Raw genomic sequence first — 115343 nt, 5'->3', positions numbered from 1 at the left:
TATATGACGGCTCCTGCTTTAATCCCGTTCAGGCAGTCGTCAATAATTCTCTGAATAATTATCAGGATGAAGTATTGCGTCTGACCACCGGCTGTTCCGTGATTGTCACCGGCACCGTGGTGGCCTCGCCCGGTCAGGGCCAGGCTTTTGAGATTCAGGCAACCCGTCTTGAGGTTGTTGGCTGGGTGGAAGATCCTGACAGCTACCCGATGGCGGCGAAACGTCACAGCATTGAGTATCTGCGTGAAGTGGCTCACCTGCGTCCACGCACCAACCTGATCGGTGCCGTCGCCCGCGTTCGTCATACTCTGGCGCAGGCGCTGCATCGCTTTTTCCATGAAAATGGTTATTTCTGGGTCTCCACTCCGCTGATTACCGCCTCGGATACTGAAGGCGCCGGTGAGATGTTCCGCGTCTCAACGCTGGACCTTGAGAACCTGCCGCGCAACGATCAGGGCAAAGTCGATTTCAGCGAAGATTTCTTTGGCAAGGAAGCGTTCCTGACCGTTTCTGGTCAGCTGAACGGCGAAACCTATGCCAGCGCCCTGTCAAAGATTTATACCTTTGGCCCGACCTTCCGCGCAGAAAACTCTAACACCAGCCGCCATCTGGCGGAGTTCTGGATGCTGGAGCCGGAAATTGCCTTTGCGTCGCTGGATGATGCAGCTGCGCTGGCGGAAGCGATGCTGAAGTATGTGTTCAATGCGGTGCTGGAAGAGCGTGCTGATGACATGGCGTTCTTTGCTGAGCGCGTTGACAAAGAAGCGGTTGAGCGCCTGCAGCGTTTCATCACTACCGACTTCGCCCAGGTCGACTACACCGACGCGGTTGAGATTCTGATCAACTGCGGTCAGAGCTTTGAGAATCCGGTGTCGTGGGGTATCGATCTCTCCTCTGAGCATGAACGTTACCTGGCCGAGAAGCATTTTAAAGCGCCTGTGGTGGTGAAAAACTACCCGAAAGACATTAAAGCGTTTTATATGCGTCTGAACGACGACGGTAAAACCGTAGCGGCGATGGACGTACTGGCACCGGGCATCGGTGAAATTATCGGTGGTTCGCAGCGTGAAGAGCGTCTGGATGTTCTCGACGCACGTCTCGAAGAAATGGGTCTGAATAAAGAAGATTACTGGTGGTATCGTGACCTGCGTCGCTACGGTACCGTGCCACATTCTGGCTTTGGATTAGGTTTCGAACGTTTGATCGCTTATGTCACCGGTGTACAAAATGTAAGGGACGTTATCCCCTTCCCACGTACTCCACGTAATGCGAGCTTCTAACTTTCTGCATTAATTATAAGAAATTCATATATATAAAGAGGTCGGCACTGCCGGCCTTTTTTTATTTTTGTAAATTTTGAGTTCTCTCACAAAGTTCCGTGTTTTTTACATTTTGTAATACATATTTTCCTTTTGAAACCAGATTACGAGTTTCGTAGCATTTTCGAGGTAGAATTAAGGCTGGGGGGATGGAAAGATGCGTGCAGACACAGGAAGACACCAAACTTCTTTCAAGGTTCCCGTAAAGGTTTCTTGACGGCAGTGGCAGGTGTACAAATAACTCCAACGAGGGTAATGAATAATGATGAAGCGCAATATTCTTGCAGTGGTTATCCCTGCTCTGTTAGCCGCAGGCGCAGCAAACGCAGCCGAAATTTATAATAAAGACGGCAACAAACTGGACCTGTACGGTAAAGCCGTTGGCCTGCACTACTTCTCTGATAACGACGGCAACGATGGCGACAATACTTACGTTCGCTTCGGCTTCAAGGGTGAAACTCAGATTAACGACCAGCTGACCGGTTACGGCCAGTGGGAATACAACGTTCAGGCTAACAACTCTGAAGGCGATGATGCGCAAGACGGTAACAGAACCCGTCTGGGCTTTGCCGGTCTGAAATTCGGTGATGCTGGCTCAATCGACTACGGCCGTAACTACGGTGTGGTTTACGATGCAATCGGCTGGACCGATATGCTGCCAGAGTTCGGTGGCGACTCAGGATACTCAGATAACTTCATGAACGGTCGTAGCACCGGCCTGCTGACTTACCGCAACACTAACTTCTTTGGCCTGGTAGATGGCTGGGATTTCGCCGTTCAGTATCAGGGCAAAAACGAGCGTGATGAAATTCGTCGTTCGAACGGCGACGGCTGGGGTCTGTCAACTTCTTACGTCTCACCAATCGGTGTAGGTGTTGTGGGTGCCTATAGCAGCAGCGACCGTACCGATGCACAGGCCGCTGGCGTTGCAGCTAACGGTACTGTTGTAGGTCAGGGTAAACGCGCTGAAAACTGGGCAACCGGTCTGAAGTATGATGCAAACAATGTCTACCTGGCGGCTTACTACGGTGAAACCCGTAACTCAACGCCGTTCACGCTGACAACTGGTCCGGGCACCGATACCACCGCTTTCGCCAACAAAGCACAGAACATTGAACTGGTTGCACAGTATCAGTTCGACTTCGGTCTGCGTCCATCTATCGCCTACGTTCAGTCTAAAGGCAAAGATATCGAAGGCGTGGGCGATGCTGACCTGATCAAATACATTGATATCGGCGCAACCTACTACTTCAACAAAAACATGTCTACCTATGTGGATTATCAGATCAACCAGCTGGATGACAACAACCGTCTGGGTCTGAACACTGATGATACTGTAGCGGTTGGCCTGGTTTACCAGTTCTAATCTCGCTGTCAGAAGATGTTTAAAGACGGGGCCATCGGCCCCGTTTTTTTATGTCTGTTAGCCGGCAATAGCGCATTTCTCCTGCTCCTTTCCTCATTCATGCTCCACTGACGGCGGGCAGAGCGGAAGCAGGCGCGCAAAATGTATCAATAAGTCTCGCAAACGGTTGGCTTTTGCCTGGCCTGACGCTAACCTGAGAGCTCATTTTGCTAACGTTCCCGCTACTGGACCTGACTCATGTTTGAATCGATCTCTGCTGCACCCGCCGATCCCATTCTTGGGCTGGCCGATCTGTTTCGCGCTGATGACCGCCCTAACAAAATTAACCTCGGTATCGGCGTCTATAAAGACGAAACCGGCAAGACCCCGGTGCTGACCAGCGTTAAGAAAGCCGAACAGTACCTGCTGGAAAACGAAACCACTAAAAACTATCTCAGCATTGATGGTCTGGCTGATTTCGCCCGCTGTACCCAGGCGCTGCTGTTTGGTAGCCAGAGCGCGCTGATTACCGCCGGTCGTGCGCGTACAGCACAAACCCCAGGCGGAACCGGTGCGCTGCGCGTGGCGGCGGATTTCCTTGCCACCCAGACCAGCGTGAAACGGGTTTGGGTCAGCAATCCCAGCTGGCCGAACCATAAAAATGTGTTCAATGCTGCCGGTCTTGAGGTATGTGAATACCAGTATTACGATGCGGAAAATCACTCGCTGGATTTTGATGGCCTGCTGGCGTCGCTGAAACAGGTGCAGGCGGGCGACGTGGTGCTATTCCACGGCTGCTGCCATAACCCAACCGGCATCGATCCCACGGCTGAACAGTGGCAGCAACTGGCACAGCTGTCGCAGGCTGGCGGCTGGTTACCGTTATTCGACTTTGCCTATCAGGGCTTCGCCCGTGGCCTGGAAGAAGATGCGGAAGGACTGCGTATTTTTGCCGCGTCGCATCAGGAACTGATTGTCGCCAGCTCCTATTCAAAGAACTTTGGTTTGTATAACGAGCGCGTCGGGGCCATTACGCTGGTGGCCGCTGATGCCAACGTGGCCGATACCGCCTTCAGCCAGGTGAAATACACTATCCGCGCCAACTATTCCAATCCGCCGGCTCACGGTGCGGCCGTGGTTGCCACCATCCTCGGCAACGATGCCCTGCGTACCATCTGGGAGCAGGAGCTGTCAGACATGCGCCAGCGTATCCAGCGTATGCGTCAGTTGTTCGTGAATACCCTGGCAGAGAAAGGTGCGCAGCGTGACTTCAGCTTCATCATCCGGCAGAACGGGATGTTCTCGTTTAGCGGCCTGACCAAAGATCAGGTGATTCGCCTGCGTGAAGAGTTTGCGGTCTATGCGGTTAACTCAGGACGGGTAAACGTGGCGGGCATGACGCCAGACAATATGTCGGCGCTGTGTGAGGCGATTGTCGCGGTGCTGTAATCGTGATGAAAAAATGGGCCAGCCGGCCCATTTTTTATTGCAGAAAAGGATTACTGATCCGTTCACGGCCCAGTGTTGAAATCGGCCCGTGCCCCGGCAGGAAAGTCACATCATCGCCCAGCGGCAGTAATTTTGTCCGGATGGCGTCGATCAGCTGCTGATGATCGCCCTGCGGGAAATCAGTGCGGCCGACACCGCCGTTGAAAATCACATCGCCTGAAATCAGTAGGCGTCCCTGACGATCAAAGAACACCACGTGACCTGGCGAATGGCCCGGACAGTGTAATACCTCAAGCGTCACCAATCCGACCTGCACGCTGTCACCCTCTTCCAGCCAGCGATCCGGCGTGAAAGGCGCACACTCGTCCAGCCCGAACATGCGGCTCTGCGTCGGTAACGCTTCCAGCCAGAACGCATCGCGTTTCTGCGGTCCAACGACGGGCACCTGATAAAATGCCGCGAGTTCGACCGCCGCCCCGACATGATCGAGATGACCATGGGTGAGCAGAATCTGCGCGGGTTTCAGTTTGTGTTGTTCCAGCGTTTGTTTGATACGTTCGGCATCACCGCCCGGATCGACCAGCGCCGACTCCCCGGTGGTATCGCACCAGATAACCGAGCAGTTCTGAGCAAAGGCTGTAACAGGAATAATATGGTAATTCATAACGCTCCATGACCGGCTCACGCAGCGTTGCCGGCGTCGTTACCAGTGCCTGATCGGCCCGGTATCAATGTGCACAAAGTTGCTGCGAGGATAATATCCTACACCACCCGCGCGCAGAGATAACGCCGCTTTGCGTACATTGGCTAAGCTAACGCCTTCAATGTGGAAATCCATCGCCTGTCCTTTGGTGTGGTAGCTGTGTTTCGCCACGCCTGGGCCGCTCTCACGCAACATATTATTGGTGGCCAGGGAGCGATAACCGGAAACCAGCTGTACCGGCTTACGGGTTTCCAGCAGCGCCTGCAGACGGAAAATCTGGTCGAACAGATGGGGGTCGATGCTTTTCACTTTATTGGCGCGATAGTCACGGAAAAAGTGATTTAATCGTGACAACTCATCCCTGTCGTAACTCTTACCATTAAAAAATTCAGTTTTAAGGGTTTCACCCGTATGAAGATTATTAAGCGTTAATACCCGCGGGCGAGAAGTTGAAAGTGAAGCCCTTGCAGAAGCCGGCAATAATGCCAGTCCGGCGGCAGCACTTCCGCAAAGCAGTAGCTTGCGACGAAAAGAATCAATAGTAGACATTAACCGTATTACCTGAGAGTGAAGCCATAGAAATGTGCAAAAAGCGCACAGGCCGAACCATAACTTTCTCTCACAGAGGCGTCAACCCATCGTGGGCAGCTTTGTGCGGCGATCCCGGATGGGATCGCCTTTTAATGAAGAAGTACATTCGCGGAGGAAGAGGCCTAACGATTGAAAATCAATCACTAGAGCAGCAATTGTTCAGCCCGTAATAGCGCCTGGCTGCCTGAACGTGCCGTGTCATCATAATTGTAAATATCTGTTCGGAACTGCGGTTTGCCGTCATCAGCGACCCAGGCGGTCAGATAATAGAGGTTGACCGGAATACGATGGCGAATCGGCACGTAGCGGGTATCGCCCTGCTTCAACGTGCTGGAGATGCGGGAATCATTCCATCCCGCGTCCTGCAGCAACAGTCCGGCCAGTTCAGAAGCCTTGTTTACCCTCACGCAGCCTGAGCTCAGCGCACGGATGTCGCGCTGGAACAGATTATGATTCGGCGTGTCATGCAGATAGATAGCATCCGAACTCGGCATGTTGAATTTGTAACGTCCCAGCGCGTTCATCTGACCTGGAGCCTGCCGCAGACGATACGGGAACGAGGAGGCTGATACCATGCTCCAGTCGATCATGCTGGGGTCAATCACCTCGGCATCTTCACTCCAGCCTGACAGCAGCGTATAGCCATGTTTATACAGGTAGCCAGGGTCCTGCTTCACCTTCGGAATGATATCTTTGCGCACCAGCGTGGTCGGCACGTTCCACGGTGGATTCAGTACCACGTTGTTCAGCGCACTGCGCATCAGCGGCGTTTTACGATCGGGACGACCGACGATCACCCGTGATGACAAAATCTTGTTGCCGTTGTTGTAGTAAATCAGTGAGTAGTTGGCGATGTTCACCATAATGCCGTTGTGCATATCATCCGGCAGCAAACGCAGTCGCTGGATATTCAGCGCCAGCAGGGAGGCGCGCATCTGCGGTGACACGTTAAGCCACTGACGCGTTCTGGCACCGATTGCTCCATCGCTATCCAGTCCCTGCCACTGTTGAAAACGTTTCACCGCCGCCACCAGCGTCGTGTCGTAGACATTCGCGCTGTTATTCGTATCCGGCGTCAGGCTTTGCACGTTGCCCGGTGACTGTGGCGATGAGACCGGCAGATCGGTGACCGGCGTAGCCGACGGACTGACCACTACCGGCTGGTCGCTGTGGCTGACCGGCACGGTTGAAACCGGAACTGCGTCCTCATCCGGTGCAGGTGCGGTGGTCTGGGCGGTCAGCATCCCGCTGCGCTGCAGAATTTCACGTAACGCCGGCACATCATCACTCACCTGTCCCGGACGCAGGGTTTCGCTATTTTTCAGCTGTGGCCACGGCCGTTTGTCGCTGAGCAATGTTTTAAGCGCAGCATGCATCGGGCGATATTGCGGGTGCTGCGGTTCCAGTGAGGTGATAAACACGCTGTCTGAACCGGCATTTACCGCGTTCTGCCACTGATTTACCACTGATACCGACGGCTGGGCCAGCTTATACGGCACGTTATTGTAGAGCCAGGTTTCACCCTGAGTGGGCACGCTGGAGACGAACTGCAGGTAGCCGAGCATCGCATCAGAAAGCGTCACATCACGGGCAAAACCAGAAATCGCCGGATCGGTCAGACGTTCAATCCAACGGGTAAACTGGGGTTGCACACCAGAAAGCGCGGCTTCCGCCAGCTGCTGCTGAAACTTTTGCACCGCCTGGCGATCCTGCCAGATTGGTTGCATGTGACGCGACGCATACAGCGTGGCCAGTGAAGGCAGGTAAAATGGCTGATCGGCGCTGGAGAAGGCCTGCCGTATCTGTTGCTGACTTTCGGTAACTGACGTCGCCCCCTGAGTGATCCCCGGCATAGCGGCGATCACAGCGGCCTGCGGCAGCGTAAATGGAACCACGGTTAGCGCCAGCGCTAACAATGAACCAACGCGATGATGTTTAAACCTATTTGCCAGCAACATCCCTGCCCCCTCATCTGTTCAACTGCGCAGCGTTCCCTGAAACTACTGCGACCGGGCTGCTTACTCATAATGTTGAGTATACAAACAAAAACGGCATTTGCCTCACGCGACAAATGCCGTTACCAGATTAACCAATGGTTCTGTTTTTGACTACGTTTCCGCCTGCGATTTTTCACCGGCTAAATCGGGCAGCGAATCGCTCTCATCCTGACGTCGGGCCGGAGAAGGATCGGCAGCGAAACCGCGCAGTCCAACCACGTGCACGTGTTCGGTGTTGTTAAACACCTTACGCACCAGCTTGTAAGTCGTACCCTTCTCCGGACTGATGTTTTCCGGCGCGGCGATCACCAGCTGCATTTCCAGCCGCTCGCACAGCTCAAACAGCGTGGCGATAGAGCGCGCATCGAGACGGGCCGCTTCATCGAGGAACAGCAACCGGCATGGCGAAATGTCTTTACCGCGCAGGCGGCGCGACTCCTCTTCCCAGCTCTGTACCACCATTACCAGAATTGACATCCCGGTTCCGATCGCTTCACCGGTTGACAGTGCGCCACTTTCTGCGCGCAGCCAGCCGTCAGAACCACGGTTAACCTCAACTTCCATCTCAAGATAGTTACGGTAGTCCAGCAGCTCCTCACCAATGGTCTGCGGCGTACGCTGGCCCATATCGATGTGCGGATTGAGGCGCTGATAAAGCTTCGCCAGCGCCTCTGAGAAGGTCAGACGATTACTGTTAAACAGATCCTGATGCTGCTCATGCTCTTCCGACAGCGTATCCAGCAGCATCGCATGCGTTTCCCGCACGTTGACGTTGAGCCGCACGCTGCGCACCTGACCAAAGCTCACGGTTTGCAGGCCCTGGTTCAGCTGGCGGATACGGTTCTGCTCACGCTGAATGGTTTTGCGGATAATGTTAGCGGCACTGCGCGAACTGATAGCCAGCGTCTGCTCACGCGCGGTCAGCTCTTCCGTCAGGCGATTCAGCTCAATTTCCATCTGTTCAATCGCTTCGACCGGATCGTCGGTGCGAATAATATCCTGACGAATACGCTCGCGCAGATGCTGATAAACTGCAATAAAGAACTGAATCTTACGTTCCGGACGTTTCGGATCTTCCGACAGACGCAGCACGTCACGCAGGTGTTCGTTGTCTGCTACCGCCAGACGCAGCGCACCCAGCGCCTTATCCGACATGGAACGCAGTTCGTCGCCGCTCAGGTAAGCCAGTTCCCGACGATGCAGGCGGCGTTCGACGCCATTCTCTTTCACCAGCCGCAGCACCGTACACCAGCCCGCCTTGGCGCTGACCACCTGTTCACGCACCTGATGATAGTTGCGTTCCAGCTGACGCAGTCGCTTCTGCAGGTTTTCCATTTCCGCTTCACAGAAGGTTAGCTGTTTTTCCAGCTGATTGCGCCGCGCACGGTTATGGCTCAGCGCCGTATAGAGTTCATCACGACGCACCCGCGCCCGCGCTTCGGCGTTGGCATCGGCGTGAACGCCAATATCCTGCATCTCCTGCTGCAACTCTTTCAGCATGTCGCGCTTGGCATCGTAAGCACTTTTCAGCGAGGCCAGCACCTGAGCGTACTGTGTCAGCTGCGCCTGATGCTCGCGCAGACGTTCACGGCTGCGACTCCGCTCCGCCTCCGCCTGCTCCAGCCGCTGGCGCAGTTTATCGCTAAGATCGTTATTGCCGTTCAGCATGCTCGACGAATCGTCATAGCCAAAGTGCGCACGACGCTGCACCACTTCCGTCAGGGCAAAAGCCTGCTGGCGGGCGTTGCGCTGCTGTTGCTGCGCCTGCTGATAATCGGCCTGCAGCTGTTCATGCTGTTCCGGATCGCTCTGCAGTACCGCGATAATCGGTTCGAGTTTCGCCAGTTTCGCGCCATGCTGATGCAGAAAGCGCGCAGCCTCCTGCGCTTCCTCAACCTGCTCGCGGATCTCTTCACAGCGATCGGCCAGCGTCTCATCCAGCAGCAGATTGACGCGCGGCAGCAGCCGGTTGAGCTGCGCTACGCCCTCTTTCGCGAGTTCATATTGCTGACGCTGCTGCTGATTGTTGCTCTCGTGCTGATTAAGCGCCCGCTCCAGCTCGCCGCGGCGTGCGCCCAGCTGGCGAATCTGCGCTTCCGGATCGGCATCAAACGCCACCGCAAGGTGACTGCCGATAAACCGGCTGAAAGACTGATGCAGGCGCTGGGTTTTCTGTACGTCGAACGACAGCGTGGCATAGCGCTCGGCCAGCCGATCGCGTTCGCTGTGCAGCAGTTCAAGCTGATTCTCACGGGCGGCGCGGCCAAACAGCGGTATTTTCGGGAAGCGCGAATAGCGCCACTGACGCTCCGCAACCTTCACCACCACCGCATTCTGCAGCTCATCGACGCTGAAGACGCTGTCATCGAAAGACTGCGGATCACCCTCGATCAGGTAAAGGTCTTCCGGACACTCTTCCAGACCGTCGAGCTGCTCACGCACCAGCGACAGATCGGGCACCACAATCGCGTGACGTGACGGACCGTACAACGCCGAGAAGTAAGGGGCATCATCCAGCGTCACATCATCATAAATTTCGGACAGCAAGACGCCGCCAAAGCGTTCGGCCAGCTGGTTGAGGCGCGCATCTTCGGCACCGCCGGGCTGGCTGAGACGTTCAATCTGCTGCTCGATATCGCGTTTACGCGCCGCCACTTCGTCACGTTCAACGGTGGTTTCACGTTCCCGCTCCAGCAGCTGCTGCATATATTCGGTCACGTCCTGACTGCTGGTCAGCGCCTGGCCGGTCTGCTCACTAAGCTGCGTCAGGATTTCCTGCGCCGCCAGCCAGTGCGGTGCCCGGGCAGTCAGCGTGGCGATCCGTTCGCGCAGCTGTTCCAGCTCCTGGCGCATCATCATGCGCTGCTCACCTGCGTCCGCGACGCTGCTGTTCAGCTGCTCAATCTGCGCTTCAAGTTCGCGCTGCAAACCTTCCAGCGCATCGGCTTCATAATGCTGACCCTGGCGTTTGCAAAACTCCGCCAGCAAGCGCTCGGCCTCATGCTGCTCGCGCAGGCGCTGTTCCAGCTCGTTGAGCCGCAGACGCAGCGAAGAGAGCTGCTCGGCGTGATGCCGCTGATTGCTGGCGTCGCGCAGCAATGCCCGGCCGGTTTGCCACGCATCCTGCCGGGTGACGTCACCGGCGATGCTGGTCACCAGCGCCAGCGCCTGTTCAAACTGGCTGTGCGCCGCTTCGGCCACGCTCAGTTTCTGCTCGAGGTTGAGTAACCGTTCAGTCGCCTCCTCCTCTTTGGCCTGGAAGCTGGCCTGCCATTCTGCGGCGTTGTCGATGGTTAAATCAGGCAGCTGACAGAGTGAACGGGCGCGTTCCAGCGCCTGCAGTGCCTGCTGGTACTGAATAGCGCGGGTTTGCTGAACGTCAAGCGCCTGCTGGAAGTCGGCCAGCTGGCTTTTCAGCTCATCCACTTCCAGTTCGGCTGCTTCGGCACGCGCTTCATTCTCTTCCTGAATCTCGCGGGCTTCCGCCACCACTTCGCTCTGCTCTTCCAGCCGCAGCGTCAGGTCTTCGATATCGGCATCGTAGCGCTCAATTTTTTCCTGCTGGCGCATCGCGGTCTGCACCAGATTCAGATGATCGCTGGCCGCCTGATAATCCACTTCGAGATCGTTTTCTGCCCCGCTGTGCTCGGCCAGTTCGCGTGCCATTTCAACGTGGCGATACTGTTCAGAGGCGAGCTGGCTGCGGCTGCTGAACAGCTCATTACGTAGCTGTAATGCGCTGTCGAGGTGCACCCGGCGCTCGTTGGCGTGACGCATATAGTCGGCAGAAACGTAGCTGGTCGCTTCGGAGATCAGATGCTTAAACAGATCGCGGTCCGACTGCGTAACGCGAATCGCTTCCAGCGTCATGCGGTTCTCGCGCAGCGCCGCTTCCATATCCTGGAAGGCTTTACGTACGCCGCTGTTTTCCGGCAGCAGGTAATCACGCAGCGAGCGGGTAATCGCGCTGGAGATACCGCCGTAAAGCGAGGCTTCAATCAGGCGATAAAACTTGCTGCGATCGCTGGCGGAACGCAGACGACGCGGCACCACACCCAGGTCAAACAGCATGGCGTGATAGTCGGTGATCGAGCTGTAGGCGCGGAACTGAACGCCTTCCTGCGCCTCGACGCGCTCTTTAACTTCGTTAAGCGGCAGTACGCGCGCCTGACGGCTGTTTAGGATCTCCGTCAGCATATCCGTCGGGTTGGTGTCGGTCGGCAGGCCGTGGATACTGAACGGCTTGATGTCGACCTTTTTATCCCGTCCCGCGATTTGCTGCAGACGGACGCCTACCACTACCCGCTGATGGCGGGAGTTAACCACGTCGAGCATCGAATAGCAGACGCCAGCGCGCAGTTTACCGTGCAGGCCTTTATCGCGTGAACCTGAGGTGGCCCCCGCTTCGGTGGTGTTACGGAAGTGCAACAGCGTCAAATCGGGGATCAGCGCGGTAACAAACGCGGCCATGGTGGTGGATTTCCCCGCACCGTTACCGCCTGACAGGGTGGTCACTAATTCATCGAGATCAAAGGTGCGGGCAAAGAAGCCGTTCCAGTTGATCAGCGTAAGCGAACGAAATTTTCCGCGCTCAATCATGCCTGTTGTTCCTCTGCGTTCTCACTCGCATCGCTTTCCTGTTCCTCGCCTTCATCGGCGTCAACCGCAGCCGTGGCGCTCTCCAGCAGCATCGCTTCGCCATCACGGATCAGGCGCAGTTGCGCTTCGCGGGCATCATCACCGCTGCGCACATCCGCGCCGAAGCGGAATACCGATTCGGTGATACGGAATTTGCTGCTGTCGTTACCGAAAAACCACACCATACCGAGGCGGCGCAGACGGCTCAGCGACGCGCGAACTTTCTCCTGCAGTTTGGTGCGATCGAGATCCGAACCGGTTGAACGCTGGTTAACCAGCTTCAGCAGCTTGCTCTCATCGGCCAGCGACAGCAGCTCGTCATACAGCTCCTGCTGGGTGAAGATGCCTTCATTCGCCAGCCGTTCCGGGCTGAGATAGAGATAGCAGAGAATTTTTCCGACCATCATGTCTAACTCAGACAGCACCGAGCGTGGGATCAGCGTAGTTGAACGCGGACGCAGATAGAAAAAACCTTCCGGCGCACGGATCAATTCAACGTTATAGCGGCTGTAAAACTCTTCGAGAAATGCCTGGTAATCCATCAGAAAAGCGTGATTGTCCAGCTCTTCAATACCGATATGTCGTCCGGCGCGCAACTGGCTGTCGAGCGCGGGAAAGATCGGATTTGCCAGTGCCTGTGCCAGCTTAACCGGCATCACTTGTTCAATATTTGTCGATGACATGTGCCTGCACCTTGGCTCCGTAATCATTGATGGCTTGCCATTCCACAGGCAAGCCGGCTAAATCAGCTTCCGCTACGCCAAGGCGTACCGCCTGGTCGACCACAATCCGCGCCAGGTCAAAATGACGGGCGCGGGGGTACTGAGCCAGGTAGTCACGCATCACTGACGCGAGGTTGAGCGGTTTTTGTTGCGTTTTGTAGATCTGCAGCGCCTCTTCAATCATCGCTGCCAGCTGTTCGCGAATTTCGTTGAACTCTTCGTACTCCATCTCGGCCGGCAGTTCGCCCATCACTTCGTCATTACGCAGCGTCAGCTCTTCATCGCGCATGTCATACAGGCGATCGGCGTTGGCATAGGTCAGCGCCCACGGCGCATCGAAGTAGTTCTGCACCGAAACCCGCAGACGCTGGGCAAAGACGCGGTTTTTGTCCATGTCGATGGCGGTACGAATAAATTTGTGTACGTGGCGGTCGTAGCCGATCCACAGGTCGATCGCCTGCTGGCCCCAACTGGTAATGCGGTCAAGTTTGCTTTGCAGGTCAAACACCAGCTTATCGACGAAGCCCAGATCCGGGCTGTTCAGCGTCGCATCCTGAATCCGCAGCAGGTTCTCCTGCAGCTTGTCGCCTGCCGCTTCCAGCGTATCCTGCAGTTCACGCAGCGTACCGGAGGTTTCCGACAGCAGCATTTCACAACTGGAGATCGCCGCGCGCCAGTCTTTATTCAGCAGTTCAGCGATATCGTTTTTCACCGCCTGCTGCTGTTCATCCATCAGACGCTGGGTCATGTCGATGCTGTCAAATATCTCAGCCACCGAGTATTTCAGCGGCGCGAAGACATTGCGATGCCAGTGAAACTCATCCCCGTTTTCCTGCGCAGCATCGGCTGCCCGCTTAAGCTCATTGGCTACGATGGAGAGCTGCATCGACAGGCGTAAGGTCGAAAACTCACGCTGCCGGATGTAGTAATCGGTAATGCCGATCGCCAGCGGGGTCAGACGATAGATGGCATTGCCTTCGGTCAGTTCGCTGGTAAAGCGGTTAAGCAGGCGCTGTCGCACCATGTCGTTGATGGCGTTGTTGGCGCGAACCAACACGGTTTCATGGGTTTGTTCGAAAGCCTTACTGACGTGACGGAAAGCATCAATCAGATCGCCTTCACTCATTTCGCCATCCATCCGCTCACCGTTGAGGGTGGCGATAGCCAGCAAAAAGGCCAGACGTTCTACTGGCAGCGCAAGAGAGAAGTCATTCTTGCGCGCCCAGGATACCAGTTCAGGTACCGTCTGGGAAAATTCACTCATAATTCGTCCTTCTGCCCGGGTTTGCGCGCAGTTACATGGATATAGCGCCCTAAGCTCAAAAAGGGTTCCTGACGGCAGTAACGCCGCTCCATCTCAATAATTTCTTCGTCGCTTTTAGGCTCACCTTTCGGCGGTTTCATGTAATCACTGAACACCCGGATCCCGGCGCGTTGCTCAATGACGAAACCGCACGCTTCCAGCCAGCGGTAAACCTGATCGGGATCGCGTGGATAGTCAGGTGACAGCGTACGCTTTTTACGTTTGGTCAGATTGGTCCGCAGATAACCGAAGTTGCCGAGCGTTAAGGTGCGTAGCGTCAGGCCATGCAGGTTATAAAACATCAGCGACATCACGCCGCCTGGACGCAACAGATCAAACAACGCCTTCAGCACTTTTTCCGGTTCCGCGACCCATTCAAGCACAGCGTGAAACAATACCAGATCCACCGGCTTATCCAAATGTTCGCCCACCTGCTGTGCGCTAATTTGTTTGAATTGCATGTTGTGGCTCACACCCTGCGCCGCGGCATTTTCCTCGGCGCGGCGCAACATCTCACCGGAGAGATCGCACAGCAGAACCTGGTGACCACGCGCGGCCAGCCCGCTGGAGACCTGGCCAACCCCGCCGCCCGCATCGAGAACCGACAGCGGATGCGGTGACAGTCCGGGCAGAATGGTTTCCAGCTCATCCCACAGGATCGCCTGGCGCACTCGCCCTTTGGTGGTGCCGTATATATTTTGCGAAAATTTATCCGCGAGATCGTCAAAGTTACGATCCTGCATGGCATGCGCTCCGGTATGCTGCGGTGAGACTTGTGCTATTTTGTCACAGGCACCAGAAGAATGAACCTTTCATCCCCATCTTCCCTTCCGGCTGCTGTTTTTTCGGACAACAGGAGTCTTTTTTGATGTTTTTTACCCTGAAAAAAGTGATCGGTGGGTTGTTGTTACCCCTGCCGTTTCTGCTTTTGCTGATGGCGCTCGGTATTTTATTGCTTTGGTTCACCGACTGGCAGAAAAGCGGCAAAATTTTACTCTCCGTAAGCTGGCTGTTTTTGCTGCTGCTGAGCCTGCAGCCACTGACTGACCGCCTGCTGTTGCCGCTTGATAGCCGCTATCCGACCTGGAACGGCTCGCAGCCGGTCGATTACATCGTGGTGCTCGGCGGCGGATATACCTTTAATCCTGACTGGGCGCCCAGCTCGAACCTGCTCAACAATAGCCTGCCGCGCGTGGCGGAAGGGGTACGTCAGTGGCGTCGCTATCCGCATGCCACGCTGATTTTTACCGGTGCCGCGGGCGGCACTAATCCGCGCAGCAGTGCCTGGGTAGCGGCGCAGGTGGCGGAAAGCCTGGGCGTACCAGCGGATCATATTCAGCTTCTCGATCAGCCGCGGGACACCGCTGACGAAGCCCAGGCGGTCAAGGGGGAAGTGGGTCAACGCCCTTTCCTGCTGATCAGCTCGGCCAATCACCTGCCGCGGGCGATGCGCTTTTTCCATGCGGTGGGGCTAAAACCGATTGCCGCGCCGGCCAACCAGCTGGCGATCACCTCGCCGCTCAACGGCTGGGAGCGCGCCATTCCGTCTTCAATCTGGCTGAGCCACAGCGAGCGAGCTGTTTATGAAACGCTGGGAACGGTACTGCAGCGGCTGAAGGGAGAGGAAGCGCGGTCAACCGAGCCACGGGAGTAGCTGCGCGCGGGCGCGATCGAAACGTGGCCGGTCAAATTCGCCGGTCTGCACCAGCCGATCGATACAATCCCACAGCTGATAGAGCCAGCGCCGCCAGACAAAGCCTTCGTCAACCGGCGCGCGCTGCAGATAGGCGTGCAGCAGTGCGGTTTCAGCGGGCGACTCGTCCAGCTGGATCAGATCGTATTCACGCGGCGCCCAAAGAATCGTGCCCGGCTGCGTCATCGCCAGCAGTTGATCGCTGCGGGGATTTTTCAGCATGCTTTGCAGCCTGACATTGCCATGAACCAGCACGCAGGGATCGTTAAAGTCGCGAAACAGATGTGCTAACCGCGCCCGGCTGCGGAACAGAATCTGACGATCGTCCAGCGTAAAGTCGGGCGGTCGCAGGTAACTTAAGGTCGACCAGAGCACCTCTACCCGTTGCGCATACCAGGCGGACCAGTGGTTCTCCTGGGTACTGTCCACCGTGCCCACCAGCCCGTGGCTGTCCAGCCGGTGCCAGGCAAGCAGCCCTTCCACTACCTGTTCGCAAAACTGTTGCCAGCGCAGGCCATCACGCGCCGGCGCTTCAGCTGTCACGCCATTGAGCCGCGCCAGCAGCAGCATTTCATGCACCGGCGGTTGCTGGCTCATCACCAGACCAAACACCGCTGGCACCGCAATCAATCCGGCATGACCCAGCAGCGCCAGTTTTTTTGCTTCCAGTGCAGCACGGCCCTGATGACGGAAATACTTCGCCATCACCGGCATCGGCTGACCTTCACTATCGTAAAGTGCATAAAGTCGGGTGGGTGGATGTTCGCTGATCACTTCGAGACGACTGATGGTTTCACCGAGTACCAGCGCCAGTTCGGATTTGAGCTGTTCCATGCGGCATCCTCCTCAGATGAATTTCACACTATCCTGAAGGGACTACAGATAAGAAGTTTAGTGGCGGATCAATAAAATTGCGCAGTAACGGGGATTATCTCCCCGTTTGATCAGGCCTGCATCGCGGCGCGAACGCGCTGCAGATCATCTGGCGTATCCACCCCAACGCTGGGGATGGTTTGCGCTACGGCAACATGAATCTTTTCGCCGTACCACAATACCCGTAACTGTTCGAGCAGTTCGATCTGTTCCAGCGGGCATGGCGCCCAGGCGACGTAGCGGCGAATAAAGCCGGCCCGGTAAGCGTAGATGCCAATATGTCGCAGCAGAGTGTCACCAATCTGCTCGCGTGAGCGGGCATAACGTTCACGATCCCACGGGATTGTCGCGCGCGAAAAATAGAGCGCATAGCCGTTAACGTCCATCACCACTTTAACCGCATTGGGATTAAACGCTTCCTCCGCCTCGGTGATAGGTACCGCCAGCGTCGCCATTCCCGCCGCAGATCCGGCCAGATTGGTGGCTACCTGACGCACGATCTCCGCCGGAATCATCGGCTCGTCACCCTGCACATTGACGATGATCTCATCATCAGCGAACTGATATTTTTCGATCACTTCCGCCAGACGCTCGGTGCCGGACTGATGATCGGCACGGGTCATGCAGACTTCACCGCCTGCGGCTTCAACCGCCTGCGCCACCGCCGGATGATCGGTGGCGACGATCACCCGACTGGCACCCGATTCGCGGGCGCGCTCCATCACATGTACCACCATTGGCTTGCCGTGGATGTCGACCAGCGGTTTGCCCGGTAAGCGGGTTGACGCATAACGCGCAGGAATGATGGCGGTGAAACTCATGGATGAATCTCTTCCACAGAGAGCGTACGGGCTTCATTCTCCAGTAACACCGGAATGCCGTCACGCACCGGAAACGCCAGGCCGTCCGGTTTGCAAATCAGCTCCTGCTGCGCATTGTTATAGTAGAGTTTGCCATTGCACACCGGGCAGGCAACGATTTCGAGTAAACGATGATCCATATGTCCTCCATCAGGGACCGAATGCGTAAGGGGTAAAGCATACCATAGCCCAGCCCGGGCGGGAGGGCGTAAAACGTATCAGCAGATCACGAACAGCCCGCTTCGCAATTCAGCGACCACAGTGCCGGCCAGTGCTGGCGCAGCGAGGCAGGCATCTGCAGCAGAGAGACGGTTTCCGCCCCCTGCCACGCCGCAAAGCGCTCTATCGCCCGCCGGATATCCTGCACAAATCGCAATGTGACCCGCGTCTGCGGCTCAAGCCAGATATTTTTAATCTCCAGCTGCTTTGACTGACGCAACATACGGGCATCCAGCCGGCCTTTTATTTCACCACGGTGCAGCATCGGCAGGACAAAATAGCCAAATTTGCGCTTAGCCGCCGGCGTATAACACTCGATACGGTAATCAAAGTTGAACAGTTCCAGCGCACGCTTGCGGTCCCAAACTACCGGATCGAACGGCGACAAAAGCGCACTGTGCGTCGCCTGCAACGGCTTCTCAAGCAACGGCAATAAATCGCGATGCAGCCACATCTCGCCCAGCCCGTCGGTCATCACCGCAATCAGATCGCCCGCTTCCTGCGCTTCCGCCAGGAAGGCACTGAGCGGCACCCGTTTCAGGCGGTAATAGTCTGCCAGCCAGCTGCCGCGAAAAATGCCGAGGCTGCGGGCGCTGTTAAGTAACATTAAGCGGGTCGCTTCAGCTTCACTGATGCTGTGCAAATCGTCCTGCCAGTCAGGCATCACCCGGCTGCGCAGATCGTATACCCGCTGAAAATTTCGGCGCTCAGTCACCATCAGTTCCCCGGCGCTGAACAGATTTTCCAGATGCCGCTTGTGCGGTTTCCACGCCCACCATCCCGGCTTATGATTCGCGGCATGCGCAAAGTCCGCTGCGCGTACCGGGCCGTTTTCGCGGATCTGCTGCAGTAACTCAGCGATTTCCTGCTGGTGGTCAGCGACCCATTTCGCATTGTATTTCCAGCCCAGCCGTTCCGGCGCCAGCATACGATGACGCAGCAATCTGTAGTCGGCACGCGGAATAAAACAGGCTTCGTGTGCCCAGTATTCAAATACCTCGCCCTGCGCCAGCGCCTGTTCCAGCCACACCTGAGGATAGTCACCGAGGCGACTGAACAGCACCAGATAGGGGCTACGGGCCACCACATTAATGGTATCGATTTGCAGCAGCGACATACGGGAGATGCAGTCAATCAGATCCTGATAGCGGGCGCGCTGACGCGGTGGACGCAGCAGGCCCTGCGCGGCGAGATGAAGGTGACGTGTTTGCTGTAATGAAAGTGAATGCAGAGGGTTCATTCTCTTCCTTATCCGGTCTGGTGACTAGGTGCGCGCCTGACCGCTGCGGCACAGCTGTTCGATATCGTTCAGCAATGGGGTGACTGCCGTGCCCTGCAGACGGGCATCAACCGGCAGATACCACCAGTTGGGCTGGGCAAAGTGGCGGCATTTCACCGCATCCTTTTCGGTCATCAGCAGCGGCTGTCCGTCTGTTGTCAGACGCGTCAGCTCATCCTGACTGTAAGCGTGATGATCGGCAAAGGCGACTTCTGCCACCGGGGTGATGCCCAGCTGTTTCAGTGTGGTAAAGAAGCGCGGCGGATGCCCGATACCGGCCATGGCGATAACCGGATCAAGCTGATCAACCGGCCGGGTTTCGCCGCTCAGCAAATGCGTCGCCAGCCCTGGCTGAAGCTGCATGGCGATCTCACCAGACTGTGCGTCACCACCGTTAACCACAATCGCATCCACCTGACCCAGGCGGCTGGCGCGTTCGCGCATCGGCCCGGCCGGTAACCACCAGCCATTGCCAAAACGACGTACCCCATCCACCACCACAATTTCGCGGTCGCGCTGGAGCGCATAGTGCTGCAGGCCATCATCGGTGATGATCACATCTAACGGCCCCTGTTTCAGCAGCGCTTCAATCGCCAGCCGCCGCTTTGGCGCTACGGCCACCGGCGCGCCGGTGCGCTGGGCGATCAGCACCGGCTCATCTCCAGCCTGTTCGGTGGAGGTCTGTCCGGTAACCAGCAGCGGATACTGCTCGGCTTTACCGCCGTAGCCACGCGACACCACGCCCGCACGCAGACCCCGCTGTTGCAATGCCTCGACCAGCCAGATGACTACCGGCGTTTTGCCATTGCCGCCAGCCGTCAGATTACCCACCACTACCACCGGCAGCGGTGCGCGCCAGCTTTTACGCCAGCCGCGCTGATAACTGAATCGAATCAGAGTGGTAATCGCCCCATACAGCAGGCTCAGTGGCCATAACAGCAGCCATAGGGGTGAACGACCACTCCAGATACGCTCAATCATTGGCCGAATTGCATCTTGTGCAGCTGGGCATAGGCTCCGCGCTCGGCTAACAGCACCTGATGCGTACCGCGCTCAACAATCTGACCATCTTCGATTACCACGATTTCATCCGCTTTTTCGATGGTAGAGAGTCGATGTGCAATCACCAGCGAGGTACGGTTCTTCTGCAGTTCGTCCAGCGCTGACTGAATGGCCCGCTCAGATTCAGTATCCAGAGCCGATGTCGCTTCATCCAGGATTAAAATAGGACAATCGCGTAACAGGGCGCGCGCAATTGCAATACGCTGACGCTGGCCGCCTGACAGCAGCACGCCGTTTTCGCCGATCACCGTATCCAGCCCTTGATCCATTTTATTGATGAAATCCATCGCATGCGCCATGGTCGCAGCCTTTTCGATCTCCGCGCGGCTATACTGTTCGCTGCGGGCATAGGCGATGTTATTGGCAATGGTGTCATTGAACAGATGAACATTCTGCGACACCAGCGCCACCTGATTACGCAGCGAGCGTAAGGTGTACTCCCGCAGATCGTAACCGTCCAGCAGGATTTCTCCCTGTTGAATATCGTAGAAACGGGTCAGTAAGCTGGCCATGGTCGACTTACCGGAACCGGAGCGACCCACCAGAGCAACCGTTTTGCCTGCCGGCAGCGAGAGATTGATATTGCGCAGCGCCGGCACATCACGACCCGGATAGGTAAAGGTGACGTTACGGAACTCGATATCGCCCTTCGCACGGGTGACTTCACGAGTGCCGTTATCCACTTCCTGCTTGCTGTCGAGAATAGAGAACAGCGTCTGACAGGCGGCCATACCGCGCTGGAACTGGGCATTGACGTTAGTCAGCGATTTCAACGGACGCATCAGGGCGATCATTGATGAGAACACCACGGTGATGGTACCGGCAGTCAGGGTATCCATAACGCTGGGAAAGCTGGCGGCGTAAAGCACGAATGCCAGCGCCAGAGAAGCGATCAGCTGAATCACCGGATCGGAGATTGATGAGGCTGAAACCAGCTTCATTCCCTGCTGGCGCATGCGATTACTGACGCGGGCAAAGCGCTCAGACTCAATCTCCTGACCACCGAAAATCAGCACTTCTTTATGGCCCTTCAGCATCTGTTCAGCGCTGGTTGTCACCTGCCCCATGGTATTTTGCATGGTTTTACTGATGTTACGGAAACGCTTAGAGACGGTGCGGATAGCAAAAGAAACGATCGGTGCCAGAACAATCAGAATCAACGACAGCTGCCAGCTGTAGTAGAACATCATGATGAACAGGCCAATAATCGACGCACCTTCACGTACCACCGTGACCAGCGCCCCGGAGGAGGAGGAAGCCACCTGTTCGGAATCGTAGGTGATACGTGATAACAGGGTACCGGTTGACTGCTGGTCAAAGAATGAAACCGGCATGCCCATCATATGGCTGAACAGCCGACGGCGGATATTCATGACCACGTTGCCAGAAACCCAGGAGATGCAGTAGCTGGAGATATAACTGGTCACGCCGCGGATCAGCATCAGGCCAATTACCACTAACGGCATCCACAGCATCACCGATTTATCGGCTTTACCAAACCCATCATCCAGTAACGGTTTCAACAGGGAGAGCATTAAGGCGTCGCCCGCAGCGTTAATAATCAGGGCAATGGAGGCCACAATTAATCCCGCCTTGTTAGGCGCGATCATCGGCCAGAGTCGGCGGAATGTCTGCCACGTAGAGAGATCTTTATCTAGATGCATTATTTATTCACGCTGTTGGAAATAGCCGGCCATTCTACCTGGATTCGCGTTTGACGCCAAACCACTGATGATACCAACGGGGCATTAATTGATCGCGCAGACCAGATACCGCAATTTTACCCTGTCGAATAGTGATGCTTATCTGACCCGATTGTCCGGTGTCGAACCAGTTAAAACCGCTTCGCTGATAATTTTCCAGCACGCTTTTAGCGGGCATCCGCCATGCATTGTAGCGTGCCAGCGAGGCTATCGCGGTCTTACCCGCCGTACTGCGCAACAGCAGCCGTGTTGAGGAAGTGCGGCTGCCATGATGCGGTACCTGCAGAATATCCACTCTGAGACGCTGTTTTTCCAGCGCCACCAACTGACGTTCCGCCAGCGCTTCAATATCACCGGTTAACATCACTCTGACCTGACCATCATCAACGATGATCACGCAGGAATCGTTATTGTCACCCGGCGTCGGTATCGACAGCGGCCAGAGAACCTCAAAATGGAGTTGCTGCCAATGCCATTCCGTACCGCGTACGCAGGGTAAATGGGCGTTGTTTGCTAACGCGCTACGCACTTTCACCGTTGGCCAGCGCGCTGTTATCGACGCCAGGCCGCCAGTATGGTCAAGATGTTTATGGCTGAGGATCACCTGCTGTAACCGCAGCTGTTTTCTCTCCAGCCACGGAATAATCACCCGACTGCCAGCATTGTCGGTCTGCCAGCGCGGACCGGTATCGTACAGTACCGCCTCATCGCCCTGACTGATCACCATGCTTAAACCGTGACCAACGTCCAGCATATCGATGCGCCATCCCTGCCCCTGCTCTGGCTGGCGACTTAATACCATCGCCAGCGCGATTGCGCTGCTGCTCACTGGCAGCGCAAAGAACAGCTGGGTTCGCCATACGATCAACCCACCCCATACCAGCACAGTAAAGCAGGTTACGCCATTCAGCGGCCACCAGCCTGGTGGTAGCAACTCCAGGCTGTAAAACAGCGCACGCAATGAGAAATCGGCCATCTTCCAGAAAAAAGCGGATAATTGTGCGAACGGCAGCAGCATCGCCAGGGTCACCAGCGGCATAGTTATGAAGGAAACGGCAGGGACGGCCACGACGTTAGCAACCAGTGCAGTCAGGCTAATGCCGTTAAAGATAGTCACCTGCAACGGCACCATCAGAATCATCATTCCTGCCTGTAAATGCAGCAGCTGTATGGGCAGCCAGCGCCGCTGATGACGAAACCTTCTTGCCAGTGGAAACCATTGGTACCAGATGATCAACATTCCCACCGCCAGCGCAGAGAGCCAGAAACTGTCAGATAACACGGTTAACGGATTTGACAGTAATAGCAAAGCAACGCACAGCGTCCAGACTTGCCAGCTGTTCAGTTGGACGCCAGCAATTCGGGTCAATACCCATAATGTCAGCGCCAGAAGAGAACGCTCGGCAGGAGGTTGTGCGCCTGAGAGCCAGGTATAAACCGCAGCCAGCAGCCAGCTGACAATGAGAGGAAAAAGGTAGCCAATATAACGGGCAGGTAACAGAAGCTGTAGGCCGCGAGCGAATAACCAGCCCGTACTGGCAGCCAGTGCGATATGCATACCTGATATCGCCATCAGGTGAGCAGTACCGGTGTCACGTAATAACTGCCGCGTTTCGCGGCTCATTTCGTCGCGATTACCAAATGCCAGCGCCTCCAGAGTGGAATGCATTGGCATTTCTCCCCGGCTGGCACGATGCCATAAAATAAATCGCCAGCGCCAGTCGCAGCTATTTTCTACCGCCTGCTGCTTGATAATACGTCCCTGTAGCGGCGTATTGTTGGCCAATGCAAAACGCTGCGCATCAAAATCGCCCTCATTCAATCGGGCATGAATCGCGCGTAAACGCAGCGTCATGGTCCAGCGTTGGCCCGGACAGTACTGTTCAGGATCGGCGTCAAAGTAAAGCCAGGCAAAACGTGGCGGAAACAGCATCTTTTCGCCCTCTTTCAGCAGACGAACTCTGATTTGCTTCCTCTCCTTTCTCAGTTCGCTAATAAGGATGCTGTAAGTGGCTGGTCGCGCAGCATGGTGTTCAATATCTCTCACCATTAATCGCGCATCGTTGGTTGCCCATGCCAGAAACAACAGGCCAATGCCGGTTATCCGCAGGGTCTGCGGACGACTTTGCAGTAACACCATCCCGGTTATTATCAAACCGAGAATGACGCCGCCAGAAGGAAGTCGGGCGATAAACAGTAAAGGCAACGTAGCAATAATTGCCAGCCGGGCTAAAACCATCCATGTCAGCATAATCACATCCATCCTGATGAATATGTCTATTCTGAACGGTGGAGGTAAGGGTTAAAGCAGGTAATCAGGCAGTAGCGAGCGGCATCGCATTAATTCGCAGGGCTTGCAGAGTGGGTTGCACTAATTCGGAAGGCATCTTCAAAAGGCAACTCGGGATATCGGCGCTGAAAAAGAGCAGGCAAAAAAAAACGACATCCGGAGATGTCGTTTGTCTGGTTCGGTATCGGCTCAGCCGTAGATATTTGCGCGATCGCGCAGTTCCTTGCCTGGCTTGAAGTGGGGAACGTATTTACCTTCCAGATCCACTTTGTCACCCGTTTTCGGGTTACGACCAGTGCGCGGAGCGCGATAGTGCAAAGAAAAGCTGCCGAATCCCCGGATTTCGATGCGTTCGCCCTGTGCCAGCGTAGTGGCCATGTGCTCCAGCATCTCTTTTACTGCATCCTCAACGACTTTCGCCGGTATATGAGTATGCTGTCCCGCCAGTCTTTCGATCAGTTCTGACTTGGTCATGTAACCTCCGGTTATCCCTCTGGGAATGTATGACAGCTTTTACCGAAACCGGGCGGTTGCCCACCCGGTGCTTCAGGTCGATTACTCGCCTTTAGCCGCTTTGAACGCTTCAGCCATGGCGCTAGAGAAGTTACCTTCTTCCTGTTTGGTGTTAACAGTATTGATGGCTTCTTTCTCATCAGCCTGGTCTTTCGCACGGACAGACAGGCTAACAACACGGTTTTTACGATCAACGCCGGTGAATTTAGCTTCGACGTCGTCACCAACGCTCAGAACCAGAGTGGCATCTTCAATGCGGTCCAGTGAAGCTTCAGAAGCGCGCAGGTAACCCTCAACGCCGTCTGCTAATTCAACTGTAGCACCTTTAGCATCAACAGCAGTGACTTTGCCGTTAACGATAGCGCCTTTCTTGTTCAGCGTGATGTAGTTGTTGAACGGATCTTCTGCCAGTTGCTTAACGCCCAGAGAGATACGCTCACGCTCTGCATCGACCTGCAGTACAACGGCAGCGATTTCGTCGCCTTTTTTGTACTCACGAACGGCTTCTTCGCCAGTCGCGTTCCAGGAGATGTCAGACAGGTGAACCAGACCGTCGATGCCGCCGTCCAGGCCGATGAAGATACCGAAGTCAGTGATTGACTTGATTTTACCTTCAACACGATCGCCTTTGTTGTGCGTCTCAGCGAACTGCTGCCATGGGTTAGATTTACACTGCTTCAGACCCAGAGAGATACGACGACGCTCTTCGTCAATGTCCAGAACCATAACTTCAACCACATCGCCTACGTTTACAACTTTAGACGGATGGATGTTTTTGTTGGTCCAGTCCATTTCAGACACGTGTACCAGACCTTCAACGCCTTCTTCGATTTCCACGAAGCAGCCGTAATCAGTCAGGTTGGTCACACGACCGGTCAGGCGGGTGCCTTCCGGATAGCGCTTAGCGATAGCCACCCATGGATCTTCGCCCAGCTGTTTCAGGCCGAGGGATACGCGGGTACGCTCGCGGTCGAACTTCAGCACTTTAACAGTGATTTCGTCGCCCACATTGACGATTTCGCTTGGATGCTTAACGCGTTTCCAGGCCATGTCAGTGATGTGCAGCAGGCCGTCAACGCCACCCAGATCCACGAATGCACCGTAGTCAGTAAGGTTCTTAACGATACCTTTGACTTCCATGCCTTCCTGCAGGTTTTCCAGCAGCTGATCGCGCTCTGCGCTGTTTTCGGATTCGATAACCGCACGACGTGAAACCACGACGTTGTTGCGTTTCTGATCCAGCTTGATTACTTTGAATTCAAGCTCTTTGCCTTCCAGGTGCAGCGTATCGCGCACCGGACGAACATCGACCAGTGAACCTGGCAGGAACGCACGGATACCGTTCAGCTCAACTGTGAAGCCACCTTTAACTTTGCCGTTGATAACACCGGTAACAGTTTCAGCGTCTTCGTAAGCTTTCTCCAGCGTGATCCAGGCTTCATGGCGCTTAGCTTTCTCACGGGACAGCAGGGTTTCACCGAAGCCGTCTTCCACTGCATCCAGAGCAACATCAACTTCGTCGCCAACCTGGATTTCCAGTTCGCCGGCTGCGTTCTTGAACTGCTCTGCAGGGATTGCAGATTCAGATTTCAGACCCGCATCAACCAGAACGACATCTTTGTCGATAGAAACGACGATGCCACGAACGATAGAACCCGGGCGGGTTTCGATTGTTTTTAAGGATTCTTCAAATAGTTGAGCAAAAGATTCAGTCATATTGATAATCTTCAGGATTCTTCAATTTAACGTCCATCTGACTTCATGTCGGATGGGGTTGTTTCACATGCCCAGCACCGGATCCGTGGTACAGGGTGATAAAATTCAGTTAAGCCGTAATACCCAGCTTTTCACGGGCATAGTGTAGCGCTTTTTCAATGACCTGATCGATGGACATTTCAGTAGAATCCAGCATCAGGGCATCGTCAGCGGGTACTAAAGGCGCGATTGCGCGATTGCGATCGCGGTCATCACGTTCTTTTATCTCGGCTAAAAGGCGATCAAAGTTAACATTAAAGCCATTATCCTGCAACTGTAGCATACGGCGCTGGGCACGTTGTTCCGCGCTGGCATCGAGAAAAATCTTGACCGGTGCATCCGGGAAAACCACGGTACCCATATCGCGACCGTCGGCAATTAAGCCTGGCGCTTCGCGAAAACCACGCTGACGACGCAGCAAAGCTTCACGTACACGCGGGAAAGCCGCCACGCGGGAGGCGGTGTTGCTGACCTCCTGGGTACGAATTTCACCGGTGACATCTTCACCTTCGAGGATCACCTGCATTTCGCCATTTTGTGACACAAAGCGTACATCCAGATGTGCCGCAATCGGCACCAGCGCTTCTTCAGATTCGATATCAACCTGGTGATGCAATGCCGCTAATGCCAGCACGCGATAAATCGCACCGGAATCCAGCAGATGCCACTGCAATGCTTCCGCCATCGCTTTGCACAGGGTCCCTTTTCCCGCACCACTTGGCCCATCGATAGTTATGACCGGGGCAGTTACTGTCATTATTCCCTCCTGTTGCTGCGCGCTCTTCGGCCTGTCGGCCATCGGTAATGACTAGCATTATACGCTGCCCAAACCACCTTGGTTACCCTTTCGCACTGACGGTGTTAATAATTCCAGGCAAATCAGAGGATTTCTGCCGCGATACGGCCAGATAATATGAGGGTTTCCGGTGCGATATCGCACCGGAGGGAAGTTATCAGGCAGGCTGGCTGATTTTAGCCAGCTGATCGAAATAGTCAGGGAAGGTTTTTGCGGTACAGCCCGGATCGAGAATGGTGACCGGCGTATCAGAGAGCGCGACTAACGAAAAACACATCGCCATACGGTGATCGTTATAGGTGCCAATATCCGCATGAATAAGGGTCGCTGGCGGTGTAATACGAATATAATCGTGGCCCTCTTCCACTTCCGCCCCCACTTTACGCAACTCAGTGGCCATGGCACTCAGCCGATCGGTCTCTTTCACCCGCCAGTTATAAATGTTACGCAGCTGGGTGGTGCCTTCGGCAAACAGCGCCGTAGTCGCGATGGTCATCGCCGCATCGGGGATATGGTTCATGTCCATATCAATGGCGCGTAACGTGCCGGCAGTACAGGCAATATAGTCATCGCCCCACTCAATCTGCGCGCCCATCTTTTCCAGGACATCCGCAAAACGGATATCGCCCTGCACGCTCTGACGGCCAATACCAGTAACCCGCACCGTGCCGCCTTTAATCGCCGCGGCAGCGAGGAAATAGGAGGCAGAAGAGGCATCGCCTTCAACCAGATAATCGCCTGGCGACTGATACTGCTGCTGTCCTTTGATCAGGAAGTGCTGATAGTTCTGGTTTTCAACCTCGACGCCAAAGCAGCGCATCAGGTGCAGCGTAATGTCGATGTAAGGTTTGGAAACCAGCTCACCTTTGATGGTGATGCGGGTATCCTGCTCAGCCAGCGGCGCGGTCATCAATAACGCCGTCAGGAACTGACTGGAAACGCTGCCATCCACGCTGACATCTCCGCCGGTAAATCCACCGCGTAAGCGCAGCGGCGGATAATCCTGATTCTCCAGATATTCAATGCTGGCACCGCCCTGACGTAACGCATCGACCAGATGGCCGATTGGACGCTCTTTCATCCGCGGCTCGCCGGTCAGTTCGATATCCTGCTGTCCCAGGCAGAGCGCCGCGGCCAGTGGACGCATCGCGGTGCCGGCATTGCCCAGGAATAGCGATAAAGGCTGTGATGATTGCAGAGGGCCAGCATTCCCGGTGACTTCACATACCCGGCGATCGCTGGAGAGCGTATAGCTTACGCCCAGCGCGCTAAGCGCATTAAGCATGTGCTTAACATCATCGCTGTCGAGTAAATTCGTCAGACGGGTGGTGCCTTTAGCGAGGGCGGCAAGCAGTAATGCACGATTTGATACGCTCTTAGAACCGGGCAGATTTACCGTACCATTAACGCGGGCGATGGGTTGGAGAGTCAGGGAGTCCTGCATGTGAAACGAAATCCTCAAAAAATACGAAGACCTCGCCACCTGGCGAGGTCTGGCATCAGCATCAATGCTGATATGTCATTAATCAGCCGTGACGGCGTTCAAAATCGACCATAAAGTCGGTCAGCGCCTTAACACCTTCCAGCGGCATGGCATTATAGATAGAAGCACGCATGCCCCCAACTACCCGGTGTCCTTTCAGCGCATGCAGTCCCGCCTTGAATGACTCTTCAAGGAACAGGCCATCCAGCGACGCGTCGGCCAGCTGGAAAGGAATATTCATGCGCGAACGGTTGTCCGTTGCCACATCGTTGCGGTAGAAGCCGCTGTGGTCAATCACGCCGTACAGCAGGTCAGCTTTAGCCTGATTGATCCGATCGATTTCAGCCACGCCGCCTTTCTCTTTCAGCCATTTGAAGACCAGCCCTGAAAGGTACCAGGCGAATGTAGGTGGGGTGTTGAACATCGAATCGTTGTCGGCCAACACTTTATAATCGAGGATTGACGGCACTGACGCCTGCGCCTGACCTAACAGATCTTCGCGCACAATCACCAGCGTTAAGCCAGCAGGCCCGACGTTCTTCTGCGCACCGGCGTAGATCACGCCATAGCGGCTGACATCAATCGGGCGGGACAGGATAGTAGAGGAGAAATCGGCGACCACCGTTTTGCTGCCAAAGTCAGGCTGCTCGTCGATCGCAATACCGTCGATAGTTTCATTCGGGCAGAAATGTAGATAGGCGGATGCATCACTGACGTCCCATTCCCGCATCGGCAGAATCGCGCGTTTACCGTCGCGGGTGGTTTTGACATCCAGGGTGCGCGGGGAGCAATATTTTTGCGCTTCTTTGATGGCGCTGTGCGCCCAGTATCCGCCATCGGCGTAGTCTGCGCTGGAAGCGGTGCCGAGCAGGTTGCCAGGCACGGCCGCAAACTGCGCACGCGCCCCACCGTGACAGAATAATACTTTGTAATTAGGCGGTATTTTTAGCAGATCACGGAAGTCCTGCTCCGCCTCTTCAGCAACCTGAATAAACTCTTTGCTGCGGTGACTGATCTCCATTACGGAGGTTCCCAGGCCACGCCAGTTTGTCAGCTCTTGTTCTGCACGACGGAGCACTTCAACCGGCAGCATCGCTGGGCCGGAGCTAAAATTATAAACTTGCGTCATTTCCCCTCACCACTGTCATATCGAACGGTTATGAATAACTTACCGGTTTTATCACTGCATCCTGACGGCTGCAATCATAAATCGGGTAGCGGTCACATTTTCTGAATCCGCCGCGCCGGAGGTTATGTTACCAATGCAAACCAGCACGAAATTTTGTGAGGCTTCGTCCAGCCTGCCGGTTTACCGTTTGGCCTGACTGGCGAGAAGGTGAAAACTAGGCCGGTAAATTTATCCTGCCTTGATAGCGGATCGTCAGCAAAATCCGTATCATTGCGCGCTTTACGCACCCTATGACAACTGAGAGAGCGGCACTATGACGCAAACATTTATCCCGGGCAAAGATGCCGCGCTGGAAGACTCCATTACCCGTTTCCAGAATAAACTTCAGGACCTTGGCTTTAATATTGAAGAAGCCTCCTGGCTGAATCCTGTTCCCCATGTCTGGTCTGTGCATATTCGTGACCGCGATTGCCCGCTCTGCTTCACTAACGGCAAAGGCGCCAGCAAAAAAGCGGCGCTGGCCTCCGCGCTGGGCGAATATTTTGAACGCCTCTCAACCAACTATTTCTTTGCCGATTTCTGGTTAGGGAAAAGTATCGCCAACGGCGACTTCGTTCACTATCCCAATGAAAAATGGTTTGCGCTGCCGGCTGATGAATCACTGCCAGAGGGCATTCTTGATCCGCGTCTGCGGGCTTTTTATGACCCGGATAATGCGCTGACGGCAGCAGAGTTGATTGATCTGCAGTCCGGCAATGTCGAGCGCGGCATCTGCGCGCTGCCTTTCACCCGTCAGTCAGATCAGCAAACCGTCTACATTCCGATGAACATTATCGGCAACCTTTACGTTTCTAACGGTATGTCAGCCGGCAACACCGCCAATGAAGCGCGGGTTCAGGGACTGTCAGAAGTGTTTGAGCGCTACATTAAAAACCGCATCATTGCCGAAGCGATTAGCCTGCCGGCGATCCCGGATGCCGTTATGCAGCGCTATCCCGATGTGGTTGAAGCGATTGCGCGGCTGGAAGCCGAAGGGTTCCCCATTTTTGCTTATGACGCCTCGCTGGGCGGCAAATACCCGGTCATCTGCGTGGTGTTGTTCAATCCGGCCAACGGCACCTGTTTCGCTTCATTCGGTGCCCACCCTGATTTTGGTGTGGCGCTGGAGCGCACCGTCACCGAATTATTGCAGGGCCGCAGCCTTAAAGATCTGGACGTGTTCACCCCGCCGACCTTTGATGATGAGGAAGTGGCAGAACACGCGAACCTTGAAACGCACTTCATTGACTCAAGTGGCCTGATCTCCTGGGATCTGTTCAAAGAGACCGCAGACTATCCATTTGTCGACTGGACGTTTGCCGGTACCACTGAGCAGGAATTTGCCACGCTGATGGCGATTTTCGCCGCTGAAGATCAGGAAGTTTATATTGCTGATTACGAGCACCTGGGCGTGTACGCCTGCCGCATTATTGTGCCTGGCATGTCAGACATCTATCCGGCGGAAGATTTATTGCTCGCAAATAACAGCATGGGCGCTGGTATGCGTGAAACCTTACTGGCCCTGCCTGACAGTAACTGGAATCCTGAAGAGTATCTGGATCTGATTGGGCAGCTTGATGATGAGGGCTTTGATGACTTTACCCGCGTGCGCGAACTGCTGGGTCTGGCGACCGGTAAAGATAATGGCTGGTACACGCTGCGCATTGGCGAACTAAAAGCGATGCTGGCGATGGCGGGCGGCGATCTTGAGCAGGCGTTGATCTGGACCGAATGGACGATGGAGTTCAACAGTTCAATCTTTACCCCGGAACGTGCCAACTATTATCGTTGCCTGCAAACCTTGCTGTTACTGGCAATGGAAGACGAGCGTGATCCCCTGCAATATCATCATGCGTTTGTACGTATGTATGGCACTGAGGCGATGGAAGCTGCTTCAGCAGCCATCAGCGGTGAGAGTCCGTTCTACGGACTTCAGGCGGTTGATCAGGAGCTGAAAGCATTCCCGGCTCATCAGTCTCTGCTTGCGGCCTATGAAAAGCTGCAAGCGGCCAAACGTCGTTACTGGCAAAGCGCGTAATTACCCGTTGCTGAACGGTAAATGACGCCTGACGCCCTGCTACCAGGCTGGCCTGATGGCAGGGCGTTATTTTTTATGAAACATTAGCGTCATTAAAATTATTTAGCGTCTCAACACTTCATTATCCTTAACATATCAGACAATAATAAATAACATTAGCCGCGCGTAAAAACTGCACAGAATTTTTATACTAAAATATATTTGTATTTTTAAAATTTATTTATTTTAAATAATTCAATCATTTATAGAATATTATTTACTGCAGTCGGGCACGCATCGTCAGCTGCTCCGGCAAACATGATCCAAATCAATTACTGACCTATACTCCTTTGTTAGTATTTTTTCAGACAACTTATGGAGTAAGTTAGTGTGAAAGCTGACAACCCTTTTAATCTGTTACTACCGGCCGAGATGGCGAAAGTTGCTGAAGATGCAGGTATATACAAAGCAACTAAACATCCTTTTACCACCTTCTTTCTGGCGATAAACGCCGGCGTATTTATCTCCATTGCCTTTGTTTTTTATATCACAGCAACCACCGGTACCGCCGCAATGCCATATGGCATCGCCAAACTGATCGGTGGCATCTGTTTCTCTCTGGGTTTAATGCTGGTAGTGGTGTGTGGCGCCGACCTCTTTACCTCTACCGTTTTGATTGTGGTGGCCAAAGCCAGCGGACGCATCAGCTGGTCTCAACTGGCCCGCAACTGGATAAACGTCTATCTCGGTAACCTGGCAGGCGCGCTCTTCTTCGTCGGACTGATGTGGTTTGCCGGCGAGTACATGGTGGCGAATGGTGCCTGGGGACTAAACGTCCTGCAAACCGCTGACCACAAAATGCATCACACGTTTATTGAAGCGATGTGTCTGGGTATCCTGGCGAATTTGCTGGTCTGCCTGGCCGTCTGGATGAGTTATTCAGGCCGGACTCTCACCGATAAGCTGGTAGTGATGATCTTTCCTGTGGGGATGTTTGTCGCCAGTGGCTTTGAGCACAGCATTGCCAATATGTTTCTCATCCCTTTTGCCATTGTGATTCGCGACTTCGCAAGCCCTGAGTTCTGGCAGGCTACCGGCGCTACCGCTGCACAGTTCCAGTCGCTCACAGTCAGCAACTTTATTTTTGACAACCTGATTCCCGTCACCCTCGGCAATATTATCGGCGGCGGTGTACTGGTCGGGTTGACCTACTGGATCATCTATCTCCGTAACGGTGACCAGTCACATTAAACGCATTTTTGACGGCGCAATATGTTCACTGCGCCCGACCGTAAAGTCTCCTCATATAAGGCAGGTATATTATGACCGAACTTAATGCAAAACTGGCTTCAGCCTGGGAAGGATTTGCTGAAGGTGAATGGCAGAATAGCGTCAATGTGCGCGACTTCATCCAGAAAAACTACACACCGTATGAAGGTGATGAGTCTTTCCTGGCGGGTCCGACCGAAGCGACCACCAAATTATGGGAAAGCGTGCTCGAAGGCATTAAAATTGAGAACCGCACCCACGCGCCGGTAGATTTCGATACCGACCTGGCGTCAACCATTACTTCGCATGACGCTGGCTACATCATTAAGCCGCTGGAAAAAATCGTTGGTCTGCAGACCGAAGCCCCTTTAAAACGCGCCATTATTCCTTATGGCGGCATTAAAATGGTCGAAGGCTCATGCAAAGTTTATGGCCGTGAACTTGACCCGTCGCTGAAAAAAATCTTTACCGAATACCGTAAAACGCATAATCAGGGTGTGTTCGACGTTTATACCCCGGATATTCTGCGCTGCCGTAAATCAGGTATCCTGACCGGTCTGCCTGATGCTTACGGTCGTGGCCGCATCATCGGTGACTATCGCCGTGTGGCTTTATACGGTATCGACTATCTGATGGCGGACAAATACGCCCAGTTTGCTTCTTTACAAAGTGACCTGGAAAATGGCGTTAATCTGGAAGCCACTATCCGTCTGCGTGAAGAAATTTCCGATCAGCATCGTGCTCTGGGCCAGATTAAAGAGATGGCAGCCAAATATGGCCATGACATTTCAGGTCCGGCAACCAACGCTATGGAAGCGGTACAGTGGACTTACTACGGCTACCTGGCTGCGGTTAAATCACAGAACGGCGCCGCAATGTCGTTTGGTCGCGTCTCTACCTTCCTGGATATCTACATCGAACGTGACCTGAAAGCCGGTAAACTGACCGAAGAGCAGGCGCAGGAGTTGATTGACCACCTGGTAATGAAACTGCGTATGGTCCGTTTCCTGCGCACACCGGAATATGACGAACTGTTCTCTGGTGATCCAATCTGGGCAACCGAATCACTGGCAGGTATGGGCGTTGATGGCCGTACGCTGGTATCGAAAAGCACCTTCCGCTTCCTGAATACCCTTTACACCATGGGTCCTTCACCAGAGCCGAACATGACCATTCTGTGGTCTGAAAAACTGCCTATTAACTTCAAAAAATATGCAGCGAAAGTCTCCATAGATACCTCATCATTGCAGTATGAAAATGATGACCTGATGCGTCCGGATTTCGATAATGATGACTACGCCATCGCCTGCTGCGTCAGCCCGATGATCGTCGGCAAACAAATGCAGTTCTTCGGTGCGCGTGCCAACCTGGCGAAAACCCTGCTATACGCAATCAACGGCGGCGTTGATGAAAAAATGAAAATGCAGGTTGGACCGAAAGAAGACAAAATTACCGATGACGTGCTGGATTTCGACACCGTTATGGCGCGTATGGACCACTTCATGGACTGGCTGGCTAAACAGTATGTGACGTCGCTGAACATCATCCACTACATGCATGACAAGTACAGCTACGAAGCCGCACTGATGGCGCTGCATGACCGTGATGTTTATCGCACCATGGCCTGTGGTATTGCCGGTCTGTCGGTGGCAGCGGATTCACTGTCAGCCATTAAATATGCCAAAGTGAAACCGGTTCGTGATGAAGATGGTCTGGCGATTGACTTTGATATTGAAGGCGAATATCCGCAGTTTGGTAACAACGATCCGCGCGTTGATGACCTGGCCTGCGATCTGGTTGAGCGCTTCATGAAGAAAATTCAGCAGCTCAACACTTACCGCCATGCCGTTCCGACCCAGTCTGTTCTGACCATTACGTCTAACGTGGTTTACGGTAAGAAAACCGGTAACACTCCAGATGGTCGTCGTGCTGGCGCGCCATTCGGACCCGGTGCGAACCCAATGCACGGCCGCGATCAGAAAGGTGCGGTAGCGTCACTGACCTCGGTGGCTAAACTGCCGTTTGCCTACGCAAAAGATGGTATCTCTTACACCTTCTCGATTGTGCCAAACGCGCTGGGTAAAGATGATAACGTGCGTAAAGCTAACCTTGCCGGCCTGATGGATGGTTACTTCCATCATGAAGCCAGCATTGAAGGCGGTCAGCATCTTAACGTCAACGTGATGAACCGTGAAATGCTGCTGGACGCCATGGAGCATCCAGAGAACTATCCACAGCTGACCATCCGTGTTTCCGGTTACGCTGTACGCTTCAACTCGCTGACTAAAGAACAGCAGCAGGATGTGATTACCCGTACGTTTACGCAGTCACTGTAAACAACGCGCTATCCTGAATATAAAAAGGCTCCGCAAGGAGCCTTTTATTCAAAAGTCTGTTCTGATGGTGATCTCAGCCACGGTCACGACCAGAATCGATTTCCTGCCCTGAGCGCAACAGAGATTGCGCCGTCTGTCCCGGCAGACTCACTGGAGAATACATCGCAATGTCAGTCAACGGTCGTATCCACTCGTTCGAATCCTGCGGTACCGTCGATGGTCCCGGCATCCGTTTCATCACCTTCTTCCAGGGCTGCCTGATGCGCTGCCTCTACTGTCACAATCGTGACACCTGGGATACTCACGGAGGTAAAGAGATCAGCGTCGAGGCGTTGATGGCGGATGTCCTCTCTTATCGTCATTTTATGAACGCGTCAGGCGGCGGCGTCACGGCGTCAGGCGGTGAGGCAATACTTCAGGCTGAATTCGTGCGCGACTGGTTCCGCGCCTGTAAAGCTGAAGGCATTCACACCTGTCTTGATACCAACGGCTTTGTCCGCCGCTACGATCCGGTTATTGATGAGTTGCTTGAGGTCACCGATTTAGTGATGCTCGACCTCAAACAGATGAATGATGAGATCCACCAGATTCTGGTCGGCGTATCGAATCATCGCACGCTGGAATTTGCCCGCTACCTGCAGAAAAAAGGTAAGCGGACCTGGATTCGTTATGTGGTAGTGCCCGGCTATTCCGACGATGATGATAGCGTGCATCGGCTGGGTGAATTTACCCGTGATATGGAAAACGTTGAGAAGATTGAACTGTTGCCGTACCACGAACTGGGCAAGCATAAATGGATTGCGATGGGTGAAGAGTACAAGCTGGATGGCATAAAACCGCCGACTAAAGAGACGATGGAGCGGGTTAAAAATATTCTCGCCAGCTATGGTCACGAAGTAATGTACTGATTAGCCAGATAACAAGAGAAAGGGAGCCGGTGGCTCCCTTTTTAATGTCCTGCCCTCAGGCATGCGCCACCGGTGTGGCATGATGATTCGCTTTACGCAGCAGCATCACCAGATAGATCAATGCCACCGCCGCAATCATCACAAACAGCAGCCGGTCAGAGTAATTTTGCATCAGCATTGAGGTCATACCCGGCCCCACCAGACTGCCAACGGTATAGCTCATCAGCAACGCCTGATTCATTGCCACCAGTTCATGGTGCGCCACCGTTTCGCAGGCCCAGGACATCGCCACCGGATAGAGCGTAAAACCAGCCAGCCCCAGCACAAACAGTGCCGGTGCCATCGCGGCGTTGGTCAGCATCGCCATCGCACCCAGAATCACCACAAATACCTGCACCCGTAATACCAGCATGCGGCCAAAGCGGTCAGCCAGCCGGCCAATGGGCCACTGACCGACGATACCAGCACTTACCAGCAGCGCCATCCAGTAACCTACATTGGCATCGCTCATGCCCTGGTGCGACAAATAGAGAGGCATCAGGCCGTAAAGCGAACCCAGCACGATGCCTGAGATGATGCAGCCATTGATGCCTAAGCGCGAACTGCGACGACGCAACATAGGCCAGATGCGTCCTGGTGCCGCTTCAGGCGGTTCACTGCTGGCGGAAACACGGGTGAAGACCAGCGGCAATACCGCGCAAAACACCAGGCTGGTTACCCACGGGATCACGCTTAGCAATTCTGTCGACAGCTTACTGACCAGCAGTTGACCGGCCACGGTGCCGAGATAGTAGACAATCATATAGGCCGCCAGTAACTGGCCGCGATTTCGCACCGTGCCGCTGCACAGCAAGGCGCTCTCCACCACTACCCACATCAGCGCACAACCGACGCCAGCGATAAATCGCAGTGAACTCCACGCCCAGAAGCCCTCCATCATCGCCAGACAGATGGTCGCCACGGCAAACAGGCCGGTGGCGAGATAGTAGCTTCGGTTGAACCCGTACTGCCTGATTAACCAGCCAGCCAGCACTGTGCCCGCGAGGTTACCGGTGTAATAGGATGAACTGACGATACCCACTTGCCATGTAGTCAGTAAGTCATGGGTCAGCCACAGCGGAACCAATGTGTTAAGCACGGCGATCGAGACGGTCATTAACAGCAGGCCGCAAAGCAGCAATATCACGGGGCGTGACCAGGTTGACATAGGGGACAGGAACCAAAGCAAATGAAGGAAATTGCGCGCAGTTTGCCACTGGCTTTTTTAAAGTCAATGGGCAGAAATTTGGCGCAGCACATTTTGCTGCGTCACAATTTAATTTACTAATCTTCAGTGGGTTACAAACAGACTAAGCGGCAGAGCCACAAATGCTATCTCTCTGAAAAACAGGATTTTTAACCCATTCAGCTGCACTGATATCGATAACGTTTATTTGTGATAAGTTCCTAAGAAGAACTAACCCTGCGCAGGGATAAAAGACATAAAAAAACCCGGCCGAAGCCGGGTCTGCTATTCAGTGCGGGCTTAGCCGATAATCTCAACACCGTTCATGTACGGACGTAAAACCTCAGGCACCACGATGCGGCCATCCTGCTGCTGATAGTTTTCCAGCACCGCCACCAGCGTACGACCCACTGCCAGGCCTGAGCCATTCAGGGTATGAACCAGACGCGGTTTCTTATCCTGCTTGCTGCGGCAGCGCGCTTGCATACGCCGCGCCTGGAAATCGCCCATGTTGGAGCATGAGGAGATCTCGCGGTAGGTATTCTGAGCCGGTAACCAGACTTCCAGATCGTAGGTTTTAGTCGATCCAAAGCCCATATCGCCGGTACAGAGTAAAACCTTACGGTAAGGCAGGTTCAGCAGCTGCAGAACTTTCTCGGCGTGGCCGACCAGCTCTTCCAGCGCATCCATTGACTGTTCCGGCGTTACGATCTGCACCATCTCGACTTTATCGAACTGATGCATACGGATCAGGCCGCGAGTGTCACGGCCATAAGAACCGGCTTCAGAACGGAAGCAGGGAGTATGCGCAGTCAGCTTAACCGGCAGGCTCTCCTCTTCAAGAATCTCGTCACGCGCCAGGTTGGTCAGCGGGACTTCCGCCGTCGGGATCAGTGCATAGTGGCTGCTGTCTGATTCCTCTTCCAGCGGACGGGTATGGAACAGATCTTCACCGAACTTCGGCAACTGACCGGTACCGTACAGCGTTTCATGGTTGACCAGGTAAGGCACGTAGGTTTCGAGATAACCGTGCTGCTCAGTGTGCAGGTCGATCATGAACTGACTCAGGGCGCGATGCAGACGCGCGATCTGGCCCTGCATCACCACAAAGCGTGAACCGGTCAGCTTCACGGCGGCCGCAAAATCAAGCCCTTTCGCCGCTTCACCCAGCTCAACGTGATCTTTTACCTCGAAGTCGAACTGGCGCGGTTCGCCCCAGCGGCTGACTTCCTGGTTTTCGCTGTCATCTTTACCCAACGGCACTTCATCCGCTGGAATGTTAGGCAGCGCCAGCGCAAAGTCACGAATTTGATTCTGCAGTTCATCCAGTTCTGCTTTAGCGGCATCCAGGCGTTCGCCCAGCGCATTCACTTCCTGACGCAGTGGCTCGATGTCTTCCCCACGGGCTTTGGCCTGGCCGATGGATTTGGATCGTGCATTGCGCTCCGCCTGCAGGTTTTCTGTTTCGACCTGCAAGACTTTACGACGCTCTTCAAGCGTACGCAGCGTTTCCACATCCAGTTTAAATCCCCGGCGTGCCAGTTTTTCTGCGACTGCGTCTGGCTCGTTACGCAGCAGATTGGGATCGAGCATGCTTATCCTGTGTATTTAAAAGTTGATTGAAAGAAGGGGCGCATTCCAGCGGAATGCGTTGAAATCCTTGACCACATTACCGTAACGTCTGTTTCAGCGGTAGCGTTTTGTCGGGCTATTTTGATCCTGCTCAGCCAGCCAGCTTAGCTTTTCACCAATCTTACCTTCGAGTCCACGCTGAGTAGGGACGTAATAGCGCGCCTGCGCCATTTCAGGTGGGAAGTAGACTTCGCCCGCCGCGTAGGCGTTCGCCTCGTCATGGGCATAGCGGTACTCTTTGCCCAGGCCCATCTCTTTCATCAGTTTGGTCGGAGCGTTACGCAGGTGTTCCGGCACGTCATAATCAGGCTGGTCGCGAGCATCACGCATGGCTGCTTTAAACGCGGTATAGACTGCGTTGCTTTTCGGTGCGCAGGCCAGATAGACGATCGCCTGAGCAATGGCGCGCTCCCCTTCCGCCGGGCCAACGCGGGTAAAACAGTCCCAGGCCGCAATCGCCACCTGCATGCCGCGCGGATCGGCATTGCCGACATCTTCAGAGGCAATCGCCAGCAGACGCCGTGCCACGTACAACGGATCGCCGCCAGCGGTGATAATCCGTGCGTACCAGTAAAGTGCAGCGTCCGGCGCAGAGCCGCGTACTGATTTATGCAGCGCCGAAATCAGATCGTAAAAGCGGTCGCCTTTGTTATCGAAGCGTGCTGAACGTTCGCCCGACACCTCATTCAGCAGTTGCGGCGTCAGTTCGCGCTGACCCGACGCGTTGGTTTCGGCCATGTCGGCCATCATCTCCAGCGTATTCAGCGCTCGACGTGCATCGCCATTGACCAGTTCAGCGATCATCCGGCGGGTATTCTCTGGCAGCACAATGTCGCTATTGCCGTAGCCACGCGTTTTATCCTGCATCGCCTGATCCAGCACCTGCTCGATATCGTCGTGGGTCAGCGATTTCAACAGATAGACCCTGGCACGCGACAACAACGCTGAGTTCAGCTCAAACGAGGGATTCTCGGTGGTGGCACCGATAAAGGTGATGGTGCCATCTTCGATATGCGGTAAAAATGCATCCTGCTGGCTTTTGTTGAAGCGATGTACCTCATCAACGAACAGAATGGTGCGTCGCCCGACCTGTTTGCTCTGGCGGGCACGCTCAATGGCTTCACGAATCTCTTTGACGCCGGAGGTCACCGCCGAAATGCGCTCCACATCGGCATCGCCATAATGCGCAATAATTTCAGCCAGCGTGGTCTTGCCGGTCCCGGGTGGCCCCCACAGAATCATCGAGTGCAGATGGCCTGCTTCAATGGCACGCGGCAACGGCTTTCCGGCACCCAGCAGATGCTGCTGACCAATGTACTGTTTCAACGTTTCTGGCCGCATACGCGCGGCCAGAGGTTTGAAATTTTCAGTGGAAAAATCCAGGGACAGGTTACTCACTGTGACCTCACTGACGTTGATCGTCCACCGTTACGCCTTTAGGCGGAGTGAACGTAAATTTATCCGGGCTGATCGCGCCATTCTGCTGGCTTTTCAGCTGGTAATCGCTGCGCTGACCATCCTGTTCAATGGCGCTGAAGCGGTTAATGGTTCCGCCTGGCGTTACCTGAATAGTGAACTGTTTCAGGTTGCCGTCGCTGTTTTTCGGCGTCAGCTCGAAGTTGTCGCCCTGCTGTTTGATGTTGTACTGCTTCCAGTCATTAGACTGATTGCGGGCAATCAACATAAACGGGGTATTGCTGGTCGCATTCTGCAGCAGGCTGACGGTCGCCTGTTCAACAAAAGGATTGTAGAACCACAGCGATTTGCCGTCGGAAATGATGATGCTTTCATCCGGGGCGGTCATGTGCCAGTTAAACAGGCTGGGACGTTTTACCCACAGCTCGCCTTCCCCATCCTGCACGTTAGCACCGCTGCTGTCGGTCACTTTTTGAGTAAAACTGGCGTGGAAGCTGCTGACCTTGTTCAGGCGCTGTTGCAGATCACTGGAAGCATCAGCCAGGACGCTGGCTGAAGAAAAGGTGGCCAGCAGGCCAAGAGCGATTACGCGTAATTTCATCTGCTTCAATTCCTTATTTAAACGTTCCCATGAATAGCTGCATTAAGCCTGGTCGCCATTCCGCCATCAGAACAGGAGAATAAACCGAAAGCTCACTCAGATATGGGGTTATACCGCGTAAAAACAATGAGCCAGTCAGAACTGGCTCATTGATTAATGTTGCAAAACGTATCGTCACACGTCACATATCGTGCGGCGGTGGCGACAGTACTTCACGGTTACCATTGTGTCCCGGTGCAGAGACAATGCCCTGCGCTTCCATCTGTTCAATGATACGTGCGGCCCGGTTATAGCCGATGCGGAACTGACGCTGAACGCCGGAGATAGAGGCGCGACGTTTGTCGACCACAAAACCCACCGCCTGATCAAACAGCGGATCAAGCTCTTCATCACTGTCGATGCCGCCGCCGCCTTCGCTCTCTTCACCCGCGGTGATACTTTCAATGTATTGCGGACGACCGCGCGCTTTCCAGTCCTGAACCACAGCATGCACTTCCTGATCCCGGACAAACGCGCCGTGAACACGGACAGGCATAGACGAGTTTGGCGGCATGTAAAGCATGTCACCCATACCGAGTAACGATTCCGCGCCGCCCTGGTCGAGGATAGTACGGGAGTCAATTTTGCTCGACACGGTAAAGGCAATACGCGTCGGGATGTTGGCTTTAATCAGACCGGTAATCACATCCACCGAAGGACGCTGCGTCGCCAGTACCAGGTGAATACCGGCGGCACGGGCTTTCTGCGCCAGTCGGGCAATCAGCTCTTCAACTTTTTTCCCGACCGCCATCATCAGGTCAGCAAACTCATCGACCATCACCACGATGTAAGGCAGTTTTTCCAGCACCGGCGGCGTCATGTCCATACTGTCACCCGGTTTCCAGAACGGATCGGGGATAGGACGGCCCATCGCTTCGGCCTGCTCAACTTTTTCGTTGTAACCGGCCAGGTTACGCACGCCCAGCGCCGACATCAGCTTATAGCGACGTTCCATTTCACCGACACTCCAGCGCAGCGCATTGGCGGCGTCTTTCATGTCCGTAACCACTTCAGTCAGCAGATGCGGGATGCCTTCATAGACTGACAGCTCCAGCATTTTCGGGTCGATCATGATGAAGCGGACTTCTTCCGGCGTGGCTTTATACAGCATGCTGATAATCATGGCGTTAACGCCGACTGACTTACCGGAACCGGTGGTACCGGCGACCAGCAGGTGTGGCATTTTCGCCAGATCGGCCACCACCGGCTGACCCGCAATGTCTTTACCCAGCACCACCGCCAGCGGTGAAGGATTGTCGCGGAACTTAGGACAGTCCAGTACTTCTCGCAGGTAAACTGTCTGGCGATGCTTATTCGGCAATTCCAGACCGACATAAGGTTTACCCGGGATCACTTCCACTACACGCACCGCCACGGTGGAGAGTGAACGGGCCAGGTCCCGCGACAGGTTGGAGATACGCGCGGCTTTAACGCCCGGCGCTAAGTCCAGTTCGAAGCGGGTAATCACCGGGCCAGGTGAAATGCCAACCACTTCTGCTTTGACCCGGTAATCGCCTAAGCGCGACTCAACCAGTCGGGCGGTCTGTTCCAGAGAGAACATATCGACCGGCTCTTCCTCTTCTGGCGGTGCGGTCAGCAGATCCAGCGAAGGCAGAGGAGTAGATGGTTTCTCCAGCGGCTGTTCGTGACGCATCAGGAACGGATGGATCAGACTTTCATGCAGCGTCGGCTTAGCCTCTTCAACCGGCGCGGCGGCCGGCGAAGTATATGCGGCTGGCTGTGGAGCCGTCGGTGACGCTGTGTGCGGCTGCGGTGCGGCAGGTGCCGTATAGGCGGACTGCTCTGGCGCGGCGGGTGCAAAAGCGCCCGGTGCTGGCGTCTGTGCGGCTGCCGGTGAGGCATAGTACGGCGACGGCGTCGCAGCCGATGCGGTATAGGCAGACTGCTGCGGCGCGGCAGGTGCGGTATAGGCAGACTGCTGCGGCGCAGCAGGTGCCGGCACCTGCGCGGCTGACTGAGGCGTTGAAACCTCACGCGTCTGCTGCCATGGCTCATGCGAGGCGGCAGGTGCTTCCGGTTCCGGGGTGGCGGCTATCGTAAACAGCGGCTCGACCGGCCCCTCGTCGACCAGATCTTTCATCGGTGAGAAGTCAAAAGCAGACGCCGTATCCAGATTAAATAGCGGGGCCTCTTTTTTCACTTCCGGCTCATACCGTTGCTGTTGCTGTTCGGCGAACTGGCGAGCCAGCGCGGCCTGCTGCTGCGCCTCCTGCTCATCTTCGTCGTCCTGCTGCCAGCCAGTGCCATAACGCTGCTGCTGTTCAGACTGGAATGCCTGACGCAGTTCAGCCTGCTGCATCGCCTCTTCCGCTTCCGCTTCTAAAGGTGCAGCCGAAACACTCTCTTCGGTTTTCGCTTTCTCTTCCGCCATCCGCTGAGAGGGCAATTTAATGCCATACGAGGCCAGCTCGCGTCGGGTGGGCAGTTTTACCGGATTCGGACGCGGCAGTGCCGGACCGATGCCCTGCTTAACCTGCGGATTGAGGGTGGCTTCAGGCGCCAGATCGAACACTGGCGCGCTGCGCGTCGCCGCCTCAGCAGCCGTGGCAGCCGTGGCAGCCGTGGCTACGGCTGCGGTCGGTGCGGCAGGTATGGATGGCGTATCACGCCAGTTACCCATCTTAGGTTCATTATCGTCATCAGCGTTGAACGACGATGAAGCGGGCGCTTCATCTGGCATTTCAAAGCGATATAACGGCGGATTCTCCGCTGGCGCGTGATGCGCAGACGTACCGGCTGCGGCGAATGCAGACTCAGTAGCGTGACTGGCTACCGGTGCAGCGCTTTGCGGTGCCGTATAGGCCGGAGAAGCAGCTGGCTGCGAGACAGGTGCAGAGGCTACGGGCGCAGGTGATGCCGCAGACGTTGCTGGCGCTGGGGACGTTGCAGACGTGGCTGGTGCAGAGACTGCCGCTGGGGCGATCTCCCCTTCTGCCGCTTGCGTGGTGGCCGCTACGGCCGCGCTGGTCGCCGCAGCAGCTTTCGCCAGCAGCGGATCCTGCTGAGAAAGTTCCGCCCCGGCAGCCGCACTGCGCGGTGCCGAGAGCAACACATCGTCATCATCGTCAGGGTCAGCAGCACGCAGCAGCGGCGCGTCAGTATGCTCGCGCGCTTCCGGTTCATCCTCTTCTTCCTGCCAGGGTTCATCGTGGCGCGACCGGTTACTGGCAAACGTCAGCACGCCCATCACCACGCCACCAATTTTTTCGGCGATAGCCAGCCATGACCAGCCGGTATAGAGCGTAATGCCGGCCGCCCAGACGCAGAGTAAGGCCAGCGTGCCGCCCGCCGGGCTAAACCACGGGGCAATCGCATTACTCACCAGGCTGCCGATCACGCCGCCTGAGGCGAAATACCAGATGTCATCTGCATTCAACGCCGCCATACCGCAGGTGGTGACCACCAGCGCCAGCACGCCGATCAGACGCAAGCCAACGGCGAAATAGTCAAAATAGTCCTGGTTATCGCGCTGACGGAACGCAATCCAGCACAGGCCGAGGATCACCGGAGGAATGGCGTAGGCCATCACACCAAAGATGAAAAGTAAGGTGTCAGCCAGCCAGGCGCCAACGCTGCCGCCAATGTTGTGAATGGGTTCATGCCAGGCCGTTTGCGACCAGCTCGGGTCGGAAGGGTTAAAACTGACCAGAGAAACCATCAGGTAGATGGCAAAAAGCGCCACCAGGATGAGCAACGCTTCCAGCAGACGACGTCCACTGCTCAGCGATTGTAACGAAACGTCTTTATCTTCTGTGTATTCCTGGCTCAAGAGAACTCTCCAGGTGCCTGTAAAGTAAGAAGCAACAGCGTCGGGCTAGCCCGACGCTGGTCCTGTATGAATTCACAGGAGTGTACCGAAATCTCACAGGTTTTGCACCTGCCCCGCATTAGCGAGTTTTGATTACCAGCCGATTGCTTTGTTTAACCTCTTCCATCACCACGTAGGTCCGCGTGTCGTTTACGCCTGGCAGGCGCAGCAGGGTTTCACCCAGCAGTTTACGGTAAGCGGACATATCAGGTACGCGCGTTTTCAGCAGGTAGTCGAAATCGCCAGAAACGAGGTGACACTCTTGAGTTTCCTCAAGTTTTTGTACAGCGGCGTTAAATTGCTCAAACACATCGGGCGCACCACGATTCAGAGTAATCTCAACAAACACCAGCAGTGAAGCATCAAGATAATGTGGGTTTAACTGCGCGGTATAGCCAAGGATAAAACCCTGACGTTCGAGACGACGCACACGCTCAAGACATGGCGTAGGCGATAATCCTACGCGTTTGGAAAGTTCCACGTTTGAAATGCGACCATCTTTCTGAAGTTCATTCAGAATATTCCTGTCAATTCTGTCGAGGTCTTTCCCGGGGCGTTTCTTATTGTCTACCATTATTATTGTCTCTCTTAATTCCTTCCCTTTACCTGCCACGCCCTGAAAACGCTCATTGTTCGGGGCATTTCTGAAGTGAACTAACCGAGCCTGTGCGCTTTCACACTCATCCGTATGACGCATGTTGTCTGTCCACATCATGCGTCATTACCAATATCAGGCTGCATTTATTCGGTGTTGTGTGCAAAACAGGAGAGGAAACCCTGTTTTGTCCCGATTAATGTTATTCGCTTCTGATAATGTTTTCGCAAAAGCGCAGGCGATTGTCAAAGTAAAATGTCCAAATTCAGTACAAGATGCCAGACAGACCGCTGGGTATCTGTTTTTAAATGAGTATTTTTGAACTGCTGCACCAGCAAAAACCGATTTTTGCCCCCTTTTGGCGCAGCAGGCAGGCGAAAAGCGGACTCATCGTCTACGCCGTTTGCAGCTATCGTTAACAAAATTGCCTAAGCCTTGTCATTGCCGCTGGATATTCCCTACAATCGCAGGCTATGTCAGCCGAATGAAACTGAGGAACGCATGAGTACGGCCAAACACAGTAAGCTACTCATTCTGGGCTCCGGTCCAGCGGGTTATACCGCAGCCGTTTATGCTGCACGCGCCAACCTGAATCCGGTATTGATCACCGGCCTGGAAAAAGGCGGACAGCTGACCACCACCACCGAGGTGGAAAACTGGCCGGGTGACCCGCACGATCTGACAGGTCCATCGCTGATGGAACGCATGCATGAGCACGCCGAAAAATTCAATACTGAGATCATTTTCGACCATATCCACACGGTCGATCTACAGAATCGTCCGTTCCGCCTGACCGGCGACAGCGGTGAATACACTGCCGATGCGCTGATCATTGCGACCGGCGCCTCCGCCCGCTACCTTGGCCTGCCGTCGGAAGAGGCGTTTAAAGGCAAAGGGGTTTCCGCTTGCGCCACCTGCGATGGCTTCTTCTATCGCAACCAAAAAGTGGCGGTGATCGGCGGCGGTAACACCGCGGTGGAAGAGGCGCTTTATCTCGCTAACATCGCGGCGGAAGTGCACCTGATCCATCGTCGTGACAGTTTCCGGGCAGAGAAGATCCTGATTGATCGCCTGATGGAAAAAGTCCGCAACGGCAATATCGTGCTGCACACCCATCGTACACTGGAAGAAGTGGTAGGCGATCAGATGGGCGTTACCGGCCTGACGTTACGTTCAACCCTGAACAGTGAAGAGACCGAAGCCCTGGAGGTCGCAGGCCTGTTCGTGGCAATCGGCCACAGCCCGAATACCGCCATCTTTGACGGTCAGCTTGAACTGGAAAATGGTTACATCAAAGTTCAGTCTGGCCTGCACGGTAATGCGACCCAGACCAGCATTCCTGGGGTGTTTGCCGCGGGTGATGTCATGGACCATATCTATCGCCAGGCGATTACGTCTGCCGGCACCGGCTGTATGGCTGCGTTAGATGCTGAACGTTTCCTTGACGGGCTGGTTAAAAACGATAAGTAAGTTGTTAACCCTCTGATCTCAAATGTTCCGGGCGACTGTTTTTCAGTCGCCTTTTTTATTGCCCGCATGCTAGATTCTTGCGCCTGAACGGGATGAAAATGCCCGATTATTTTCATCGCTCATCGGCTCAACGCAGGGTCTCGCATGGACAAAACCCGACAGCAGCACCTCACCCGCTGGCTTCGTCAGCAACGTCATTTCGCCGGTCGCTGGTTGCGACTGAGCACGCTGCTGGGCGTGGTTAGCGCACTGTTGATCATTGTTCAGGCCGCACTGCTGGCTTCGCTGCTGCAGGCACTGATTGTTGAACAGCAACCGCGTGCTGCACTGGCCAGCGAGATGCTGCTGCTGTTGCTCTGTTTCATGCTGCGCGCCGCGATAAATTATGCCCGCGAACGGGTCGGTTACCGTGCCGGCCAGGCTATTCGTCAGGCATTACGTAAACAGGTGTTAGATCGCTTATCGGCGCTAGGTCCGGCATGGATTCAGGGCAAGCCCGCGGGCAGCTGGGCCACCCTGCTGCTCGAGCAAATCGAAGAGATGCAGGACTATTATGCCCGCTACCTGCCGCAAATGACGCTGGCCGTGCTGATCCCCTGCTGCATCTTGCTGGCGATCTTTCCGCTTAACTGGACGGCGGGTTTGATTCTGTTTGCGACCGCGCCGCTGATTCCGCTGTTTATGGCGCTGGTCGGGATGGGTGCAGCCGAAGCAAACCGCCGCAACTTTCTGGTGCTGGCGCGTCTGAGCGGTAACTTCCTTGATCGCTTACGCGGCCGCGAAACGCTGCGGTTGTTTCACCGCGGCGAGGCGGAGCAGCAGGCGGTGGCGGCAGCCACTACCGACTTCCGTCAGCGCACCATGGAAGTGCTTCGTCTGGCCTTTCTCTCTTCGGCGGTACTTGAATTCTTCGCCTCGTTAGCGATTGCCGTGGTGGCGGTTTATTTTGGTTTTTCTTATCTCGGCGAACTGCACTTCGGCGATTACGGCCAGGGCGTCACCCTGTTTGCGGGTTTCCTGGTGCTGATTCTCGCACCGGAATTCTTCCAGCCGCTGCGCGATTTAGGGGCGTTTTACCATGCGAAAGCGCAGGCCGTCGGCGGTGCCGATGCGCTCGAACAGTTCATGCAGGGCAGCCCAACCAGCGGCCCGGCGCAGGGTGACATGCCGTTTACTGCCAGCGCCCCGCTTACTCTTGCTGCGGTCGATCTGTTGGTCTTTGCGCCGGATGGCCAGCCGCTGTGTGGCCCGCTGACCTTTACCCTAGCGCCAGGCGAGCGCGTCGCGCTGGTTGGTCAAAGCGGTGCCGGCAAAACGGCCCTGATGAACGCCCTGCTCGGTTTTCTGCCCTACCAGGGCTCGCTGAAGGCGAACGGGGTGGAAGTCCGCGACATACGCCGTACTGACTGGCATCAGCAGCTCAGCTGGGTCGGGCAGAATCCTCAGTTACCGGCCGCCACGCTGCGTGACAATATTGTGATGAACGCCAGCTGGGATGCGGTACGCTTTGCCGCTGTGCTCGAGACCAGTGGCGTTAACGAATTTCTGCCACGGCTGCCACAGGGAATTGAGACACCGCCCGGCGATGGCGGCAACCAGCTGTCGGTCGGCCAGGCACAGCGCATTGCGGTGGCGCGCGCGCTCTACAAACCCTCGCATTTGCTGCTGCTGGATGAACCGGCAGCCAGTCTGGATGCGCTTAGTGAACGTCATGTGATGCGGGCGCTGAATCAGGCAGCTACTCAACAGACCACGTTGATGATCACCCATCAGCTTGATGCATTAAGCAACTGGCAGACGCTGTGGGTGATGGAGGCCGGCAAACTGGTGCAACAGGGTGACTGGCAGACGCTATCGCAACAAGCGGGCCCGTTCAGTCAGATGCTGAAACACCGTCAACAGGAGATTGGCTGATGTCCGCTCTACGTCCGTTTCTGCGCCTCTGGCTGCGTCACCCTTTTCGCCTGGCGCTGGGAGTTGTGCTGGCGATTCTCACTTTACTGGCCAGCATCGGCTTGCTGACGCTCTCCGGCTGGTTCCTTGCCGCCTCATCAGTGGCCGGCGTGGCCGGGCTTTACAGTTTCAACTATATGCTGCCTGCTGCTGGCGTTCGCGGCGCAGCCATCATCCGCACCGCCGCCCGCTATGCTGAACGGCTGGTCAGCCACGACGCGACTTTCCGGGTATTGCAGCATCTGCGGGTGCATACTTTCAGTCGCCTGATTGCTCTTTCACCGGGCCAACTGTCGCGTTTTCGCCAGGCCGATCTGCTCAACCGTTTTGTTGCAGACGTCGATACGCTTGATCATCTCTATCTGCGGGTCATTTCCCCGCTGGCGGGTGCGCTGGTGGTAACGATGGTGGTTACCCTCGGCCTGAGTTTTATCGATTTGCAGCTGGGACTCACGCTGGGCGCTATCATGCTGGGCACGCTGATTATCCTGCCGGCGCTGTTTTATCGCCTTGGCTCACCAGCCGGAGTAGCCATTGCCGGTGGCCGGGCCCGCTGGCGCACCCAGCTGATGCACTGGCTGGCCGGTCAGGCCGAACTTACCCTGTATGGCGCTTCACCGACGTGGCGTAAACAGCTTGATGAGCAGGAACAGCACTGGCTGTGTGCGCAGGGCCAGCAACTGCGGTTACAGGCTGCCGCGCAGAGTCTGCTGTTGCTGATCAGTGGCCTGACGGTGACCTCGCTACTGTGGCTGAGCGCGGGTAGCATCAGCGAACAGCAGTTACCCGGCGCACTGATCGCGCTGGTGGTTTTTTGTTCGCTGGCGGCATTCGAAGCGCTGGCCCCGGTTGCCGCTGCTTTTCTGCCAATGTCGCAGGTGATCACGTCGGCACAGCGGGTTAATGACATTATCGATCAGGTGCCGGCAATCACTTTTCCCGCACAGGGCCGCGCCCGGACCGGTAGCCTGGCGGTAAAGATTGAGCAGCTTGATTTCAGCTATCCCGATCGTCCGGATAAGGTGCTGAATCAGTTTTCGCTGCGGGTTAACGCGGGTGAGCACATTGCGCTGCTCGGACCGACCGGCTGTGGCAAATCGACCTTGCTGGCGCTGCTGACGCGCGCCTGGGAGAGCCAGCCTGGCGCGATCGGCCTGAACGATCTGCCGATCGCCGCCTGGCCGGAAGCAGAACTGCGCCAGCGTATCAGCGTAGTGACTCAGCGGGTTCATCTGTTCAGCCAGAGCCTGCGTGATAACCTGCTGCTGGCCTGCCCCACCGCCAGCGATGAGAGATTACGTCAGGTGCTGATCGACACCGGCCTGCAGCGCCTGCTGGAGACGCCAGAGGGTTTAAATGCCTGGCTGGGCGAAGGTGGCCGACCACTCTCGGGTGGTGAGCTGCGGCGCCTGGCGATAGCCCGGGCACTGCTGCATAACGGCGATCTCTGGCTGCTGGATGAACCCACCGAAGGGCTGGACGCCACCACTGAACAGCACATCCTCAGCCTGCTGCAGCGGCTTACGATCGGCAAAACGGTGATGATGGTGACGCATCGCCTGAGCGGGCTGGAGCAGATGGACCGCATTTGTGTGATGGATAACGGTGCGATTGTCGAGCAAGGCAGCCATGCCGAATTAATCTCAAAAGCGGGCCGCTACTGGCGTTTCCAACAGCGGATTGCGCTATAGTCTGGCGACATGCTGATGAGTAGAACAACGCGATGAGACTGGTACAACTATCACGGGAATCTCTGCAATTTCCGCCGCCGGAGATGGCCCTGCGTGAACCGAATGGCTTGCTGGCGATGGGCGGCGATCTCTCCCCTGCCCGCTTACTAAACGCTTATCAGCACGGCATTTTCCCGTGGTTTTCACCCGGCGATCCGATTCTCTGGTGGTCGCCCGATCCACGCGCGGTACTGTTACCGGAGCATTTTCACCTTAGCCGCAGCATGAAGCGGTTTCATCAGCGTTCGCCTTATCGCGTGACGATGAACGAGGCGTTTGCTGAGGTGATTGACGGCTGCGCCACGGGCCGTGAAGAAGGAACCTGGATCACCTTTGAGGTGAAACGGGCCTGGCTGCGGCTGTATGAATCAGGACATGCGCACTCGATTGAGGTCTGGGATGAGCACCAGCTGGTGGGCGGCATGTATGGTATGGCGCTGGGCCAAATCTTTTGCGGTGAATCGATGTTCAGCCGTCAGGAGAACGCCTCAAAAACCGCACTTTTGGTTTTCTGCCAGCACTTCCTCAAACATCAGGGGCGTCTGGTGGATTGTCAGGTACTTAACCCGCATACGGCGTCACTGGGCGCGCAGGAAATCCCGCGTGCTGACTATCTGCAATATGTACAAAGCCTTGCGTGGCAACCGGTCAGCGACGGATGCTGGCGAACACAAACCCTTTTTTAACCGCGCGCAGATGTTTTGCACACATAAAGGCGTATAAGTGATATAATAGTCGAGTTTGGTATGTCGTCCGCGCTTAGTTTTTACAAGCCGGAATTGCCAGGCTGGGAATCTCAACGCACTCTCGGAACTGTTTCAATCGTGCGCGTGTAACCGGTTGATACAGATTCTTAGCCCGCTAATCCCCCGCAGACGTCACATAAACACCCGAATTTTACCGTAATGCTCGCGTTATGACGCGAAGCACGGCAAAGCGTTGGCAAAATCGCCGACGGTTCTTTACATAAATCGTTGAATTGGGCATTATCTTGCCGGTTCAACTGAAAGGTAGTACACCCAGAGGATTCGATGGCCAAAGAAGACAATATTGAAATGCAAGGTACCGTACTGGATACGTTACCTAACACCATGTTCCGCGTAGAACTTGAGAACGGACACGTGGTTACCGCTCATATCTCCGGTAAAATGCGCAAAAACTACATCCGCATCCTGACGGGCGACAAAGTCACAGTCGAGTTGACCCCGTACGACCTGAGCAAAGGCCGCATTGTCTTCCGTAGTCGCTAAGCTGCGATAGTCTCGCGGCACCAGAAATGCAGCGAAAAAAAAGGCCGGATTCTCATCCGGCCTTTTTCATATCTGGCATCCGTCAATCAATGCACGGTGCCTTCTGTTTTGCGTTTCTCTGCGCTGAGGAAGTGATAGGTCAGCTGACCTTTTTCACGATCGAGCGCCACCGAGACTGAGCCGCCATCCACCAGCGAACCAAACAGCAGTTCATTAGCTAACGGTTTTTTCAGGCTTTCCTGTACGGTGCGTGCCATCGGACGGGCCCCCATCGCTTTGTCATAGCCCTTCTCAGCCAGCCAGTCACGTGCTTCATCACTGACTTCCAGCGACACGCCTTTCGCATCCAGCTGCGCCTGCAACTCGACAATAAACTTGTCGACCACCTGATGAATCACCTCTGGTGACAGGTGACTGAACCAGATGATGTTGTCCAGACGGTTGCGGAACTCTGGCGTAAAGATCTTCTTGATCTCTTCCATTGCATCGGTGCTGTTGTCCTGATGAATCAGGCCGATAGACTTACGTTCGGTTTCACGTACCCCGGCATTAGTGGTCATCACCAGCACCACGTTACGGAAGTCCGCTTTGCGACCGTTGTTATCCGTCAGCATGCCGTTATCCATCACCTGCAGCAGCAGGTTGAACACGTCAGGGTGCGCTTTCTCAATCTCATCCAGCAGTACCACTGCATGAGGATGTTTGATCACCGCATCCGTCAGCAGGCCGCCCTGATCAAAGCCGACATACCCCGGAGGCGCACCGATCAGACGACTGACAGTGTGACGCTCCATGTACTCGGACATATCAAAGCGCAGCAGTTCAATGCCCAACGCTTTCGCCAGCTGTACGGTAACTTCAGTTTTACCGACACCGGTCGGTCCGGCGAACAGGAATGAACCGACGGGTTTACGATCCTGACCCAATCCTGCCCGGCTCATTTTGATCGCTTCCGTCAGCGCCTCAATGGCGTTGTCCTGACCAAACACCAGCATTTTCAGGCGGTCGCCAAGATTTTTCAGCGTATCGCGATCGGTTGCTGAAACGCTTTGCTCCGGAATACGGGCAATACGTGCGACCACGGTTTCAATGTCAGCCACGTTAACGGTTTTCTTACGCTTGCTGGCTGGCATCAGGCGCGCACGCGCACCGGCCTCATCGATCACGTCAATCGCCTTATCCGGCAGATGACGGTCGTTGATATATTTCACCGCCAGCTCCACCGCCGCACGTACCGCTTTCGCGGTGTAACGCACGTCGTGGTGCGCTTCGTACTTGGTTTTCAGGCCATTCAGGATCTGCACGGTTTCATCAACAGAAGGCTCCGTGATATCGATCTTCTGGAAGCGACGCGCCAGGGCACGGTCTTTTTCAAAGATGTTGCTGAACTCCTGATAGGTGGTGGAACCCATTACCCGGATTTTCCCGCTCGAAAGCAGCGGTTTAATCAGGTTAGCAGCATCAACCTGGCCGCCCGAGGCGGCACCTGCACCGATGATGGTATGGATTTCATCGATAAACAGAATGCTGCTCTCATCCTGCTCGAGCTGCTTCAGCAGGGCTTTGAAACGTTTCTCAAAGTCACCGCGGTATTTGGTACCGGCTAACAGCGAACCAATATCCAGCGAGTAGATGGTGCAGTCTTTCATCACTTCCGGCACGTCGCCCTGCTCGATACGCCAGGCAAGCCCTTCAGCAATGGCGGTTTTTCCGACGCCCGATTCCCCCACCAGCAGCGGGTTGTTTTTACGGCGACGGCACAGCACCTGGATAGTACGCTCCAGCTCTTTATCGCGACCGATCAGTGGGTCAATGCCACCGACGCGAGCAAGCTGATTGAGATTGGTGGTGAAGTTTTCCATACGATCCTCCCCGCCTGCTTGCTCTTCGTTAACCGGATTTTCTGCGCCAGGCGCCTGGCCAGGCTCATCTTTGCGCGTACCGTGTGAAATGAAGTTCACCACATCAAGACGGCTGACTTCATGTTTACGCAACAGATAAGCGGCCTGCGACTCCTGCTCGCTGAAGATAGCGACCAGCACGTTCGCACCGGAGACTTCGCTGCGACCGGATGACTGGACATGGAAAACCGCACGCTGTAATACGCGCTGGAAGCTGAGCGTCGGTTGTGTATCGCGCTCCTCCTCACTGGCAGGTAAAACGGGTGTGGTTTGTTCGATGAAGGCTTCGAGTTCCTGCCGCAGAGCCACAATGTCCACCGTACAGGCTTCCAATGCCTCTCTGGCCGACGGGTTACTGAGCAATGCCAGTAACAGATGCTCGACGGTCATAAACTCATGACGGTGCTCACGCGCTCTGGCGAAAGCCATATTTAAACTGAGTTCCAGTTCTTGATTGAGCATTAGGCACCTCCCCCAATTATCGCTCTGACCTGTTTCCTATATGGAGACGGGATCAGGCTTTTTCCAGCGTACACAGCAACGGATGATGGTTTTCCCGCGCATAATTGTTCACCTGGGCCGCTTTAGTCTCGGCGACTTCTGCGGTAAATACACCACAGATCGCCTTGCCGTGGTAGTGAACTTTCAACATCAGTTGCGTTGCACGTTCAACATCATAAGAAAAGAACTTTTGTACAACGTCAATAACAAATTCCATAGGTGTATAATCGTCATTATTCAGAATGACTTTATACATTGAAGGCGGCTTTAACCCTTCGCGTACTTTGTCTTCGGCCAGATGTTCAAAGTTAAGCCAGTCGTTTGTGTTTGCCATAGTGTTCCGTTGAGATTTCGCCCATCGCATTTAAGCGGCTACATGTTGACAGTTTAACATGCCTGTCAAGCCGCTGACCGCTGATGGAAATTTATTCAGAAATTCCCAGCCGCGACCTGTATCACAAAATTTGCAATAGCGTTAACTGCCTCAAATTTTGATGATTTTTTCCCCACCGAGCCCGGGGGTTTGCTTGACGCCAGCGGCCATTTCTCTACATTCTACTTGCACAAGCTGATTGAGTTTTAATCAAACTCGACTCACAGCTTCAATGACCTCACCTACTTATAAAATGTCTTGCGAGGGAAGTAAAAGCATGGAGACGGGTACAGTTAAATGGTTCAATAACGCCAAAGGCTTTGGCTTTATCTGTCCAGTTGGCGGTGGCGAAGACATCTTTGCCCACTACTCAACGATTCAGATGGAGGGTTACAGAACGCTGAAAGCTGGCCAGCAAGTTCAGTTTGATGTCCACGAAGGTCCGAAAGGCAATCACGCCAGTCTGATCGTGCCGGTAGCAGAAGTACAGGCCGTTGCCTGACCTCTGCCTCCCCCGACTGAACACTCCCCTAAAAATGCCAGCCACCGACGCTGGCATTTTTCTTGTGCCCCGCGTTCAATCCGCCTTACCCTGCGCCAGCCCGATGACCCGGGCGAACATCTCGCGCATTAACAGCGGAATGGCATCCTGACCGATTTCCGCCGCTGACGTAGCCACTGCGATCGCCAGCTCAGGCTTCGAACTCTGGTGAATCGCTTTGGTAATAATACGCCTTGCACTCATCCTCACGTTTAACGGCAGGTGCGCCATCTGCAGATAAACATCGCGAAAGCCCTGCTGGAAGAGGAAGTTTTCGATATCCAGCGCCGGCAGTTGCGTCAGGTGCTGCTGCTCGCTATCGTGCGGCTGCAGCTGGCTGCGGGCGGTAGTGGCATACTTGTTGCCCGCCTCGTCTCCGTCCGTCAGGACATGCCAGGCGATCCCCATCCGGCGAGCGAATTTCAGCAACGGTTTCAGGCCGGACTGGGCAAACTCAATGACTTTTACCCCTTCGGCGGCAAAATTGTAGCCGCACTGCTGCGCCAGCTCATTGATGATCCAGACTTCGGTTTCGCCTTCCACCAGCAGCCAGCAGCGGGCAAACAGCGCCGCCGGCCGGTTAACACGGATATGGAAGCCGATGCGGCGACTCTCCTCTGCGCTCAGGCCTTCCGGACCGATGCGCCACGCCGCGACCCGTGATGGTTCACGCACCAGTCGGCAGACATTCTCCACCGGCACCTGCGACAGCAGCTCCGCCGAGTTGGTGGTGGCAATTTTTTGCAGCGGCAGCAGCGACAGCATATTCCACGCCACCGACAGCATAATGGGATGCAGGCGGGTTTCCGGATCTTCAATCAGCAACAGCGGACGCGCCTCAGGTACCAGCGGCAGATCGCCCCGCGCCTGGATCAGCAGCGTGAACATCTGCAGCAGAATCAGTTGCCGGCTGCGTGAATCATTGCCGGCGATCAGCTGATTAAGCTGATCCAGCGCCTGCCAGCCCCGATCGCCGTGACGCTGTTGTGGATCGACCCGCCGGGTAATCGCGGCGGCAGGCTGCTGCACCAGAAAGTAATGTTCCATCAGTTGCTGCAGCGTTTTCAATCCCTGCCGCAAGACCTCATCGCTCAGTTGCTGCGGATGCCGCTCCAGATCGCGCGCCAGACCTTCCATTCCGGCCATCAACTGAGGATGCAGGCTCGGATCGTCCGGCGGCGTCTCAAGCCGGGCTCGTTTACTGAAGCGCGCATCGCGCAGTCGCAATACCGGATGCCGCTGCAGCAGGCGTGCAATGGCCGCCGCGCAGTTTTCCTGTGTCAGCGGCTGAAGCTGGCGGTCGACAAAGCGTCGACTGGCACTGACCCCTTGCTGACGCCAGGTGGCACGCACGCTGTAATAGAGCCAGCGCGCGTTCTGTGCGTCACGCTGCCAGAACGGTGCCAGCAGCGCATCGTCAGGGCTGCCATCGTCGCGAAAGTGAAACACCACGGAGAGACGACGCATCGAATCGGTGACATCGCCCGGCGTAAAATGAAAGTCGGCCGGAGTAAAAACGTACTCATCGTGATGCGGTGACAGCAATAAACTCAGCGCATCAAGCAGGCTGGATTTACCCCAGGCATTCTCACCAATCAGCAGGTTGGTCTGGGTTAAAGGCAGGGAAAGCTGGTTAATGCCGCGAAAACCACGAATGTCGATATGTTCCAGAATCATAGGGTTCCATCCTCTTGCTAAACCAAGCCTGGTCGCCGGATACCGGTGGGTCAAGTCACGCGGGGCTGAGGGTTTACTCTACCGCGCTTTTTCGTTAGCGTGTCGCCACTTACTGCATGGATGGCCTTATTTTTTTATGTATTCCGGACTTCTGATTATCCTGCTGCCCCTGATTGCGGGCTGGCTGTTACCGTTCCGTCAAACCGCCGTGCTGCGTCAGGTCAATCGCCTGCTGGGCTGGATGGTCTACGTGATTCTTTTTTTCATGGGCATCAGCCTGGCGTTTCTTGATAACCTCAGCAGCAATCTGGTTACCGTATTTCACACCGCACTGGTGGCCGCGCTGTGCATCCTGTTGTGTAACCTGCTGGCGCTGCGCTGGCTGGAGAAGCGCGTGCCCTGGCAGCACAGCCATAAACAGGAAAAATTGCCTTCACGGCTGCACATGGCGCTGGATTCACTCAAACTGTGCGGCGTGGTAGTGATCGGGTTTGTGCTCGGCCTGACCCAGTGGCCGTTCCTGCATTATGCCGCTACCGCCAGTGAATATGCGCTGATTTTCCTGCTGTTTCTGGTGGGTATTCAGCTGCGTGGCAGCGGGATGACGCTGCGTCAGATCATTCTCAACCGACGGGGGATGCTGGTGGCCAGCGTGGTGCTGACCAGCGCGCTGGTCGGTGGGATGATCGCAGCGCTGGCGCTTGGCCTGCCGCTGAAAACCGGTCTGGCGTTAGCGAGCGGATTCGGCTGGTACTCGCTCTCCGGCATTCTGCTCACCGAAGCGTTTGGCCCGGTGATCGGCAGCGCTGCTTTCTTCAACGATCTGCTGCGCGAGCTGGTGGCGATTATGCTGATCCCGGCGCTCATCGCTCGCCATCGCTGCAGCGCCTTAGGCTTATGCGGTGCCACCTCAATGGACTTTACCCTGCCGGTACTGCAGCGGGCCGGCGGCAATGAGATTGTGCCCGCCGCCATTGTGCACGGCTTTGTGATGAGCCTGCTGGCTCCGATTCTGATCGCCCTGTTCTCGGCCTGACCGGCGCGGGTGGCCTCCAGCGCATTTTTTCACGGCTGCTTTTCTGTTACGTCGTCTACGCTTCTTTTTTGCGGTTCTGGTGGCGCCATCGGTCTGGCGCACCGACAAAGGAGAATAAGATGAAACAAACCGTGGCGGCGCTGGTCGCTAAAACGCTTGAAAACGCCGGCGTTAAACGCATCTGGGGCGTTACCGGGGACTCATTAAACGGCCTGAGTGACAGTCTGAATCGCATGGGCACCATTGAATGGATGCCGACACGCCACGAAGAAGTGGCGGCGTTTGCTGCAGGCGCGGAAGCGCATATCAGCGGGGAGCTGGCGGTCTGCGCCGGCTCCTGCGGGCCGGGCAATTTACATCTGATCAACGGATTGTTCGACTGCCATCGCAACCGTGTGCCGGTACTGGCGATTGCGGCGCATATCCCGTCGAGCGAGATCGGCAGCGGCTATTTCCAGGAAACCCATCCGCAGGAGCTGTTCCGCGAATGCAGCCACTATTGCGAGCTGGTCTCTAATCCTGAGCAGCTGCCGCAGGTGCTGGGTATCGCCATGCGCAAAGCGATCCTCAATCGGGGTGTTTCGGTGGTCGTCCTGCCGGGCGATGTTGCACTTAAGCTAGCCCCCGAAAACGCTAACGCTGCGTGGTATCCGCCGCAGCTGCCACAGGTTCTGCCGCAGGCCGCTGAACTGGCCCAGCTGGCTGACACCCTGAATCAGGCCAGCAACATTACCCTGCTGTGCGGCAGCGGCTGTGCCGGTGCGCATCCGGAAGTGGTGAAACTGGCGGAGACGCTGAAAGCGCCGATTGTTCATGCGCTGCGCGGTAAAGAGCACATCGAATATGACAATCCTTACGATGTCGGCATGACCGGGCTGATTGGCTTCTCTTCCGGCTTCCATGCCATGATGAACGCCGAAACGCTGGTGCTGCTCGGCACCCAGTTTCCCTACCGCGCCTTCTATCCGGAAAAGGCCCGCATTATTCAGATCGATATCAATCCCGGCAGCCTCGGTTCGCACTGTCACGTTGATGAAGCCTATGTCGGCGACGTGAAAACCACGCTGCAGGCACTGCTGCCGCAGCTGACCAGCAAAACCGATCGCAGTCATCTCGACAGCGCGCTGGAACACTATGTTGATGCGCGTAAAAGCCTCGACGAGCTGGCCCAGCCCAATGATAAACAGCCGATCCACCCGCAATATCTGGCGCAGCAGATCAGTCACTACGCCAGTGAAGACGCCATCTTCACCTGTGACGTCGGTACGCCGACGGTCTGGGCGGCGCGTTATCTGAAGATGAACGGCAAGCGTCGGCTGCTCGGCTCGTTTAACCACGGCTCAATGGCCAATGCAATGCCGCAGGCGCTGGGTGCCCAGTCGATTGACCGTAATCGCCAGGTGGTGGCGCTGTGCGGTGACGGCGGATTCAGCATGCTGATGGGCGATTTTATCTCGCTGGCCCAGCTGAAAATGCCGGTCAAACTGGTGATCTTCAACAACAGCGTGCTGGGTTTCGTGGCGATGGAAATGAAAGCCGGCGGCTACCTCACCGACGGCACCGAACTGGACAATCCTGACTTTGCGGCCATCGCCGCGGCATGCGGTATCAAAGGTATCCGGGTTGAAAAAGCATCAGAGCTGAACGGCGCGCTGGAGCAGGCGTTCGCCCATGACGGTCCGGTGCTGGTCGATGTCATCACCGCCAAAGAAGAACTGGCGATGCCGCCGCAGATTAAAATGGAGCAGGCCAAGGGCTTCAGCCTTTACATGCTGCGCGCCATTCTGAATGGACGCGGCGACGAAGTGGTAGAACTGGCGAAAACCAACTGGCTGCGGTAAAACAACAGCTTCACCCAGGCGGGCGCGATGCCCGCCTTTTTTTCCGCCACGTTCAGGAGCTCCAGGTGATCGATTTACGCAGTGATACCGTGACCCGGCCCAGTGCCGCCATGTTAAGCGCCATGATGTCCGCCGAAACCGGTGATGATGTCTATCGTGACGACCCTACCGTTAACGCCCTTGAGGCTGAAGCGGCGCGCCTGAGCGGTAAAGCGGCGGCGCTGTTCTTCCCGACCGGTACCCAGGCAAACCTGGTGGCGTTGCTGAGCCACTGTGAGCGCGGTGATGAGTATATCGTCGGTCAGCAGGCGCATAACTACAAATATGAAGCGGGCGGCGCGGCGGTGCTGGGCAGTATCCAGCCGCAGCCGATTCTGGCCGCTGCCGATGGCACGCTGCCGCTCAGCGACGTGGCCGCCGCCATCAAGCCTGATGATATTCACTTCGCCCGCACCCGCCTGCTGAGCCTGGAGAACACCCATCACGGCAAAGTATTGCCGATAAGTTATCTGGAACAGGCCTGGGCTTTTACCCGAGAGCGGCAGCTGGCACTGCATATTGATGGCGCACGCATCTTCAACGCGGTCGTCGCCCAGCAGACTACGCTGGCGGCACTCGCCCGCTACTGCGACAGCCTGACCATCTGCCTGTCAAAAGGTCTGGGTACGCCGGTCGGTTCGCTGTTGTGTGGTGATGCGGCGCTGATTGAGCGGGCGCGCCGCTGGCGTAAAATGACCGGCGGCGGCATGCGTCAGGCCGGAATCCTGGCAGCGGCCGGGCTTTATGCCCTGCAGCATAACGTGACGCGCCTGCAGCAGGATCACGATAATGCCGCCTGGCTGGGGCAGCAACTGCATGAGCTTGGCGTGGAAGTGATTGATCAGCAAACCAATATGCTGTTTGTTCAGCTCCCGGCCAGCCAGGCTGAACCGTTAGCGGCGTGGATGAAAGCGCGCGGCGTGCTGATCAGCGCCGGTCCCCGTACCCGACTGGTGACCCATCTGGATGCCGATCGCGCCGCGCTTGAGCAGGTGGTGGCCCACTGGAAAGCCTTTCTGCAGCAGTAATCTTTCCCGCTTACTGCGCCGCGCCATACTTTTCCAGCAGCGCGGCCGCTATCGCGGCAGTTTCGGCATCGGCCTTGCCGCGATAGTCTGCCGGCCGGAAATGCATCTGAAACGCCGCGATCACCGTCTGCTGCTCACGCGCGCTCATCGCGCTATTCACCGGATAGCCGTAACGCTGTAAGCGCTCGACGATCACTTCAACCGGCACTGCTGCGTGCGGCTCCGCACCGGCTAAGTAAAACGCTACCCGCCGGGCATCAGGCCAGGCACCGAGTCCACGCTGCGCCAGTTGCTGCCACGGAAACAGCGGGCCGGGGTCCTGTTTACGCTGCGGGGCAATATCGCTGTGACCAACAATGTTTTCCGGCGCAATCGCGTAGCGCTGGCTGATATCACGCAGCAGCGCCTCCAGCGCCGTGATTTGTGCGGTGGTAAACGGCTGCCATTCGCGGCCGGTCAGGGTACGGCGATAACCGCGATTCACCAGCTCGATGCCAATTGAGGTGTCGTTAATCCGGCTGGCTCCACGCCAGAAGCTGGGTCCGGCGTGCCAGGCGAGCTGCTGCTCCGGCACCAGTTGCCAGATAACGCCTTTACCGGCGCGCTGTGGCGGCTGGCGGGGGATCAGGTAATGGGCGCTGACCTGTTGATCGGTCAGGGTGGCCAGCGAAGAGGAAAAATCCTCAGCGGTATAGTGAATCACAATCACTTTAACCCGCGGTCGCGCACCCAGAGCAGGATGTCGCAGGTCGGCCCAGTAGCCGGGACGGGATTCCATCCCGGACTGACAGCCCACCAGCATCAGCGCTGCGAGCAGCAACAGCAGGCGTTTCAACGAACGATTACCGCCGTCCCGCTGACGCTGACCATCAGCATGCTGCTCTCTTTGCCGACCGTTTCGTAGTCGATATCAATGCCGACCACCGCGTTAGCGCCCAGCGCTTTGGCCTGCTCTTCCAGCTCTTTAAAGGCGATCTCCCGCGCCTTGCGCAGCTCTTTTTCATAGGCGCCGGAGCGGCCACCGACGATGTCACGAATACCAGCAAAAAAATCGCGGAAGATATTGGCACCGAGAATCGCTTCACCGGTCACCACACCGCAATAATCGGTGATGCTGTGGCCTTCCAGCGTCGGGGTGGTTGAAAATTTCATCGTCTTCTCCTTGTTGAAAACCGGACTAAGGCTCTTTCGACTAAAAAGCACGGCTATACTCTATGCTAAAAAGGGCACCTTGCCAGAGAACAATAAGGAAATCGAGATGAGAAACAACGCGTTTGCGCTAATGATCCCCGCGGCCCTGCTGCTCAGCGCCTGTACCACCGTTGAGCCCGTGATTAAGGATAATGGCCCGCGTAGCGCGCCGTGCATCGAAGGCGGCCCTGACCAGGTTGCCCAACAGTTCTACGACCTGCGCGTTCAGCAGCCGACCCAGGGTCTGCCGGACAGCAACACGCTGGCAAAATATCGCCCTTACCTGAGCGATGCGCTCTATCGCTCATTGCAGGCCGCCAGCGGCAGTAACGCCGGCGCACAGTGGCGCAACGGCGATCTCTTCTCCAGCCAGTCGCAGGGTCCGACCGCTGCCAGCGTAGCCGACGCCTCTACCATTCCTAACCGTGATGCGCGCAACATTCCGCTGCGGGTTGACCTGAGCCGCGACGGCAAGCAGTGGCAGGATGAAGTGCTGATGATCCACCAGGGCAGTTGCTGGGTAGTCGATGATGTTCGCTATATGGCGAACCCGGCACATGCCGAGGGTGGCAGCCTGAGTCAGATGCTTGAAAAATCGAAAAAATAATCACCTGTTTGGCGAGTGATAAAAAGCGCGAGGTACTGATGCCCGCGCTTTTTTTGTTTCCGCTGGCCCGGCAATCACCGGTTCATCCCGCCGGACAGCACACGATATTGTGCTAAGCTTTAGCGGTTTCCCCGGCTGTTTCATAAATTTTAACCCACCTCAATTGCATAACTATTCTGGTGACGTTAAAATCCGCGACACTAATAGCTATTCAAATCTGGCGCATGAGTATTCAACTAAACGCAATAAACTGCTTCTACGGTGCTCATCAGGCGCTGTTCGACATTAATCTTGAGTGTCCGCAAGGCGAGACACTGGTATTGCTGGGTCCCAGCGGTGCCGGTAAGAGTTCGTTGCTGCGGGTACTGAATTTGCTGGAGCAACCCCGCTCGGGCCAGTTGCAGATCGCCGGTAATCATTTCGATTTCAGCCAGAAGCCGGCTGAGGCCGCGATCCGTGAACTGCGCCAGAACGTCGGAATGGTGTTCCAGCAATATAATCTCTGGCCGCACCTCACCGTGCTGCAGAATCTGATGGAAGCGCCCTGCCGGGTGCTGGGTCTGAGCAAGAGTGACGCACGCGCCCGGGCAGACAAGCTGCTCGATCGTCTGCGTCTGACGCCCTACAGCGACCGTTTTCCGCTGCATCTTTCCGGCGGTCAGCAGCAGCGTGTGGCGATTGCCCGCGCCCTGATGATGGAGCCGCAGGTGCTGCTGTTTGATGAGCCGACCGCTGCGCTCGACCCTGAAATTACCGCTCAGATTGTCACCATTATTCGCGAACTGGCCCAGACCCGGATTACCCAGGTGATCGTGACCCATGAAGTGGAAGTGGCGCGTAAAACCGCCAGCCGCGTGGTCTACATGGAAAATGGTCACATTGTGGAACAGGGTGATGCCAGCCGCTTTACACAGCCGCAAACCGAGGCGTTTGCTCACTATCTTTCGCACTAAGTCAGGATGCTAACAATGAAAAAAGTCGTACTTGCTGCACTGCTTGCTGGTTTTAGCCTGAGCGCCACCGCGGCGCAGACCATCCGTTTCGCCACCGAAGCCTCTTACCCTCCGTTTGAGTTCGTCGATTCTGATAACAAGATTCAGGGCTTCGATGTCGATCTGGCGAATGCATTGTGTAAAGAGATTGATGCAACCTGCACCTTCACCAACCAGGCGTTCGATAGCCTGATCCCCAGCCTGAAATTCCGTCGCTTTGATGCGGTGATGGCCGGCATGGATATCACCCCTGAGCGTGAAAAACAGGTGCTGTTCAGCAAGCCTTACTACGACAACTCAGCGCTGTTCGTGGCGCAAAAAGGGAAAGTCGCCAGCGTTGAGGCGCTGAAAGGCAAGCGCGTCGGGGTGCAAAACGGCACCACTCACCAGAAATACCTGACCGAAAAGCACAGTGAAATCACCACCGTGCCGTACGACAGCTATCAGAACGCGGTGCTGGATCTGAAAAATGGCCGTATCGATGCGGTATTCGGCGATACGGCGGTGGTCAATGAGTGGCTGAAGCAGAACGCGACGCTGGCTCCGGTGGGCGAGAAGGTCACCGATAAAGCCTACTTTGGTACCGGCCTCGGCATTGCAGTGCGTACCGGCAACACCGAACTGCAAACCAAATTTAACGGTGCGCTGGATAAAATCAAAGCCGACGGCACCTACAAAACGATCTACAGCAAATGGTTCCCGCAGTAATTTCTGATGAATGAAATGATCCCACTCGCAAGCGCCGCCGGTATGACCGTCGGCCTTGCCGTTTGTGCGCTTATCGCCGGCCTGGTGCTGGCGATGATTTTCGCTGGCTGGGAGTCACTGCGCTGGAAACCGCTGGCGTGGATCGGCACCGGTCTGGTTACCCTGATCCGCGGCCTGCCGGAGATTCTGGTGGTGCTGTTTATCTACTTTGGCGCCTCTCAGCTGCTGCTTATCCTCTCTGACGGTTTCACCCTCAATTTTGGACTGTTTCAGTTACCGGTCCAGGTAGAAATTGAAAACTTCGACGTCAGTCCATTCCTGTGCGGTGTGATTGCGCTGGCGATGCTGTATGCCGCCTACGCCTCACAAACCCTGCGCGGTGCGCTGAAAGCGGTACCGATCGGCCAGTGGGAATCGGGTCAGGCACTGGGGATGAAAAAATCGGCGATATTTCTGCGTCTGATTATGCCACAGATGTGGCGGCATGCCCTGCCGGGACTTGGCAATCAGTGGCTGGTGCTGCTGAAGGATACCGCGCTGGTGTCGCTGATCAGCGTCAACGACCTGATGCTGCAAACCAAAAGTATCGCCACCCGTACTCAGGAGCCGTTTACCTGGTTCCTGGTGGCTGCGGCTATTTATTTAGTGATCACCTTGTTCAGCCAGGCGGTATTACGCCGCATTGAGTTGCGCACCACCCGATTTGAACGGGGGAACAGCTGATGCTGGCGTATTTGCCCGAATTACTGAAAGGATTACACACCAGCCTGACGCTGACCGCGGCCTCGCTGGTGCTGGCGCTGCTGCTGGCGCTGTTGTTCACCGTGGTGCTGGCGCTGAAAACGCCGGTGCTTAATCCGCTGGTGAAAGGCTTTATCACGCTGTTTACCGGCACGCCGCTGCTGGTGCAGATCTTCCTGATCTATTACGGTCCGGGACAGTTTCCCTCGATCCAGCAGATCCCCTGGCTGTGGCACCTGCTGTCGCAGCCGTGGCTGTGCGCCATGCTGGCGCTGTCGCTCAACAGCGCGGCTTACACCACCCAGCTGTTTTACGGCGCGGTGCGGGCGATTCCGTCCGGTCAGTGGCAATCCTGCGCCGCGCTCGGCATGAACCGCAAAGATACGCTGCGTATTCTGCTGCCTTATGCATTTAAGCGTGCCCTCTCCTCTTACTCCAATGAGGTGGTGCTGGTGTTTAAAGGCACCTCGCTGGCCTATACCATTACCCTGATGGAGGTGATGGGCCACGGCCAGCTGCTTTACGGTCGCACCTACGATGTCACGGTGTATGCCGCCGCCGGGCTGGTTTACCTGTGTGTTAACGGGGTGCTGACGCTGATGATGCGGCTGATCGAGAAACGCGCACTGGCATTTGAACAGCGTAACTGATGGTCAGGCGAGCCCGCTCGCCTGACTCGCCTGGACAATCACAATCATTGCATGAAAATTCATTATCTGGCAGGGTAAGCAGCTCTCAGAGTAGTGAACAGGTTGTGATTACAGGAGTCGTATAGTGAAAAAATGGATTGTTGCCGCCACGCTGGCTTCGCTGGCCCTCAGCGCCCAGGCCGCTGATAAAATTCGCTTCGCCGCCTCGGCGACCTACCCGCCGTTTGAATCGCTGAATCGTGAAAACCAGCTGGTCGGCTTCGATATCGATCTGGCAAAAGCACTGTGCCAGCAGATGAAAGCCGACTGCACCTTTACCAACAACGCGTTCGACAGCCTGATCCCCTCGCTGAAGTTCCGCCGCTATGACGCGGTTATTTCCGGTATGGACATCACCGCTGACCGCAGCAAGCAGGTCGATTTTACCCAGCCCTATTACGCCAACTCGGCCATCGTAATCGCCCGTAAAGGCCAGTTCAGTGATTTTGCCGCCCTGAAGGGCAAGCGTCTCGGCGTCGAGAACGGCACCACTCACCAGAAATACCTGCAGGAAAAACATCCTGAGGTGACGGTGGTGGCCTATGACAGCTATCAGAATGCGATTCTGGATATGAAGAATGGGCGTCTGGACGGAGTGTTTGGTGACAGCGCCGTGGTGAATCAGTGGCTGAAGACCAACAGCGATCTGGCAACCGTCGGCGAGCACGTCACCGATGCAGACTACTTCGGTACCGGCCTCGGCATTGCGGTGCGCAAAGGCAACACCGAATTACGCGATCGCTTTAATCATGCCCTTGCCGAACTGAAAGCCAATGGCCGCTGGCAGCAGATTAACCAGCAGTGGTTCCCTGAATAAAATACAGACGCGGGCTCAGTGTCTGAGCCCGTCTTACGCTTAGCGCGGCTGGCGGGTTAACAAAGCCAGCACTTCGAAATGGGCAGTATGCGGAAACATATCAAACAGCTGCACCTTGCTAATCTGATACTCATTCAGCCGGGCCACGTCTTCCGCCAGCGTCTGTGGATTACAGCTGGAATAGAGCAGGTAATCGGGAGCCATCTGACTGAGATAGTCACACAGTTCAGCGCCAATGCCGCGTCTCGGTGGGTTAACCAGCACCAGCTGCGGCACCGCGTCCCGGCCGGTGGCAAAGGCGGTCGAGTCCAGCGCGGCAAACTGCACCTTTTCCAGCCCCATCATCTGGGCTGAACGCTGGGCGCATTTAATCGCCTCGGCGCTGATTTCAATGCCGGTCAGCGTCATCTCTGGCGTGGCGCAGTGCAGGCCAAATCCCCCGACGCCGCAGAACAGATCCCACATGCTGGTGACCGGCAACTGCTGCACCCATTGCCGGGCGGTGGCATACAGGGTGCTGGCGACCTGTGGGTTGGTCTGGAAGAAACTTTGCGGACGGATCCACAGTGGCACACCGTTAAAATTCTCGGCCAGCGACTGCGCCGGCGTCAGCGCAATCTCCTGCTCCCCTTCCAGAATCGCCATGTGCACCGGCTGAATATTGGCGGAGATCACCGTCAATTGCGGCAACTGCTGTTGCAGTTCTGGCAGTGCTGCGCGCAGCTGCGCCAGCTTGGTGGTCGAACGCAACACAAAACGCAGCATCATGCCGCCCTGACTGCTTCCGGTCAGCAACAGATACTTCAGCTCGCCCCGTTTGCGCGCCACGTTGTACGGCGTCAGCCCGGCGCGGGCGATAAACGGCCGCAGCGCAGCAAATACCGGCTGAAAACTGGCCGGATAGAGCGGACAGTCGCACAGATCAACCGCCTCGCCATCCCGCTGGACCATACCGAACACCGGACGCTCCACGCTGCCGCTGACTACCATCTTGGCTTTATTACGGAACGCCTGCTGCGGCGAGGTTATCGGTGGCAACCACTGCGCCACCGGTTGTTCAGCCAGCAGCTGTTCCAGCCATGACTGTTTATCGGTCAGCTGTTGGGTATAGGGTTTTTCCAGCCACTGACAGGAGCGGCAACGGTTAGCGTCATAGAGCGCGCAATGCATGGGAAAGCCTGTATTCACGGTGGAGAGGTCGGGCGGAGCGCGATTGTATCATCGCTTGCTGAAAAATGCGCGACTGCTGAGCGGCAGAAACAGCAGCAGCAGCACCAGCAGATCCGGCAGCTTTTGCAGCAGGGTGTGATGGACGATCTGAGCGTTATTGTCGCCATCAATGCTGAATATTTCCGGATAGATCCAGCCCATTGAAGCCATCAGCATATAACCCAGCACAATCACCTGAGTGGCGACATAGCCCCAGCGTCCCCGGTTGCTGCCGCGCATCAGGGTGAAGGCACAGCGCAGTTCGAACAGGAAGATCAGCTGGCTGGCGACAAAGATAAAGGTTGAGTCCCAGGCCTGGGCGCTGCGGTGGACAAAGTTGGCGAGCTCGCTGTAGCCAAGCTCATTCGCCAGCATCAGCACGCTCAGGCAGCGCGTGGCGATAATGGCAATGCCCGCCACGGTGACCGGAACCGGTGCCTCGGTCAACGTGCGGCTGCTTTTAAGGATTTCTGACATAGTCCGTGGCTCCACCGATCAAAAAACGGGCTGGTTAAACCAGCCCGTTCATATAGTGGCAAATGTTACGGATTTCAGCCACGTTTAGCTTTCTGAATATCGCTTAAACGTTGTTTTTCTTCATGCGCCATTACCCGCCAGGCGATAAAACCGACTAAACCAACCACGAACAGGATCAGCGAGGCGAGCGCGTTAATTTCCGGATTGACACCACGTCGCACGGTGGCAAAAATCGCCATCGGCAAGGTGGTCGCGCCAGGGCCGGTGACAAAGCTGGAAATCACCAGGTCGTCGAGTGACAGCGTAAACGCCAGCAGCCAGCCGGTAACAATAGCCGGGGCGATCATCGGCACGGTGATCACGAAGAAGACTTTGAGCGGCGTGGCGCCCAGATCCATCGCTGCCTCTTCTATTGACCGGTCCAGCTCGCGCAGGCGTGAGTTGATCACCACCGCGACATAGGCGGTACAGAAGGTGACGTGCGCCAGCCAGATGGTCAGCATGCCGCGCTCGCTCGGCCAGCCAAAGGCGTTGCCCATCGCCACAAACAGCAACAGCAGCGACAGCCCGGTGATCACATCGGGCATCACCAGCGGCGCGGTCAGCATAAACGCAAAGCCGTTATGACCGCGGAAACGGCCGAAGCGCACGATGATAACCGCCGCCAGGGTTCCCAGTACCACCGCCATGGTGGCGGAGAGCGCAGCGATACTCAGGCTCAGCATCACCGCGTCAATCATCGCGCTATCCTGAAACAGCACCTTGTACCAGTGGAAAGAGAAGCTGTCCCATACCGTTACCAGCTGTGAGCTGTTGAAGGAGTAAACCACCAGCAGCAGCATTGGCGCATAGAGGAACAGGAAACAGCAGACCAGAATTGCGGTACGCCAGGGCGAGCGAATGGTCGGCAAATTGTTCATGCCTTCTCCCCCATTTCACGGTTTTGATGCTTATGGAACCAGATGATCGGCAGAATCAGGATCAACAGGATAATTACCGCCAGCGCCGACGCGACCGGCCAGTCACGGTTATTAAAGAACTCCTGCCAAAGAATACGGCCGATCATAATGCTGTCCGGACCGCCGAGCAGTTCCGGGATCACGTACTCTCCGACCGCCGGAATAAACACCAGCATCGAACCGGCGATAATCCCGCCTTTGGTAAGCGGAACGATCACGCTGAAAAAGGTTTTCAGCGGACGCGCGCCCAGATCCAGCGACGCTTCGACCAGCGAGTAGTCGATACGCGTCAGCGCGGTGTAGATCGGCAGCACCATAAACGGCAGGTAGCAGTAAACAATGCCGATATAGACCGCGGTATTGGTGTAAAGGATCACCAGCGGATGATCAATCACGCCCAGCCACAGCAGAAAACGGTTGAGGATACCGTTATTGTTTAGCAGCCCCATCCAGGCGTAGACCCGCACCAGAAACGAGGTCCACGACGGCAGGATCACCAGCAGCAGCAGGATGGTGCGCATTGACGGCTTGCTGTGCGCCACTGCCCAGGCCAGCGGATAGCCCACCAACAGGCAGATCACCGTCGAGATCGCCGCCACTTTCAGCGACTGCAGATAGGCGTCGACGTAGAGGGGATCGTCGGTCAGCGTCAGGTAATTAGCGAAGTTCAGCACAATACTAAACTGATCGTCCGCCCAGCTCACCAGTTCGGTATAGGGTGGAATGGCGCGCGCAATGTCAGCGAAGCTGATCTTCAGCACCGTCAGAAACGGCAGTAGGAAGAACAGCACCAGCCAGACATAGGGTAAGGCGATCACCAGTTTGCGGCCGTGCTGCATTTTAATTCGCGTGGCCCAGCGTTGCAGCGGCGTGCCGACCAGCCGGGCCGGTGCTTTGCTGCGTTGGAAAATCTGGCTCATGACGCCTCCTTAAACCGTCAACACCACGCAGCTGTCGCTCTCCCAACAGAGGCGGACTTCATCGCCCCAGGTCGGCAACCCTTTGCGGTAGCGATGCGCGTTTTGCAACTGTGCGCTGATCATCTGTCCGCTGTGCAGACGGACATGGAAAATTGACAGGTCACCGAGATAGGCGATATGCACCACTTCACCGACGGCAAAGTTGCAGCCATCGGCCGGCACCTCATCGCACAGCATCACTTTTTCGGGGCGCAGCGCGACGTGAACCGGCAGGTTATCCACCACCGAGACATCGGAGTCGACCTTCAGCGGGTGCACCAGTCCGGGACTGTCGATAACCAGACCATCCGCCTGACGTTCGCGCAGCAGTCCTTCAAACACGTTCACCGAGCCGATGAATTCGGCACTGTAGCGACTGGTCGGATGCTCGTAGATCTCTTCCGGCTCGCCAATCTGCACGAACTTGCCGCGATTCATGATGGCGATGCGGCCCGCCATGGTCATCGCCTCTTCCTGATCGTGGGTAACCATGACGCAGGTTGCGCCCACCCTCTCGAGGATATCGACCACTTCCAGCTGCATGCGATCGCGCAGCTTCTTGTCGAGCGCGCCCATTGGTTCATCCAGCAGCAGCAGCTTAGGTCGTTTCGCCAGGCTCCGCGCCAGCGCCACACGCTGACGCTGACCACCGGAGAGCTGATGCGGCTTACGCTTCGCAAACTCCTGCATGTGCACCAGCGCCAGCATTTCCGCGACCCGACTGGTGATTTCACCCTTCGGCAACTTATCCTGCTTCAGACCAAAGGCGATATTCTGCTCCACCGTCATGTGCGGAAACAGCGCGTAGGACTGGAACATCATATTGATGGGCCGCTGATACGGGGCGACGTGCGACAGATCCTGGCCATCCAGCACAATCTGGCCGCTGGTCGGCGGCTCGAAACCCGCCAGCATCCGCAACAGCGTGGATTTGCCACAGCCCGATGCGCCCAGCAGGGCAAAAATCTCGCCTTTGTAAATGGTCAGACTGACATCATCGACAGCATGCTGGCCGTCGAACGATTTTGTCAGATTGCGAATTTCCAGCAGCGGCGTTAACGCCTTTGCAGTTTTATATTGAGGACGGGGAATGGCATCGTTCACTAACGTATCTCTCCGGAGCCAGGCGGAACATCGCGGCAAAATCCGCCGCTAAAAATGGCACAACAGAGGCCGACACTGCGCCTCTGTTGCTGATGCGTAATCAGTCAATCCGTTCAGAACGAATTACTTACCACTTTTTACTTTAGTCCATGCGCGGGTACGCACACGATCCAGTTTCGGATCCTGAACTTTCAGCACGAACAGTTTCGACATCGCTTCTGGCGTCGGGAAGATGCCTGGGTTGTTGCGGACGTCAGCATTGATCAGCGGCAGAGAGGCTTTATTGCCGTTGGCGTAGTTCATCTTATTCGAGACATCGGCGATCACTTTTGGATCCATGATGTAGTTCAGCCAGGCGTAGGCACCGTCAAGATTCTTCGCGTCTTTCGGAATCGCCATCATATCGAAGAAGGCCAGCGCGCCCTCTTTCGGCACGCTGTAACCGAGATGCACGCCATTTTTGGCTTCATCGGCCCGGTTTTTCGCCTGCAGAATGTCGCCTGACCAGCCAATCGCCACGCAGATATTGCCGTTAGCCAGATCGTTGATGTACTGCGATGAATGGAAATAACGAATGTTCGGACGCAGTTTCAACAGCAGATCGGTGGCCGCACCTGAATACTCTTTGGCATCAGAACTGTTCGGATCTTTACCCAGATAGTTGAGCACGGTAGCGAAAATTTCTTCCGGCGCATCGAGGAAAGAGACGCCACAGCTTTTCAGCTTCTCCAGATTCTCGGGCTTCATCACCAGATCCCAGCTGTTAACCGGTGCATCTGCGCCGAGTACCGCTTTGACTTTATCGATGTTGTAGCCGATACCGGTGGTGCCCCACAGGTAAGGAATGGCGTATTTGTTGCCCGGATCGTGCTGCGCCACTTTTTCCATCAGCGCCGGATCGAGGTTTTTATAGTTCGGCAGCTTGCTCTTATCCAGCGGCTGGAACACGCCGGACTGCAGCTGACGCGCCAGGAAGCTGGAGGATGGCACCACCACGTCATAGCCGGTGCTGCCGGCCATCAGTTTGCCTTCCAGCACTTCATTGGAGTCAAACACGTCGTAGACCACTTTGATACCGGACTGCTTTTCAAAATTCGGCACGGTATCTGGCGAGATATAATCAGACCAGTTATAAACGTGCAGCGTTTTATCTTCCGCCATGGTGCTGGCAGATGCGGCCATCAGCACGCCAGCTACCACACCTGACAACCATTTCTGACGTTGGTTGAACATGTTTTCCATCCTCCTGAGCGGGTCATCACAACGCTGCAAACCAGTGATCCATACGTTGCGTTCTGTGTGTAAGGTTAGTGACACAATGAATCATTATTCAGCGGAAGTGTAATAGCAAAAACCATTAGCTGCGGCGCAGTTACGCGGCTGTCACAGCCCCGCAAGAATAGCCCCCCGACTCAGGCTGCACCAGACCTCAGCGTAAAAAACGCCTAAAAGCGATATTTTATGCATGTTTAAGCTATGAGGTTCGGCTTTACTGGCATAAAGAACGACAAATATCTGGCACTAAAGGGCAAAATGCAGAATAAAAAATTATGGCTGTCCGGTGCGACGGACATAAAAAAAGCCGTCACAGGGACGGCTTAATCGGCAAGCGGGTCTGATCAGTGCAGCACGGAGTGCACGCTGGTCACCGGTACATGCTCTTCCTCTTCACCAATCATCAGCAGATTGTTAGCAAACGCCTCAAGGATCACCATTGAGATCTGCTCTTCACTCTGTTTCATAAAGTGTGAGAACTGACCAAAGGTTAACCCTGCGGTGATGGTCATTGACTGACAAACAATCAGCTTCGGCAGGTTATCATCCTGAATGTCGATGAACGCCTTTACCGTCAGCGAACTGGCATTAATTTGCGACAGGTCGCCCACCAAAGGAATCAGCGCCGTGGGCTTCACTTCAGCCAGCGCCGAAAACAGAATGACGTTGTCGACCAGATCGATTTTGGCGTCAAACACCCCGTCGAAGTTTTGCATATGCGGCAGATGAAGTGCCTGACAGGCATCGCATTCGAACCAGGTGATATTTTGCTGATCCAGCCAGCGACGCAACAGGTCGATATCCGGAACGACAAGAGAATCCATCGTAAAATCCCATGGGGTGATAAACAGGCGACTTAGCTTACGGAAAAATGCGCGTCGATGCCACGAAAACCGCTGAAAAGCGCGTGTCAGCCAGCGGTTTTAGGACGGAGCCCGGGGATAGCCTGTTGCTCAATCCAGCCAATCATCAGCCCGGCAATGTCCAGACCGCTGGTGGTTTCTATCCCTTCAAGGCCCGGCGAGGCATTGACCTCCATCACCAGCGGCCCCCGATCGGCACGCAGGATATCAACCCCGGCGACGTCCAGCCCCAGCGTAGTCGCCGCTTTGATGGCAATCTGCCGCTCCTGATCGGTGATAGTGACCGGATAGGCCTTGCCGCCGCGGTGCAGATTGGAGCGAAAGTCGCCCTCTTTTGCCACCCGCTCAATCGCCGCCACCACCTGATTGCCAATCACCAGACAGCGAATATCCCGGCCGCCCGCCTCTTTGATGAACTCCTGCACCAGAATATGGGCATTCAGACCGCGAAATGCATCGATAACGCTTTCCGCCGCCTGGCGCGTTTCGGCCAGCACCACGCCGATGCCCTGGGTGCCTTCCACCAGCTTGACCACCAGCGGCGCGCCGCCGACCATGGCGATCAGGTCTTCAGTGTCATCTGGCGAGGAAGCAAAGCCGGTGACCGGCATATCAATTCCCTCGCGCGCCAGCAGTTGCAGCGAGCGCAGTTTGTCACGTGCGCGGGTGATCGCTGCCGATTCATTCAGCGGATAACTGCCGCTCATCTCAAACTGGCGCAGCACCGCCGTGCCGTAAAAGGTGGTCAGAGAGCCGATGCGCGGAATGACCGCATCGAAGTGGCCGAGCGGTTCACCGCAGTAATGCACAGCGGGCGAGGCGGGATTGATGTTCATATAGCAGGAGAGCGGATCGATGATTTGCACCTGATGCCCGCGAGTTTCGGCTGCCTCACGCAGCCGCCGGCTGGAGTAAAGCGTTTCGTCGCGCGACAGAATGGCTATCTTCATCGTCCGTTCTCCGCCGTCAGCTTAGCGCGTTGCCCAGCCCTGCTGATGCAGGTAATCCAGCATAAACGGGCGCGTTTCTTTGATAATCAGGCGCTGAATCAGTTCGCTCCAGGTTTCGCTGCGCTGGTTGCTGTCACGGTGCTGATAGTAGAGCTCGGTGCGGCTGTCATAGTCCGCCAGTACCGCCGGATCGAGCGGCTGGTAGCGGTTTTCATGCACCAGCATCGCGTGCGGCATGCGCGGTTTCACATCCGGGCGGGTTTCCGGATGACCCAGACAAAAACCAAACAGCGGCAACACAAATTTGGGCAGGCCGAGCAACGTGGTCACCTCGGCGATGTTGTTACGGATACCGCCAATGAATACCCCGCCCAGCTCCAGCGATTCGGCCGCCACCATGGCATTCTGCGCCATCAGCGCGGTATCAACGCAGCCGAGCAGTAGCTGTTCAGCGCGGCCCAGCTGGGCATCCGGACAGATCTGCAGGTGACGATTAAAGTCAGCGCAGAACACCCAGAACTCGGGCGCATCCGCCACCCACGACTGACCGCCGGTCAGGGTGACCAACTGGTCGCGCAGCGCACGGTCAGTGATACGAATAATAGAAGAGCACTGTAAAAAACTGGATGTGGACGCCGATTGCGCCGCATTAATAATCGCTTCACGCTGTGCCTCGCTGACGGGCTGGTCAGTAAAGGCGCGAACAGAGCGGTGGCTGCACAGTAAATCAATGGTCGGTGTCATAAAGTCTCCAGCAACATTATCTTTTTTTGTCAGTGTGATTAAACAGCTGCGGCGCGATCGCTTTTGCGGTGCGCCACATTAATAGCCAGGCGGCGGGCAGCATCAATACAATGCCTGCGATAAACAGCCCGGTCGCCAGCGTCCGGGCATCCAGCGTGCCAGGCGCGGGCAGCCAGCGATTGACCAGCAGCAGTGCGGCCAGAATCATCAGGCCGCCCAGCGCTTCCAGCACCAACACCGCGCGGGGTAATCTGGCGACATTCTGCATCGTCCTCTCCTGCCTTAGCCGGTTATTGAGCGTCAATTATGGTTAACAACCCGCAAATTGCCCACCGTCTCGCGTGAGCCGCTGGCAGAAAAAATCCCGCCCGGCTGATAACAAGGTTCCAGCCGCTATAGGTGGCGGGCATCAGACTAACAGGCAAATCCTGCTTTCTTTAAGCGATCCGAGCGGGCATCATGGTTGCCATTCTCAGGTTTATTGTGTGATGAAGATCACACACCACGCTGCAAGGAGTTCTTCATGATTGCTGTAATTTTTGGTCGTCCGGGCTGTCCATACTGTGTCCGTGCTAAAGAGCTGGCGGATAAACTCACTGCTGAGCGTGATGATTTTAGCTATCAGTATGTGGATATTCAGGCGGAAGGCATTACTAAAGCCGATCTGGAAGCCAGCGCCGGTAAGCCTGTCACCACCGTACCGCAGATTTTCCTTGATGATAAACACGTCGGCGGCTATACCGAGTTCGCTGCCTGGACCAAAGAAAACCTGGGCTTCGTCGCTTAATTAGCGGTTGCAGGCTGGGGAACGAAAAAGGCGAGACGCAGTTACGGTCTCGCCTTTTTGCTGCGCAACGTCTGACGGTTGCTCTGCATTGGCCCCGCACGCCTGGCCGGGGACGGGTTAATTCAGCGAGGCCAGCACAATCTGCATCAGGCGCACCAGCAGCGCGCCGCAGCCGGCCCAGAACATGGCGCTCACGCTCCAGGCGACGACAAACAGACCGCTGGCGTGGGCCAGCAGGGTATTATTTAACAGCAGCGCGGCAACCAGCGTGCCCCACAGCGCCATCAGTAAGGTACTTTTTAACGGACTCTCCACCTGCATTAAGGCCATCACGATGCCAGGCAGCATAAACAGCAGCAGTTCAGGCTGACCCCGCAACGGGGCAGCACCGGTTTGCCAGAAGTGGCAGGTAACAACAAACACCAGACTATAAAGCCCCACCCCACACATGCGGGTCGTCCAGAGATAAGAACGCTGCGGCATAACACCTCACTGACTAAAAATTACCGGGATAAAAACTCGTCTGTAACCTGCTGCGTTCAGGTGGAAATAAAAAGAAACAGTTCGTTTTGATAACGAATTAAATTAGCCAATGGCTGAGGAAGTTTTTTCTGATTAGAATAGCCGCCGTTACCACGGTCGCATTTGCAGCACTGATACAACGCGCCCCCGACGGCTTGCTCAAGATAGCGAAAAACAAGCCTCTCTTCAACAGGTTACACGTAAACAAGAAGTTAAACAGTGAATATTAACGTCGCAGAATTGTTAAGTGGAAATGACGTTTTGTTATTATTTGTCGTACTGGCGCTCGGGCTGTGCCTGGGGAAACTGCGTCTTGGCTCAGTTCAGCTGGGAAATTCAATCGGCGTATTAGTGGTTTCTCTGTTATTAGGCCAGCAGCACTTTACGATCAATACCGATGCATTAAGTCTCGGCTTTATGCTGTTTATTTTTTGTGTTGGCGTCGAGGCCGGTCCCAACTTTTTCTCGATCTTCTTTCGCGACGGCAAAAACTATTTCATGCTCGCTATCGTGATGGTGGTCAGCGCGCTGATTCTGGCGCTGGGGCTCGGAAAGCTGTTTGGCTGGGATATCGGCCTGACGGCGGGCATGCTGGCGGGATCAATGACCTCAACGCCGGTACTGGTCGGTGCCGGCGATACGCTCCGGCAAAGCATCAGTGACGGCAAACAGCTGGGATTAATGCAGGATCAACTCAGTCTCGGCTATGCCGTAACCTACCTGATTGGCCTGGTCAGCCTGATCTTTGGTGCGCGCTACCTGCCGCGCCTGCAGCATCAGGATCTGCCCACCTGCGCGCAGCAGATCGCTCGCGAGCGCGGGCTGGATGCCGACAGCCAGCGCAAGGTGTTCTTACCGGTGATCCGCGCTTACCGCGTCGGCCCGGAACTGGTGGCGTGGAGCGGCGGCAAAAACCTGCGTGAACTCGGTATCTATCGCCAGACCGGCTGCTACATTGAGCGCATCCGCCGTAACGGTATTCTCGCCAGCCCGGATGGCGATGCGGTGCTGCAACTCGGCGACGATATCTCACTGGTCGGCTATCCCGATGCGCACGCCCGTCTCGACCCCAGTTTTCGTAACGGCAAAGAGGTGTTTGACCGCGATCTGCTGGATATGCGGATTGTGACCGAAGAGATTGTGGTGAAAAACCATAATGCGGTGAATAAACGGCTCAGTAAACTTAATCTCACCGATCATGGCTGCTTCCTTAACCGGGTCATTCGCAGCCAGATTGAGATGCCGATTGACGACAGCATCATGCTGAATAAAGGCGATGTGTTGCAGGTCAGCGGCGAAGCACGACGGGTTAAAAGCGTGGCGGATCGCATTGGCTTTATCGCTATCCACAGCCAGATGACCGACCTGCTGGCCTTCTGCGCCTTCTTCATCGTCGGCCTGATGATAGGTCTGATTACCTTTCAGTTCAGCAACTTCAGTTTTGGCATCGGTAACGCGGCCGGCCTGCTGTTTGCCGGCATAATGCTCGGCTTCCTGCGCGCCAACCATCCGACCTTTGGCTACATTCCTCAGGGCGCACTCACCATGGTGAAAGAGTTCGGGCTGATGGTGTTTATGGCCGGTGTGGGGCTGAGCGCCGGCAGCGGCATCAATCACGGCGTCAGCAGTGAGGGTGCGCTGATGCTGCTGTGTGGATTACTGGTCAGCCTGATCCCGGTGATTATCTGCTATCTGTTTGGTGCCTACGTACTGCGAATGAACCGCGCGTTACTGTTCGGGGCGATCATGGGTGCCCGCACCTGCGCCCCGGCGATGGAGATTATCAGTGACACCGCGCGCAGCAATATTCCCGCGCTGGGCTATGCCGGAACCTACGCGATTGCTAACGTGCTGTTGACGCTGGCGGGTACGCTGATAGTGATTATCTGGCCGCTTTTGCCCTTATAAAATTTTTTTGCATACGTCCAGAACTTTTTTGTTAAGGGCTAGTCTGAATAAGTGCCACTGCTTTTCTTTGAAATCCCCAAATTGTGGAGCCCGCTGGTCTTTTTCCCGGCGGGTTTTTTTATGCCCTTTTTCCTCTATGACATTCCCATTCCGGCTCAAACAGCGGCTGTCCGGCGGTCAAACTTAAACAATCAGGCAACCCATGAGCAGATTAAGAGCCTTGCTATGGACGAAACCCAGGGTAAAAAGCAGGATAGTGCGCCGGTGCTGTTAGCAATTTGTGCTGAATATTTTGGTTAGCGCCTTGTCGCTGACGTTTGATTTGCCGCCGTAGTCAGTCGGCGTCTGCCCCTGAGGGCAACGTAGCTGTTGACTGGTGGCCTGTTTGCAGAGGAATGCCCCCATAATGGAAGAGTTAAACCGCTCACTGTTTATCGCCATCAATGCCACCCCCGCGTCACCCGCCTGGCTGCTGCAACTGGCGACCTTCATCGCCAAAGATCTGATTGCCATCGTGCCGCTGTTAATTGTCGTGCTGTGGCTGTGGGGACCGCGCGACCAGCTCTCTTCACAGCGGGTGCTGGTGCTAAAAACCGGCATGGCCTTACTGTATGCGCTGGCGATCTCCTGGTGTGTCGGCCAACTGTTACCGCACCCTCGCCCGTTTGCGATTGGGCTCGGTCATCAATTTCTGCACCACGCAGCGGATGACTCCTATCCCAGCGATCACGGCACCACTATCTTCACTTTTGCACTGGCCTTTATTTTCTGGCATCGCCTGTGGTCAGGGGTGATTCTGATGCTGGCCGGCGTCGCCATCGCCTGGTCGCGCATCTACCTCGGCGTCCACTGGCCAATGGATATGCTGGGCGGCTTCCTGGTCGGTTTGCTGAGCTGTCTGGCCTCCCATCTGGCGTGGCAGATCTACGGTGAGCGGATGCTGGCGGTGATTAATCCGCTCTACCGGTCGCTGTTTGCCCTGCCAATTCGTAAAGGCTGGACTCAGGATTGAAAAAAGGGACGCCGCGGCGTCCCTTTTTTATGAGGATTATGAGAACCACTTGCCGAACCAGCCGTTAAATTTCATCATCACGAAATCCACCATCCGGCTGAAGAAGCCCCCTTCCGGCACCTCCTGTAAGACCACCAGCGGACGCTGGTCGACAGTTTTGCCATCCAGCTGGAAATCAATGGTGCCCACCACCTGATTTTTCTTCAGTGGCGCTTCGAGCTGCGTCGAATTGAGCTTAAAGCTCGCCTTCAGGTTTTTCATCTGGCCTTTCGGGATGGTCAGTGCGGCATCTTTCGACACGCCAAGGTTGACCTGACTCTTATCGCCAAACCAGACCCGCTGCTGCGCAAACGGCGCGTCGGCCTTGATCGGCGTGACGGTTTCATAGAAGCGGAAGCCCCAGGTGAGCAATTTTTCGCTTTCGCGGAAGCGAATCGCATCGCTGGCGGTGCCGAGCACCACCGAAATCAGTCGCATATCGCCTTCGGTTGCCGAGGCCACCAGGTTATTACCGGCACCGGAGGTGTGGCCGGTTTTGACGCCGTCCACCTTGAGATTGGTGCTCCACAGCAGACGGTTGCGGTTCATCTGGCGGATTTTATTGAAGGTGAACTCTTTTTCTTTATTCAGTGCATACTCTTCCGGTACATCGCGAATCAGTGCCTGGGCGATTAACGCCATATCCCGCGCGGTACTGTACTGTCCCTCAGCATCCAGCCCGTGTACCGTCATAAAGTGGGTGTTCTGTAACCCCAGCGCTTTAACGTAGTTGTTCATCAGGCCGATAAACGAGTCCTGACTACCGGCCACGTAATCCGCCAGCGCGATACAGGCGTCATTGCCGGACTGGATCACAATGCCTTTGTTCAGCTCATGGACCGGAATACGGTCACCCGGCTTTAAAAACATCAGCGACGAACCGCGCAGCCTGGGGTTGCCGGTCGCCCAGGCATCCTGCCCTACCGTCACCAGATCGTCCGGCTTAATTTTGCCGGCTTTGATCGCCTGACCCACCACGTAGCTGGTCATCATTTTGGTCAGACTGGCGGGATCGAGACGCTGATCGGGATTAGATTCAGCTAACACTTTGCCGCTGGCGTAATCCATCAGTATCCAGGCTTTGGCATCAATACCTGGCGCAGCAGGCGCCTGTTCAGCAAAAGCGCCGATCGGGGCGATAAGAAGTAAAGAGGTGGCAGCAAGTAGCCGCAGGCGAGAAGCAACGCGAGTGTTTGTCATGGGCTTGACCGGATTGTCCTTGTTAAATCGGGATTCGGGAGGCAGAAAACCTCCACTCAGAACGCTAACCGTTGAGGGCAGCGAAAAAAACCGCCGAATCGTAAAGTTTTTTAGAGTTTAGTAGAGTAACCCTGGCATCCCTGCCGCGCGCGTGCCAGTTTCGCCCCGTGCTGTCGCCATCAAAAATGCGTGAAATTCCGATTTTTCGCAGAACAGTTAAGCCGGTCACAATTATCAGCTAACCTGAAAGCCAGTCAGCCGAGGAGACCGACCATGGACTTAGCCCTATTTGATCTGGATGAGACGCTTATTAGTGAAGACAGCACCGGCCTGTGGTTGCGCTGGCTGGTATCGCAGGGCTTCGCCCCCCGCGAGCTGATCGACCAGGAACAGGCCCTGATGGCGCAGTATTATGCCGGTACGCTATCGATGGAAGAGTACATGAATACTACCCTGGCCCCGCTGGCGGGTATGGCAACCCTGACCGTTGAAGGCTGGGTGCGTCGCTTTATCCATCGCGACATCATGCCGCGCGTCTATCCGGCTGCCCGCGAGCGCATTCAGTGGCACCAGGCGCGTGGCGACAAGGTGATGATTATCTCCGCCAGCGGCGAGCATCTGGTGCTGCCGATTGCCGAAAAGCTGGGTGCCTGCGGGGCGCTGGCGATAGGCGTCGAGATCGTCGATCAGCGCTACAGCGGTAAAACCTACGGCACCATGACTTATAAAGAAGGCAAAGTGACGCGTCTGGGCGACTGGAAAGCGCTGCAGCAGGGTGAAGCCTTCGGGCACACCTGGGCTTACAGCGATTCGATGAACGACCTGCCGTTACTCGAACAGGCCGATCATGCGCATGTGATTAATCCTGACAAACTGCTGCATCAGGAAGCGCTAAACCGGGGCTGGCAGGTCTGCCACTGGGCCCGTTGAGCTAACCGCGGGACGCACCGGCGTCCTGCGTTAACCCGACTTTCAGCAATTTGCCGTTGGCTTCATCGGTCAGCACATAGAGATAGCCATCCGGCCCCTGTCGCACATCGCGAATACGTGCGTTCTGATCGTCGAGCAGACGCTGCTCTTCAACCACTTTCTCCCCGTTGACGCTCAGCCGGATCAGATTTTTCTCTTTCAGCGCGCCGATAAACAGCGAATTTTTCCACTGCGGGAAGCGGGCACTGTTGTAGAACGCCATACCGCTGATGGCGGGCGAATCTTTCCAGTAGTAGACCGGCTGTTCGGTTCCGGCGGCATGGCTCCCTTTCGATTCAGGGACTTTATCGCCGCTGTAGTCGATACCGTAGGTGGCCAGCGGCCAGCCGTAGTTTTTACCTTTACCGATGATGTTGACCTCGTCACCGCCGCGCGGACCGTGCTCGCTTTCCCACATCGTTTCGGTCCACGGATTAAGCGCCAGGCCCTGCGGATTACGCAGGCCATAAGCCCAGATCTCCGGACGTGCGCCGCTCTGCTTCACAAACGGATTATCGTCAGGCACGCTGCCATCCGCATTCAGACGCAGCAGTTTGCCCTGCAGCTTGTCGAGATGCTGCGCGCTGCTGCTGGCAAAGTTATCGCCAAATGCAACCCACAGAAAACCCTGTTTATCGAACGCCAGGCGGGTGCCGATATTATTCCCGCTGGAGAGCATTGGCGTCTGGCGAATCACCACACGGAAATCGCGTAGTTGCCGGTTATCCTCGCTTAGCGTCCCGACACCCACTACCGCACCGGCTTTGCCGCTGCTGTTAGCTTCGGTGTAGCTTAGCCAGACGCGTCGGCTGCTGGCAAAATCGGGTGCCAGCACCACGTCCAGCAAGCCGCTCTGGCGCTGTGCCCAGACCTGCGGCACGCCGGAAATTGGCTGTGACAAGCCACCCTGCGGACTCCAGCTGCGCAACTGGCCGCTGCGTTCAGTAATCAGCAGGGTCTTATTATCAGGCAGAAACGCCACAGACCATGGATGTTGTAACTTATCCTGCAACAGCTGGACCTGTACCTGCGGTTCAGCGGCCAGTAGCGGCGTGGCACACAACAGCGAACCACTGAACAACAACGTGCGAGCGAAACGAGCCATAGCGTTCTCCTGACGGGATGCAATGCCCTTAAGCGTAGTCAGCCACGCTGCGATGATGTTGAGGATTTACAAAAGATTAAACAGGGCGGCAGCGATTTGTCGCCTGGATAATGTGGGGAACAGGCTAGCTTAAGTGCCAGCCGTGGCCTGGTTTTCGTTTCATCTGCGGAAGCGCAGGGAACACTTCACGACGCAAGCAGCATCAATCCGGAATCGTGGGTCCGTAGCTGAAACCGGGTTGCTCTCACTGAACAGCCCTGGGCGGGATTGAGGGATTTTCACCGATCGCAGCTCAGTAAACCTTCATCTTATTTCGGTATGAGCGGTGAGATGATTAAGGCGTTCATCCGGCAATCACTGTCTTAAGGCCCGCGAACAGTGCCTGAGGATGTTATTCGTTAAGGTCAGGCAGGAATCCGCCGCAACGTCACCCTGTTTATCTGACATCACAGCTATAACTTTTTTCAGCCTGCTTACCCAGCACCCACATCACAATTGTGCTCAGGGTTGTCAGCCGGCTCAACACCCGTCGCCTTCCAGCCGGTTGGCTGAAACTGGATAGCCGGCGGCGAATGTCAGGCATAAAAAAACCCGACGGATGAGATCGGGTTTAATCAGTTTTCCGCTATCAGCTTAACGCACTGACCGGAGAAAAATGCTCTGCATCTGACGCGTTTAATTTTTGCTGTTACCGCTGATAATTTCATCATAAATCTGACCTTCCTTACCCACCCGCTCTGCCGGTTTTAGTGCTGGATTTGTGCCAGCTCGTCTTCTGAAAGGCCGGTCATTTTCATGACGGTGTTACGGTCAATGCCGTTCTGCAACATGGTACGGGCAATTTTCAGCGTGGCTTCGCGCTCGCCTTCGCTACGGCCTTCCTGCCTGCCAAGCTGAATACCTTTCTCGATGCCCTTCTCAATGCCCTTCTCGATGCCCTTCTGCTCCAGCTGTTGTGCGATGGTCATAAGTGCGTCTCCGTGTTGCGGCACACGCTGTGCCAGTTCGCGAACAAAGGCTTCGGAGTCAGCTGACTCCCCTGCCTGCAGTAAATAGTGTATCAGCGCTGTTACCTGGGGTGAAGAAAGATAATCCGCCATCAGTAACGTGGCCAGACGATCGGTCAGCGTGGCCAGATCTCGCTGATGAATATGTTTTTGTAACAGGGTCAGCGCCGCCATGCTGCGATGCCCCATAATCTCTTCATCCGGAATGACCGTCACGTCCACCAGGGGAAAGGCGCTGCCATAAAGGTTTACCGCCAGCGATGGATTTTCGAACTCATCAAGCCAACAAGTAGAATATGGATAAGGACTGCGTTTACCGGTATAGAACAGGACCGGTATCACCAGTGGCAGCGTTTTATGGCCAGCCTCAAGATGCCGCTGCATGGCGGCTACAGCGTATCGCATCAGCCTGAACGCCATGTGCCTGTCCGGGGTGGATTGATGTTCAACCAGCACATGAATGTACCCGTCGCCGGCAGTCGTCTTCAGGCTGTAGAGAACGTCGCTGAAATACTGGCGCAGATCGTCTTCAACGAACGAGCCGGATTCCAGCTTAAGGGTAGTGAGGTCACAGATAGCACGCAGTTCTGCGGGCAGGTGCAGTTCCATAAAGTCACGGGCAATATCCGGCTGCGTAAGAAACAGCCGGAAGGTGGCATCATGAGGCGAAGTAGTGCTGTTCTTTTTTTTCATCGTTCCTGACCCTGACTATCCCTGTGCAGGGTAACACAGGTCAGATCCAACACCACCGCAGCAGTGACCGGAGGAAATGCCAGAGCGAAAAAGGAACAGGGTCGGACAGCCGTTTCATCGTCAGTTTCCGGCGATCGACAGTACCCTAAATGGAAACGGTATCCCCGCTCACGCGGGGAACCGGCGCAAACCGGCAATCTACTGAATCCCCTTTAGCGGGTGTCCCCGCTCATGCGGGGAACCGGTGCGCTGACTGCCGTCTGATAGCAGGTTAATATCTCAGGGTTACGGCGCGTTAAAACTTACCGTGTCACGCACCATGGTATTGATACCGGGCTTCAGGTCTTCAAAGGTGATCGGCGTATTGCTGTTGCTGACCGTTTTGCCAAACGCTTTGCGCACTACCCGGATCAGCGGCTTCCCGGTGACCGCATCGCTGGCCTCTATCTCCAGAAACAGCTCACTGTTTTGGGTACGGTGCCCCGACGCCGCCATGGTGGTCGCCACCACTGCTGCGACCGGCACCACCTCGTAGAATTGCACCCCTTCATTCTCCGCAGAGACGGCAGTGATTGCCGCCCGCACTTTCAGCGTGTGCGGTGTGGCCTGACTGACCAATGGTCGACGGGTGGCGATCGCACCTTTTAGCTGAATGTCGGTGTAACTCAGCACCTGATCCAGCGTTTGCTGGCTGACACGCGCGGTGGGATGAGCTGCCGGATAGTAGACCAGCGGCGTATAGAGTACATCTTTGTACTGGCTACTTTTATAGTCGGGCGAGATCCAGCGCAGGGTCGATTCACCGCTGGCCGATGCTGTCGGCTGCAACTGACTGTAGTCGGCTAAAAAACCAGAATATTGCTGTTTATCGGTAACGTGGGAAGTACAACCGCTGAGCAGCAGGGCAGAGACCGCCAGCAGAACAACCACAGACGTTTTACGCATCATCAACTCGCTTATGTCGGGAAGGTTTAAGCAAGCATAGATAAGCCTGACGGGAAATGCTGAAAAATAAGTGTGTTTCTAATGAGTTATGTGCGCGAGGCCGGAATAACCCGCTGCCGCGCAGCGGGCCCAGGGCTTACTCGAAACAGGTGTCCGGGTTTTCAGACAGGGTAATAAACTGTTTGCCGCCCTGAGTCAGCGCCATGATGGTGCCGGTTTCAATATCGTAGACCCAGCCATGCAGACGCAGCTTGCCGTTACGCAACGCCACCGATACCGAAGGATGGGTTTTCATGTTGTTAAGCTGGGCGATGACGTTCTCTTTTACCATCTCGTTCAGCTTTTTCTCTGGCGAGTCATATTCACGCTGCTCCACCACCGCTTTTGCCGCATCGGCATAGCGCAACCAGTGTTCGACCGCTGGCATGGTATCCATGCAGGCACAGGAGGCGATGGCATTCATCGCGCCACAGTTGGAGTGACCACAGATGATAATGTCAGACACGCCCAGCGCGACGACAGCGTATTCGATAGTGGCGGAAACGCCGCCTGGCTCCGGGCCAAATGAAGGCACGATGTTGCCCGCATTACGGATAACGAACAGCTCTCCTGGCTCCTGCTGCGTCACCAGTTCCGGCACCAGTCGGCTATCAGAACAGGAGATAAACAGCGCTTTAGGATTCTGATTTGACGCCAGGCTTTTGAAAAGATCCTTCCTTTCAGGAAACACATTCTGCTGGAAATTCAGAAATCCATTGATGATCTCTTTCATTATTTAGCTCTCACATTATCCACGTCGTTACCTGAAGGTCATAGCCCCTTCAGTGTTGATTTGCCCGTTTATTATTAATGAAAACAAGTGAATATCAACCAGCGATTTCCTAAGGATGCTATCTGAGCCGCTGTGTCAGCGTTTCGCTTTGGCGATTGCCTCCCGGCAAAAGCGGAATTTCTTTTTATAGCACGGTCAGTTACTGGAAAATGATCCTGCCCATCAGCCTTTTTTTTAGTCCAGCCAGCGGCAGCGTTTTTACCGGTTTTTTCACAGCTTTACACGGCGCTAAACCCTTACAGATAACGCTACATTTTTTTCAGCAACACAGGTAAAATCCCGCGCCATTGCTGTGCTGAACCGGAAACAGAGCTATGTCTACTACAACAAAAACCTTGCCGCCACGGGTCGGATTCGTCTCGCTCGGCTGCCCCAAAAACCTCGTTGATTCCGAGCGCATCCTCACCGAACTGCGCACCGAAGGCTATGATGTGGTGCCGCGCTATGACGATGCTGAAATCGTGATTGTGAACACCTGCGGATTTATCGACAGCGCCGTACAGGAGTCGCTTGAGGCGATTGGCGAGGCACTGAATGAAAATGGCAAGGTGATTGTCACCGGTTGTCTCGGCGCTAAAGTTGATCAGATTCGTGAAGTGCATCCGAAGGTGCTGGAAATTACCGGTCCGCACAGCTATGAGCAGGTGCTGTCGCACGTACATCGCTACGTTCCCAAACCTCAGCACAACCCGTTCCTCAGCCTGGTGCCGGAACAGGGCGTGAAACTGACGCCGCGTCATTACGCTTATCTGAAGATTTCCGAAGGCTGCAACCATCGCTGCACCTTCTGCATCATCCCGTCAATGCGTGGCGATCTCGACAGCCGCGCCGTCGGCGAAGTGCTGGATGAGGCCAAACGGCTGGTCGAAGCGGGCGTTAAAGAACTGCTGGTGATTTCGCAGGATACCTCAGCCTACGGCGTAGATGTGAAACATCGCACCGGTTTCTGGAACGGCTCGCCGGTGAAAACCAGCATGGTCAGCCTGTGTGAGCAACTGGCGAAGCTCGGCGTGTGGGTGCGTCTGCACTACGTCTATCCTTACCCGCACGTCGACGAGGTGATTCCGTTGATGGCGGCCGGCAAAATCCTGCCCTACCTCGACATTCCGTTGCAGCACGCCAGCCCGCGTATTCTGAAACTGATGAAGCGTCCGGGCGCAGTAGAACGCACGCTGGAGCGGATTAAGCGCTGGCGCGAAATCTGCCCGGAGCTGACGCTGCGCTCCACCTTCATCGTCGGTTTCCCCGGCGAGACCGAAGAAGATTTCCAGATGCTGCTCGACTTTATCAAAGAGGCGCGCCTCGATCGGGTGGGCTGCTTCCAGTACAGCCCGGTGGAAGGCGCGACCGCCAACCAGCTACCCGATCCGGTCGACGAGGCGGTGAAGCAGCAGCGTTACGATCGCTTTATGCAGCTGCAGCAGCAGATCTCCGCTGAGCGCCTGCAGGAGAAAGTCGGTCGTGAGATTCTGGTGATGGTTGATGAAGTGGACGAGGAAGGCGCGATTGGCCGCAGTATGGCCGATGCGCCGGAAATTGACGGCGCGGTCTACCTGAACGGCGAGCGTAACGTTAAACCGGGCGACATGCTGCGGGTCAAAGTCGAGCATGCCGATGAGTATGATCTCTGGGCGAGCCGCGTTTAATTCCGGCAGTAAATGGCGGCGCGCAGTGATGCCCGCTGCCGCATCGGGTGATATTCGCGCTTAACCATACTGCTGCTGATGCGCTTTCTTGCGTTTCAGGTAATCCTCATCGGCCCGAATCCGATCCCAGTAGCCCTTAAAAATGGCCGCCGCCGCGGCCTTTTCTTCATTCACGCCACGCGGTAGTTCTTTACCATCAGCATCATATTTTCGTCCGCCCTGATGATTGCTGTAGCGACGTGCGCGGGTGTAGCCCATCTGAATAAATTTACGCGCCATATCCATACCGACAAAATCGTCCTGCTGGCGGTACGCCTCAAACAGCGCCATGATTTTCTCAGCCGACGCTTCGGCAATCGGTACGGTACGAAAGCGCCAGTGCGGCAGGATTTCGCTCTTATAAGGCTCGACCATCAGCACCCCCTGCTCTCCGCGTCCAACCTGATAACGTTCGGGATGTTGACGGAAGTCGATGGTGCTGAAGTCCTGATCATAATCGAAAGGTTTCATGTCTTAAGTTTAGGATCCAACGCGTCGCGTAGCCCGTCGCCGAGTAAATTAAATGCCAGAACGGTGAAAAAGATCGCCAGGCTGGGGAAAATCGCCACGTGCGGCGCAATCACCATATCGGCACGCGCCTCGTTCAGCATTGCACCCCACTCTGGCGTCGGCGGCTGCGCGCCCAGCCCGAGAAACGACAGGCTGGCGGCGGTAATGATGGAAGTGCCGACGCGCATGGTGAAATAGACCACAATCGGTGAGACGGTACCCGGCAGAATATGCCGCATGATAATGGTCCAGTCAGACGCGCCAATACTGCGTGCTGACTCAATGTAGGTCTGATGCTTCAGCACCAGGGTATTGCCGCGCACCAGGCGGGCAAACGCCGGGATGCTGAAAATCGCCACCGCCACGATCACATTGCTCATTCCGCTGCCCATGATAGCCACCACCGCAATCGCCAGCAGGATGCCGGGAAAGGCAAACAGCACGTCGCAGACGCGCATAGTAATGCGGTCCCACCAGCCTTCGTAGTAGCCTGCTAACAGACCAAACAGTGTGCCAATCAGCGCGCCGATGGCCACCGAGAAGAAACCGGCAATCAGTGAAATGCGGGTTCCCACCAATACCCGGCTGAAAATATCGCGGCCGAGGGAATCGACACCAAACCAGTGCAGCAGTGATGGCCCATCATTCAGCCGGTCATAATCGAAATAATTTTCAGCATCAAACGGCGCCACGTAAGGGCCGATAAACGCCAGCACAATCAGCAGCAGCACAAACAGCCCAGCCAGCAGCGCTACCGGCTGCTGGCGGAAACGCCGCCAGAATTCGTGCCACGGCGTGCGTACCCGGTTCTCCTTGATCAGCGGCAGGGTTTTCAGTGCCGCATCGCGTCGCCAGTTTTTCATCGCGATTCCTTAAAGCGAATGGCGGGATTGATCACCGCATACAACATATCAACCATCAGATTGATCAAAATAAACTCCAGTGAAAACAGCAGCACTTCCGCCTGGATCACCGGATAGTCGCGCATTGACACCGAATCGACCAGCAGTCGTCCCAGACCAGGCCAGTTAAATACCACCTCGACCACGATCGATCCGCCCAGCAGGAAACCGAACTGCAGGCCCATCATGGTTACCACCGGGATCATCGCGTTACGCAGCCCGTGTTTCACTACCACCAGCGACTCACGCACCCCTTTCGCCCGCGCGGTACGCATATAATCTTCCTGCATCACTTCGACAAACGAGGCGCGGGTGAAACGCGCCATCACGGCCGCCACCGCCGCACCGAGAGTAATCGACGGCAGAATGTAATGTTGCCAGCTTTCTGCCCCGACCGTCGGCAGCCAGCCCAGCTCTACCGAGAAAATCTGCATCAGCAACATGCCCAGCGCAAAGGCAGGAAACGAAATGCCGGAGACCGCCAGCGTCATGCCGAGGCGATCGGGCCAGCGGTTGCGCCAGACGGCAGAGACAATGCCGATTGCCATACCAAAAATTACGGCCCAGACCATACTGGTCAGGGTCAGCCATAAGGTCGGCATGAAGCGCGAGGCGATCTCATCCGCCACCGGCCGTTTTGATACCATCGACTGACCGAAATCGCCCTGCAAGGCATTAAGAATAAAGTGCCAGAACTGCTGCGGCAGCGGCAGATCAAGTCCCAGCTCCTGACGCACCAGCGCTACCACCGAGGCGTCCGCCTCCGGTCCGGCAATCAGACGCGCCGGATCGCCCGGCAGCAGGTGAACAAACAGAAACACCAGCACCGCAACAATCAGCAAGGTCGGGATCAGCCCCAACAGCCGTTTAAGAAAATAGTTAAGCATGCAACATCCTGCAGCTGCGGCCAGCCGCGTGGGCTGGCCGGCTCCGTTACTTCAGACTGGCCTCATCAAAATTGAATGAGGTATCGGGCATCACATAAAAACCGCTGAGGTTTTTGCTGCTGGCGGACACCAGTTGCTCAACCACCAGCGGGATCCACGGATGATCCTGCCAGATGGTGTCCTGGGCATCTTTGTACAGCTGGGCCTTCTGCGCGCGATCGGTGGTTTTCAGCGCATCCGCCAGATCTTTATCGACCTTAGGATTGCTGTAAAACGCGGTGTTGAAGATCGCAGGCGGCCAGGCGGCAGTGGCAAACAGCGGCGTCAGCGCCCAGTCGGCTTCACCGGTTGACGCGGACCAGCCGGTGTAGAACATCCGCACGCCGCTCTCTTTCTGGCCTTTACCCTCAACTTCGGCCGCCCGCTGCCCGGCATCCATCGCGGTGACCTTAACCTTCACGCCGACCTGCGCCAGCTGCTGCTGCGTGAACTGCAACACTTTCTGCGCGGTGCTGTGATTGTGTGATGACCAGAGGGTGGTTTCGAAGCCGTTGGGGTAGCCCGCCTCTTTCAGCAACGCTTTGGCTTTGGCTGGATCGTAGCGAATGGCCGGATATTGCTGAGCAAAGTCGATGGACGGCGGGACGATACCGGTGGCCGGGGTGGCGTAACCGGCAAAGGCTACTTTCGCCAGCGCCTGGCGATTGATGGCATACTCCAGCGCCTCACGCACTTTCGGGTTGTCAAACGGCTTCTGGGTGACGTTGAGGCTGATATAGCGCTGCATAATCGACGGCGTGGTTACCACCTCGAGCTTGCTGTTTTTCTCCAGCAGTTTGGCCTGCTCATAAGGGATCGGGAAGGCGAAATTGGCTTCCCCGGTTTGCAGCATCGCCGCACGGGTATTGTTATCCACGATCGGCCGCCAGGTAATGCTGTCCAGCTTCGGATAGCCCGGCTTCCAGTAGCCGTCCCACTTCTTCACCTTGACGAAGTCGGTCTGATTCCAGGTTTCGAACACAAACGGACCGGTCCCGACCGGGTGGAAACCGATATCCTTGCCATATTTTTTCAGCGCGGTCGGTGAAATCATCGCCGCCGCCGGGTGCGCCAGAATGTTAATAAAGGCCGAGAACGGCTGCTTCAGGGTCACCTTCACCGTGGTCGGATCGATCACTTCGGTCGTGGCGATCTGCTTAAACAGGTTATAGCGTTTAAGGTGATTATCCGGGTTGCTGGCGCGGTCGAGATTGACCTTCACCGCTTCGGCGTTGAAGTCGCTGCCGTCCTGGAACTTAATCCCCGGTCGGAGCTTGATGGTGTAAGTCAGCCCATCCGGACTGGCCTGATAACTTTCGGCCAGCACGTTGGTCAGCTTCATCTGCTTATCAAAACCAAACAGTCCCTGATAAAACGATTTGGCGACCGCCTGTGACAGCGTGTCGTTGGCGTCATACGGATCGAGGGTGGTGAAGTTGGACGCGACGGCAATCACCGCATCCTGCGCCGCCCAGGCGGGCAATGTAAGGGCGCTGCTTAATATGCCAGCCGCCACTAACCCTTTACGCATCGTCATCTGCATCTTGTTCTCCTGTAATCCCTGTCGGGTGGGTCGCCGAAGCGATATCTTCACTATTCAGGTCGCGCTGATAACGTGGCGGGCGACAAAGTGCCCCGGTGCCACTTCCATCAACGGTGCCACTTCAGGTTCATCCCCTAACGCATGAATCGGACTGGGGATCTCATCAACCATTAACGCGCGTTCCCGGCGATGGTGCGCCGGATCGGCAACCGGGACGGCGGCCATGAGTTTTCGGGTATAAGGATGCTGCGGCTGCTCAAATACCGCCTGGCGCGGCCCCATCTCCACAATCTGGCCGAGATACATCACCGCCACGCGGTGGCTGATGCGTTCCACCACCGCCATATCATGCGAAATAAACAGAAACGCGATACCAAATTCGCGCTGTAAATCGAGCATCAGGTTGATGATCTGCGCCTGAATCGACACATCAAGCGCCGAGACCGACTCATCCGCAATCACCACTTTCGGGTTAAGCGCCAGCGCGCGGGCAATACAGATGCGCTGCCGCTGGCCGCCTGAAAATTCGTGCGGGTAGCGCTGCGCGTGTTCCGGCAACAGCCCGACCTTTTCCAGCAGGACGGAAACGCGCTGTTCCGCTTCACGACGCGACATCACCTTGTGCACCAGCAGCGGCTCCATGATCGAAAAGCCTACCGTCAGCCGCGGATCGAGCGAGGCGTAGGGGTCCTGAAAAATAAACTGAATGTCACGCCGCAGATGCGCCAGCGCCGCGCCGCTGAGGTTATCGATGCGTTGCCCGTTGAAGGTCAGCGTCCCGCCCTGGCTGGCCACCAGCTTCAGCAGTGAACGGCCGGTGGTCGATTTACCGCAACCGGACTCGCCGACCAGCGCCAGCGTTTCGCCGGCATAGAGATCGAAACTGACTTTTTCGACCGCGTGGACCCGACTTTTCACCCGGTTAAACAGCCCGCCGCGAATATCAAATCGCGTCACCAGATCGCGGACCTGCAGAATCGGTGGCCGATCGCGGCGCACGGTATCCTGCGGCGTCTGCTGCTCTTCCCCGCCGTGCAGCAGCGGGAACTTAGCGGGCAACGGCTGGCCGTGCATCGAGCCGAGCTTAGGCACCGCCGCCAGCAACGCCTGGGTGTAAGGCTGGCGAGGGGCGCTAAACAGCTCGGCCGCCGGGGCATTCTCCACCACTTCGCCGCGATACATCACCTGCACCCGGTCGGCCATTTCTGCCACCACGCCCATATCGTGGGTAATAAAAATGACGCCCATCTGCATCTCTTTTTGCAGCACGCGGATCAGCTGCAGGATCTGGGCCTGAATGGTGACGTCGAGCGCGGTGGTCGGCTCATCGGCGATCAGCAACGCCGGTTTACAGCAGAGCGCCATGGCGATCATCACCCGCTGGCGCATCCCGCCGGAAAGCTGGTGTGGAAAGCGGGACAACACATTTTGTGCATCCGGAATACGCACCAGGTCCAGCATATGGCGCGCTTCTGCCAGCGCCTGAGCGTGGCTTTTGCCCTGATGCAGGCGAATCGATTCGGCGATCTGCTCACCGACGGTAAACACCGGATTGAGCGAGGTCATCGGCTCCTGAAAAATCATCGCCATATCCGCGCCGCGTACCCGCCGCATCTGGCCGGCCGGGGTGCGCATGATATCCAGTACCTCACCGTTACGGCGGCGCAGCTGTACTTCACCGCGAACCGTTGCGCCGTTTTGCTCAATCAGCCGCATCAGCGCCAGCGAGGTGACTGACTTACCGGAACCTGACTCGCCCACCAGCGCCAGGGTTTCGCCGCGAAACAGATCAAGGGAGAGATGGCGCACCGCCTCGGTCACCGCGCCCTGATGCTGAAAATGCACACTGAGATCGCGTACCGCCAGCACCTGGTCTGGCGCCAGCGCGGGTAACGCCTGCCGATCGCTCATGCCTGCTCCTTAACTGTCACGGTAGATGGCCACCTCGGCTGCCTCGCCGACCCGTGCCACCGCCCGGTACATTCCTTCGCTATTGAACGGCAGCGCCACGTTACCTTCGCGATCGACCGCAATCAGGCCGCCGCTACCGCCCAGCTCCAGCACGCTGTCGTGAATCACATTGACGCTGGCCTGCTGAAGCGTGCGGCCGGCGTAACGCATCTGCGCTGCTACGTCGTAGGCCGCCAGGGTACGGATAAAGACTTCACCGGTGCCGGTACAGGAGACCGCCACGCTGTCGTTGCTGGCGTAGCAGCCCGCGCCCGGCAGCGGGGAATCCCCCACCCGTCCCGCCTGTTTATTGGTCATGCCGCCGGTCGAGGTCGCCGCCGCCAGATTGCCATTAAGATCGAGTGCCACGGCACCCACCGTGCCAAACTTGCGGTCCGGGTCGAGCGGATCGTCACCGCGGGCAGCGCCATCATGATCCAGCACCGCTTCATCGCTGTTTAGTGCGCGCTGCAGCTGCTCCCAGCGTTCTGGCGTCGAGAAGTAATCTGCCGCCACCGGCTGCAGGCCCTGCGCCTCGGCGAACTGCTCTGCGCCTTCGCCGATAAACAGCACGTGCGGACTCTGTTCCAGCACCGCGCGCGCCGCCAGCACCGGATTGCGAACCCGACTGACGCCCGCCACGGCACCGACGTCCAGCGTTCGGCCATCCATCACGCAGGCGTCCAGCTCATGGCTGCCCTGATGGGTAAACACCGCCCCTTTGCCAGCGTTGAACAGCGGACACTCCTCCAGCTGACGCACCGCTTCTGTTACCGCGTCGAGCGCGCTGGCACCCTGAGCCAGCATCTGCTGGCCGTGCGTCACGATATCCTGCAGGGCCTGACGATAGTGCTGCTCCTTTTCGGCGCTCATTGCTGAGCGCGTAATTGCGCCCGCTCCCCCATGAATGGCGATCACTGCTTTGACCATAACGCTCTGCCCTGTGGTTGCATCAGCACGAAAAACACTGATTTAGAATGGTTTTCATCCATTTTCGGTAATTTTTGACTATAGAAAGCCTGCTAAGTGTTGTAAAGAAGAAACTGTTCCGATGGTTATAACCTTTTCACCCGGCCATATTTCACTTTAGTGGCAGGCGCACGCCAGGCGAAAAGCAGAGAAGGATACCGATGTGACTCAGCGGACAAATCCCACCATAATAAGCAGCATCTGAGATAACCCAACTGGAATAACCATGGAAAGCTTTACTGCAGGATTGATCTCCCTTGAGGAGGCACAACAAAAAATGCTGGCGCAGCTGACGCCGATCACTGACTCGCTGAGCGTCCCGCTGACCGAAGCGGCGGGGCGGATCACCGCCAGGGCCGTTACCTCGCCAATCGCGGTACCGCCGTTTGATAATTCAGCGATGGACGGGTACGCGGTGCGGCTGGCGGACGTCAGCCGCGGTGAGCCGTTGCCGGTTGCCGGTAAAGCGTTTGCCGGTGCACCATTCAGTGGTGAATGGCCGCAGGGCAGCGTGGTGCGGATCATGACTGGCGCCCCGCTGCCGCCAGGCTGTGAAGCGGTGGTGATGCAGGAGCAGACCGAAACCCGTGGCGATGCGATTGTGATTACCGCGCCGGTGCGCGCCGGACAAAATATTCGCCTGACCGGTGACGACATCCAGCCTGGCCACGTGGTGCTGGAAGCCGGCGTGCGGCTTGGCGCGGCTGAGCTGCCGCTGCTGGCTTCGCTCGGTATCGCCCAGGTTGAAATCCTGCGCAAACTGCGGGTAGCAATCTTCTCTACCGGCGACGAGCTGCAGCCGGTCGGTCAGCCGCTGGCGGCCGGACAAATTTACGATACTAACCGCTTCGCGGTGTCGCTAATGCTGCACAAACTGGGCTGCGAAGTGATCGACCTCGGCATTATTAAGGACGATCCTGTGGCGCTGCGTGCAGCGTTTGAGGAAGCCGATCGTCAGGCTGACGTGGTTATCAGTACCGGCGGCGTGTCGGTGGGCGAAGCCGATTTTACCAAAAGCATGCTGGAGCAGCTCGGTGCCATCAGCTTCTGGAAGCTGGCAATCAAACCCGGCAAGCCGTTTGCCTTTGGACGCCTCGCCAGCAGCTGGTTCTGTGGGTTGCCGGGCAACCCGGTTTCCGCTGCGGTCACCTTTTATCAGCTGGTGCAACCGCTGCTCGCCGCGTTAACCGGGCAGAAGAAAGCCGCGCTGCCGCCCCGTCAGAAAGTGCGTAGCGCGTCGCGGCTGAAAAAAACGCCGGGCCGGCTCGATTTTCAGCGTGGGGTGCTGCAACAGAATGCTGAGGGCGAACTGGAAGTGCAGACCACCGGCATGCAGGGCTCGCACGTCTTCAGCTCCTTTGCGCAGGCCAACTGCTTTATCGTGCTGGAACGCGATCGCGGCAACGTTGAGCCGGGTGAATGGGTCGAGGTAGAGGCGTTTAATGCGCTGCTGGAGGGGTAAATGCTGCCTGAGCTAACCGATGAAGAGATGCTGCGCTACAACCGGCAGATCGTGCTGCGTGGCTTCGATTTTGACCGCCAGGAACGGCTTAAAGCCAGTCAGGCGCTGATTGTCGGGTTGGGCGGGCTGGGCTGTGCCGCCGCGCCTTATCTGGCATCGGCCGGGGTCGGCAGGCTGACGCTGCTCGATTTCGACAGCGTGTCACACTCTAATCTGCAGCGGCAGATCCTGCATCATGATGCGGATATTGGCCGTGCCAAGGTTGAATCTGCCGCCCAAAGTCTGGCCGAGATCAATCCCCACTGCCAGCTGCAGCCGATCCACGGCGAGCTGGACGATGCAGCGCTGCTGGCGCTGATCGCCCAACAGCAGGTGGTGCTGGACTGTACCGATAATGTGGCAACGCGTGAGCAGCTCAACCGACTGTGTCGTCAGCAACGGGTACCGCTGGTGTCTGGCGCAGCGATTCGGATGGAAGGCCAGATCAGCGTATTTAACTGGCTGCCGGGTACGCCCTGCTATCGCTGCATCAGCCGGCTGTTTGGCGAACAAACCCTGAGCTGTGTCGAAGCGGGCGTAATGGCGCCGCTGGTCGGCGTGATTGGGGCGATGCAGGCAATGGAGGCGATTAAGCTGTTAACGGACTACGGGACGCCCGCCACCAGCCGATTGCTGATGTACGATGCGCTGAGCGCGGAGTTCCGCAGCATGAAGGTGGCGCAGGACGCGCAGTGCGAAGTATGTGGCTCGCAGCACGGATAAAAAAACGGGGTAGCCTGCGCTACCCCGTTCGCTGTCAGACGATGCCCTGACTGCGCAGGTAATCTTCGTAGTTGCCGGTGAAGTCCACCACCCGATCCGATTTGATTTCCATCACCCGGGTCGCCAGCGAGCTGACGAATTCACGGTCGTGTGAAACGAAAATCAGCGTCCCTTCATACATCTCCAGCGCCATATTGAGTGACTCAATTGACTCCATGTCGAGGTGGTTGGTCGGTTCATCCATAATCAGGATGTTCGGTTTTTCCATCATCAGCTTACCGAACAGCATGCGACCTTTTTCACCACCGGACAGCACTTTGGCCGGTTTCTTAATATCATCCTGCGAGAATAACAGGCGGCCAAGAATACTGCGCACGCTCTGCTCATCATCGCCAGCCTGTTTCCACTGGCTCATCCAGTCAAATACCGTCAGGTCATTGGCGAAATCTTCGGCGTGATCCTGCGCGTAATAACCGATACGCGCATTTTCTGACCATTTAACGCTGCCGCTGTCGGGGCTGAGTTGGCTGACCAGCGTTTTAAGCAGGGTCGATTTACCAATACCGTTGGCGCCGATCACCGCCAGTTTTTCGCCGACTTCCAGCAGCAGGTTTAAATTCTTAAACAGCGGACCGTTATCAAAACCTTTGGTCAAGCCTTCCACTTCCAGCGCATTACGGAACAATTTCTTGTCCTGCTCAAAACGGATAAACGGGTTCTGACGACTGGAGGCTTTTACTTCATCCAGTTTAATTTTATCCATCTGTTTTGCGCGCGAGGTTGCCTGACGGGATTTAGAGGCGTTGGCGCTAAAGCGGCTGACAAAAGATTGCAGGTCGGCAATCTGCGCTTTTTTCTTGGCATTATCAGCTAACAGACGTTCACGCGCCTGAGTCGCTGCGGTCATATATTCGTCATAATTGCCGGAATAGACCCGCAGCTCGCCATAATCCAAATCAGCCATGTGAGTGCAGACCATATTAAGGAAGTGACGGTCGTGCGAAATGATAATCATGGTGCTGTCGCGTTCGTTCAGCACCTGCTCCAGCCAACGGATAGTATCGATATCCAGGTTGTTGGTCGGTTCGTCCAGCAACAAAATATCAGGATTGGAGAACAGCGCCTGCGCCAGCAGGACACGCAATTTAAAGCCCGGTGCAATTTCACTCATCGGGCCATAATGCTGCTCAACCGGAATACCGACACCGAGTAATAACTCACCGGCGCGGGATTCGGCGCTGTAGCCGTCCATTTCACCGTAAACTGCTTCAAGGTCGGCAACTTTATAGCCTTCCTCTTCGCTCATTTCCGGCAAAGAATAAATACGGTCGCGTTCCTGCTTAACTTCCCATAATTCATGGTGACCCATAATCACGGTGTCCAGCACGCTATATTGTTCAAAGGCGAACTGATCCTGACGTAACTTACCGATACGCTCATTGGGATCGTAAGAGACGTTGCCGCCTGAAGGCACCAGATCGCCACCCAGAATCTTCATGAAGGTGGATTTTCCGCTGCCGTTCGCACCGATTAAACCGTAACGATTACCGCCGCCAAATTTAACGGAGATGTTCTCGAACAGTGGCTTACTGCCAAACTGCATGGTGATATTGCTGCTAACTAACACGGCATTGACCTTTGTGAAGAGAGTGGATAGAAAAACGGCAGCTATTATGCCAGATGTGACGCAGCGCACGCCAGTCTAAGCCGCGGATTGCAGTTGGGATGATTGATATCGCGGCAGAAATAAAAAAGCCGGAGGGCCATCAAGGCTCTCCGGCTCCCACTGACAAGGATTGTGTCGATCAGTCGATCAGGAAGCTGTCCAGGCTTTTACCGGCATCCAGCGCTTTTTTAATCGCTGCCGGGGTACGGCCCTGACCAGTCCAGGATTTTTTCTCACCGTTTTCGTCGGTATAAGAATATTTAGCCGGACGCGGCGCACGCTTAGCGCGTTTTTTACCGGTTTCCAGCGCTCCTAATAATTCATTAGGATCGATGCCGTCAGCCAGCAGCATTTCGCGATATTTCGACAGTTTTTCTTCTTTTTCACGATTCTGCGTCTCTTCCGCTTCCGCTTCTTCGCGGCGCTCGGTGACCACAACGTTTAATTTTTCGAGGATCTCTTCAAGATCGCTCAGTGGCAGTTCACGGGCCTGGGCACGTAATGTGCGAATATTGTTCAGAACTTTAAATGCGTCACTCATCACAATGTCCTTGTTTAAGGGGGTTAATAAAACTGTAGCGACAAGATTACCTAATTCAAATAAAAAAATAAATTATTTTTACGCTACAGATAATTCTTAGATGTTATTTCATAAACGCCAGCTGAATTTGAACGGCTAATTCCTGACGTTTTATTAACGCTGAATTAACACTGAACGTGATGTTACTTCTGGCGCTGGAATCGATTACAGGCATCTGCTACCTGCGGAGACTGCCAGAGGAGCCGGTTAAAAATCCCCTGACACCCTGCTTTTTATTTGTGGCCAGTACAGTACAACGGCAAGATTAACCGCTCACTAAATTTAGATCTCAGTCACAATAGTTTACAGATTAAGGCTAAAAAAAAGCCACTGCCGCGCACTCAAATAGCGCAAAAGGATCACGACAATGGTGCATTTTTTATTAATATCTGCGGAGGGTTTAAAAATTTACTCAGCCAGACGCAGGTTGTCAGATAACCCTCATGCGGCCTGCAGCAGGTTAACCGACTTAATCGGCGCATCGGGCCTATTAAACCAGCGCATCAGCAGGCTGGCACCCGACGTTGATAAAGGTGACTGTGAATAAAAACAGAGAAAGTCTGCGCGACCGGCCGGCCATCGCTAACGCTATTTATTCTGTTCAGATAAATAATAGCCGACGCGCAACAGCGGCTAAGCTGAATAATAACCCTGACATTTATCCTGTTTTATTTGCACCGGTTTACGGGCAGAAAAATGGAAGTGAACAGTGACTATTCAACGGGTTATCACGCAGAGAACGGCAAAGTGTGGGGGATAATAATCGCCTGAGCCAGCGGCGTTAGTGACAATAGTGCGGCGGTGGCAGCCGATTTTCTGCCACCGCCTGCCGGTTAATTTACCTCTGTCGCCGGACCAAAGACTGAATATTGCGGCAGCTCGACGTTCTGGTAGGTTTCCCAGCCGCCGCCCAGCGCTTTGTACAACGCGACTAAATCCAGTGCGCTCTGCATCCGCGCCTGGGTAGCCTGCTCTTCGGCCTGCGCCAGCTGACGCTGCGCATCCAGCACCTCGAGGAAAGTTGAGAGTCCCTGACGGTAGCTGTCACTGGCCAGATCAAAGGCGCGCTGCAGCGAACCGGTGGTCTGGTCCAGCGCGGTGACCCGCTGCTGATCGGCGCGGTAGCTAACCAGCGCATTCTCCACGTCCTGTAAGGCAGTCAGCACCGTCTGACGATAGTCGAGTGCGGCACTGGCCTGCTGCGCCCGCGCCAGTTTGACGCTCGACACCAGTCGTCCGCCCTGGAAAATCGGAATCGATAATGACGGGCCGTAGCTGTAGAAGTGACTGCTCCAGTTATCGAGATAACTGACGTCAGTGTTGCGCACGCCCAGCTGACCGGTCAGTGACAGGCTCGGGAACAACTGCGCGACAGAAACACCAATCTCCGCCGTCTGCGCATGCAGCGTCGCTTCCGCCTGGCGGATGTCAGGACGACGTCGCGCCAGCGTAGAAGGGATTCCCACCGGGACAAACTGCGGCAGTGGCGGCAGCGCTTTCGGCGCACTCAGTTCCGCATCCAGCGAGCCGGGCGTTTTGCCCAGCAGCACCGCTAAGCCATTCATCGCCTGACGCGCCTGCGCCTGATACTGCGGCAGCTGCGCCTGCAGGCTACTGAGCTGGGCGCGGGCATTTTCCACATCGGTTAACGGTGCCAGTCCGTTACGTTGCTGGCTCTGGGTCAGTTCGGTGGTCTGCTGCGCCACATCAATCTGCTGCTGCAGCGTCTGTAGAGTACTTTGCGCGCCACGCAGTTGCAGCCAGGCACGCGCCACTTCCGCTTCCAGCGACACCAGCGCATCGTTGCGCTGCTCAATCGCCGCCTGCTGCTGGGCATTAGCAGATTCAACCTGACGGCGCACTTTGCCCCACAGGTCGAGTTCCCAGCTGGCATCGAAACTGCCCTGATAGAGGGTCACCGGCTGGGTCAGCCCATTAAGCTGGCTGGCGACGTTGCTGTCGAGCTGATCGGTGGCACCATTGGCCTTCAGCAAGCCTTCCAGCCCGAGCTGCTGGCGGTTGACTTTGGCCGAACCATTGAGGCTCGGAAACAGACCGCCTTGCGCCTGGCTCAGCTGCTCACGTGCGCCGGCAATGCGCAGCACCGCCTGTTGCAGCGTCAGGTTGCCATCAATTGCGCGGGCGATCAGGCTGTCGAGTTGCGGATCGTTGAAGCTGCGCCACCAGCGGGAGTTGATCGCTGCACTCTGCGGCTTAGACGCTTCCTGCGAGTCCAGGCTGTTGTAGCTGCCGGGCACCGCCGGTTTCGGCGCCTGATAATCTGGCCCGACGGCACAACCGGCCAGCGAAAGGGCCAGCGTTAACAGGCTCAACGGTTTCAGGCCGCGAGAATAAATAACCTTCATGTCAGTGTGCTCCTGCACTGCCTTCGCTCTTAATCGGCGACAGCAGCCAACAAAATGGAATCAAAATCAGGGCGACAATACTCAGGCCTGAGAAGACATCGATATAAGCGAGAATGCGCGACTGGGCGATCATCTCCTGATAGAGCTGACCGCTTGCCAGGGTAATCGGATCGCCTACCGCTGAGGTAAAGTCGCGAATCGCCTGCGCCCAGTGCTGCACCGTGATGTTGAACTGCTCGTTAAGCGGCGACATGTTATGCACCATATGCGCCGATCGCACCTGCTCACGTTCGGTGATGGCAGCGGTCGACAATGAAATGCCAATCGAACCCGCGACGTTGCGGAACATGGTAAACAGCGCCGAGGCGTCAGCATTGAGCCGCTGCGGAATGGTGACGAACGCGATAGTGGTGAGCGGCACGAACAGGAAACCGAGCCCGATAGACTGCGCGCTGCGCATCAGCACCAGGGTGGTGAAATCCACATCGGGTGTCAGGGTCGATGAGTAGAGGAATGCCACCGCCAGACAGCTGAAACCAAACGCGATGATGTAGCGCGTCTGCACTATCGGCATCAGTTTCAGCACCAGCGGGATGGTCAGCACGATCAACACCGCCCCGGGTGACAGCACCAGACCGGACCAGGTGGCGGTATAGCCCAGATCCTGCTGCGCCAGCTGCGGCAGAACCACCGAGCTGCCGTACAGGATCATTGCCATCCCGGCCATCAGCAGCCCGGCAACCCAGAAGTTGCGGTCTTTCATCACCAGAATATCGACCACCGGCTTGCGGGCATACATCAGCCAGTAAACCGCCCCGACAATCCCGATCACCGCCAGAATGGCGAACAGCACAATGAAGTGCGAAGCGAACCAGTCTTCGTCTTCACCGCGATCCAGCATCACCTGCAGACAGCCGAGCCCAAGGGTGATTAGGCTGATACCGATGTAATCGATCTTCAGTTTGCCCTTGGCCCATTTGCGCTCCCACGGCGGATCTTCCAGCAGCTGATAGATCGCCAGCACGGTGAGCACGCCAACCGGAATGTTAATAAAGAACACCCAGCGCCAGCTGTAATTATCAGTGATCCAGCCACCCAGCGTGGGTCCGATCACCGGCGCCACGATGATGGCGATGGAGGAGAGACCAAACGCCTTACCGCGATCTTCCGCCTTAAAATAGTCCAGCAGCACCGACTGCTGCACCGGCTGTAAGCCGCCACCAAAAAATCCCTGCAGCACGCGGAACAGAATAATTTGCCATAGCTCGGTGGCGATGCCACACAGGAAAGAGCAGATGGTGAACATCACAATACAGATCAGGAAAAACTGTTTACGGCCAAACAGTCGGCTGAAAAAGGCGGAGATCGGCAGCACAATGCCGTTTGCCACCAGATAGGAAGTCAGCACCCAGGTTGACTCGTCATAACTGGAGGAGAGCGAACCGGCGATGTGCGGCAGCGCCACGTTGACAATCGTGGTGTCGAGGATCTCCATGAACACCGCCAGGGTGACCGTGACCGCGACCAGCCACGGATTGCTGGCCGGTTTCCAGCTCTGCGGGGCACTCATTCCACCGTCACCTTCGGTTCAACCGACAGGCCGAGCGGCAGCGGATGATTTGGGTCCAGACCTTTATCAATCACGATTTTGACCGGTACGCGCTGCACAATTTTGACGTAGTTTCCGGTGGCATTTTCTGATGGGAAGGTAGAGAAGCGTGAACCGGAGCCCATCTGAATACTGTCGACGTGCCCTTCCAGCTTCATATCTGGCCAGGCATCAACGGTAATCGCCACTTTGTCGCCCGGGTTCATGCGCTCAAGCTGCGACTCTTTGAAGTTGGCGGTAATCCAGATATCCGGTGACACCAGCGAGAACAGCGCAGATCCGGCCTGGACCAGCGTGCCGGGCTGCACATTACGCTTGGTGACAAAGCCGTCGTACGGAGCGCGCACCTGGGTGTAGGAGAGATTAAGATCGGCGGTGTTGAGCTGCGCTCTGGCCTGTTCAACCTGTTGCTGACGCGCTTCAACGTTGGTTTCCTGCTGGCGAATCTGTAACTGCACCTGCGACGCTACTTCCACCTGCGCTTTCGCGCTCTGCAACTGGGCCTGAGCAGAACGTAACTGCGCCGCTGCGGTGTCAATATTGCGCTGGCTGGTGGCGCGTGGATCGACGCCGCGCTGGCGACGGTAATCGGCCTGCGCGTTAAGCAGATTTGCTTCCGCTTTGGCCTGATCGGCTAACGCCTGATCGCGCTGGGCCGGATACTGTACCCGCGACAGCGCCAGTTGCGCCTGCGCCTGGTGCAGCTGCGCGACCGCCAGGCCGAGTTGAGCTTTGGCCTGATCGCGCTGCGCCTGATTGTCGCTGGGATCGATTTCAACCAGCAGATCGCCCTTCTTCACTCGCTGGTTATCTTTAACCAGCAGCTTAACCACATAACCGGAAGCCTTCGGGGCAATCGTCACCGCATCGCCTTCGGTAAAGGCGTCATCGGTGGTCTCCTGGTTACGGGTTGAGAACCAGAACCAGAATCCGACAATCAGCATCACCACCACCACAACGGCCAGAATGATCAACGGCTTTTTACCGGGGCGTTTGCGTTCGGGCTGCTGGTCATTATCCTGATTATCATCAGGCTGACTGTTCTTATCCGGCGCATTCTCTGCGTCCTGCTGGTGTGGATCGCGTTGGTTGTTCTCGCTCATAGTTCCCATCACTGGCTAAGGCCCTAATTCCCGGGCATAAAAGGTCCCGTTAACCTTAGATCGAAAATTGACAAAATCCAGCATAACTTTACTTAAGCTGAGGAAAGGCGCACATCCTGCTACCTGGGATCGGCAGCAGGATGGAGGGGGAGTTATTTGAGCAGCTGCAGCAACAGCCAGCCGCTGGCCATTGACCAGCCGAGCAGGGGCAGAGAGAAGAGATGGAAACGCCACCAGACCGCACGATCCTGCGCCATTCGTAAAGCGATCAGGTTGGCGAGCGAGCCGGGCAACAGGCCGAAGCCACCGATATTCACCGCCCAGGCGAGCACCTCAGACGGCGGAACTTTTTGCAGCAGCAGAATCGTCGCCGGCACGTTGCTGATCACCTGTGACAGTCCAATCGCCAGCAGGTAAAGCTGTCCCTGACCGAGATGAGTGATCGCATCAAAGTGCGCCTGCATTACCGGCAGGCGCGTCAGCAGCCAGACGTCGATAAACATGGCGATAAACACCGCCAGCAAACTCCAGTCGATGCGCAGTAACACCGGGCGCGCTATCAGCAGGAAGCTGGTGATGATCAACAGCAGCACCCAGCCGGTCAGCTGCCACTCCAGCCCGGCGATAAACAGCAGATAGAGCAGCACGCTGACCACAAACAGCGGCTTCTGCCACTGCGGCTGTTGCGGATTGTCGTGCTTCTCAATGGTGCGCTTCGAAAAGCTAAACCAGGTTAACACCACCAGGCTGAGCAGCAGCCAGGCCGCGAGAGGCAGCATCTGCACGATAAAGCCCGCCACGCTGAGCGAGCCGTGACTCCATAACAGAATGTTTTGCGGATTGCCGACCGGTGTCAGCAGCGATCCGGCGTTAACCGCCAGCGCTTCAAAGATAATCAGCCGGGAGATCGGTAAGCGCGAAAACTTACGCAACGTCAGGGTCAGCGGCACCAGAATGAACAGCGCCACATCATTGGTCAGAAAAGTTGAAAGCAGCGCTGCCGCCAGCACCATAAACAGCGCCAGCGCGCGTTCATGCCGAAAGCGAGCGATGAGCCGCCCACCCAGCACATCAAAATAACCGCTGGTTTCCAGACCTTTGGTCAGGATCAGCAACCCGGTGAGAGTAATAATGGTGTGCCAGTCCACCGCACCCGGCAGATCCGGCCAGCGAAAGTCAGCCAGAAATGCCAGAACCACACCAATAACGACGAGTAAATGCAAAATCGAGTCATGCAAAAAAGATCGAAACAGCTGCGGCATGATGGCGTTGAGCCTTAAAAGTTAACGGGTTTTACAGAATTTCTGGAAGACGGCCAGGGTTTCATCACTGACGTGATGCTCAATACCTTCAGAATCACGGCGGGCGGTTTCCGGACTGATTCCCAATGCCAGCAGGAAAGTTTCAACGATGTGATGACGGGCACGGCTCTCCTCAGCCAGCTTCTCTCCTTCGCCGGTGAGAAAGACGCCGCGATAAGGCACCTGCTCAACCAGCCCGGCGCTGCCGAGACGTTTCAGCATTTTTGCCACCGTTGGCTGGGAAACGCCCAATCGCGCCGCCATATCAACCTGACGCGCTTCGCCAAATTCACCAATCAAATCAGAGATTAACTCAACGTAGTCATCAATTAATTCACGACGATGCGCTTCGCGCACCTGCCGAAAACCCTCGACATGCTCTTCAATATCTTTCAGTGGTCCTTGCGGGGCAGAAACCACGCTTTTGGCACGACGACTCATTCAGCTTCCTCTTTATTATGTCCGTACTGTCACTGCCGTACGGATGTAGCTGGGCTCATTGTAAACCAGGTGCAAAGAAGCTCAAATTTTTCGTCATTAGCCTTGGCTAAATGATATAGCCAATGCTATATTTGTTGATAATGTAAGCAGCCGGTGGTGAAGATCATGATCGATCCCTATCTGTTACTGTTGTTGTTTATGGGTTACGTCGCCGGACTCTGCTTACTTTTACATCGATACTGATTGGGAGGTGATTCTATGAGCACCCTGAAATGCTGTTTAGACTGCAGCAAATGCTTCCAGGCTGAAAAGAGAACAACCACGGAGATGAAATCCTGGCTGTGCCTGCTGACGCGTTCCCCATTCACACTGCGTCTGATGTTGATTGAAAAATTACTCGGCAAAAAGCCTGAAGATCGTCGCTGTCAGAATCTGATCTGGCGCGGATAATTCTTCACCGGCCGGTTTACAGCGCCTTTCAGTGAATCACTTGAGGGCCACTTCCCTTCCCCCTCATGGATTGCTCCACTCAGGTAATGTACCTCTCAGATAATACTCACCGCAGCTTATCTTAACCTCCGTTGTGATGCGCTTCAGCGTGCCTTCGCTTAGAAGCACCTTCTCTGCCCGTCATCGTCGCATCGTTGAGTGCTATTGAGGTGAGATAACCTGCATCCAGACCCTTTTGCTGGCTGATCTGCTGGCACATCACGTCACATCGGGCCAGATTTGCCCTGTGGCGTTGCGCCAGTGCCGCTCATCGCTCACCGCGTTAAACGGGCAGAACGCCCCTCTTAGGCGAAGAATGCTGGAAAGCGCGCAATAAAAAACGGCCCATAAAGGGCCGTTTTTTGGCAGGTCGTCTAAGCTAAACTTAGAAGCTGTAACCTACGCCAGCAATCCAGGTGCCAACGTCAACGTTACGGATGCGGCTCTGCTCGTAGCCCACGTCCAGTGCAACGTTTTCGATTGGGTTGAACTGCATACCAGCGCCGTATGAGAAGCCTACGTCGCTGCTATCAGATTTGTCACGTGAAGCGGTGTCGTTCTGCTGGAATTTACCATAGCCGATACCCACAACACCGTAGATGCTTGCCCAGTCGTTCAGACGGTAAGCAGGACCACCAGTGATGCCGTAGTATTGACCTTTGTTGTAAAAGCCATCTTCGGTACGATCTTTTTCGGTGTAGGTGAATGAGCCAATCCAACCCAGTGGGTTTGAACCGTCTTCATAGCGGTATTTCAGGTTGAAGCCGTTAGCTTTGTTAGCCACGCCCTGGTAATCGCTCTGAGCGTAACCACCAGTCACGGTGCTCTGTGCCATTGCTGAACCTGCAGATACTGCCAGTACACAGGCTAATGCTGAAAGACATGCAATTTTTTTCATAACCACCTCAAATGTGAAAATACTTCTCTCCTGACAACGCTGAAAATATAACAAAAAATAGCGAGAAACTCTGCCCGCATTTTGTTGTCTAACAGAATGTTTGGTGTAACAGAAAGTTAATGCAACATCCTATGTCATTCATTTTTCTTATAAAAACCGTCATCCTGCTGCAATAATTTTTTTTTCATCTTTTCGGTCTTTAAGTTAAATCCTAAAAAATCCTGACGTTTCTTTACCAAAATGGCCCTGAATCTGGCCAGAATTTGTGCAGTTAACGCAAATTTAAACACCACTCTGTCATTTTTTTGCTCACCATTTCCTTTACACTGACTGACTCACCGCGCTTATGACCAGGAAATGTATACAGGATGTCTGCCTCTTCAGTTCAAAAAAGCCTTGCGCCCGTCTTATTACCGATCGCCGTGCTGCTGATAGCGATGTTATCGCTGCAGGGCGGCGCCTCTCTGGCTAAAACCCTGTTCCCGAGCGTCGGCGCAACCGGCATTACTGCCCTGCGTCTCGGCTTCGGCACTCTGATTCTCTGCCTGATCTTCAAGCCATGGCGCTTACGCTTCAGCCGCGAACAGCGTATGCCGCTGTTGATGTACGGGCTGGCGCTCGGCGCGATGAATTTTATGTTCTATCTGGCTATTCGTACCGTGCCGCTCGGCGTGGCGGTAGCACTGGAGTTTACCGGTCCGCTGGCGCTGGCGCTATTCGGATCGCGCCGCCTGCTCGATTTTGTCTGGGTACTGCTGGCAGTGGTGGGATTAGCTTTTCTGCTGCCGTTCGGGGCGGGCATGGTATCTATCGACCCGCTGGGTGCCGCGCTGGCGGTGGGCGCAGGTGCCTGCTGGGCGATCTATATTCTGGCTGGCCAGCGTGCGGGAGCAGAACACGGTCCTGCCACGGTGGCGATTGGCTCGCTGATCGCATCGATTATTTTTGTTCCGCTCGGCCTGACGTTTGCCGAAAGCGGCATCTGGCACTGGAGTGTGCTGCCAGTGGCGCTGTTGGTGGCATTGCTCTCCAGCGCGATCCCCTATTCCCTTGAGATGATCGCCCTTACGCGCTTACCGGCGCGCATCTTTGGCACGCTGATGAGCCTGGAGCCGGCGATGGCGGCTTTTTCCGGCATGCTGTTTCTCGGCGAAACGCTGACGCCGCTGCAGTGGCTGGCGCTGCTGGCAATCATCATTGCTTCAGCGGGCTCCACCCTCACCATGAAGCCTAAAAAGACTCAGCTAAGCGAAGTGGAAATTAACAGCAGCGGAACTAAATAAGCGATTAACAGGATTTTTCTCATCCGCTTAAATAACAATCACAATCAACCTGATAATTATTCTTAACTAAATCAACCTACTGACTTTCGTATTTTGAAACAGTCGCTTATCTGTTATTTACATAAGAATTTAACCTATTGATTTAGAATGGTTTTAACCAGAAATTTTATTTTAACATGGCATTAACTTTTGCTTGAAAGCGCTGCCAGCGTTGAAGATATGCGCTATTTCAGCCATCGACACAGCCGTTAATGCAAAGCTGAAAACCGCTGCTATACTTATCCGGTACTTGATTAGGACAACCATCAAAGAGAGGACTGAAACGATGAGTACCGCTAAATTGGTTAAAACTAAATCTTCCGACCTGATTTACACCCGTAACGATGTGGCAGATGATGAGAAAAAAGCCACCATTGAGGTGTTGAACCGTCTGGTTGTCGAATTTATCGATCTGTCTTTGATCACCAAACAGGCCCACTGGAACATGCGTGGGGCTAATTTCATTGGTGTTCACGAAATGCTGGACGGCTTCCGTACTGCCATTACCGATCATCAGGACACCATCGCTGAGCGCGTTGTCCAGCTGGGTGGCGTTGCGCTGGGTACCGCGCAGGTAGTTAATGATAAAACCCCACTGAAAAGCTATCCGCTTAACATCCATAGCGTGCAGGACCACCTGAAAGCGCTGGCCGATCGTTACAGCGTTGTCGCTAACGACACCCGTAAAGCGATTTCAGAAGTTAAAGATGAGGATACTGCTGACATCTTTACTGCTGCTTCACGTGACCTGGATAAATTCTTGTGGTTTATCGAAGCCAACATTGAATAACAGCCATTGATTCATCAATGAGACAAAAACGGCGGGGAGACCCGCCTTTTTTACGTCTGTAATAGCGCAATTTTATGACCCTGTTAACAGTTCTTCCCTCCTTCGCTTCACAGCCTTAACAACTGAGGCACACTACCGATTGCACCAAAACAGCAACTTGCACCAATTAGGGTCACCAAAATGGTGCATAGGCAGATATTCCTGCAAAATCGTGTCAGCTGGGTTATTTAACCCACTGATTTGGTGTATTTTGCAAAGTTGGCATAATTCTTTCATATGACAAGCCGCAAACACAGGCCCTGCCGCCTGGTAGTAATAAGGAAAAATGATGAAGTCACTGTTAAAAGTTTCTGTGGCCGCGCTGGCGCTGGCCTTCTCCCTCTCTTCCACTGCAGCAGAAAAGAAACTGGTGGTTGCCACTGACACCGCCTTCGTTCCTTTTGAGTTCAAACAGGGCGACAAATATGTCGGCTTCGACGTTGATCTGTGGGACGCAATTGCTAAACAACTGAAACTCGATTACACCCTCAAGCCGATGGATTTCAGCGGCATTATCCCGGCACTGCAGACCCGCAACGTCGATCTGGCGCTGGCAGGGATTACCATTACCGAAGAGCGTAAAAAGGCTATCGAGTTTTCTGATGGCTATTACAAAAGCGGCCTGCTGGTGATGGTGCGTAACAATGAGAACGACATCAAAGGCATCAGCGATCTCAGCGGTAAAGTGGTCGCCGTGAAAAGCGGCACCGGCTCGGTTGATTACGCCAAAGCCAACATTAAAACCAAAGACCTGCGTCAGTTCCCGAACATCGACAACGCCTACATGGAACTTGGTACCAACCGCGCTGACGCGGTCCTGCACGATACGCCAAACATCCTCTACTTCATCAATACCGCCGGTAAAGGCCGCTTCAAAGCGGTAGGCGAGTCGATTGAAGCGCAGCAGTACGGCATCGCCTTCCCGAAAGGCAGCGACGATTTACGTGAAAAAGTGAACGGCGCGCTGAAAACTATCAAAGAGAACGGCACCTACAATCAGCTGTATAAAAAATGGTTCGGTACCGAACCTAAATAACAATTTGCAGCCGCGTTAACTTTCAGCAGGGAAGCTTTTTCCCTGCTTTTTTCCATCGCAACATATCTGGAGTCACACCATGGAGTTTGACTGGAGCGTCATCTGGCCCGCCATGCCAGCGCTGCTCGAAGGCGCAAAGATGACCTTAATCATCTCAATCATTGGCCTGGTTGGCGGGTTAATTATCGGCCTGGTGGCCGGTTTCGCCCGTGCTTACGGTGGCTGGATCACCAACAACATTGCGCTGGTGTTTATTGAGATCATCCGCGGCACCCCGATTGTGGTGCAGGTGATGTTTATCTATTTCGCCCTGCCGATGGCCTTCCCCGACCTGCGTATCGATCCGTTCAGCGCGGCGGTAGTGACCATTATGATTAACTCCGGCGCCTACATTGCGGAAATTACCCGCGGTGCGGTGCTGTCGATCAACAAAGGCTTCCGCGAAGCGGGCCTGGCGCTTGGCCTGTCGAGCCGCGAAACGCTGCGCTATGTGATTATGCCGCTGGCACTGCGCCGCATGTTGCCACCGCTGGGTAACCAGTGGATTGTCAGCATCAAAGATACTTCGCTGTTTATCGTTATCGGCGTCGCTGAACTGACGCGTCAGGGTCAGGAGATTATCGCCGGTAACTTCCGCGCTCTGGAGATCTGGAGCGCCGTCGCGATCATCTATCTGGTGATTACGCTGGTGCTGAGCTTTGTGCTGCGCCGTGTTGAGAAAAGGGTGAAAATCCTGTGATTGAATTTAAAGATGTCTCGAAGCATTTTGGCCAGACCCAGGTGCTGCATAATATTGACCTGAAGATCAATCAGGGCGAAGTGGTGGTGATTATCGGGCCGTCCGGCTCGGGCAAATCGACCCTGCTGCGCTGCATTAACAAGCTGGAAGAGATCACCAGCGGCGAGCTGATTGTCGACGGTCTGCGGGTCAACGATCCGAAAGTGGATGACCGCCTGATCCGTCAGGAAGCGGGCATGGTTTTCCAGCAGTTTCACCTGTTCCCACAGATGAGCGCGCTGGATAACGTGGCGTTTGGTCCGATCCGGGTGCGCGGTGCCAGCAAAGAGGCGGCGCGTCAGCTGGCGAAAGAGCTGCTGGGCAAAGTGGGGCTGGCCGAGCGCGCACATCACTTCCCGTCCGAGCTTTCCGGCGGTCAGCAGCAGCGGGTGGCGATTGCCCGGGCGCTGGCGGTGAAACCCAAAATGATGCTGTTTGATGAGCCTACCTCGGCGCTGGACCCGGAACTGCGTCACGAAGTGTTAAAAGTGATGCAGGACCTGGCCGAAGAAGGCATGACGATGGTGATCGTGACCCACGAAGTAGGCTTCGCGCAGAAGGTCGCGTCGCGTCTGATCTTCATCGACAAAGGCCGTATCGCGGAGGATGGCGATCCGGACAGCCTGATCAGCAATCCACCCAGCGATCGTCTGCGCGAATTCCTGCAGCACGTTTCCTGATCGCCAGCGGGCCGCCCTGCCGGCCCGCTTTTCCTGCCTGCTCCGCCCTGCCGCTGCGGCAGATAAATCCTCATTAATCACGTTACTATCAATCGCCTGACTATACTTTCCCTCTTGTGAAGCACGCGCGTAGCTAAGGAGAAAGCCATGTCGTCAGCCTGCCCGCCCCGCCCTGTTTTATGGCACTGGTTGCTGTTGTTAATGATGTTAATTAGCCTGGCGCCACAGGTTCAGGCGGTCAATTTACCGCAGGCGGCGGTTGCCGCGCAGCAAACCAGCAAAGGGACAGGCGATCAATCCAGCCAGCCCGATCCCGACCAGCAAAAAGCGGCATACGCCGCACTGGCCAATATTCTTGAGAATGAACAGTCACGCCAGGCGCTGATTGAGCAGTTGCGTCACGTCTCCACCTCGCCGTCTGCCAGCGCTGCGCCGGAGTTGCTGCCGCCCGCTGCGGAGCAGGAAGATAAAACGGTGTTGCAGGGGCTGACCGAGGTTACCCGCGAGTACGGCGGCGTGGTGGCCTCGCAGTTCGTGCGGCTGCATGACAATATTGTCAAAGCGCCGCATAAGACCTTTAATCCCACCACCTTTATCAACGCGCTGAATCATTTCGCCGGACTGGCGCTGGCAATGTTCGCCCTTTACTGGCTGCTGCGCCGCCTGGTCTATCCGATCTATCGCCGGCTCGGCGTCTGGGGACGGCATAAGAATCGCGATCACCGTAACTGGCTGCAGCTGCCCGCCGCCATCGGTGGCGCATTTATTATCGATCTGCTGCTGTTGACGCTGGCGCTATTTGTGGGTCAGATCATCAGCGATAACTTCCACAGCGGCAACCGCACCATCGCCTATCAACAGGGACTGTTCCTCAACGCCTTCGCTCTGATTGAATTTTTTAAAGCGCTATTGCGGCTGATTTTCTGTCCGCACTTCCCGGCGCTGCGCTTTTTCCATCTCCCCGACAGCCGCGCTGCGTACTGGAATACCCGGCTGAGCTGGCTGAGCGGTGTGATGGGCTACGGCCTGCTGGTGGTGGTGCCGATTGTCAGTAATCAGATCAACGTACAGATTGCCGCCCTGGTCAACATCATCATCATGGCGATCATGACCAGCTGGGCGCTGTATCTGATTTTCACCAACAAGCGCAGTATCCATAACGCCCTGATCGGGCTGGCCGACCGTAGCATGGCGTTCTTCGCGCTGTTTATCCGCGCCTTTGCTGTGATCTGGCACTGGCTGGCCAGCGCCTATTTTATTGCGCTGTTCCTGTTCTCGATTTTTAATCCCGGCGACAGCCTGAAATTTATGATGTCCGCCACGGTGCGCAGCCTGGCGATCATCGGTATCGCCGCCTTTGTCTCCGGAATACTGAGCCGCTGGATTGGTAAAACCATCATCCTGTCGCCCGATTTGCGACGTAACTACCCGGAACTGCAAAAGCGCGTCAACGACTGGGTTAAAGCGCTGCTCAAGCTGGCGCGCGTGCTGACGGTGTTCGCCACCCTGCTGCTGCTGCTTAACGCCTGGAACCTGTTTGATTTGTGGCACTGGCTGACGGTCGGGGCCGGAGAAAAAATGGTGGATGTGCTGATCCGCATCGTGATGATTGTGCTGCTGTCGGCCGTTGGCTGGACCGTGCTGGCCAGCCTGATTGAAAGCCGGCTGGCATCGGATTCGCATGGCCGGCCGCTGCCCAGTGCCCGTACCCGAACCCTGCTGACCCTGTTCCGCAACGCGCTGGCGGTGGTGATCAGCACCATCACCATTATGATCCTGCTGTCTGAGATTGGGGTAAACATTGCGCCGTTGCTGGCCGGAGCCGGTGCGCTGGGGCTGGCGGTCTCATTCGGTTCACAGACGCTGGTGAAAGATATTATTACCGGCATCTTTATCCAGTTCGAAAACGGCATGAACACCGGCGATCTGGTGACTATCGGCGCAATTACCGGCACGGTAGAGCGGATGTCGATTCGCTCGGTCGGGGTGCGTCAGGATACCGGTGCTTACCACATCATTCCGTGGTCCTCGATTACCACCTTTGCCAACTTTGTACGCGGTATCGGTTCGTTTGTCGCTAACTATGACGTGGATCGCAATGAGGATAGCGAACGCGCTAATCAGGCGTTGCAGGCAGCGGTGAAAGAGTTACTGGAGAATCCGGATATCCGCGGCATGGTGATTGGCGAACCGGGCTTTGCCGGTCTGGTGGGACTGACCAACCAGGCGTTTACGGTGCGCGTCTCGTTTACCACTCAGCCGCTCAAGCAGTGGACGGTGCGTTTTGCGCTGGATGATAAAGTGAAGAAACACTTTGACGCCGCCGGGATTAAAGCGCCGCACCAACGGGTGCAGGTGATGCAAACCGCCAGTGATGTCGCCGGTGCTGCCGCGTTACCGGCGCTGCCGTCACCGCCCTGAGTTCAGGGCGGGTCAGATTCCCCGCCCTGCGGGTTAGCGGCTTAACACTTTGCTGCGCTGTGCGGCAGGCATGAAACTCCACGCCAGAAAACGGCTCTGTTTCTGTCCCTGCGCCATATTCACTACCCGGACCTCCGCAACATCAAGCGCCCGCAACTGCTTTTCCAGCGTGGTCAGATTCTCTTTACGCGACACCAGCGAGGTGAACCAGACCACCTGACGGCTCAGCGCCACGCTCTCGGCGATCATCTTACCGACAAACGCCTTTTCGCCGCCGACGCACCAGAGTTCGTTATGCTGACCACCGAAGTTAAGCGGCGCACCTTTATCAAGGCCGAGATTGCGCACTTTACGCTGCGATCCGGCTGCCGCCTCCTCTGCCGAAGCGTGGAACGGCGGATTACACATCACCGCGTGGAAAAACTCGGTTTTGCTGACCACGCCAGCCAGCACCGCATCGCTGTTTTTCTGGCGACGCAGACGGATCTGGCGCGCCAGACCTGGATTAGCCGCGACAATCCGGTTAGCCGCTTTGATCGCCGCCTCATCAATTTCGGTACCGGTGAAGCGCCAGCCATACTCCGCTGCGCCGATCAGTGGATAGATGCAGTTTGCGCCACAGCCAATATCCAGCACGTCAACGGTCGGGATCGCTCCGTGGTTATCCAGCGCCAGCAGATCGGCCAGGTAGTGCAGATAATCCGCCCGTCCCGGCACCGGTGGGCAAAGCGATCCCGGTGCCAGCTGCCAGTCGATGCCGTAAAACAGCTTAATCAGCGCCTGATTGAGCAACATCACCGCGTCCGGGTCCGCAAAGTCGATCGAATCGACGCCATAACCGTT

100 protein-coding genes (2 of these 100 running past the window's edge) are annotated in these 115343 nt (G+C 55.7%); 38 read left to right on the top strand and 62 right to left on the bottom strand.

The features are described 5' to 3' along the window. From asnS to AC6I8I_RS06640, 3 genes are all read left to right on the top strand, one after another. Nucleotides 1-1280 carry the 3' portion of an asparagine--tRNA ligase gene (gene asnS, locus AC6I8I_RS06650; protein ID WP_312052708.1) on the top strand. The gene continues 121 nt to the left of window position 1, outside the view, so only the last 1280 of its 1401 coding nucleotides appear in the window; its start codon lies off the left edge, out of view; the stop codon is at nt 1278-1280. 301 nt (nt 1281-1581) lie between these two features. After that, nucleotides 1582-2685, top strand: a complete 1104-nt coding sequence (ompF, locus tag AC6I8I_RS06645) for a porin OmpF (protein ID WP_312052709.1) — start codon at nt 1582-1584, stop codon at nt 2683-2685. A 237-nt stretch (nt 2686-2922) separates the two neighbouring features. After that, a complete protein-coding gene (locus AC6I8I_RS06640; protein ID WP_312052710.1) occupies nt 2923-4113 on the top strand; it encodes an amino acid aminotransferase in 1191 nt (396 codons plus the stop codon). Nucleotides 4114-4147: 34 nt separating this feature from the next. Here the strand turns inward: AC6I8I_RS06640 and AC6I8I_RS06635 are convergent, their stop codons facing one another. From AC6I8I_RS06635 to cmoM, 7 genes are all read right to left on the bottom strand, one after another. Beyond that, complete coding sequence (locus AC6I8I_RS06635) at nt 4148-4777, bottom strand: MBL fold metallo-hydrolase (RefSeq protein WP_312052712.1); 630 nt, start codon at nt 4775-4777, stop codon at nt 4148-4150. A 39-nt stretch (nt 4778-4816) separates the two neighbouring features. Then, nucleotides 4817-5365 (bottom strand): peptidoglycan L,D-endopeptidase MepK, encoded by a 549-nt coding sequence (gene mepK / locus AC6I8I_RS06630; RefSeq protein ID WP_312052714.1) that lies wholly within the window; start codon nt 5363-5365, stop codon nt 4817-4819. Between the two features lie 185 nt (nt 5366-5550). Next, nucleotides 5551-7365, bottom strand: coding sequence for a L,D-transpeptidase (ldtD, locus tag AC6I8I_RS06625; RefSeq protein WP_312052716.1), 1815 nt, complete (start codon nt 7363-7365; stop codon nt 5551-5553). A gap of 150 nt (nt 7366-7515) precedes the next feature. Further along, nucleotides 7516-12003 (bottom strand): chromosome partition protein MukB, encoded by a 4488-nt coding sequence (gene mukB, locus AC6I8I_RS06620; protein WP_312052718.1) that lies wholly within the window; start codon nt 12001-12003, stop codon nt 7516-7518. Further along, nucleotides 12000-12725 (bottom strand): chromosome partition protein MukE, encoded by a 726-nt coding sequence (gene mukE, locus AC6I8I_RS06615; RefSeq protein ID WP_312052719.1) that lies wholly within the window; start codon nt 12723-12725, stop codon nt 12000-12002. Before mukE ends, mukB begins: the two co-directional genes overlap by 4 nt. After that, nucleotides 12706-14028: a chromosome partition protein MukF gene (gene mukF / locus AC6I8I_RS06610; protein ID WP_046288417.1), complete on the bottom strand. Its 1323-nt coding sequence runs from the start codon at nt 14026-14028 to the stop codon at nt 12706-12708. The genes mukE and mukF overlap by 20 nt, the downstream gene beginning before the upstream one ends. Next, entirely contained in the window at nt 14025-14810 is a 786-nt protein-coding gene (cmoM, locus tag AC6I8I_RS06605) for a tRNA uridine 5-oxyacetic acid(34) methyltransferase CmoM (RefSeq protein WP_031376631.1), read from the bottom strand. Before cmoM ends, mukF begins: the two co-directional genes overlap by 4 nt. 125 nt (nt 14811-14935) lie before the next feature. Here cmoM and elyC point away from each other — a divergent pair, with 125 nt between their 5' ends. Then, a complete protein-coding gene (elyC, locus tag AC6I8I_RS06600; protein ID WP_497828636.1) occupies nt 14936-15721 on the top strand; it encodes an envelope biogenesis factor ElyC in 786 nt (261 codons plus the stop codon). Here the strand turns inward: elyC and AC6I8I_RS06595 are convergent. The 12 genes from AC6I8I_RS06595 to serC form a co-directional block, all read right to left on the bottom strand. Next, the gene (locus tag AC6I8I_RS06595; protein ID WP_497828453.1) at nt 15701-16594 is read right to left on the bottom strand and encodes a protein kinase family protein; all 894 of its coding nucleotides are present in this window, start codon (nt 16592-16594) and stop codon (nt 15701-15703) included. The genes elyC and AC6I8I_RS06595 overlap by 21 nt on opposite strands. A gap of 110 nt (nt 16595-16704) precedes the next feature. Next, entirely contained in the window at nt 16705-17454 is a 750-nt protein-coding gene (gene kdsB / locus AC6I8I_RS06590) for a 3-deoxy-manno-octulosonate cytidylyltransferase (RefSeq protein WP_312052728.1), read from the bottom strand. After that, on the bottom strand, nt 17451-17633 hold the full coding sequence (locus AC6I8I_RS06585; protein ID WP_031376635.1) for a Trm112 family protein: 183 nt from the start codon (nt 17631-17633) through the stop codon (nt 17451-17453). Before AC6I8I_RS06585 ends, kdsB begins: the two co-directional genes overlap by 4 nt. Before the next feature lie 86 nt (nt 17634-17719). Next, a complete protein-coding gene (locus tag AC6I8I_RS06580; protein ID WP_312052730.1) occupies nt 17720-18952 on the bottom strand; it encodes a winged helix-turn-helix domain-containing protein in 1233 nt (410 codons plus the stop codon). Nucleotides 18953-18976: 24 nt separating this feature from the next. Further along, a complete protein-coding gene (gene lpxK, locus AC6I8I_RS06575; protein ID WP_312052732.1) occupies nt 18977-19972 on the bottom strand; it encodes a tetraacyldisaccharide 4'-kinase in 996 nt (331 codons plus the stop codon). Beyond that, complete coding sequence (gene msbA, locus AC6I8I_RS06570) at nt 19969-21717, bottom strand: lipid A ABC transporter ATP-binding protein/permease MsbA (protein WP_312052734.1); 1749 nt, start codon at nt 21715-21717, stop codon at nt 19969-19971. Before msbA ends, lpxK begins: the two co-directional genes overlap by 4 nt. A 34-nt stretch (nt 21718-21751) precedes the next feature. Further along, nucleotides 21752-24007 carry a DNA internalization-related competence protein ComEC/Rec2 gene (locus AC6I8I_RS06565; protein ID WP_312052736.1) on the bottom strand — a complete coding sequence of 752 codons (2256 nt, stop codon included), beginning with the start codon at nt 24005-24007 and terminating at the stop codon, nt 21752-21754. Nucleotides 24008-24235: 228 nt separating this feature from the next. After that, nucleotides 24236-24520, bottom strand: a complete 285-nt coding sequence (gene ihfB, locus AC6I8I_RS06560) for an integration host factor subunit beta (protein ID WP_003849360.1) — start codon at nt 24518-24520, stop codon at nt 24236-24238. 81 nt (nt 24521-24601) lie between these two features. Next, nucleotides 24602-26275 carry a 30S ribosomal protein S1 gene (gene rpsA, locus AC6I8I_RS06555; RefSeq protein WP_312052738.1) on the bottom strand — a complete coding sequence of 558 codons (1674 nt, stop codon included), beginning with the start codon at nt 26273-26275 and terminating at the stop codon, nt 24602-24604. 109 nt (nt 26276-26384) lie between these two features. Beyond that, complete coding sequence (cmk, locus tag AC6I8I_RS06550) at nt 26385-27071, bottom strand: (d)CMP kinase (RefSeq protein ID WP_159860754.1); 687 nt, start codon at nt 27069-27071, stop codon at nt 26385-26387. 196 nt (nt 27072-27267) lie between these two features. Then, on the bottom strand, nt 27268-28554 hold the full coding sequence (gene aroA, locus AC6I8I_RS06545; protein WP_312052741.1) for a 3-phosphoshikimate 1-carboxyvinyltransferase: 1287 nt from the start codon (nt 28552-28554) through the stop codon (nt 27268-27270). Nucleotides 28555-28636: 82 nt separating this feature from the next. Next, complete coding sequence (serC, locus tag AC6I8I_RS06540; protein WP_312052743.1) at nt 28637-29722, bottom strand: 3-phosphoserine/phosphohydroxythreonine transaminase; 1086 nt, start codon at nt 29720-29722, stop codon at nt 28637-28639. 313 nt (nt 29723-30035) lie between these two features. Here serC and ycaO point away from each other — a divergent pair, with 313 nt between their 5' ends. From ycaO to pflA, 4 genes are all read left to right on the top strand, one after another. Further along, complete coding sequence (gene ycaO / locus AC6I8I_RS06535; RefSeq protein WP_312052745.1) at nt 30036-31799, top strand: 30S ribosomal protein S12 methylthiotransferase accessory factor YcaO; 1764 nt, start codon at nt 30036-30038, stop codon at nt 31797-31799. Nucleotides 31800-32168: 369 nt separating this feature from the next. Continuing rightward, nucleotides 32169-33029, top strand: a complete 861-nt coding sequence (gene focA / locus AC6I8I_RS06530) for a formate transporter FocA (RefSeq protein WP_279809371.1) — start codon at nt 32169-32171, stop codon at nt 33027-33029. Between the two features lie 71 nt (nt 33030-33100). Beyond that, nucleotides 33101-35383, top strand: a complete 2283-nt coding sequence (gene pflB, locus AC6I8I_RS06525; protein ID WP_312052749.1) for a formate C-acetyltransferase — start codon at nt 33101-33103, stop codon at nt 35381-35383. A 167-nt stretch (nt 35384-35550) separates the two neighbouring features. Beyond that, complete coding sequence (pflA, locus tag AC6I8I_RS06520; protein WP_312052750.1) at nt 35551-36291, top strand: pyruvate formate lyase 1-activating protein; 741 nt, start codon at nt 35551-35553, stop codon at nt 36289-36291. 55 nt (nt 36292-36346) lie between these two features. Here the strand turns inward: pflA and AC6I8I_RS06515 are convergent, their stop codons facing one another. The 6 genes from AC6I8I_RS06515 to lrp all read right to left on the bottom strand — a co-directional run bounded on the left by AC6I8I_RS06515 (nt 36347) and on the right by lrp (nt 45607). Then, nucleotides 36347-37498: an MFS transporter gene (locus AC6I8I_RS06515; protein ID WP_312052751.1), complete on the bottom strand. Its 1152-nt coding sequence runs from the start codon at nt 37496-37498 to the stop codon at nt 36347-36349. Between the two features lie 318 nt (nt 37499-37816). Next, on the bottom strand, nt 37817-39109 hold the full coding sequence (gene serS, locus AC6I8I_RS06510; RefSeq protein ID WP_312052753.1) for a serine--tRNA ligase: 1293 nt from the start codon (nt 39107-39109) through the stop codon (nt 37817-37819). Between the two features lie 93 nt (nt 39110-39202). Continuing rightward, nucleotides 39203-40546 carry a replication-associated recombination protein A gene (locus tag AC6I8I_RS06505; protein WP_497828452.1) on the bottom strand — a complete coding sequence of 448 codons (1344 nt, stop codon included), beginning with the start codon at nt 40544-40546 and terminating at the stop codon, nt 39203-39205. A gap of 7 nt (nt 40547-40553) precedes the next feature. Then, nucleotides 40554-41165 (bottom strand): outer membrane lipoprotein periplasmic chaperone LolA, encoded by a 612-nt coding sequence (lolA, locus tag AC6I8I_RS06500; protein WP_031376650.1) that lies wholly within the window; start codon nt 41163-41165, stop codon nt 40554-40556. 181 nt (nt 41166-41346) lie between these two features. Next, nucleotides 41347-44994, bottom strand: coding sequence for a DNA translocase FtsK 4TM domain-containing protein (locus tag AC6I8I_RS06495; protein WP_497828451.1), 3648 nt, complete (start codon nt 44992-44994; stop codon nt 41347-41349). A 118-nt stretch (nt 44995-45112) separates the two neighbouring features. Further along, entirely contained in the window at nt 45113-45607 is a 495-nt protein-coding gene (gene lrp / locus AC6I8I_RS06490) for a leucine-responsive transcriptional regulator Lrp (RefSeq protein ID WP_006118610.1), read from the bottom strand. A gap of 522 nt (nt 45608-46129) precedes the next feature. On the opposite strand from lrp, the gene trxB reads away from it, so the two are divergent. The 5 genes from trxB to infA all read left to right on the top strand — a co-directional run bounded on the left by trxB (nt 46130) and on the right by infA (nt 52031). Beyond that, nucleotides 46130-47098, top strand: coding sequence for a thioredoxin-disulfide reductase (gene trxB / locus AC6I8I_RS06485; protein ID WP_312052760.1), 969 nt, complete (start codon nt 46130-46132; stop codon nt 47096-47098). 144 nt (nt 47099-47242) lie between these two features. Further along, on the top strand, nt 47243-49012 hold the full coding sequence (cydD, locus tag AC6I8I_RS06480; RefSeq protein ID WP_497828450.1) for a heme ABC transporter permease/ATP-binding protein CydD: 1770 nt from the start codon (nt 47243-47245) through the stop codon (nt 49010-49012). Next, entirely contained in the window at nt 49012-50742 is a 1731-nt protein-coding gene (gene cydC, locus AC6I8I_RS06475; RefSeq protein ID WP_312756445.1) for a heme ABC transporter ATP-binding protein/permease CydC, read from the top strand. The genes cydD and cydC overlap by 1 nt, the downstream gene beginning before the upstream one ends. Before the next feature lie 32 nt (nt 50743-50774). Beyond that, nucleotides 50775-51467 (top strand): leucyl/phenylalanyl-tRNA--protein transferase, encoded by a 693-nt coding sequence (gene aat, locus AC6I8I_RS06470; protein WP_497828449.1) that lies wholly within the window; start codon nt 50775-50777, stop codon nt 51465-51467. A gap of 345 nt (nt 51468-51812) precedes the next feature. Next, on the top strand, nt 51813-52031 hold the full coding sequence (gene infA, locus AC6I8I_RS06465) for a translation initiation factor IF-1 (RefSeq protein WP_002211347.1): 219 nt from the start codon (nt 51813-51815) through the stop codon (nt 52029-52031). 86 nt (nt 52032-52117) lie between these two features. Here infA and clpA read toward each other — a convergent pair whose 3' ends face one another. Then, nucleotides 52118-54394: an ATP-dependent Clp protease ATP-binding subunit ClpA gene (gene clpA / locus AC6I8I_RS06460; RefSeq protein ID WP_031376985.1), complete on the bottom strand. Its 2277-nt coding sequence runs from the start codon at nt 54392-54394 to the stop codon at nt 52118-52120. A 52-nt stretch (nt 54395-54446) separates the two neighbouring features. Beyond that, the gene (gene clpS / locus AC6I8I_RS06455) at nt 54447-54767 is read right to left on the bottom strand and encodes an ATP-dependent Clp protease adapter ClpS (protein WP_003849318.1); all 321 of its coding nucleotides are present in this window, start codon (nt 54765-54767) and stop codon (nt 54447-54449) included. Nucleotides 54768-55083: 316 nt separating this feature from the next. Here clpS and cspD point away from each other — a divergent pair, with 316 nt between their 5' ends. Further along, on the top strand, nt 55084-55308 hold the full coding sequence (gene cspD / locus AC6I8I_RS06450; RefSeq protein WP_312052767.1) for a cold shock-like protein CspD: 225 nt from the start codon (nt 55084-55086) through the stop codon (nt 55306-55308). A 75-nt stretch (nt 55309-55383) separates the two neighbouring features. On the opposite strand, the gene AC6I8I_RS06445 is transcribed toward cspD, so the two are convergent. Further along, entirely contained in the window at nt 55384-57024 is a 1641-nt protein-coding gene (locus AC6I8I_RS06445) for a DUF2813 domain-containing protein (RefSeq protein WP_497828448.1), read from the bottom strand. Nucleotides 57025-57160: 136 nt separating this feature from the next. On the opposite strand from AC6I8I_RS06445, the gene AC6I8I_RS06440 reads away from it, so the two are divergent. From AC6I8I_RS06440 to ltaE, 3 genes are all read left to right on the top strand, one after another. Continuing rightward, nucleotides 57161-58060 carry a LysO family transporter gene (locus AC6I8I_RS06440; RefSeq protein ID WP_312052770.1) on the top strand — a complete coding sequence of 300 codons (900 nt, stop codon included), beginning with the start codon at nt 57161-57163 and terminating at the stop codon, nt 58058-58060. 119 nt (nt 58061-58179) lie between these two features. Further along, the gene (gene poxB / locus AC6I8I_RS06435) at nt 58180-59901 is read left to right on the top strand and encodes a ubiquinone-dependent pyruvate dehydrogenase (protein ID WP_497828447.1); all 1722 of its coding nucleotides are present in this window, start codon (nt 58180-58182) and stop codon (nt 59899-59901) included. A 65-nt stretch (nt 59902-59966) separates the two neighbouring features. Then, the gene (gene ltaE, locus AC6I8I_RS06430; RefSeq protein ID WP_312052774.1) at nt 59967-60968 is read left to right on the top strand and encodes a low-specificity L-threonine aldolase; all 1002 of its coding nucleotides are present in this window, start codon (nt 59967-59969) and stop codon (nt 60966-60968) included. A 10-nt stretch (nt 60969-60978) separates the two neighbouring features. On the opposite strand, the gene AC6I8I_RS06425 is transcribed toward ltaE, so the two are convergent. Together AC6I8I_RS06425 and AC6I8I_RS06420 are read right to left on the bottom strand one after the other, a co-directional pair. After that, nucleotides 60979-61803, bottom strand: a complete 825-nt coding sequence (locus AC6I8I_RS06425; protein WP_497828446.1) for an N-acetylmuramoyl-L-alanine amidase — start codon at nt 61801-61803, stop codon at nt 60979-60981. Continuing rightward, the gene (locus AC6I8I_RS06420; RefSeq protein WP_031376991.1) at nt 61800-62120 is read right to left on the bottom strand and encodes a heavy metal-binding domain-containing protein; all 321 of its coding nucleotides are present in this window, start codon (nt 62118-62120) and stop codon (nt 61800-61802) included. Before AC6I8I_RS06420 ends, AC6I8I_RS06425 begins: the two co-directional genes overlap by 4 nt. A 106-nt stretch (nt 62121-62226) precedes the next feature. Here AC6I8I_RS06420 and AC6I8I_RS06415 point away from each other — a divergent pair, with 106 nt between their 5' ends. The 6 genes from AC6I8I_RS06415 (at nt 62227) to AC6I8I_RS06390 (ending at nt 66713) form a co-directional block, all read left to right on the top strand. Then, the gene (locus AC6I8I_RS06415) at nt 62227-62766 is read left to right on the top strand and encodes a lipoprotein (RefSeq protein ID WP_312052778.1); all 540 of its coding nucleotides are present in this window, start codon (nt 62227-62229) and stop codon (nt 62764-62766) included. A 224-nt stretch (nt 62767-62990) separates the two neighbouring features. Beyond that, a complete protein-coding gene (gene artP / locus AC6I8I_RS06410) occupies nt 62991-63719 on the top strand; it encodes an arginine ABC transporter ATP-binding protein ArtP (RefSeq protein WP_069728086.1) in 729 nt (242 codons plus the stop codon). 15 nt (nt 63720-63734) lie between these two features. After that, nucleotides 63735-64466 (top strand): arginine ABC transporter substrate-binding protein, encoded by a 732-nt coding sequence (gene artJ, locus AC6I8I_RS06405; protein ID WP_312052780.1) that lies wholly within the window; start codon nt 63735-63737, stop codon nt 64464-64466. A gap of 6 nt (nt 64467-64472) precedes the next feature. After that, nucleotides 64473-65189 (top strand): arginine ABC transporter permease ArtQ, encoded by a 717-nt coding sequence (gene artQ, locus AC6I8I_RS06400; protein ID WP_497828445.1) that lies wholly within the window; start codon nt 64473-64475, stop codon nt 65187-65189. Beyond that, nucleotides 65189-65857 carry an arginine ABC transporter permease ArtM gene (artM, locus tag AC6I8I_RS06395; protein WP_312052783.1) on the top strand — a complete coding sequence of 223 codons (669 nt, stop codon included), beginning with the start codon at nt 65189-65191 and terminating at the stop codon, nt 65855-65857. The genes artQ and artM overlap by 1 nt, the downstream gene beginning before the upstream one ends. A 124-nt stretch (nt 65858-65981) precedes the next feature. After that, nucleotides 65982-66713 carry an arginine ABC transporter substrate-binding protein gene (locus tag AC6I8I_RS06390; protein ID WP_312052785.1) on the top strand — a complete coding sequence of 244 codons (732 nt, stop codon included), beginning with the start codon at nt 65982-65984 and terminating at the stop codon, nt 66711-66713. A 39-nt stretch (nt 66714-66752) separates the two neighbouring features. Here the strand turns inward: AC6I8I_RS06390 and rlmC are convergent, their stop codons facing one another. From rlmC to AC6I8I_RS06340, 10 genes are all read right to left on the bottom strand, one after another. Then, nucleotides 66753-67883, bottom strand: a complete 1131-nt coding sequence (rlmC, locus tag AC6I8I_RS06385) for a 23S rRNA (uracil(747)-C(5))-methyltransferase RlmC (RefSeq protein ID WP_497819810.1) — start codon at nt 67881-67883, stop codon at nt 66753-66755. A 48-nt stretch (nt 67884-67931) separates the two neighbouring features. Further along, entirely contained in the window at nt 67932-68399 is a 468-nt protein-coding gene (locus tag AC6I8I_RS06380; protein WP_312052789.1) for a YbjO family protein, read from the bottom strand. Between the two features lie 74 nt (nt 68400-68473). After that, a complete protein-coding gene (gene potI / locus AC6I8I_RS06375; protein ID WP_312052791.1) occupies nt 68474-69319 on the bottom strand; it encodes a putrescine ABC transporter permease PotI in 846 nt (281 codons plus the stop codon). Next, a complete protein-coding gene (potH, locus tag AC6I8I_RS06370) occupies nt 69316-70278 on the bottom strand; it encodes a putrescine ABC transporter permease PotH (protein ID WP_031377000.1) in 963 nt (320 codons plus the stop codon). Before potH ends, potI begins: the two co-directional genes overlap by 4 nt. A 9-nt stretch (nt 70279-70287) precedes the next feature. Beyond that, on the bottom strand, nt 70288-71421 hold the full coding sequence (gene potG / locus AC6I8I_RS06365) for a putrescine ABC transporter ATP-binding subunit PotG (RefSeq protein WP_497828444.1): 1134 nt from the start codon (nt 71419-71421) through the stop codon (nt 70288-70290). Between the two features lie 123 nt (nt 71422-71544). Continuing rightward, complete coding sequence (gene potF / locus AC6I8I_RS06360; protein ID WP_031377002.1) at nt 71545-72654, bottom strand: spermidine/putrescine ABC transporter substrate-binding protein PotF; 1110 nt, start codon at nt 72652-72654, stop codon at nt 71545-71547. Between the two features lie 386 nt (nt 72655-73040). Beyond that, nucleotides 73041-73520, bottom strand: coding sequence for a YbjN domain-containing protein (locus AC6I8I_RS06355; protein ID WP_031377003.1), 480 nt, complete (start codon nt 73518-73520; stop codon nt 73041-73043). A gap of 86 nt (nt 73521-73606) precedes the next feature. Beyond that, on the bottom strand, nt 73607-74509 hold the full coding sequence (gene rimK / locus AC6I8I_RS06350; protein ID WP_497819807.1) for a 30S ribosomal protein S6--L-glutamate ligase: 903 nt from the start codon (nt 74507-74509) through the stop codon (nt 73607-73609). Between the two features lie 21 nt (nt 74510-74530). Then, nucleotides 74531-75253: an oxygen-insensitive NADPH nitroreductase gene (gene nfsA, locus AC6I8I_RS06345; RefSeq protein WP_312052800.1), complete on the bottom strand. Its 723-nt coding sequence runs from the start codon at nt 75251-75253 to the stop codon at nt 74531-74533. 16 nt (nt 75254-75269) lie between these two features. Continuing rightward, nucleotides 75270-75521: a DUF1418 family protein gene (locus AC6I8I_RS06340; protein WP_312052802.1), complete on the bottom strand. Its 252-nt coding sequence runs from the start codon at nt 75519-75521 to the stop codon at nt 75270-75272. Nucleotides 75522-75776: 255 nt separating this feature from the next. On the opposite strand from AC6I8I_RS06340, the gene AC6I8I_RS06335 reads away from it, so the two are divergent. Next, entirely contained in the window at nt 75777-76040 is a 264-nt protein-coding gene (locus AC6I8I_RS06335) for a GrxA family glutaredoxin (RefSeq protein ID WP_031377006.1), read from the top strand. Between the two features lie 117 nt (nt 76041-76157). Here the strand turns inward: AC6I8I_RS06335 and ybjM are convergent, their stop codons facing one another. Continuing rightward, nucleotides 76158-76523 carry an inner membrane protein YbjM gene (ybjM, locus tag AC6I8I_RS06330; RefSeq protein WP_312756427.1) on the bottom strand — a complete coding sequence of 122 codons (366 nt, stop codon included), beginning with the start codon at nt 76521-76523 and terminating at the stop codon, nt 76158-76160. A 258-nt stretch (nt 76524-76781) separates the two neighbouring features. Here ybjM and AC6I8I_RS06325 point away from each other — a divergent pair, with 258 nt between their 5' ends. From AC6I8I_RS06325 to ybjG, 3 genes are all read left to right on the top strand, one after another. Next, the gene (locus AC6I8I_RS06325; RefSeq protein WP_312052807.1) at nt 76782-78470 is read left to right on the top strand and encodes an aspartate:alanine antiporter; all 1689 of its coding nucleotides are present in this window, start codon (nt 76782-76784) and stop codon (nt 78468-78470) included. 51 nt (nt 78471-78521) lie between these two features. After that, on the top strand, nt 78522-78770 hold the full coding sequence (locus AC6I8I_RS06320; protein ID WP_312052809.1) for a hypothetical protein: 249 nt from the start codon (nt 78522-78524) through the stop codon (nt 78768-78770). A gap of 106 nt (nt 78771-78876) precedes the next feature. Continuing rightward, on the top strand, nt 78877-79482 hold the full coding sequence (ybjG, locus tag AC6I8I_RS06315; RefSeq protein ID WP_312052810.1) for an undecaprenyl-diphosphate phosphatase: 606 nt from the start codon (nt 78877-78879) through the stop codon (nt 79480-79482). A gap of 36 nt (nt 79483-79518) precedes the next feature. On the opposite strand, the gene AC6I8I_RS06310 is transcribed toward ybjG, so the two are convergent. Beyond that, the gene (locus AC6I8I_RS06310) at nt 79519-80721 is read right to left on the bottom strand and encodes a serine hydrolase (RefSeq protein ID WP_312052811.1); all 1203 of its coding nucleotides are present in this window, start codon (nt 80719-80721) and stop codon (nt 79519-79521) included. 273 nt (nt 80722-80994) lie between these two features. Between AC6I8I_RS06310 and AC6I8I_RS06305 the strand changes: the two genes are divergently transcribed. Then, on the top strand, nt 80995-81651 hold the full coding sequence (locus AC6I8I_RS06305) for an HAD family hydrolase (protein WP_312052812.1): 657 nt from the start codon (nt 80995-80997) through the stop codon (nt 81649-81651). Nucleotide 81652: 1 nt separating this feature from the next. On the opposite strand, the gene AC6I8I_RS06300 is transcribed toward AC6I8I_RS06305, so the two are convergent. From AC6I8I_RS06300 to AC6I8I_RS06285, 4 genes are all read right to left on the bottom strand, one after another. Continuing rightward, nucleotides 81653-82795 (bottom strand): PQQ-dependent sugar dehydrogenase, encoded by a 1143-nt coding sequence (locus AC6I8I_RS06300; protein WP_497819805.1) that lies wholly within the window; start codon nt 82793-82795, stop codon nt 81653-81655. 746 nt (nt 82796-83541) lie between these two features. Further along, a complete protein-coding gene (locus AC6I8I_RS06295; RefSeq protein WP_312052815.1) occupies nt 83542-84495 on the bottom strand; it encodes an Rpn family recombination-promoting nuclease/putative transposase in 954 nt (317 codons plus the stop codon). 285 nt (nt 84496-84780) lie between these two features. After that, entirely contained in the window at nt 84781-85440 is a 660-nt protein-coding gene (locus tag AC6I8I_RS06290; RefSeq protein WP_312053001.1) for a DUF3313 domain-containing protein, read from the bottom strand. A 136-nt stretch (nt 85441-85576) separates the two neighbouring features. Beyond that, nucleotides 85577-86212, bottom strand: a complete 636-nt coding sequence (locus tag AC6I8I_RS06285) for a carbonic anhydrase (protein WP_090962688.1) — start codon at nt 86210-86212, stop codon at nt 85577-85579. 374 nt (nt 86213-86586) lie between these two features. Between AC6I8I_RS06285 and rimO the strand changes: the two genes are divergently transcribed. Further along, nucleotides 86587-87918, top strand: coding sequence for a 30S ribosomal protein S12 methylthiotransferase RimO (rimO, locus tag AC6I8I_RS06280; protein ID WP_279809387.1), 1332 nt, complete (start codon nt 86587-86589; stop codon nt 87916-87918). A gap of 60 nt (nt 87919-87978) precedes the next feature. On the opposite strand, the gene AC6I8I_RS06275 is transcribed toward rimO, so the two are convergent. From AC6I8I_RS06275 to AC6I8I_RS06250, 6 genes are read right to left on the bottom strand one after another with little or no spacing between them, the layout of a single operon-like run. Further along, nucleotides 87979-88428 carry a DUF4385 domain-containing protein gene (locus AC6I8I_RS06275; protein ID WP_312052820.1) on the bottom strand — a complete coding sequence of 150 codons (450 nt, stop codon included), beginning with the start codon at nt 88426-88428 and terminating at the stop codon, nt 87979-87981. Beyond that, nucleotides 88425-89330 (bottom strand): glutathione ABC transporter permease GsiD, encoded by a 906-nt coding sequence (gene gsiD, locus AC6I8I_RS06270; RefSeq protein WP_312052822.1) that lies wholly within the window; start codon nt 89328-89330, stop codon nt 88425-88427. Before gsiD ends, AC6I8I_RS06275 begins: the two co-directional genes overlap by 4 nt. Beyond that, nucleotides 89327-90256, bottom strand: a complete 930-nt coding sequence (gene gsiC, locus AC6I8I_RS06265) for a glutathione ABC transporter permease GsiC (RefSeq protein WP_312052824.1) — start codon at nt 90254-90256, stop codon at nt 89327-89329. The genes gsiD and gsiC overlap by 4 nt, the downstream gene beginning before the upstream one ends. A gap of 46 nt (nt 90257-90302) precedes the next feature. Further along, entirely contained in the window at nt 90303-91838 is a 1536-nt protein-coding gene (gsiB, locus tag AC6I8I_RS06260; protein WP_497828443.1) for a glutathione ABC transporter substrate-binding protein GsiB, read from the bottom strand. A gap of 54 nt (nt 91839-91892) precedes the next feature. Next, nucleotides 91893-93749 carry a dipeptide ABC transporter ATP-binding protein gene (locus AC6I8I_RS06255; protein ID WP_312052827.1) on the bottom strand — a complete coding sequence of 619 codons (1857 nt, stop codon included), beginning with the start codon at nt 93747-93749 and terminating at the stop codon, nt 91893-91895. Between the two features lie 9 nt (nt 93750-93758). Then, nucleotides 93759-94718, bottom strand: a complete 960-nt coding sequence (locus tag AC6I8I_RS06250; RefSeq protein WP_312052828.1) for an isoaspartyl peptidase/L-asparaginase family protein — start codon at nt 94716-94718, stop codon at nt 93759-93761. A 265-nt stretch (nt 94719-94983) separates the two neighbouring features. Here AC6I8I_RS06250 and moeA point away from each other — a divergent pair, with 265 nt between their 5' ends. Both moeA and moeB read left to right on the top strand, forming a co-directional pair. After that, nucleotides 94984-96219, top strand: coding sequence for a molybdopterin molybdotransferase MoeA (gene moeA, locus AC6I8I_RS06245; protein ID WP_312052829.1), 1236 nt, complete (start codon nt 94984-94986; stop codon nt 96217-96219). After that, nucleotides 96220-96981 (top strand): molybdopterin-synthase adenylyltransferase MoeB, encoded by a 762-nt coding sequence (moeB, locus tag AC6I8I_RS06240; protein WP_312052831.1) that lies wholly within the window; start codon nt 96220-96222, stop codon nt 96979-96981. Nucleotides 96982-97015: 34 nt separating this feature from the next. Here moeB and AC6I8I_RS06235 read toward each other — a convergent pair whose 3' ends face one another. The 7 genes from AC6I8I_RS06235 to mntR all read right to left on the bottom strand — a co-directional run bounded on the left by AC6I8I_RS06235 (nt 97016) and on the right by mntR (nt 106047). Further along, nucleotides 97016-98608 carry an ABC-F family ATPase gene (locus tag AC6I8I_RS06235; protein WP_312052832.1) on the bottom strand — a complete coding sequence of 531 codons (1593 nt, stop codon included), beginning with the start codon at nt 98606-98608 and terminating at the stop codon, nt 97016-97018. Between the two features lie 178 nt (nt 98609-98786). Next, nucleotides 98787-99188: an H-NS family histone-like protein gene (locus AC6I8I_RS06230; protein ID WP_031377023.1), complete on the bottom strand. Its 402-nt coding sequence runs from the start codon at nt 99186-99188 to the stop codon at nt 98787-98789. Between the two features lie 872 nt (nt 99189-100060). Beyond that, the gene (locus tag AC6I8I_RS06225; protein ID WP_312052833.1) at nt 100061-101593 is read right to left on the bottom strand and encodes an efflux transporter outer membrane subunit; all 1533 of its coding nucleotides are present in this window, start codon (nt 101591-101593) and stop codon (nt 100061-100063) included. Between the two features lies 1 nt (nt 101594). Further along, nucleotides 101595-103163, bottom strand: a complete 1569-nt coding sequence (locus tag AC6I8I_RS06220) for a DHA2 family efflux MFS transporter permease subunit (protein ID WP_312052834.1) — start codon at nt 103161-103163, stop codon at nt 101595-101597. Beyond that, nucleotides 103160-104305 carry an HlyD family secretion protein gene (locus AC6I8I_RS06215; protein WP_312756404.1) on the bottom strand — a complete coding sequence of 382 codons (1146 nt, stop codon included), beginning with the start codon at nt 104303-104305 and terminating at the stop codon, nt 103160-103162. Before AC6I8I_RS06215 ends, AC6I8I_RS06220 begins: the two co-directional genes overlap by 4 nt. A gap of 152 nt (nt 104306-104457) precedes the next feature. Next, entirely contained in the window at nt 104458-105567 is a 1110-nt protein-coding gene (locus AC6I8I_RS06210; RefSeq protein ID WP_497828442.1) for an SLC13 family permease, read from the bottom strand. Nucleotides 105568-105588: 21 nt separating this feature from the next. Further along, nucleotides 105589-106047, bottom strand: a complete 459-nt coding sequence (gene mntR, locus AC6I8I_RS06205) for a manganese-binding transcriptional regulator MntR (protein ID WP_497828441.1) — start codon at nt 106045-106047, stop codon at nt 105589-105591. Nucleotides 106048-106305: 258 nt separating this feature from the next. Here mntR and AC6I8I_RS06200 point away from each other — a divergent pair, with 258 nt between their 5' ends. Then, nucleotides 106306-106497: a hypothetical protein gene (locus AC6I8I_RS06200; protein ID WP_031377027.1), complete on the top strand. Its 192-nt coding sequence runs from the start codon at nt 106306-106308 to the stop codon at nt 106495-106497. A gap of 424 nt (nt 106498-106921) precedes the next feature. Here the strand turns inward: AC6I8I_RS06200 and ompX are convergent, their stop codons facing one another. Both ompX and AC6I8I_RS06190 read right to left on the bottom strand, forming a co-directional pair. Continuing rightward, a complete protein-coding gene (gene ompX / locus AC6I8I_RS06195) occupies nt 106922-107434 on the bottom strand; it encodes an outer membrane protein OmpX (RefSeq protein WP_031377028.1) in 513 nt (170 codons plus the stop codon). 134 nt (nt 107435-107568) lie between these two features. Continuing rightward, the gene (locus AC6I8I_RS06190) at nt 107569-107724 is read right to left on the bottom strand and encodes a hypothetical protein (protein ID WP_497828440.1); all 156 of its coding nucleotides are present in this window, start codon (nt 107722-107724) and stop codon (nt 107569-107571) included. Between the two features lie 78 nt (nt 107725-107802). On the opposite strand from AC6I8I_RS06190, the gene rhtA reads away from it, so the two are divergent. From rhtA to ybiO, 6 genes are all read left to right on the top strand, one after another. Next, entirely contained in the window at nt 107803-108717 is a 915-nt protein-coding gene (rhtA, locus tag AC6I8I_RS06185; RefSeq protein ID WP_312052840.1) for a threonine/homoserine exporter RhtA, read from the top strand. A gap of 325 nt (nt 108718-109042) precedes the next feature. After that, complete coding sequence (gene dps, locus AC6I8I_RS06180; protein WP_312052842.1) at nt 109043-109546, top strand: DNA starvation/stationary phase protection protein Dps; 504 nt, start codon at nt 109043-109045, stop codon at nt 109544-109546. A gap of 328 nt (nt 109547-109874) precedes the next feature. Further along, nucleotides 109875-110621 carry a glutamine ABC transporter substrate-binding protein GlnH gene (gene glnH / locus AC6I8I_RS06175; RefSeq protein ID WP_031377031.1) on the top strand — a complete coding sequence of 249 codons (747 nt, stop codon included), beginning with the start codon at nt 109875-109877 and terminating at the stop codon, nt 110619-110621. A gap of 79 nt (nt 110622-110700) precedes the next feature. Next, nucleotides 110701-111360 carry a glutamine ABC transporter permease GlnP gene (glnP, locus tag AC6I8I_RS06170; RefSeq protein WP_031377032.1) on the top strand — a complete coding sequence of 220 codons (660 nt, stop codon included), beginning with the start codon at nt 110701-110703 and terminating at the stop codon, nt 111358-111360. Further along, the gene (glnQ, locus tag AC6I8I_RS06165; RefSeq protein WP_312052844.1) at nt 111357-112079 is read left to right on the top strand and encodes a glutamine ABC transporter ATP-binding protein GlnQ; all 723 of its coding nucleotides are present in this window, start codon (nt 111357-111359) and stop codon (nt 112077-112079) included. Before glnP ends, glnQ begins: the two co-directional genes overlap by 4 nt. Nucleotides 112080-112280: 201 nt before the next feature. Continuing rightward, nucleotides 112281-114500 (top strand): mechanosensitive channel protein, encoded by a 2220-nt coding sequence (gene ybiO, locus AC6I8I_RS06160; protein WP_497828439.1) that lies wholly within the window; start codon nt 112281-112283, stop codon nt 114498-114500. Nucleotides 114501-114533: 33 nt separating this feature from the next. Here the strand turns inward: ybiO and rlmF are convergent, their stop codons facing one another. After that, nucleotides 114534-115343, bottom strand: the 3' portion of a protein-coding gene (gene rlmF, locus AC6I8I_RS06155) for a 23S rRNA (adenine(1618)-N(6))-methyltransferase RlmF (RefSeq protein WP_312052848.1). 114 nt of this gene lie beyond the right edge of the window; 810 of the gene's 924 nt are visible here — the last part of the coding sequence; its start codon lies off the right edge, out of view — the gene reads right to left on this strand; its stop codon occupies nt 114534-114536.

This window comes from Pantoea sp. X-Soil-YNGN-775 (assembly GCF_059730575.1).
Note: the sequence above shows the minus strand (reverse complement) of the source record. Positions and strands in the feature narration are given on the sequence as shown.

Excerpts from the sequence above, each read along its gene's own strand:
- ihfB (WP_003849360.1), bottom strand. The coding sequence starts at position 24,520 with ATGACCAAGTCAGAACTGATCGAAAGACTGGCGGGACAGCATACTCAT.
- gsiC (WP_312052824.1), bottom strand. The coding sequence starts at position 90,256 with ATGCTTAACTATTTTCTTAAACGGCTGTTGGGGCTGATCCCGACCTTG.
- poxB (WP_497828447.1), top strand. The coding sequence starts at position 58,180 with ATGAAACAAACCGTGGCGGCGCTGGTCGCTAAAACGCTTGAAAACGCC.
- gsiB (WP_497828443.1), bottom strand. The coding sequence starts at position 91,838 with ATGCAGATGACGATGCGTAAAGGGTTAGTGGCGGCTGGCATATTAAGC.
- cspD (WP_312052767.1), top strand. The coding sequence starts at position 55,084 with ATGGAGACGGGTACAGTTAAATGGTTCAATAACGCCAAAGGCTTTGGC.
- ompX (WP_031377028.1), bottom strand. The coding sequence starts at position 107,434 with ATGAAAAAAATTGCATGTCTTTCAGCATTAGCCTGTGTACTGGCAGTA.
- glnH (WP_031377031.1), top strand. The coding sequence starts at position 109,875 with ATGAAGTCACTGTTAAAAGTTTCTGTGGCCGCGCTGGCGCTGGCCTTC.
- AC6I8I_RS06230 (WP_031377023.1), bottom strand. The coding sequence starts at position 99,188 with ATGAGTGACGCATTTAAAGTTCTGAACAATATTCGCACATTACGTGCC.
- AC6I8I_RS06420 (WP_031376991.1), bottom strand. The coding sequence starts at position 62,120 with ATGAAATTTTCAACCACCCCGACGCTGGAAGGCCACAGCATCACCGAT.
- ycaO (WP_312052745.1), top strand. The coding sequence starts at position 30,036 with ATGACGCAAACATTTATCCCGGGCAAAGATGCCGCGCTGGAAGACTCC.
- AC6I8I_RS06295 (WP_312052815.1), bottom strand. The coding sequence starts at position 84,495 with ATGAAAAAAAAGAACAGCACTACTTCGCCTCATGATGCCACCTTCCGG.
- AC6I8I_RS06380 (WP_312052789.1), bottom strand. The coding sequence starts at position 68,399 with ATGTCAGAAATCCTTAAAAGCAGCCGCACGTTGACCGAGGCACCGGTT.
- artP (WP_069728086.1), top strand. The coding sequence starts at position 62,991 with ATGAGTATTCAACTAAACGCAATAAACTGCTTCTACGGTGCTCATCAG.
- artQ (WP_497828445.1), top strand. The coding sequence starts at position 64,473 with ATGAATGAAATGATCCCACTCGCAAGCGCCGCCGGTATGACCGTCGGC.
- kdsB (WP_312052728.1), bottom strand. The coding sequence starts at position 17,454 with ATGAGTTTCACCGCCATCATTCCTGCGCGTTATGCGTCAACCCGCTTA.
- lolA (WP_031376650.1), bottom strand. The coding sequence starts at position 41,165 with ATGAAATTACGCGTAATCGCTCTTGGCCTGCTGGCCACCTTTTCTTCA.
- rpsA (WP_312052738.1), bottom strand. The coding sequence starts at position 26,275 with ATGACTGAATCTTTTGCTCAACTATTTGAAGAATCCTTAAAAACAATC.
- mukF (WP_046288417.1), bottom strand. The coding sequence starts at position 14,028 with ATGAGTGAATTTTCCCAGACGGTACCTGAACTGGTATCCTGGGCGCGC.
- AC6I8I_RS06635 (WP_312052712.1), bottom strand. The coding sequence starts at position 4,777 with ATGAATTACCATATTATTCCTGTTACAGCCTTTGCTCAGAACTGCTCG.
- AC6I8I_RS06585 (WP_031376635.1), bottom strand. The coding sequence starts at position 17,633 with ATGGATCATCGTTTACTCGAAATCGTTGCCTGCCCGGTGTGCAATGGC.
- rlmC (WP_497819810.1), bottom strand. The coding sequence starts at position 67,883 with ATGCATTGCGCGCTCTATGACGCTAACCGTTGCCGCTCCTGTCAGTGG.
- dps (WP_312052842.1), top strand. The coding sequence starts at position 109,043 with ATGAGTACCGCTAAATTGGTTAAAACTAAATCTTCCGACCTGATTTAC.
- AC6I8I_RS06335 (WP_031377006.1), top strand. The coding sequence starts at position 75,777 with ATGATTGCTGTAATTTTTGGTCGTCCGGGCTGTCCATACTGTGTCCGT.
- AC6I8I_RS06255 (WP_312052827.1), bottom strand. The coding sequence starts at position 93,749 with ATGAGCGATCGGCAGGCGTTACCCGCGCTGGCGCCAGACCAGGTGCTG.
- mntR (WP_497828441.1), bottom strand. The coding sequence starts at position 106,047 with ATGAGTCGTCGTGCCAAAAGCGTGGTTTCTGCCCCGCAAGGACCACTG.
- serC (WP_312052743.1), bottom strand. The coding sequence starts at position 29,722 with ATGACGCAAGTTTATAATTTTAGCTCCGGCCCAGCGATGCTGCCGGTT.
- potI (WP_312052791.1), bottom strand. The coding sequence starts at position 69,319 with ATGAACAATTTGCCGACCATTCGCTCGCCCTGGCGTACCGCAATTCTG.
- potH (WP_031377000.1), bottom strand. The coding sequence starts at position 70,278 with ATGAGCCAGATTTTCCAACGCAGCAAAGCACCGGCCCGGCTGGTCGGC.
- AC6I8I_RS06275 (WP_312052820.1), bottom strand. The coding sequence starts at position 88,428 with ATGAAACCTTTCGATTATGATCAGGACTTCAGCACCATCGACTTCCGT.
- AC6I8I_RS06340 (WP_312052802.1), bottom strand. The coding sequence starts at position 75,521 with ATGCAGAATGTCGCCAGATTACCCCGCGCGGTGTTGGTGCTGGAAGCG.
- clpA (WP_031376985.1), bottom strand. The coding sequence starts at position 54,394 with ATGCTCAATCAAGAACTGGAACTCAGTTTAAATATGGCTTTCGCCAGA.
- artM (WP_312052783.1), top strand. The coding sequence starts at position 65,189 with ATGCTGGCGTATTTGCCCGAATTACTGAAAGGATTACACACCAGCCTG.
- AC6I8I_RS06515 (WP_312052751.1), bottom strand. The coding sequence starts at position 37,498 with ATGTCAACCTGGTCACGCCCCGTGATATTGCTGCTTTGCGGCCTGCTG.
- lrp (WP_006118610.1), bottom strand. The coding sequence starts at position 45,607 with ATGGTAGACAATAAGAAACGCCCCGGGAAAGACCTCGACAGAATTGAC.
- serS (WP_312052753.1), bottom strand. The coding sequence starts at position 39,109 with ATGCTCGATCCCAATCTGCTGCGTAACGAGCCAGACGCAGTCGCAGAA.
- moeB (WP_312052831.1), top strand. The coding sequence starts at position 96,220 with ATGCTGCCTGAGCTAACCGATGAAGAGATGCTGCGCTACAACCGGCAG.
- ldtD (WP_312052716.1), bottom strand. The coding sequence starts at position 7,365 with ATGTTGCTGGCAAATAGGTTTAAACATCATCGCGTTGGTTCATTGTTA.
- AC6I8I_RS06250 (WP_312052828.1), bottom strand. The coding sequence starts at position 94,718 with ATGGTCAAAGCAGTGATCGCCATTCATGGGGGAGCGGGCGCAATTACG.
- pflA (WP_312052750.1), top strand. The coding sequence starts at position 35,551 with ATGTCAGTCAACGGTCGTATCCACTCGTTCGAATCCTGCGGTACCGTC.
- msbA (WP_312052734.1), bottom strand. The coding sequence starts at position 21,717 with ATGCATCTAGATAAAGATCTCTCTACGTGGCAGACATTCCGCCGACTC.
- glnP (WP_031377032.1), top strand. The coding sequence starts at position 110,701 with ATGGAGTTTGACTGGAGCGTCATCTGGCCCGCCATGCCAGCGCTGCTC.
- cydC (WP_312756445.1), top strand. The coding sequence starts at position 49,012 with ATGTCCGCTCTACGTCCGTTTCTGCGCCTCTGGCTGCGTCACCCTTTT.
- AC6I8I_RS06440 (WP_312052770.1), top strand. The coding sequence starts at position 57,161 with ATGTATTCCGGACTTCTGATTATCCTGCTGCCCCTGATTGCGGGCTGG.
- ybjG (WP_312052810.1), top strand. The coding sequence starts at position 78,877 with ATGGAAGAGTTAAACCGCTCACTGTTTATCGCCATCAATGCCACCCCC.
- infA (WP_002211347.1), top strand. The coding sequence starts at position 51,813 with ATGGCCAAAGAAGACAATATTGAAATGCAAGGTACCGTACTGGATACG.
- aat (WP_497828449.1), top strand. The coding sequence starts at position 50,775 with ATGAGACTGGTACAACTATCACGGGAATCTCTGCAATTTCCGCCGCCG.
- rhtA (WP_312052840.1), top strand. The coding sequence starts at position 107,803 with ATGTCTGCCTCTTCAGTTCAAAAAAGCCTTGCGCCCGTCTTATTACCG.
- cmk (WP_159860754.1), bottom strand. The coding sequence starts at position 27,071 with ATGACAGTAACTGCCCCGGTCATAACTATCGATGGGCCAAGTGGTGCG.
- cmoM (WP_031376631.1), bottom strand. The coding sequence starts at position 14,810 with ATGCAGGATCGTAACTTTGACGATCTCGCGGATAAATTTTCGCAAAAT.
- AC6I8I_RS06355 (WP_031377003.1), bottom strand. The coding sequence starts at position 73,520 with ATGGATTCTCTTGTCGTTCCGGATATCGACCTGTTGCGTCGCTGGCTG.
- AC6I8I_RS06305 (WP_312052812.1), top strand. The coding sequence starts at position 80,995 with ATGGACTTAGCCCTATTTGATCTGGATGAGACGCTTATTAGTGAAGAC.
- lpxK (WP_312052732.1), bottom strand. The coding sequence starts at position 19,972 with ATGATTGAGCGTATCTGGAGTGGTCGTTCACCCCTATGGCTGCTGTTA.
- ybiO (WP_497828439.1), top strand. The coding sequence starts at position 112,281 with ATGATGTTAATTAGCCTGGCGCCACAGGTTCAGGCGGTCAATTTACCG.
- rimO (WP_279809387.1), top strand. The coding sequence starts at position 86,587 with ATGTCTACTACAACAAAAACCTTGCCGCCACGGGTCGGATTCGTCTCG.
- AC6I8I_RS06565 (WP_312052736.1), bottom strand. The coding sequence starts at position 24,007 with ATGCTGACATGGATGGTTTTAGCCCGGCTGGCAATTATTGCTACGTTG.
- cydD (WP_497828450.1), top strand. The coding sequence starts at position 47,243 with ATGGACAAAACCCGACAGCAGCACCTCACCCGCTGGCTTCGTCAGCAA.
- potF (WP_031377002.1), bottom strand. The coding sequence starts at position 72,654 with ATGTTCAACCAACGTCAGAAATGGTTGTCAGGTGTGGTAGCTGGCGTG.
- AC6I8I_RS06290 (WP_312053001.1), bottom strand. The coding sequence starts at position 85,440 with ATGCGTAAAACGTCTGTGGTTGTTCTGCTGGCGGTCTCTGCCCTGCTG.
- AC6I8I_RS06310 (WP_312052811.1), bottom strand. The coding sequence starts at position 80,721 with ATGACAAACACTCGCGTTGCTTCTCGCCTGCGGCTACTTGCTGCCACC.
- artJ (WP_312052780.1), top strand. The coding sequence starts at position 63,735 with ATGAAAAAAGTCGTACTTGCTGCACTGCTTGCTGGTTTTAGCCTGAGC.
- pflB (WP_312052749.1), top strand. The coding sequence starts at position 33,101 with ATGACCGAACTTAATGCAAAACTGGCTTCAGCCTGGGAAGGATTTGCT.
- AC6I8I_RS06200 (WP_031377027.1), top strand. The coding sequence starts at position 106,306 with ATGAGCACCCTGAAATGCTGTTTAGACTGCAGCAAATGCTTCCAGGCT.
- mepK (WP_312052714.1), bottom strand. The coding sequence starts at position 5,365 with ATGTCTACTATTGATTCTTTTCGTCGCAAGCTACTGCTTTGCGGAAGT.
- mukB (WP_312052718.1), bottom strand. The coding sequence starts at position 12,003 with ATGATTGAGCGCGGAAAATTTCGTTCGCTTACGCTGATCAACTGGAAC.
- nfsA (WP_312052800.1), bottom strand. The coding sequence starts at position 75,253 with ATGACACCGACCATTGATTTACTGTGCAGCCACCGCTCTGTTCGCGCC.
- ompF (WP_312052709.1), top strand. The coding sequence starts at position 1,582 with ATGATGAAGCGCAATATTCTTGCAGTGGTTATCCCTGCTCTGTTAGCC.
- AC6I8I_RS06220 (WP_312052834.1), bottom strand. The coding sequence starts at position 103,163 with ATGAGTGCCCCGCAGAGCTGGAAACCGGCCAGCAATCCGTGGCTGGTC.
- ybjM (WP_312756427.1), bottom strand. The coding sequence starts at position 76,523 with ATGCCGCAGCGTTCTTATCTCTGGACGACCCGCATGTGTGGGGTGGGG.
- gsiD (WP_312052822.1), bottom strand. The coding sequence starts at position 89,330 with ATGAAAAACTGGCGACGCGATGCGGCACTGAAAACCCTGCCGCTGATC.
- rimK (WP_497819807.1), bottom strand. The coding sequence starts at position 74,509 with ATGAAGATAGCCATTCTGTCGCGCGACGAAACGCTTTACTCCAGCCGG.
- AC6I8I_RS06595 (WP_497828453.1), bottom strand. The coding sequence starts at position 16,594 with ATGGAACAGCTCAAATCCGAACTGGCGCTGGTACTCGGTGAAACCATC.
- AC6I8I_RS06215 (WP_312756404.1), bottom strand. The coding sequence starts at position 104,305 with ATGAGCGAGAACAACCAACGCGATCCACACCAGCAGGACGCAGAGAAT.
- aroA (WP_312052741.1), bottom strand. The coding sequence starts at position 28,554 with ATGCAGGACTCCCTGACTCTCCAACCCATCGCCCGCGTTAATGGTACG.
- AC6I8I_RS06580 (WP_312052730.1), bottom strand. The coding sequence starts at position 18,952 with ATGAACCCTCTGCATTCACTTTCATTACAGCAAACACGTCACCTTCAT.
- AC6I8I_RS06445 (WP_497828448.1), bottom strand. The coding sequence starts at position 57,024 with ATGATTCTGGAACATATCGACATTCGTGGTTTTCGCGGCATTAACCAG.
- AC6I8I_RS06300 (WP_497819805.1), bottom strand. The coding sequence starts at position 82,795 with ATGGCTCGTTTCGCTCGCACGTTGTTGTTCAGTGGTTCGCTGTTGTGT.
- trxB (WP_312052760.1), top strand. The coding sequence starts at position 46,130 with ATGAGTACGGCCAAACACAGTAAGCTACTCATTCTGGGCTCCGGTCCA.
- mukE (WP_312052719.1), bottom strand. The coding sequence starts at position 12,725 with ATGTCATCGACAAATATTGAACAAGTGATGCCGGTTAAGCTGGCACAG.
- AC6I8I_RS06415 (WP_312052778.1), top strand. The coding sequence starts at position 62,227 with ATGAGAAACAACGCGTTTGCGCTAATGATCCCCGCGGCCCTGCTGCTC.
- elyC (WP_497828636.1), top strand. The coding sequence starts at position 14,936 with ATGTTTTTTACCCTGAAAAAAGTGATCGGTGGGTTGTTGTTACCCCTG.
- moeA (WP_312052829.1), top strand. The coding sequence starts at position 94,984 with ATGGAAAGCTTTACTGCAGGATTGATCTCCCTTGAGGAGGCACAACAA.
- AC6I8I_RS06285 (WP_090962688.1), bottom strand. The coding sequence starts at position 86,212 with ATGAAAGAGATCATCAATGGATTTCTGAATTTCCAGCAGAATGTGTTT.
- clpS (WP_003849318.1), bottom strand. The coding sequence starts at position 54,767 with ATGGCAAACACAAACGACTGGCTTAACTTTGAACATCTGGCCGAAGAC.
- AC6I8I_RS06225 (WP_312052833.1), bottom strand. The coding sequence starts at position 101,593 with ATGAAGGTTATTTATTCTCGCGGCCTGAAACCGTTGAGCCTGTTAACG.
- AC6I8I_RS06640 (WP_312052710.1), top strand. The coding sequence starts at position 2,923 with ATGTTTGAATCGATCTCTGCTGCACCCGCCGATCCCATTCTTGGGCTG.
- AC6I8I_RS06210 (WP_497828442.1), bottom strand. The coding sequence starts at position 105,567 with ATGCCGCAGCTGTTTCGATCTTTTTTGCATGACTCGATTTTGCATTTA.